Raw genomic sequence first — 101,504 nt, 5'->3', positions numbered from 1 at the left:
AGGTGATCAGTCCATGATTGCTGACGGGGTAACTCGAATGAAGCGGGAATCATCACTGGCTTTTCATAAAGCAGTCGTTGATAATATGCAAATGATAGGTAACAAAATATACATATATTTTCCGAAAACTCCAAGTGGATGTAATTGGCGAGCTGGAAGTGTCAACTATAATAATTCAACAGGGGGAGGCTGGGCTTCTTACGGCTACGATTACAATCCTGGTGGTGGTGATTTGGCTGAATACGAATTCAAATCTGTGAGTTCTATACCCATGGATTACGTTGAAACAATATATATCTCTGGTGCACTGAAATGTGATTGGGCAGTGGGGATGGCTGATAACTTTCAAATACTTCATTATGTAAATGATGGAAGAACTAGAACCGTTGTTAGTTACTTTAATGGAAACGAACAAGAATCAATCATAAACTGGCAGTGAGCACCGGTGAAAAGCTAGTCCCTCCCCGTTTCACCTCCATGAAATGAAAAGACCACCTGTCGGTACCTGCCCTGCAGCGGCAGGTGGTTTTCTTCCCGGTACAATAACCCTACATACCCCCTCCTCTGGTCAGGCAGCCCTTAACGCAGGTATGCCCATGGGTCGTTTGACAGTGGCAGCCACGCCCATTGCCGCCATGACCCCCAAGGTGCTCGCACCAATCGACTCCATATGCTTCAGCAATATTTTGGTAACTGCCCTCTCGATTTTTGCATTTCTTAACAGCTTCTATTTTTATCGTAGGCCAATCGTATTTTTTCGCATTAGAAAGCTCCCCTTTGTGCAGACTTGAAATTTTATTTCAAGAGTCTACTTAATGGGGAGCATATCATTGAAAGATGGAGGCGGTTTTTGGTTGGTTAATGTTCAGAAAGGCGGCAGCTGGCTAATGTTGAAACTCAGCAGCGATCCAGACCTTCCTGAGCCAGATAATCTGAGAAACGGCGGTTCACATAGCGCGTGGAAGGTGAGTCCACAAAGAGGGGGGCATCTGCCACCACGGCCAGGCGGGCCAGGCCGTCCTCAAAGGCGAAGCCGCTGTCGTAGAGCATCGGGTTCTGCCCCAGAGGCCAGTAAGCATCAGATGCCTGCAGCTGGTGCACCTGATCATAACCGTCCTGAGTAGTGCCAAGATCCCGGGCCACATCGGCCATGGATTCATACCCCAAAGGCATCCGCAGAACAGCCGCCAGCCGGGCAATGACCTGCCAGTTTTCCAGGCCTGCCAGGGGTTTGAGAGCCTGAACCAGGGGTTGAATGCGCCGTTCCAGGCTGGTATAGGTACCCTGTGATTCAGCAAAGGAGGCCGCCGGCAGCACCACCTGAGCCATTTGGGCAGTGGGGGTGAGATGGGTGTCCATGACTGCCAGGAACTCCAGCGATTTCAGTGACTCCTGGGGATAATCCTCTCCAAAGACAAGCAAGGCTTTGAGTGTCTTCTCAGCCAGCAGGGATTCAAGGTTGCGGGCATCACCGGTGATGTTCATGAGGCTGAGTGCCTGGCTGTTACTGCCTGGTTTCAGCTGAATCACGCCCCGGCGGGGTTTGCCGATATGGCCAGAAATGACCGCCAGGTTGGCCAGCATTTGGGCGGCTTCCGGTGAGAGCGCCTTTTGATCAAAAACAATCATACCTGTTTTGGCATTACCGTAAAGAGCGGCGGCTTCTCTGGCAGCGTCACTGATGGTGAGGCCGGCCAAGCTGGCCTTCAGTGCTTCCAGTCCGTCGGCTTTGGCGGGTGATTTGCCGGATTCCAACAGGGCCGCCGCCATTTCCTTAAGGAAGGTTACCTGGTTTTCAGGCTGGATGGTCAGGGATGCCCATTCATCGGCCTTGGTGGTGCAGGGGTTGATGGTAACCAGTTTGGCACCATGCTCCTGAACGGCTTCCTTGATTTTAAGTCCGGCAATGGCGTGGTCACGCATCACAGCAGAACCCACCAGGAGAATGACTTCCGTGCGCAGCAATTCGGTCAGTGTGTTGGGAGAAGCGTCCAATCCCAGCACGTCACCGATGCCGGCGGCGGTGTTGTTGAGAGAGAAGAGGTGAGGTGTCTTCATCACATCCTCGGCAAAGCGTTTTACGGCGAAGATGTCTTCATTGGTCCATGTGTCGGAAACAGCGATTCCCACCGAGTCAGAGCCTTCCTGGAAGGCGAATCCCTGGGCTTTTTTGGCCACCAGCAGCAGGGCTTCTTCCCAGGTGGCTTCCTCTAAACGGCCGTTTTTACGGATAAGGGGAGTGGTGAGACGCTCCTGGCGTTGTGCCAGATCGTAACCAAAACGACCTTTCACACAGAGGAGACCGCCATCCACCGGATTTCCGCTGATGGGCAAGGAGCGCACCACCATGCCGCCTTTGGTTTCCAGGCGGGTCTGGCAGCCCACACTGCAGTAACTGCAGAGGGTGTCGGTGGTATGTGTCTCCACTGGAACAGATTTTTCCAGCAGAAGTTTTTCCTGCAATGCACCGGTGGGGCATACAGAAACACACTGGCCGCAGGAAATACAGTCGCTTTCTTTCAGCGGGCGGTCCATGGCGGGTTTCACCACCGCATCAAAGCCCCGGTCCACCAGCCCAAGGGCGGTGACATCCATGACTTCATGACAGACGCGGACGCACAGACCGCAAAGAATGCACTTGTCCGGGTTGCGGTGAATAAAGGGGTGGGAATCTTCGACAATGCGGTGATGCATTTCTCCCGCCAGTCGTTCCGGTTCCACCTCATACTGATTGGAATAGTCAATGAGCTTGCACTCAAAATAATCATGGCAACCGCATTCCAGGCAGCGATTCGCATCGGCAATGGCCTCTTCAGGTGTGAAGCCGTGCACCACCTCTTTAAAGTTGTCCCGTCGTTCTTCAGGAGAGAGGTGTCCCATATGGGAGCGCTTGGCGGTGGGGCGGTCTTCAAACTCTTCGGCAGTCACATCATCCCGGGTGACCAGATAAGGTGCTTTGTAGGTGATATCCACGCCATTGAGATAACCGTCGATGATTTTATAGGCATTTTTACCATCGCCAATGGCCTGAATGGCAATCTTCAGGTTATCATTGATGGCATCGCCCCCGGCAAAGACACCGGGAAGGCTGGTGGAGAAAGTTTTTGGGTCAACAGAAATGGTGCTGTACTTGGTTTTGTCGATCTCTTCGAACCCATCCAGGTTGACATACTGGCCGATGGCCACGATGATGGAGTCAACTTCCAGGATCTCTTCAGCACCCTCAATGGGTACCGGACGTCGCCGACCGCTGGCATCCGGCTCTCCCAGCTCCATTTTCTGAAGTCGGATGGCGGTGGCTTTGCCGTTTTCACCCAGCACTTCAATGGGACTCACCAGAAACTTGAAGGTAACGCCTTCTTCTTCAGCCTCCACAATTTCGATTTCTTCAGCGGGCATTTCTTCCCGGGTGCGGCGGTAAAGATTGATCACTTCTTTGGCTCCCAGCCTGATGGCGGTTCGGCAGGCGTCCATGGCGGTGTTGCCGCCGCCCACCACAGCCACGCGCTGGCCGATGTGGGTGGGTCGGTTTTCCACCACATTGCGGAGAAAATGAATGCCGCCCATGACGCCTTCCAGCTCTTCGCCGGGGCAGCGCATGGGAGAACTCTCCCAGCAACCGATGGAAAGATAAACAGCGTTAAAATGACTGCGCAGGTAATCCAGGGTGATATGTTCTCCCACCCGTACGTTATTCACCATGCGGGCACCCATTTTTTCAATCACGGCAATTTCCTGATTCAGCACTTCCTTGGGCAGGCGGTACTGAGGAATTCCGTATTTTAACATACCCCCCATTTCCGGCATCATGTCGTAAATGGTGACGGCATGGCCCTGGGTGAGCAGATAATAGGCAGTGGATAAGCCCCCGGGGCCGCCGCCCACAATGGCGACGCTTTTGCCGGTGGCCGGTTTAAGTTCAGGCATGAATGCTTCAGGGTCCTGAAGATCCAGATCTGCTACAAACCGCTTGTGCCAGGCGATGGCAATGGGTTCATCCTTCAGTTGCCGGCGGCACTCGTCCTCACAGGGGTGAGGGCACACCCGGCCAATGGAAGCGGGCAAAGGCAGCTGTTCTTTAATGAGCTTCAGTGACTCCTTGTGTTCACCGTTGGCGATGAGTCCCACATAACCCTGGCAGTCGGTTTTGCCAGGACAGGCCAGCACACAGGGAGGGCGGCAATCGCCGGTATGGTCGGACAATAGCAGTTCAAGAGCAATTTTTCGGTTGGCTTTCAGCTTTTCGGTGTTGGTTTTGATCACCATATCCGGGCTGATTTCAGTGGCACAGGCCCGCAGCAGTTTGGGAATCCCTTCTGCTTCCACCACACAGAGGCCGCAGGAGCCATATATTTTCATGCGGTCGTCATAGCAAAGTGTGGGAATGCTGATGTCATTTTCCCGGGCCACTTCCAAAATAGTCTGGCCGCGGCGACCGGTGACTTCTTTTCCATTTATATTTAGTCTCAGTTCAGACATGTTTTCACCCCTCTTTCTTTAGTCCACGTCCACTGCCTTGAAGGGGCAGACGGTTTTACACTTGCCGCACTGGATACACAGTGCCTGGTCAATAACATACACCTCGGTCTTGCTGCCGGTGATGGCATCGGTGGGGCAGTTCTTGGCACAGATCCCACATTTTTTACAGGCAGCTTCCGAAATGGTGTAGGTGAGCAGCTGCTTACACTGGTGAGAAGGGCACTTGCGATCATGGATGTGTGCCTCGTATTCGTGGCGGAAGTATTTCAATGTGGTCAGTACCGGGTTGGGAGCAGTGCCGCCCAAAGCACAAAGAGAGCCTTCCTTCACCCGTTCACATAACTCCTCCAGAAGCTCAATGTCGCCGTCTTTGCCCTTGCCTTCCGTAATGCGGGTCAGAATTTCCAGCATGCGTTTGGTGCCCATGCGGCAATGGATGCATTTGCCACAGGATTCCTTTCGGGTGAAATCCAGGAAGAAACGGGCCATTTCCACCATGCAGGTGGTTTCGTCCATGACGACCATCCCGCCGGAACCCATAATGGCCCCTGTCTGGGTGATGGATTCATAGTCCACTGGGGTGTCCAGCAGCTGGGCCGGAATACATCCGCCGGAGGGACCTCCCATTTGAACGGCTTTAAAGCTTTTGTCATCAAGGATGCCACCGCCAATGTCGTAGATGACTTCCCGCAGGGTCAGGCCCATGGGAATTTCCACCAGACCGCCTTTTTTAATCTTGCCTGTCAGGGCGAACACTTTGGTACCCTTGCTTTTTTCAGTGCCCATGGCGGCAAAGGCGGCACCGCCGTTGCGGAAAATCCAGGGAACATTGGCCAAAGTTTCCACGTTATTGATATTGGTTGGTTTTTGCCAGAATCCTTTTTGAGCCGGGAAAGGCGGCTTCAGCCGGGGCATGCCTCGTTCCCCTTCTAGGGAAGCGATGAGGGCGGTTTCTTCACCACAGACAAATGCACCCGCACCAGCTTTGATCCAGAGATCAAAGTCAAAGCCTGAACCCATGATGTTTTTCCCCAGGAGGCCCTTTTCTCTGGCTTGCTCAATAGCCTTTTCAAGTCGCTTGATGGCCAGGGGATACTCAGCCCGCACATAGAAAATGCCTTCACTGGCACCCATTGCGTAACCGCCAATCATCATACCTTCAATGACTCCATGGGGATCACCTTCCAGAATGCTTCGATCCATGAAAGCTCCCGGGTCACCTTCGTCGGCATTACAGACCATGTATTTGGGGGTTTCCTTTTGCTGATAAGCGGCATTCCACTTAAACCAGGTAGGAAATCCAGCCCCTCCCCGGCCGCGGAGACCGGAAATTTTGATCTCCTCAATCACCTGAACCGGCGTCATAGTTTTTAGCGCTTTTTCAATGGCCTTGTAACCGTCAATAGCCAGGTAATCATTGATGTCTTCCGGATTAATGGACCCGGCATTGCGCAGGGCCACTTTTTTTTGTTTTGCCTGAGCGGTCAGGTCTTCTTCGCTCATGAGATGACCTGATGCCGGCTGTTTGCCGGTAAGGGTAAAATCGATGATTTCATCCACCATTTCAGGGGTTACCAACACAAAGGTGGTTTTTTCATGATGGCTGTCATAAACATCCACCACAGGCTCCAGGTAACAGGTGCCACAGCAGCCTGTAAGCTCCAGGGAAACAGGGGCATCTGTCTGGGAGAGTGCCTCCTGGAATGCAACACTGACTTTTCCGGCACCGGCGGCAATACCGCAGCTGCCTTGTCCCACAACGATTCTCATGAGGTCGCCTCCTTTTCCTGCTGCTGATGCTGCTTGCGCAGATCCCTGAGAATTTTGCGAGTTTTCTCCGGGGTCAGTTTGGCGTAAGTTTCACCATTGATCATCATAACAGGTGATAAACTGCAACATCCTAAACAGGCAACATTGTTCAATGTAAAGAGATTGTCGGCGGTGGTTTCGCCGTCCTGAATTTTCAGTTCGTCACAAATGGCATCTTCAATGGCACCGGCACCATTTACATGACAGGCCGTTCCCATGCAGAGCATGATCAAGTATTCACCCACCGGGTTAAGGCGAAACTGGGTATAGAAAGTGGCCACTCCATAGACATTGGGTGGTTTAATACCGGTTTGAGCCGCGATGTAGTCTAATACATCCATGGGCAGATAGCCGTAGATCTCCTGCGCCTTCTGAAGAATTGTAATGAGGCTGCCCGGCTTCTGACCGTACTTTTTCAGCACGGGGGCCAGCAGGTTCAGGTCAAAATTGGAAGTGATTTCATTTGGGGCCTGCGGTCCCTGTCCTCCACAACATTGCATTCACATTCACTCCTTTTCTAATCAGTGGGAATCATTACATCAATGTTAAAAGTATACCATACTATCAATGGTGAAGTCATCAGCCGAAACCACGAGAGAGACATTGAGACGGCAAGAGGAGGTATGAGTGAGAAAAACAGAGAAAACAATCAAGGATATAAAATAAACACGATTATTTTAAGCACTGACCCTGTGAAGATCGATTGGAAAACAGTCAAAGAACTACTTAAAGGAAGACTGCTAAAACGCGCTTAAGAAGCAGCCGTCATTGCACTTGATAAAGAGGATAGGAAAGCCGTATGAGGGAAACCCTCACCTACGGTTTGATAAGGCGAGGCTGATAGTAAATGGGTGACCCGTAAAGGCCACCCATTGAAATCAGTTTTGTGTTCCATTCTTTCTTGCTTTGGCAAAAGGGTGAAATATGCAACTCACTCACTAAACAAGGTAGTGTTTATGGTTTGCGATGGCAATTACTTGTTAGTACTTCAGACTGCCATTTAGTGTTTTTCTAAAGTACCCAAATACTATTCAAGTAAAGAGATGAACGTATGTATTGTCATATTTTAACACCATAAATGATAATTGGATATGAAGAAACACTTCATAATCCGACAGATCCACTTTCATTATTTCAGCAATTTTTCCAATGCGGTAAATCATAGTATTTCGATGGATTTTTAGAGCATTAGCAGAGGTGGTAATGTTTTTTGAACTTACAATATATACATACAGGCTTTTGGTGAAATCTGTATTATATTCAAGATCATAATGAATAAGCGCGAGCAGGGATGGATTGCAAAATTCCAGTAAATCATCATGCTTTGAACAGGTTTTTAAAATGTGATAAATTGCATACTCATCATATGGTATATAAATGCTGTCACTTTTCATGCGAACACCAAGAAATAAAGCTTCAAGAGACTGTAAATAGAAACTATGAATGTGTTCAAGGTCGGTAAACGGACGACTTATTCCAATGCGGATTTTATGATCATTTAATAACTCTTTAGTCTTTTGCTCATAATATTCTCGAAAATCTTTTTTCTGGTTATAGCTTACAACAATGACAATGTGATCATTATAAATAATGGATTTGCTTTCATCTATGATTCTCTCCAGCATACCTTGAATAAATGAGAGTGAAATACGTGTGTTGTCAAACTCACTTACATCAGCAGTAAGAACATAAATGTATTTCTTTAAGTTAAGATGAAGGTAATTTTTCCTTTCTTCCATGACATTGCTATTGGCAATTTTTTTATCAAGCAAATCTTTAATGAAATCTTCATATAAGAGTCCTTTCGTAAAATGGATAAATTTATTTTTCTGCATTTCTGCTGATAGTGCATCAGAAATGATCGAAGCAATCTTGATATCGATTTCTTTGAAAGGCCTGTTCTTATCCAATACTCCAATGGCAGCGATCGCTTTGTTTCCAATTGAGATTCTGCTCATGAGTCGACCATATTTCGTATAGCCGTCATCCCAAAAAAATGGAGTCGGACTGTTGATCAGCTTTTGGGTAAAACTCACACTTAAGTAATGCGTTACGCTTTTAACTGACAAATAGCCTGTGGCATCAAACTCTTGCCATAAGCGATCATCATCAGCAATACAGTTTTTTGTATATGAAAGGCGTTTCCAGCTTAAGTCCACTACATGAAAGGGATTGCCCAACATTTCGTATCCAAGATCAACGATGTGTTGGAGACCTTTTCTTTCGGCTAAAGAATCCAAAAGCTTAATGGAGTAATAGCTTAAATGTTCGTCCTCTGTTGAAAAATTATTTTGACTATCGAGTGGGTTAGTAGGTTCTTCAGACACATGCTTCGCCCCCTTTATTGTTATGCAAAGACATTAATGATATCGATACCGGCGCTTTAACTGTCAAATTCAACATCGTGTGTCATTTCCTCGGCGGCGTCTCTAATCTATGTGAAGCAGCATAAATGCCTGCGATTTATGCCTTCGAAAGCCTGCTGAAAGGACTGTGGAGTGAAAAAAGTCCGGTCTCTCATTTTCCGCTTTTTTCATCAAGCGGGTGACCATGAATCGGGTGGCAGATTTTCATGGTGCTTTCCAGGTCAGCTGTCTCGTAAAGCTCCCGCAGGTCTTCTTTCATTGTTGATTGCAAGGTTTTTGGGGTATGATCCAGCATGTTTCTGGAAAAGCGGGTATGACAACGTTGTCATCCGGCATCTTGAAAGTGTTGATGGAGGGCTTGCACCAATCATTTATGGCTATCAGAGGTGACCAGGCGCACTTCCTTCAACCTTCTATTTTCTCAGGACTGGAATCTGCGCCAATTTGCTCCTTGAACTGGATCAGCAGCCTGTGGTTAAACGATTCCAAGAGTTTGGCTAATTCCTGTTAACGTCCATCACCAGTAAAAGGTGTGTGCAAATGCCCTTAAGTTAGGTAGTTTTGAACTGAGCCGCGAATCATCCTCCTCGGTGTGGTATTTGCTTGTCACTTATACTCCAGCTGGAGATATGAGTTGTTGGCTCGCCATCTTTTGACACCATTATACGGACTTAATCCTCCATTGTACAGACTAAATCTTCGACGGATTATGAATTGTATGAAAATACAATTAATAGTCCGTTTTTTCGTGCTGATACACAAAGACGCAAGATACTCAATTATATATGATCATTATAACAACACACATTCATTGACAACTGGTAGCCAGAGTAGTTTAGCAGGGTCATAAAGCTTGCAGATCTGTTCCGGGACTGGAAATGAAAAGCACAAATATTTACTAAAAAATTATTGAGGAGGAAAAAAATGAGCAAAAAATTTCTTTTCGTTTTAGCTACAGTAGTCACAGTATTTATCTCGATCTTTTGCATCATCTGGGCTGCAGTATTCGGCTTTGATCCCGCTAATCCTCAAAACATGTCTCCACTGTTTAATTTGCTGTGGTGTGCATTTGCGGGACTTGGATTGGTTGTTGCTCAGCAAGGAAGCTTTAAGACGTTGCCCAATATGCTTTGCAGTGCAGCTGTTGGACCGTTGTATGGAATGATTTTCTTTGGACTGCTTGGTGTTTTAATGAGTAATGGTGTCAGCGCTTTGGTTGCGTTCGGTATATGTGCATTGGCGGTGACATACCTACTTGCACTCCTTCATGTAGTTGTTCTAGAGAAAACATACTTTAATGCAGTGGCAATGACACTTGGAACTTATGGCATCTGGTTTGCTTTAAAAGATCCTGGTGACCCTACTAACTATAACTGGTTGTATGGGGCTGTTTTCTTTCTGATTGGCACAGCTTATGGCACAATCTTTGTTCCTATAACAGTATTTGTTATGAGTAAAATCTCTAAGCCAGATGAAATTAGTATTGAAGCAGCTGAATAATGCGTGTCTTTTATGTCCACAATAACATGATGTAGAAAAAGGAGGAAAACAAAATGGCAGCTAATTCGTTCGTTTGTTGGCCTAAAAGGGTTGTTTCTGGAGCAGGATCATTAAAAGAACTCGGCGAAATCATTAAAGAAATGAAGAAAACCAGAGCTCTTGTCATTACAGATAATGTCATGAAAGAATTTCCTGTAGTAAAGGATACGATGATTGACTTAAAGAAACAGGGCTTGGTTGTTAGTATGTTTTCTGAAATTGGACCTAATCCCACCGAAGAAATGGTTCATAATGCTGTAGCCGTTATGAAAGAGGAAAATCCGGAAGTTATCGTGTGTATTGGTGGAGGAAGCCCAATTGATACAGGTAAAGCAGCAAATGTTGTTTACACTCATGGCGGGACAGTGAATGACTATGATATAGCCATTGGTGGAATAATGAAAATAACTCCTAAGTTGCTGCCATTAATTGCCATTCCCACAACATCAGGAAGCGGTACGGAAGTAACTTATGTTGGTGTTATCACAGACACCAAGAAACAAACGAAATTTGGCGTGTTAAGTCCTTTGCTAATACCGGATGTGGCAATAATTGACCCTGAGTTAACAGTTTCAATGCCGGCAAATCTTACAGCATTCACAGGAATTGATGCATTGACACATTGCATTGAGGCGTATACTTCAATTGTAGAGTTTCCTCCGGCCGATGCTTTAGCGCTACATGGAGTGAGAATGATTAGTAGGACATTGAGAACAGCAGTTAATGAGCCACATAATTTAAAAGCCAGAGAAGAGATGGCAACGGCTTCTATGATGGCTGGAACATCATTTAGTCTTAATGGATTAGGCGCTTGTCATGCCTTGGCACATCAGCTAAGCGCTTTCTTTGGAACGCCCCACGGTTTAGCTAATGCAGTACTGCTGCCTCTAATAATGAAATTCAATATGCCTGTACGTTTACAGAAATTTGCTGATATTGCGCAAGCTATGGGAGCTGATATCAATAACATGCCAGTCGAAGAGGCAGCTCAAAAAGCCCTTGAGTTGGTTGAAAAGCTATGTGAAGATGTTGGTGTTCCAAAACATCTGGATGATGTTCATATGACGAAAGACATGATACCTGATCTTGTTGAAAGAGCACTTGGTGACGGTGTGATAAATACCAATGCCAGACCTGCAGCCTACGAAGATGTTGAAAAAATATTCTTAGATTTTTTTAACCTATAAATGAATGGTTGAACTATTAAAAAATAATCAAGTGAAAGGGATGAGTTGAATGAAAGAGTGCAAAATGTTTATTGGCGGTAAGTGGGTTCCCTCTATATCAGGAGAGACATTTGACGATATAAACCCATTTAACAATGAAGTGTATGCAAAAGTTCCAAAAGCAGGTGTTCAAGATGTTGATGTCGTCATGGGTGCAGCTTTCGAAGCTCGCAAAGCATGGGCAGCCACACCAGCTGCAGAACGAGCGAAGATATTGTTAAAAGCTGCACGCATTATGGAAGAGAGCCAGATGGATATTGCAGAGGTGTTGATTAATGAAGGTGGAAGTTCTTTTGGGAAAGCAATGTTCGAGATTTCGCAAACAGTAGATTTGCTTAATACAGCGGCCGGAGATGCTAAAAGTGTGAAAGGTGAAACATACCATACTGATCCAACGTCATTGTCCATGAGCTTTAGAAAGCCAAGAGGAACCATTGTATGTATTTCTCCATGGAATTTCCCGCTGATTTTGTCTATGTATAAAGTGGCATACGGTCTTGCAACAGGTAATACTGTTGTCTTAAAGCCTGCTAGCGAAACTCCGGTGATAGGTTTGAAAATAGCAGAGGTTTTCGAAAAAGCAGATATTCCTGCAGGTGTACTTAACGTCATTACAGGGCCGGGAAGCGTTTTAGGTGATGCACTTATTGACGATAAGCGTTGTTCCTTTGTTGCCATTACCGGTGAAACCAAAACAGGAAAGCATGTGGCTCAAAGAGCTGCATCCAATTTGAAGGAATACTATCTTGAAATGGGCGGCAAGAACCCGCTTGTTGTTCTTGCTGATGCAGATATTGATTATGCTGTTAAAGTTGCGGCATTCAGTGCCTATCTTCACCAGGGAGAGATCTGTATGTCGGCAGACCGTCTCATTGTGGAGAAGCCTGTTGTGGAAGAGTTTACCAAGAAACTGGTTGAACTGGCTTCTTCATTAACAGTTGGAGACCCAAATGTCCCATCAACATTTATTGGGCCAATCATTAGTGACAAACAAGTAAATATCATTAATGATCAAGTTCAGGATGCTTTGGCAAAAGGAGCAAAACTTCTCACAGGCGGCACATACGAAGGACGACTGTTTAAACCTACGCTTCTTGCAAATATTACAAAGGATATGAAGATATACTATGACGAAACATTTGGTCCTGTTGCTTCAATTATCCCTGTAAATGATGTGCAGGAAGCCTTGGAAGTCGCAAATGATACTCAATATGGGCTTTCCGCAGGCCTGATTACCAATGATTATGAAAAAGCGTTGTTCCTTGCTGAAAACATTGATGCAGGTATGGTTCATGTAAATGGCAGCTCTGTGGACGCAGATGCAGCATGTCCATTTGGTGGAACGAAAGAAAGTGGTCAGGGCAGAGAAGGCGGTGCATACTCGATACAAGAGCTCACAGAAGTAAAGTGGGTTACAATGGCAAAACGCAAAAAACAATATCCTATTTAACTATAACTAAAACATACGCAGATATTCCAGACTGAAGGCAAAGTCATCAAAACCACATAACAGGATGAAAAAAGGGAAATTTCTTTGAGAATCATAAAGGAATTTCTCTTTTTATGTCGTAGGATACAGATAAATCAATGGATAGAAGGTTTAAGGGAGGATATCTGAACAAGCATGAATCACCGCTTAACGCGGCACATTCGCCAGCAATCTGGCAAGTTGAGCAAGAAAAAGATGAACCTCAGGGGTTGCAGACGAAAAAATGACAAACGTCCTAAATGTTGAAAACAGAAGGAAAATTCAGGCATTTTATACAAAACACTGTTTAGATTCATGGGAGAGAGGTATCATTAAATTAAAGATAATGATAATTAATATCAAAACAAGGCAAACCATTCGAAAGGATGGGACGCAAAGTCAAGAGTCTAACACACCGGTATTCAGGTGTCACGATCGTCCGGCTGCCAAGATAATTTTTGGCAGTTTTTTTATTTTCAAAAAAGGCTGATGTCAAGGGGGTCGATATAAAGGTGAAAAATCGAAGAAGTGACTCAGGGGTTCTGGTGACTGAAAACCATTGAGAGAAGAGTGATCACATCTTTGTGACCTGCGAGAGGAGTGAGTCGTATGAGAAGCAGACAAAAAATCAGAAAAAAAGGCATAAGGCAATTATTCGTTTGGATCGTCGTTATACTGGTAGCCTTTTATGGATTTATTCCCAGTATGGGCGTGGGTTTTGTATTTGCTGATTCGGTGCCCGAGGAAGCGGTGGCAGAAGAATCAAATGAAGCAGCTGGCGATGAGAGCAATGCGCAGGACAATGAAGATAATGAAGCATCTGCGGAAGAACCGGACAATTCCGGCGAATCGACAGAAGCAGATGAATCTGATGTCGATGATGACACCATTCAGGAAGAATCATCAGTGGATGAAAAAGAAGCAGTTAATGAAGAACTCGCTGATGAAGGAACTGACAATGATGGTGCAAGCGAAGAAACACATGAAGAAGCAAACGAAGAAGAAACTGCCGATCATGACACTGGGGAAGAATCCACAGATGAAACCACTGGTGATAACGGAGTAGAACAGGAAGAAGAGGAAGAGCTTGAAAATGTCGATGAAGTTCCTGTTCCCTTGGGCGGTGTACAGCAAGTGATCATGGAAGAAGTTCGTGTTGAGCTCCACAGTCCTCACAGAAATGCAGCCAGCACTGAATTTGAGAATGACTCTGATTGTGGTGGGCTGACAGATCCGGTTGTATGGCATTTCGTGGCCAATCAGCTTCAGGGGGATGAAGGACCCCTAATGCTGGAAGCAACTTTTCAGAATGCCGGCACCAAAATGGTTGTTGGACAGTCTGTTGGAAACGGTAAAGTACAACACTTCTTTGTGGGCACACCGGAACACGACGTGCTGGTGGACGCATTTCTGGTAGTCCCAGCAGGCAGCAGTGGTGCCAAACTGGTACTCAGCCATGTTTGCCTTGAAAATGACATTGAACCCGATTGTATCATGGTTCCCCTGGATGCCGTCATCTACATCGATAGCATTCAGCTTAACCAGCCTTACAGCAATCAGTATTTTACAGTGACATGGCTGGACAACAATCGTGTGGAAATCACCGTCAATGAGGGTTACTGCATTGGGTTCCATCTTACCAGTTACCAGTACCCGCCTGGAACCGACGTGCAACACAATGGTGAACCTTATGAAGTGCAAAGCTGGTTCGATGATGATCACCATTTATTTGAAGGACCTGAAACCATTATTTTAGAGGTGGAAACCCCTCGCGACTGCGAACCTGTTCAAATCGATCTTTACACCTATCGACTGGTGGAAGGCGAATGGGAACCGGGTTTGGTGGAAATACCGCCGCATCATGGCGAAGCCTTTGAAAGCACGCAGCGCCTCCACAGTGCACGGGTAGTGTTGCCTGAAACACCCTGCGAAGAGGAACCGCCGACAGTGACTGTTGAAAAGCGAGTGATCGATGAAAATGACAATGTCGTTGAAAGTGATGAACAGGTATTTGAGTTTGAAGTCAGACTGACAGAAATGGATATGGTATCCATTCTTGAAGAAGTGCAAGATGAAGAAGAGTTTCCAAAATCATTTGATGACCTGAGCCAACTCAATGATGTCATGGTGGAAGGATTGGATTTTGGAGCATATATCCTTGAAGAAATAAATGTACCTGATGGTTACCAGCTGGTGGGATACCAGATTGGTGAAAGCATCTGGCTGCTTGGAGAAGATGACGGTGTTGATGAGGGAATCATCTTCTTTATCAATCCAGGGATGGAAAACATGACGATTATTATCATCAATCGATTGATTCCGGAAGACCCGGAAGATCCGGAAGACCCGGAAGATCCGGAAGACCCGGAAGACCCCGTTGATGACCCTGATGACCCGGCAGACCCGGAAGACCCGGAAGACCCGGAAGACCCGGAAGATCCGGAAGACCCGGAAGACCCGGAAGACCCGGAAGACCCGGAAGACCCGGAAGACCCGGAAGACCCGGAAGACCCCGCTGATGACCCTGATGACCCGGCAGATGATCCTGACGAGCCAGTGGTTGTTCTGACAGAAACAGTGACAATTGACGATCCTGCGATTCCTTTGGCAGCCCCGGTAGTTCCCCAGTCCGATCCTGACGAAGTGATTGTACTGGATGAAGTGATTCCCCTTGGAGTCCCGGTGCTTCCACAGACTGGCGAAGGGAATCCAGCCTACTACTATATTGCAGGTATATTGCTGGCGGCAGTAGGTTTTCTTTTCCGAAAAAATGCAGAAGTGTAGCAGCATTGCAGTTTGTATGGAGAAAAGATGTAAATGATATGTGAATGGCCGGAAAAGATAGACAAAAGAGAGAATGGGTATACAATAAAGGAGAGATGCAACTGATCTCTCCTTTTTCGTCGCAAGGTGGAAAAGCTGATTTGGCAGTACTTGAAGAGTCATTAATGCCACGCATAGCGTGAATCGAATGTTTCAAATCGGGGAGGGGTGACCATGCGCAAGTTTTCCACTATTTTGATCGTCGCCGGACTGATGATCGCGCTTTATCCGGCAGTCAATCGTTATATTGAACAGCGGGAAGAAGCCAGACTGATGGCTGAGCTGGAGGAACAACTGACTCAGCTGGAGCTGGAACGGGAAACGGTGGAAGCATATCAGGGACTGCAGGAGATGTTCACGGCTTATGAAGAGGAAGTACAGGGCTATGAAGCATCGCCGGAGGAAATAAGACCAGCGGAAGAAGGCGCGTTGCTGGGTAGTTTGGAAATTCCAGCAATTGATGCAAAGATGCCGGTGGTACAGGGTGCCAGTGACCATAATCTTAAAACAGCAGCGGCATTGCTGGACGGCACTTCACCCATTGGCAGTATTGGCAATGCTGCCATTGCAGCCCACCGAAGCCATACCTACGGGCGTTTCTTCAATCGGCTGAACGAGGTGAAACTGGGTGATACCATTCATATCACAACACCTGAAGAAACATATGTGTACCGCGTTTATGAAATTAAAGTGGTGGAGCCCACAGACTTGTCGGTATTAAACCGGAACAGCCGGGATAAGGTGGTCACGCTGATTACCTGCGACCCCATCTATGTGGCATCTCATCGGCTGATTATACACGGTGTCATGGTGGAGTCTGAAGAGGAAGCAAATGAACAAACAACAGCAACAGCAGGCTCTTGAGCCTGCTGTTGCTGTTTGAGAACCGAATATAATGGCTGGAAAAAGGAGGTTTCACTCAGCAAAGGAAGAAGGGGTTGCAGCAGCAAAGTCACCCGGGGGAAGCTGCGCCGGAGGCAAAATCAGATGACAGTGAGTCTTGATACGGGTCAAGTCGTCTGGATTTTCCCGGGGGAATTTTTGAATGACGCGTTGCAACACCGCCTCCATGGTTTCGGTATTAAGACCTGGAAGGAGAACCAGAAACTGAGAATCGTTCCAACGGGTAACGGTATCACCTTTTCGAAGATGGTGCAGCAGGTGTTGCTGCAAGGCCTGCATGCGCTGTTGCTGTTTGCCGTGAGAAGCAGATGAGGGATGACTCATGGTAACCATGCCCACCACCGCCTGGGCACCGCTGCGTTCACTGCGGCGGCGTTCCAGCTCGTAGATGGATCTAAACACATCTGGATTGCAAAAATAGGCATTTTCAAGGGGGTCAATCCCATCCAGATCAGCATGAAGGGCATCCATGGAATCAAGGGTGGGCTGGGTCGAAAGCATGCGCTTGTACAGCGACTTCAAAGCAGGGGTGGGTTTCAGGCCCAACTCCTGATAGTAGAAACCGGTAATGTACTCATAATGAGTAAGTGCCTGTTTGCGTTCTCCCAGTTGAAGCAGCGATTCCATCAGACGAAGGTGAAATTCTTCCTCATAGATGTCCAGTTCAATGGCCTTCTCGCAAACTCGCAGTACTTCGGCAAACTGACCAAGCTCCATCAACAAACCTGTGGATGACAACACGGCTTTCAAATACTGGCGGCGATAGTGACTGCGTACCGGAAAAACCCACTGCTGATCGGTGCATTCCGGCAAGTAATCACCATGGTACATTGAAAGGGCCTTCTGATAATGCAATAATGCCTTTTCTGGATGCTCATGCTGTAAAGCTTCTCCCAGCTGAACGGAAGACTCAAAAATATCCGCGTCTACCCGGGCATCCATCTCCGGATTCCATCGATAGTAGCCGTTGACATAGACAATGCTCATATAGGAAGTCTGGCTGTTTTCGTTTTCTTCAAGAATCTGACGAAGCCGATGCATCTGGCGGCGCAGGGTGCTTCGGGGATCATTATAATCCTCCGATGCCCACAAACCATCCAACAATGCCTCCGGTGTGAAGGAGCGTTGCCGGTGGGTCAGCATAAATTTGAAGAGTTCCCACAGCTTCCTGGACCCTGGGGAAGCCTCAACCAGAGATTGTCGGTTTTTTTCCACATCAAAACAACCCAGAGTCTTTATGGTGATCACAGACTGATCTTTCGCTGTTGTTTCATCAGTTACTGCATGATTCATGGGTGCCACCTTCTTTCTGTCCTCTCTGTCTCTAAATTACCCGATATTTTGGATTTCATGTCGAATCTGGTTAAAAAATATCAAAAAAGAGGACCCGAGACCTAAAAAAGTTAAAAATCGGGAAGGATTGACGTCAGGTGTCTGCCAAAGGCAAAGAAGCTGCCAACAAGTCAAACTGAATGTTAGAGGCAGAAAGGACGTCAATGACACTCAAAGGTGCGTATAATATAGCGGATGATCCTATCATACTAGAAATGCCAGGAGTTTTCAATCATGGCCCAGAGTCACGAATTTGAAGCAATCAATCAGACGGTATCCGGCATGAACTAAAGGTGAGAAGTTTACATAAAACTGAAAGAAGGAGAAATAAAGACCGCTAAATTCAGGATAAAAGGTTTACAAAAGTACATTTGATGATATAATGACAATAACAGCTCGTACAATTGAATGAGCAGGTAGGAAGCGAAACTTTTTACCGATAAAGGCAAACTTTGGGAAACCGGAGGACGCAAAGCTAAAGGGCCTGTAAAATGGCAGCCAGCTACCGAAGAAGAAGTTTTTTATTTACCCAAAAACCGCTTTCCACCGATAAAGGCAAACTTCAGGAAACTGAAGGACGCAAAGCTAAAGGGCCTGTAAAATGGCAGCCAGCTACCGAAAGGAAGTCTTTTTATGAATAAAAGCCGGTTTATGGTGATGTTGCTGATGGTGTTGGTTATTGCCAGTACCGTATCAGTCAGTGCAATGGAAGTGGCTTCCCTGGATACCCGTTCAGTGGAGACTGGTCTGTTGTCGGTTCAATACCAGGTGCCAGGACATACTGCCACCAAAATCATGCTTGAAAAAGGCGGCGAGCGGTCAGTTTTTGACCTTTCGGCAACAAGAACAGAAGAAACCATTCCGCTTCTTCTGGGTGACGGACAGTACAAGGTTTCCATCCTTGAGCATGTGAGCGGTAACCAGTACCGCCCCATCAAAACCGAAACCATTGAAGTGGCCATTGTTGATCCGACAGCCCGTTTCCTAAGTTCTGTTCAGGAAATTCGATGGGATCAGAATATGAAAGCCATACAGAAAGCAGCGGCTTTGACTGCCGGATTAACCACAGACATGGAAAAAGTGACGGCTATCTACGAATATATTGTTGAAAATATCAGATATGATGATGCCAAGGCAGCCACGGTCACCAGTGGCTATCAACCAGACATTGACGCCACTTTATTATCAGGCAGCGGTATCTGCTACGATTATGCCGCTCTCTTTGCAGCCATGATGCGGAGCGTGGGCGTGCCTGCCAGAATGGCAAAGGGGTATGCCCCGGGAATAGATGTGTATCACGCATGGAACGAAATACTGGTGGATGGTGAATGGCAGACGATGGATACCACCATGGATGCCGCCTACCGGCAGAGCAAGATGCCTGTAAAGATGTTCAAGGATGGCGCAGCATTTAATAAAACCAGTGAAGTATAGGATTAGGATCGTCTGGATGCATTTCAAGTTGATTGCCAATAATCATACTGCCTTTCCAACTTTCTTTCCATAAAAGAAGCCTGTCCCAACTCTCCCGGGACAGGCTTCTTTGCTACTCTCAAGTGAGCACGGTGATTAAAATAAGGTGGCAGACTGAATGGCACTGACGGCTATTTCAACAAGAGTCGATTTCTCAGGGGTGGTGCCTGTATTGAGAGTGCTTCATAATGTTCGATGGATTTTTAGTTTTGTTTTTTCGGGCAGCTATTGCAATGTTGGCCAGTCTCAATCCAATCAGGCAGAAAACATCGGGAGGCAGATTTCTGTTTGAGAGCAGTATCTGGTTGAGAGAAGTAACGGGTGATGTCAAAGCTGTTTTTAAGAGAAAGGGTTGCATGATCGCAATCAGAAAATAAGCGGAACAAAAAAAGGGTTTAGAATGAATGGAAAAGATAGATGGGTATGATAGAATATAACAATCATCATCCGTCAACAGATTAGTACCCTAAAATGAAACTTTGTTTCGTATTTAATTTGCGAGGAGGTGGCAGCGTGCCATCGCTTCTGAAGCACATTCCATTTGGCAAAAAACTGGAGAAGCGGGTGATATCCGCTCAGTCCGGCAGTGAATCTGAGCGGAATATGCTGATTCGGGAATATGCTCCGTTCATCAAAAAAAATCTAAGCCAACAACTGGGACGTTACATCGAAGAAGAAAACGATGATGTCTTTTCAGTTGGCTTAATGGCTTTTAATGAAGCCATCGACCATTACCAGCTGGAACGGGGCAGTTTTTTGCCCTTTGCGGCAACGGTGATTCGTAACCGCGCCATTGATCACCTCAGAAAAAACAAAGGTGCTGTGAATGAGATGCCCTTTACAGCGCTGGGCGAGGAAGGCATTGAAGGGGTTGCTGCCGGGCAGGTGCGTGTCCTGTGGCGCCCGCCTCCCGAAGAAACGCTTTCCATTCAGGAAGAGATGCAGCAGTTGGTGAAAAGACTGGCCCAGCTGGGATTGACACTTGATAACCTGGTGGAAAATGCCCCGAAACACGAAGACACAAGAAGGAATGCCATTCGAATTGCCCGGTTCTTATATGAGCAGCAGGATCTAAGGGAAGCAGCCCTGAAAAGTGGGCGTATGCCGCTTAAACGATTGCAGCAAGAGTACGGCGTGACTAAGAAAACGGTGGACCGGAGCAAGCAGTTTATTCTAGCAGTTATGATGATTCTTGACAGCGACCTGGAAACAATGAAAACATACATTCAATCGGTGGAGGAGGGATCAAAATGAAAGAAAAAGGGTGTGTCATCGAAGTGCGTCAGCACACGTTGGTTGTGATGACCAGTTCCTGTGACTTCATTGAAATCCCCCATACGACGGATTCGGTTTTTGCCGGAACTGAAATTGAGTTTACCAGAATGCCAGCTGCAGAAAAAACCAGCCGGCGAAAGAACCGTTTTTCGGCGTTCGTGCCTGCAGCTATTGCGGCGGCGATCTTCATGTTGATCGGTATGAGCAGCTTTCTCTGGTGGGTTCGACCAGAGCCAGTGGCATATCTGGTATCCATTGATGTGAACCCCAGCCTCGAAATCACATTAGCGGCAGATGGAAAAGTTATTGCAGCAACAGCGCTGAATGATGATGCAGCTACCCTGCAGTTGAAATCCATGAAAAACCAGCAGGCGGAAGACTCGATGACCTTTCTCCTGGAGCGATTGGAAGACCAGGGCTATTTGAACGGGAATGAAATACATTATCTGGTGCTTTCCTTGGCAACCATAAGTTCTGGAGACGAGGCGGAAGAAGTCGCAGATCAGCTGCTGATGATGATGGAAGATCGCCTGACTGCGCAGATTGAAAATCGGCATCTGACAGTGGAGCTCCTGGCATTTAAAGGCACTCCCCAGCAGGTAGCACTGGCAAAACAGGAAGGAATTTCCCTGAATCAGGTTGTTCTGAGAGAAGCTTATTGGCAAATCCACCAAAACGAAAGCGGTCATAACGACGTTAAATATGGTGAGGGCGAACCACCTGTGCCAGAGATGGTGAAGGAACTGCTTCGCCATAAGCGTCCGGACGAGGTGCCGATACCTGCTTCCACAGAAAGACAGCATCCTGTTTTTGAGTCGCACCCAGGCGGCCAGCAGGAGAAAACTGAGAATAACGGTGGAACTGGAGAAAAGGAACATCCTGTGTTTGACACCCATCCGGGAGTAACACAGCAGGAAAATAAGGGTGATATCCACCCGGTTTTTGAAGAACATCCAAGTCAGGGTAATCAGCCTGCAAAACGACCAACAGAACCAACAGAACCTGCAAAGCCGGAAAAAGAGGATAAGGCTAAGGACGATGCAGCATCAGATAAAGAACATCCTGTCTTTGAAGAACACCCGGGGCAGGGTAATGGACAAACTGGAAAACCCGAGACACCCCAAGAAGGTAAGCCGCCGGTTGAAGAGGAAGTCCCACCGCCTGATGGAAATCAAAATCATCCGGTCTTTGATGAACATCCTGGTCGGGGAACGGCAAACGATCCACAGCCTGAGAAGGAACATCCAGTGTTCGATGAAAACCCGGGCAAGGGCAATAAAACCGAAGAAAAACCGGATCAAACCCATCCGGTTTTTGACGAGAATCCAGGAAACTCCCAAGGTGTGCCCAATAATCAGGACAACACCAGTGATACCCCGGGATCAGGCAACAACAGCAACAACAGCAACAACAGCAACAACAGCAACAACAGCAACAACAGCAACAACAGCAACAACAGCAACAACAGCAACAACAGCAACAACAGCAACAACAGCAACAACAGCAACAACAGTAACAACAATAACAGCAATGAGAAGCGAAATGACTCATGATAAGTGGCGAAAAATGTTAAGCGGCAACTAAAAGAAGTCGATTAAATCCCATGGTGTCGGGTATTGATAACGAAAACCGGTCACAGGTTTTGCCTGACCCACGGGAGGAATGGCGATGACAGAACGATGGAAGCGCACCACCTGGCTATACCCCATAGTGATACCGTTGATACTGTTTATTCTGTTTAACACTTTTTACTCAGCCCCATTGCTTAAACGCAGCATGATCAGTGAAAAAGAAAGCCAGATTGAAGACCTGACCAATTTGGGAATTTCCATTCTTTCTCATTTTCATTCCATGGAAATGGACGGTAAATTAACCCGAAGTCAGGCCCAAGGGCAGGCTACCTCGCTGATTCGCGACCTGCGGTTTGGTCCGGAGGGAAAAGACTATTACTGGATCAATGACAAAACACCCACATTGGTGGTGCATCCTTTTCGCTCGGATCTTGAAAGAGTGAATCTGGAAGGTGAAGCAACCGGTGAGTTTCTGGCTCTCTTTGAAAGTTTTGTTGCCATTGCAGAGAGCGGACAAGAAGGCTTTACCCGTTATCAGTGGCAGTACTATGATGAAGCTGACAGAATGGAATCGAAAATTTCTTATATTAAGTATTTTGAGCCATGGGAGTGGATTATTGGAACAGGTCTTTACATTGACGATGTGGAGAAGGCCGCTCAGTCCCAGAGGAACATCAATGTGATATTTATCATTACGGTGCTTCAGCTGTTACTGGCAGGATTTGTTCTTTATAAGCTATTGATGAAACGCAAACAGCCCCAGTAAGTATAAACATTTGAAGCGCCCGGGAAATTTCCCGGGCGCTTCTTGTGAGGATCTTCATCAATGACAGGAACTCCCGTTGCATTGACGGGAGTGGTATCAGTAGCGGTAAATAGCCGATAGATGGCTGTCTGATGGCATTTCATCAGGTGACAGCAGAAAAACAGTGCCGCCGTTGAGATAAGCCTGAAGGGCAGCCATGTTTAACAGGTCTTCGTGATCGGGGCTGGGTGCATCCACCAGAACAACTTCCTGGGTTTCAGGTGAAAAGGATCCCCACTGCTGGGCACCTTTGGCCACAAAAAGGGTTTCTATGCGGCCATGCTGTGCTGCGGCCACGATATCACCGGTTTCACGGGCGGTGCGGCCTGTGCCATCCAATTCAGCATACTGGGCCAGTCCCTTTAGCTGGGCTTCTTTCAGCAGAGGTGCCACCAGTTCGAGGGCTTGCTGGTGAAGCTGTTGCGGCGTCAACTCTTCCGGATTGCCGGCGATGCCGTTCTCCATCAGATGAGGATAGGTGTTGGCTTCTCGATAAATGGGGAAAAGATAATCCACACCAGCCAACATCAAGGGGGCACCGGGGGTGGCCATTTTCTGCTGAATGCCGGCATCCACCTTATGGAAAAACTGCAACAGGTCTTTTTTTGTATTCTCCATACCGATTCCCTGCCCGTGGAAAGCAGCAGCCCGCATCTCGCCGCCGCCGGACTGTGGGGTTCGGGTGCTGAACTGAAGCTGTTTTTCCGGCTGATCATATCGCATGGCTTCATCCAGACTTTCGGGAATCCCGTCCAGGTCAAGGGGATAAATATGGGTGCTGGAGCATTGGAATAAGCCGATTTGATTCTGGCTTAATGTGAGAAGGTAAAATTGAAAATCCTGTGTCAGCAGAGGCAGCAGGGGTTTTAAATGAAACTGACGCCCGGCTTCCGCCAGCTCTTCAAAAGCATGGGGAAGGCGATAATACCGGAAAAGTCTGCGATTGACAAAGGCTGCCAGTCCCTCCTGCTGATGACTCCAGAAAAGGCTTTCATTCAGCAGGGTATCCACCGGTTGTAACAATTTTTCAATATCCGATGGACGATACCCGCTCTCTTTCAGCTGATCTTCTGCCTGACGAAGGAGGTTTTTCAGTTTGATCCGGTTTTGCTGCGATTCGGTACTTACCGGATTTGTGGGGAGGAAAAACGATACACTGGGCTCCTCGCCCATTTCCATCAGTTCTCGCAATTCTTCTTTGGTGAATGGTTTCATAGGGCTCCTCCTTTACCAAAAATCTTCCTGCTTGCCGCACATGTCGGCAAACGGGCCGGCTGTGAAACCGTATTCTTGGTGAGTACTTACCCTAAAACCATACAGCTAAACTGTCGGTTCAAAACAACCCTTCAACCGCCATCCATGGGTGGAAACACCATCAGATGATCACCTTCATTAAGCGTATCCTCCCGTTTTCGGATTTCCCTGTGGTTCACCACATACAGCCAGACGCGATGGTCTGACACGTCAAATTGATCCATGACCTGCCCGACGGTGGTACCGTCGGGCAGATTCAGGGGGGCATTGCGAAGGGGTTTTTCACCCGGAAGAGGTAAAAAAACAGACAGCAATATATTCATCAGGCATCCGCCTTGCTACGCTGGTAATCGCAGGTTTCTTCTTCCAGAAGACCCAGCTTTGCCAGTGACCCGGGGGTGGGAACGCCTGCCTCATCCCAGCCCATCAGCTGGTAGTAGGCACTGCGGGCTTCCAGGAAATCTTCCTGTAGAATGGCCACACCTTTCAGCGGGCCCTCTTCAAAAGGTTCCAAAAACCGGGGGCATAGCTCGTCGTCCTTGACACCAAAGCCCTCTCGCAGATTGAAAAGGCGGGCATTCACAATGCTTCGTTCAGAAACCGCCATCATTTCAGCAGTGGTGGTGTTCCAGCCAGTCACTGCCTGAATCAGTTGTTGAAGCTGGTTTGTTGTCCAGGGAATGAAAAAGCAGGTAACCAGACAATCTGCCAAATAACGGGAAAAAGAGGCATAGTGGAACAGGCGGGCTTTTTTAGCATTGAGAGTGGATGCGGGTAAAGGGGATGCAGTATACCCCAGGGCACGAAGTTCGTCGAAACCGGGCGTCTCTTTCACATACAGCGTGTCATGGAGATTGTGAGTATGGTCGGCACCTGTGGGAGACAGGGCATAACCCAGCCCCAGTCCTTGTTTTAGCCTGGCCTCGTGCAGGGGCATTTCCTGTCCCTTGATCTGAACAGCCAGGGGCAGGGTAGCCTCGCCCCATTGTGCAGCAGCACTTCGGGTGCCTTCAGCCAGCACTTCTCCCACACCCTTGCGCAGGGCAATGTCATGAATCACATCCAGGCAAACGGCATCTCCAAAAGCCAGTTGTCGGCCATGGGTTTCCCCTGTGCTGATAAGCCCTTTTTCATAGGCTTCAGTGGCAAAGCTGATGCACATGCCGGTGGCAATGCTGTCCAGGCCGTAGGCGTTACAAAGCTCGTTGGCTTTCTGAATCACTTCAAGATCGCTGATGCCCAGATTTGAACCGAAAGCCGCAACGGTCTCATATTCAGGGCCTTTATAGCGGGCATCCACTTTATAAGGGCCGCCGCCACGCACTTTGATGCCACAGCGCACAGGGCAGGCGTAGCAGCCGGAACGTTCAGTCATATAAGCGTCCCGTACGGTCTGTGGAAAGAACTTTTCGGCTTCTTCAAACTGTCCCTGGGTAAAGTTTCTGGTGGGCAGGCCTCCGGCGGCATTCAATGGTGGGAGTACCATCAGGGTGCCGTTTTCATAGATGTTGGAAGCCAGCGTCTGATAGTGCTGCGCCATGAAGCGGGTGAGGTCTTTTACAGCGTCTGGGTCATGAACTGCAGGTGTTTTGGAACCGGAAACCGTCACTGCCCGCAGGTTCTTGGAACCCATCACAGCACCGATGCCGCAGCGGCCCACAAAATGTTCCAGATCATGAACCACACAAGCATACTTCACCAGATTTTCTCCGGCTGGGCCAATTTGGGCAATGCGCACCTTTCCTTCTGCCTGAGTCAGCAGTTCCTGTACATCGCCGGTGGATTGGCCCCAGAGATGACGGGCATCCTTAATGGTAACCGTGTCGTTCTTGATGGACAGATAGACCGGGTGTGCTGCCCGGCCTTCCACAATAAGCGCATCATAACCAGCCCGCTTCAGCTCGGCTCCCCAGAATCCTCCTGCCTCGCCGTCGCCGTAACCGCCGGTAACCGGTGATTTGGCGCCGATACTGTGGCGGCCGCTCCCAGGAATGGGATTGCCGGTGAGAATGCCGGTGGCAAAAATAACCTTATTTTCCGGCCCCAGGGCATCGGTGCCGGGTGCCAGTTCTTTCAGCAGCAAAGCGGCAATCACGCCCCGGCCGCCGTAATACTTGCGGTAAAAAGCAGGGTTCACCTCTTCACGGGAAATGTTTCCTGTGGTGAGATTTACGCGCAGAAAATATCCGTTGCTTCCGTACATCATGGGATCATCCTCCTAACCTGTTTTCGATGCCTCTCTAGCCGCGGCGTGGTCGCTGCGTTACTGCATTAATCGGTTCCGTTGCCGGCATAAGCCTGCTGAAACACTGCCAGATAGTCATCTTTGGTCATGGGGCGGGGGTTGCTTTCGGTGGAGATATTGTTGGCAGACATGACGGCCATTTCTTCAAAGTCATCAGGGCTGATTCGTAAATGGCTGAAGGATGGGAGTTCCACCATTTTTGACAGTTCCTTCACCCGTGAGATGGCTGCGGCGGCGCCGGCCTCATCAGAGCTGAAGCTGCAGCCCATGGCATGTGCCAGACGGGCATAACGCGCTGTGCAGGCTGGTTGGTTGAAGGTCATTACATAGGGCAGGAGAATGGCATTGCAGAGACCGTGGGGCAGGTCCAGCCGTCCGCCAAGAGATTCAGCCATGCAATGGACGGCACCCACATCTGAGTGGCTGAAGGCCAAACCGGCCAATAGACTGCCCAACATCATGGCGCTGCGGGCCTCCAAATGATCTCCCTGTTGATATGCTTGTACCAGTGAAGCGCTGATCAACTCAGTGGCTTGAAGGGCCAGGGCATCACTGATGGGGTTGGCCACATTCACCGTATAGGCCTCGATGGCATGGGTGAGAGCATCCATACCAGTGGAGGCTGTCACGTGGTCCGGAAGATCCAGGGTCATCTCAGGGTCCACCAGGGCTGCCCGAGGTGCCATATAAGGGCTCTTGACAGTCATTTTATACTGATTCAGAGTGTCGTTGATCACCGAAGAAAAGGTAACTTCGCTGCCAGTGCCGGATGTGGTGGGGATGGTGTAGAGGGGTAAAAGGGGACGGGGGACTTTTCCTTTTCCTTCAAAGGGTTTGATTTTCTCTTCACCCAGACTTAAAAGAACATTGACTGCCTTGGCACAATCAATGGGACTGCCTCCGCCAAGGGCAATCACTGCCTGGGCACCGGTTTCCCGACCCATCCGGGCAGCGGTCTCCACCTCTGTATCCCGGGGATTGGGAGACACCTGTTCATAAACGGCATAGTTGACAGCGGCTTCTGTCAGCAGCAGATCCAGCACGTCCAGAAGACTGGCCTTGATGATGCCGGGGTCGGTGACTACCAGCACCTGGCGGATGCCTTCGGATTTGAGAAGTCCAGGCAGTTCTTTCACGACACCGGGACCATAATGAATGTCGGTTGGCAACGTAAAGGTAAAAGGTTTTGTCGCTGTTAACATGGTTCATACCTCCCTGATTTCAATGCGCTCAACGGCTTGGTCTGCGATTCTTTCACACTGCTAACTCGAAAAGGTATTCGACACTGACCGCCTCAGTTCCTGCCTGAAAGAAAAAAGAAAGTGAAACAATTAAATGTGAGAGGTGATACTTCTCGAAAAGCAGCAGAAGGTTGTCTAAAACGGTTGCAGTCTCGCAGCAAAATGCATCAAAAAGCAGGAAAATGGCGTGGATTCAGAAAAAACAGTGAATGATTTTTGGTTTTGCGGTATAATGGATAATAAATGCCGGAAGTTGACGAAGGAGACGATGCGTGTCATGGAGAAAGACAAACAGAACGACAATATCTCAACCTTCACAAGTATTGATACGGCAGTTATTCAACCGAATATTTTTTTAGAAGGCACTCATGACGCAGTCGTATTGCTTGCCGTGACGCCAGACGGAAATTTCAGTTATCAGGCGGCAAATCGTCGCTACCTGGAAGTAACGGGACTTTCACTGGAAGAACTGCTGGGAAAAACTCCTGAAGAGGTACACGGCGAAGAAACAGGCAGGCATATCATCAACAACTTAATCAATTGTGTTGACGCCTGTCAACCCATTCAATATGAAGAAACCCTTCTGCTGGTCGGTCAGATGCGTTCAGCATTGGTACAGCTTTCGCCTGTGTTGGATGAAGCGGGGAAAGTGATGCAGATACTCGGTTCCACCCGGGATATCACTGACCAGAAACGCATTGAACAGCAATTGAAAGAGCAGAATAAGAATCTGGAAGCTCTTTTCACCAATTCATCTGATGGGATCGTATTCTTTGACCGGGACCACCGTATTGTCAGTATTAATCAGCGATTCCAGGAAATCTTTGGTTATTCCCCTGAGGATGTTCGGGGGAAAAACGTGGACGATCTTATTACCCGCTCCCATAACCTTCAGGAAGCGGAGGCGCTGACAAGCCGCCTCATGAATGGTGATTTGGTGAATACCCAGGCGGTACGCTACCACCGTGATGGATTTTCATTAACCGTTGAGATCAGGGGACTGGTGGTGAAGGTGGAAGGTGAAATAACCGGAGGATACGGTATTTACACTGACATTACAAGAGAACAGCAGGCGCAGGAAGCACTGGCGTTAAGCGAAGAACGGTGGCAGTTTGCTCTGGAAGGCAGCGATCACGGCGTCTGGGACTGGAATATGGAAAGTGGTGAGGTGTTCTACTCATCCCAGTACCTGCGCATCCTCGGCTACCAGCCCGGTGATTTGGAAGGCAGCTACACCACCTTTCAGCGTTTGGTACACCCGGAAGACTGGGAAAAACTGATTGTAGATCATGAACGGCATCTTGCAGGCGAAATACCGGTGGTTGCCATGGAATACCGGATGTATTGTCAGGATGGTCGGTGGAAATGGGTCTTATCCAAGGGAAAGGTGATGCAACGGGATCAAAATGGCACCCCTTTGCGGATGACAGGGACAATTAACGACATTACTGAACGGAAGCTGGCCGAGGAGAAAATACGTTTCCTCAGTTATCATGATAAACTGACAGGGTTGTACAACCGGGCATTTTTTGAGGAAGAAATGTATCGAATGGACACACCTCGCAACTGGCCCCTCACCATTATCATTGGTGATGTTGACGGGTTGAAAATGGCCAATGATTTTCATGGGCATCATGTGGGTGATCGGCTGCTGACGCGTATTGCAGAAATTCTGACCAGTGCCTGCAGGGCAGATGATGTCATCGCTCGATGGGGTGGTGATGAATTTGCCATTCTGCTGCCCGGTACAGGGGAAGAAGGCGGCCGAAAAATTGGCGAGCGGATTACCGGACTGTGCAGCCTCTATGAGGATCTGCCGGTGAAACCCAGTCTTTCATGGGGAAGTGCGACAAAAGACAGTGCATCGCCTTCGCTGGAAGCGTTGATTCGAAAAGCAGAGCTGGAAATGTATAAGAGAAAAGTCAAAAGCAGTCAAAGTACCCGGCAGCAGCTGCGCAAACGTTACGCAGTGCCGGATCTTGATAAAGCCTTTCAACACATCATCAATCAGGGAGGAATCAACATGATCAGAGAACTGGTGGAAAAAAACAGGACCTACCGGCGGTTTGATGAAACCAGGGAAATATCAGAAGAACAACTGCGGGAGTGGGTGGATCTTGCCCGGATCACCAGCAGTGGTGCAAACTTACAACCCTTGAAATACCATCTCTCATGGCAGTCGGAAAAAAATGAACGCATTTTTCCCCACCTGCGCTGGGCAGGATACCTGAAAGACTGGGAAGGACCCATTTCTGGCGAAAGACCAACAGCGTACATTGTGGTACTGGGAGACACTCTTGTCAGCAAAAACTACTGGTGGGATCATGGACTGGCCAGTCAGTCAATTCTCTTGGCTGCTGTGGAAGAGGGCTATGGCGGTTGTATGTTTGGCTCCATTGATCGTGATGGCCTGAGGGACGCACTGAATCTGGACCCGCGGTTTGAGATTCTGCTGGTCATTGCGCTCGGAAAGCCGGTGGAAAAAGTGATATTGGAACCATTGAAGCCAGATGGTGACATCAAGTACTACAGAGATGAAAATCAGGCACACCATGTGCCTAAACGTTCATTGGAAGAAGTGATTGTTCCATAAAAGGCGGTACCAATCAATGATTGCTGGAGGTCGGATATGTCGGAAATTGTCTATGTGACATCAAAAAACATCTTTTTGGAAGAGTTGAAGCAGGGGATGATGATAGACCAAGATGTATACTCAGCCCAGGGAATGGTGCTGCTTCCGCGGGGACACATTTTGGATGAGCTTGACAGAGTCAAGCATGTACTGACGACTCACGGTATCATGATGCTGAAGGTTCGGATCCCTGAAGAGATAGCCGGGACTCAAGTCGAGACACACCGGCCCCCAAAGGAAGAAACCCTTCAGGAGCGCCAGGCGAAGGTGTTTCTGGAGACCATTGATGAAAAATGTGACCGGTTGAAAACGGAGTTTCAGCGAATGATGATGAACGGTGAAGTCAACAAAGAAACGCTGGGCGAACGGCTGGATGAAACCCTTACCGCTTTTGATGCAGACATTAATGTGATGCAGTTGATGCAGAAAGTACGAGATCTGGATGACAGCACGTATGTCCATTCTCATAACGTGGCACTCACCAGCCACCTCATTGGCCGCTGGATGGAGCTTCCGGACGATCAACTGAAGGAACTGACTCAGACAGCCCTCTTTATTGACATAGGCAAGATGAAAGTTGATTCTGAAATCATGCAAAAAAAAGGGGTATTCTCTGAACTGGAATTTGCTGAAGCCCGTAAACACGCTCAGTACAGTTACGAAGCCATTAAAGACTACCACTTCCTGTCACATCAGGTGGCCATGGGCGTGTTGCATCATCATGAACGGATGGATGGCAGTGGATATCCTATGGGCCTGAAAGGAGAAGATATTCCCTTTTACGCACGAATTGTTGCCGTGGCAGATGTTTATAATGCGCTGACATCAAAGCGGCCCCACCGGGATAAAATGACTCCCTTTGAAGCCATTCGCATTATGGAAACAGAGTTCAACGAATTGCTGGATCCCAAGGTGCTCTATCTGTTCCTTAATCGAATCGGAACCCTTTTTACAGGCCAGCGGATTATTCTGCAGGACGGTCGCACGGGAGAGATTATTTTTGTTCCCCGGCAGAACATTCACCGCCCCATGGTGCGCATGGATGACACTGAAGAAGTGGTGGACCTGAACCAGAATGAATACCGCCATCTTCAGATCCGCGACTTCGTGTAAACTCACGAATCAAAAACCCTGTGGCTCACATCCCATGTGTGAGCCGCAGGGTTTTTCTGGTGACACTTTAAATCACAGGAAAACAATGAAATGGAGTTCTTCGGTGAACATGATCAGAACCGGTACTGCCGGTATCACATGAGGGGCATGTGCTGTTGCACTTCAAGCAATTACTGTTCGAAGAATGAGGGATACCTTTCACGAAACCAGTTAATGACGGCCAGAACAAGTACGCGGACCACTGCAGCCGTCGGTACGGCAATGAGCAGTCCCACCAACCCCCAAAGGGCGCCTCCCATGAGGAGGGCCAAAATCACCAGCGTGGGATGAAGTCCCACCCGTTTTCCAACAATTCGGGGTGATATGACACTGCTTTCCACTTGCTGAATCACAGTAAAGGCAAGAATCACCCAGAGGGTCTGCAGCGGGCTGGTGAGGAGAGCCATTAACACGGCGGGTATTGCGCCGATGAAGGGTCCCAGATAGGGGATAATGTTGGTGACGCCGGCGACGATTCCCAGAATCAGGGCAAAATCAATGCCCAGCAGCAAAAGAACCATACCGCTGAGTATCCCAACAAAAAAGGCCACAATCAACTGTCCCCGGATAAAGCCACCCAGCACATCATCAATCTGACGGGCCAGTGGAAACACCCACTGCCTGCTTCCGGGAGGCACTGAACGCTTCACGCTGCCGGCAATCTTATCGCCGTCTTTCATAAAATAAAAAGTGAGTACCGGGACGGTCACCAGGGTTACCAGGCTGGATACCAGTGAACTGACACTTTTCATGAGAGACCCCAGAGACTGAAGCAGCCAGTTACTGACTGTCTGAAAATCCAGGCCAAAAAAATCGGTCACCTGATCGAGGGTGTCTGGAAGAAATGCAAAACTGGAAAGGCGCTGGTTGTACCAGCTTTCCGCCTGTTTATACCACTGGAGGCTGTACTGGGGCAGTTGTTCTCCCAGATGCCGGATCTCATTACCCAGGCTTGGCAGCAGTGTCATTGACAACACTATCAGCAGGACGATCAGAGTGACAAAAAGAGCCGCCACCGCCTGAAGACGGCTGAACTTTCGCCTGATCAGGTAAGCGACCACGGGATTCAGGGCATAAGCCAGCACACCGGCGATGAAAAAAGGCGTCAGCAACGAAAGGATGAGCGCACGACGTGCCAAAATCCACAAAAGAACCAGTGCACCCAGCACCATGAAAAAAATCAGTTTAAACTGGCCCGTATCGAACTTCAGTTTCTGGGACTCAGGCACTTTCGAGTTTCCGATGTGTATCAGATAATAAGCGCCAAGGACCAGCAATACAAAGAGAGCTCCAAAAACCAGATTTCCCAGAAGTTCGGATAATGCACTGTTTTGAAGCCATTGACCCAGCTGTGTAGGATCCATCATGTCACCTGTCTTTCAATTTGTTGTTTCAGACATTTTACCACCTAACATATACCCCTGCAACCCGCATCTAATCAAAGAGTCATGTTATCATTGGCTGTGAATTATATTTTTAGTGACTGCAACTTCTTTTATAGATGAACGTCATAATGGGTATCAATGCAACAGCAGAACAACCGTCTTTGATCACAGGGAGGAATGGAAAATGAGTCAAAAACAACCAAAATGGCTGGTGTTGCTTCTGGTGGCAGCACTGGTTGCCGGCAGTCTCAACAGTGCCTTTGCGCTAACTGTTGCAGAGTCGTTCACTGCAACGGAGGCGGCAGAGATGCCTGTGATGACACCGGAAACAACAATGGGGATGCCGGTAAATGGCGGTCAGGACTTCATTGAACCCGGCGTGACACCGGAAATGAGCAGAGAACATGCCGTTGAGATTGCGACAGAAGCATTGAGGCAACATGCCGGCATGGATGTCACCACCGGCAACTTTCAACTCAACACCGAATACCGGCGAGACTGGCAGTTAACAGACCGGTATGTGTGGAACCTCTACTGGTATCTAAGTGATCCCATGAATTATGCCAGTGCCAACGTGACGTTGGATGCCGGCACCGGAGAGATTATGGATCTGAGCCAGGACAAGGGGAGCTACGGTGAAACTCAACGACCACTGCTTCAGTTGACACGCCATGAAGCCCGGCAAAAAGCAGAAAGTTTCATTCAAAAGCTCTTTCCAGGGCGCCTGGCAGACATGCAGCTTCGGGAAAGCCCAGAAAACTACATGGGAATGGCTGGTATGGGAACCTACCAGTATTCGTTTAACTATGTACGTCACATTGACGGGATTGTTTATGATGCCAATTTTGTGAATATCAGTATCGATGGCAGTACCGGAGAAATCAAGTGGTTTGGTCAGCGATGGGAAACTGACCCTGAGTTGCCCGATGCCCAGGGAATCATCAGTGAGTCCCAGGCACGAAGCCGTTTGACCGGTCTCATGCAGTCGGAGCTTTTTTACCTCCCCCTGCGAAATGAATTTACCTATGAGTCGATTCCCAGCCAGTTTCGGCTGGCATACAGAATGGATGCCTCCATGGTGAACATGATCAATGCCAAGACCGGTCAGCCCGTTGACTGGAGCGGGCGGGATGATACCCTTGACATGCTGGAAAAAGACCTGACACCTGTCGAGAAAGAAGCCATTGCAGCTCAGGCCGCACCGGTTTCGTCTTTGCCGCAGCCCTTGAATCAGCAGCAGGCTGAAGAAATGGCGCTGAGCTATATTCGGGAACTGGCAGGAAAAGAGGCGGTCATCCAGGCAGCCAACTATATGGAAGGCGACCATTACTGGGAAACCGTGGGACGCAGCGCATGGAATCTGGACTTTGCACTGACAGAGTCGGAAGAAGTCAGTGGCAGCAATGGCGATGAGCGCGTGATGATGCCTGGCTATACCAATGGACGGGTGATGGTGAACGCCCGTACCGGTGAGTTGATTGCCTTCAACTGGTGGCAGTACATGGAAGGACCCTACGGCAACACAGAAAAGCCTGCCTTGAGCTGGGAAGAAGGATACGACATGGCCATCGAGATGATTGCCGCCAATCACCCCGGCAGAATCAATGAAATTCGCACCTGGCAGCGCAGCCTGCAGCAGCGGGAAGTAATGGATGGGCAGGTAATGCACCCCACCGAATACTACTACTATTTCCCCAGAATTATCGAAGGCATCGTATTCGATGAAAACAATCTGAGTGTGGGTATCAACGCCACCACCGGTACCGTCACCAATTACACCGACAGATGGAGTGATACACTGACGCTTCCAAAAGCCGAAAACCTGATGACTGCCCGGGAAGGAATGGAAGCACTGCTGAAAAATTACCGATTGGAACTGGCTTACTTGCGTTATAATACCGACTACGAAAGCCTGTACCCTGAGTACGAAACTAAACTGGTATACCGATGGATGTTAAATGAAGCCACCAGCAACTATCCCTATGTAGATGCACAGGCCGGCACGCCGCTGGATTTCAATGGTCGTGCCCTGCCCCAACAGGATTCCCAGGGGTTTGATGCCCGCATCACCGGCCACTGGGTTGAGCGGACGGCTCGCCTGCTGGCCCAGCAGGGGATTCTGGACACCACCAGTTTTGATCCTGATGAGCCCATCACCCGTATGGATGTGGTCAAAATGATGGTGAAGGCCCGGGGGATTGATTACTACGGCCCAATGATGGAAGCCGGTGGTGATGAAAAAGTACAGTTTGTGGATGTGTCGGAAGCAGACGAGGACTATCGATACTTACAGTGGGCCATTCGTTATGGCTATATTGATAACCAGCCCCAGGAGTTCCAGCGGGAAGCCACCATCACCCGTGAAGAACTGGTTGTATGGATGACTCGTTTCACGGGATACCGACAGCTGGCGGCTGCCACCCATATTTTTCAGGTGCCCTACACCGACGCTGACACCATTTCCAAGGAAGCGGTGGGAGCAGTGGCCATCAATTACGGATTAGGAATCATTAGCGGTTCAGGGCAGTTTCGTCCCCAAGATGAAGTCACCATGGCAGAAACAGCGGATATCCTTTATAAGGCAGTGGCTCAGCAACGAAGATAATGGTATAATGAAATCAGTCACTGAAGGCTGAGCACGCAAAGGCCAGGCCCCTGTCCATCAGGTGTGCCCGGCCTTTTTGCAAACCGCCTGAGCAGGTTGATCTTAAGTGAAAACAGAACAAGGATGTGACGGGATGAAAACTCGCATGGAACACGATGCTTTGGGGCGCGTTGCCGTTCCGGCCCATCGGCGATGGGCCGCCCAGACACAGCGCAGTCTTGAAAACTTTCCCATCGGAGAAGAAAAAATGCCTTTGGCGCTGATTCATGCGCTTGCCCTCGTGAAAAAGACAGCATCGGAAGTGAACTACCGCCTGGGAGTGCTGGATGAAAAAAGAAGCCGCCTTATCATCCGGGCGGCAGAAGAAGTGAGAACAGGACTCCATGACAATGAGTTTCCATTGTCAGTCTGGCAGACAGGCAGCGGCACTCAGACCAACATGAATGTGAACGAAGTCATTGCCCATCGGTGCAACGAACTGAGTGAACCTGGGCTGGTACACCCCAATGACCACGTGAACTGCAGCCAGAGTTCCAATGATGTATTTCCCACAGCCATGGCTATCGCCTCGGTGCTTGCGTTGGAAGAAGAACTGATTCCTGCCATTGATGGACTGCGGAAAATCATGGCTGAAAAATCCCTGCAATACCGGCACCTGGTGAAAATTGGACGAACCCACCTGCAGGATGCCACCCCACTCACGCTGGGACAGGAAATCAGCGGGTGGGAAGCCATGCTGGAAAACAATCTTCGGATGATCCAGTGTGGTGCCGATGAAATGAAGGCGCTGGCCATTGGCGGAACAGCAGTGGGAACGGGATTAAATGCACCTGAGGGATTTGGTGCGGCGGTGACTGATGTCATCAGTGAGGTAACAGGAAAAGCATTTGTGGAAGATTCCAATAAGTTTCACGCCCTCACCAGTCACGACCGCTTGGTTTTCTGCCATGGTGCCCTGAAAGCGCTGGCAGCCAATCTCATGAAAATAGCCAACGATATCCGATGGCTGGCCAGTGGTCCCCGTTGTGGAATCGGCGAGCTGATTCTGCCCGTCAACGAACCAGGGAGCTCCATCATGCCGGGAAAGGTGAATCCCACCCAATGTGAAGCACTGAGCATGATTGCCTGTCAGGTCATGGGAAATGATACGGTGATCGGCCTTGCTGCCAGTCAGGGAAACTTTCAGCTGAATGTGTACATGCCGGTGATGATCCACAATTTTCTTCAGTCGGTGAGACTGCTCACCGATGGCGTGCGTTCCTTTACCCTTCGATGCGCTGTGGGACTTACTGCCAACGAAACCCGCATTCAGGAAGTCGTGGAACGCTCTCTGATGCTGGTGACAGCCCTGGTACCGGAGATTGGTTATGAAGCCGCTGCCCAGGCAGCGCTGAAAGCCCATCAGGAAAACCTGACCCTAAAAGAAGCCGTTATGAACTTGCACCTCATGGACGAGTCCACTTACGATGAACTGATTCAACCGGCAGCCATGACCGGTATCATATAAAGCCATCCGTCACGGGAACTGACAAACAGGAGCTGATGACATTGACCCGCATGGACCGCAGAAAAGAGATACAGGCCAAGCAAAAACGATTTCGAATCAAACTGATACTGATACTTACCTTTGTTGCGTCAACTCTCCTTTTCTATTTTTTTGGACCAGAGATGGTGAGCCGCCTCCTTCACCGTGGAACACCGCCGCCGGCCCATACCCTGATCTATAACGGCGAACCGGGTCAGACAACCACCTTTACCCGACAGGGTGTGGTTTTTCTGCCAGTGGAGTGGGTAAAATCACATTTGTTGCCAGAACTGGAGATTTTGGAGCAAAGCGCCAAAGCTCGCTGGGTTCCTCATAAAAACAACCTCCAGTTTGACCGCAGGGAACTGACAGCCCCCCTGCACCAAGTATCTTTTCCCGTTGAAATCAATCTGATGGAAGAGGGCGGTATCCTGTATTTTCCCATCAGCGGTGTGGCTCCCCTGCTGGGCGTTACGGTGGAATGGCGCCCGGAGTACCGGCTGCTGGTGGTCAATGACGCTGACCGTTCGTGGCAACAGGGAGAAACCGTTAAAAAATCAACCCTGCGTACAGGCACCCGCCGTTTCGATCCGGGAACAGCCACCCTTGAAGCTGGTGAAACCCTTCAGGTAATGGCCATCTTCGAAAACCATTACCAGGTACTCAGTGAATCAGGGCAAACAGGATTTGTGCCACAGGCAGATGTAGGCGATTTGACACGTCGGGAAACTGATTCAAGAGATCTGCGGTTGAAGTCTGCTGACCCCCATCCCCTGCCGCATCCCTTTGGGTTGGTGTGGGACTATGTCAGTGCCAATCACCCGGATCGAAGCGAAGAACCTCCCATAGATGCCCTTCATGTCTTTTCTCCCACCTGGTTTGAGCTGAAAAATGAAGCCGGCGACCTGGAAAACCGGGGGCAGTTCCGCTATGCACAAACCATGAAAAATAAAGGGTACCAGCTCTGGGGGCTGGTGACCAATGCCTTTGATCCTGATCTGACAGAAAACTTCATGTTGAACCCCGAAGGCCGGCGACGGTTCATTAATCAGCTGATGGTTTATGCAGCTCTCTATGAACTGGATGGCATCAACATTGATTTTGAAAACATCCATTTCCGCAATCAGGATCTCTTTACCGATTTTGTCGCAGAACTCTCCGAAGCCATGCGGGAGCAGGGGCTCATCGTCTCCATAGACGTGACCATTCCCGGGGGCAGTCTCAACTGGTCACAGGTTTACGACCGCAGTGCTCTGGAACCCCATGTGGATTATTTTGCAGTGATGACCTATGATGAACACTGGGGTTCAAGCCCTGTGGCCGGATCTGTCGCTTCTCTGGATTGGGTGGAACGGGGTATTGCCGCCACCCTGGAAGAAGTACCGGCTTCAAAAGTATTATTGGGACTGCCCCTCTACACTCGCTTATGGGAAGAAACTCCCCGGGCAGGAGGAGGCGTCAGTGTCAGCTCGCGGGCCATGGGAATGCAGTTTATCCGCCGCACCCTGGAAGAAAACGGTGTGACGGAAGAAGACTGGGAGTGGCTGGAAGACATTGGCCAGTATTATGCCGAATATGAAGCCGAAGGCAAGCGTTACCGTGTCTGGCTGGAGGATGAGCGTTCACTGGGGCTGAAAGCCGGCCTGATCCAACAGTATGAACTTGCCGGATTTGCCGGATGGCGGAAGGACTTTGAACTTCCCGCCGTTTGGGACGTGCTGGCGGAGTCCCTGGAAGAAGCCCGATGAAGTGAAAATCTGTGATATCATCATCTGGAAGGAGTGACATCATGAACTTTTCTGCCCAGCATTACCCTTACACTTCCCGCCGCACACTGGTTTATGGACAGCGGGGAATGGTGGCCACCTCACAACCCCTGGCAGCTCAGGCAGGGCTTGACATCCTCAAAGCCGGTGGCAATGCGGTTGATGCAGCCATCGCCACGGCAGCCTGCCTCACTGTTACCGAGCCCACCTCCAATGGTATTGGCGGCGACGCTTTTGCCATAGTCTGGTTGAAGGGCGGCCTTCATGGGCTCAATGCAAGTGGCCCGGCACCGGCAGCATTGTCGCTGGAAGCTTTGCAGCAACGAGGCCTCCACGAAATGCCAGCCCACGGGCCTGTTCCCGTGACAGTTCCTGGAGCCCCTGCTGCCTGGGCAGCGCTGGCTGAAACCTTTGGCAGATTACCCCTTGCCACGACACTGCAGCCGGCCATTGATTTGGCACGCCAGGGCTACCCGGTTTCTCCTGTGGCCGCCCGCAACTGGGAGCGGGGTGTGACAAAAGCCGCGGCATATTATCAGGGAGCGGCACATCAAGCCTGGTACAAAACCTTCGCCCCAGCGGGGCGGGCACCGAAAGCCGGCGAAATATGGCGATCTGAAGACCATGCACGTACACTGGAAAAAATAGCCCAGAGTAATGCCCGGGACTTCTACGAAGGCGATCTGGCATGTCAGATCCACGATTTCATGAAAGAAATCACCGGTTTTCTCACCAAAGATGACCTGGCCCGTTATGAAGTCAAGTGGGAAAAACCCCTCTCCATCAATTACCGGGGAGTCGATGTATGGGAGCTGCCACCCAACGGACACGGCATCGTCGCACTCATGGCCTTAAACATTCTCGGGCAGTTTGAACTGGACTCCACAGAAACCTGTGAATCCCTCCATTTGTCAATGGAGGCCATGAAACTGGCCTATAGCGACGGCAAGGCCCATATCGCCGACCCTGCTCATATGAAGGTGACCGTGGAAGATCTTTTGTCATCCAGCTATGCCAAAGAACGAAGCCGCCTTATTGGCAGTGAGGCTCTGTTACCTGCTCCGGGAACTCCGCCCGCTTCCGGCACGGTTTATCTGGCCGCCGCTGATGGAGACGGCAACATGGTCTCTTACATTCAGAGCAATTACATGGGATTTGGATCAGGACTGGTGGTGCCGGGAACGGGAATTGCGCTTCACAACCGGGGCCACAACTTTTCCACCGACCCGTCCCATCCCAACTGTGTGGCGCCGGGAAAGCGCCCCTATCACACCATTATTCCCGGTTTTCTCACCCGCGACGGGAGCCCCCTGGGGCCCTTTGGCGTGATGGGCGGATTCATGCAGCCCCAGGGGCATCTGCAGGTGGTGTCCCGCCTGGTGGACTACGGGCTGAACCCTCAGGCAGCGCTGGATGCTCCCCGCTGGCAATGGCTGGGAGAAAAACGTTTTGAAATGGAACCCAGCATTTCGGAACTGTTGGTGGAAGCCCTTCGGAAGAAGGGTCATCAAATCGTCTACCAGTCTGATGCCGGCAGTTTTGGCAGAGGACAGATCATTCTCAGAAATGAAGCCGGCACCCTTTGCGGAGCCACCGAACCCCGTACCGACGGCATGGTGGCCGTGTGGTAAAAGTAATGTCAAGAAGGATGGCTGATGTTTCATGAAAGCAACTCACAAAAAAGACGCATCAACTGCCAGTTCAACAAGGGTACCGACATCTGGTTCAGCAGGCCGAACCATTTCATTTCTCGCGGAGAAGATAAAATACCGTCATCTTTTTCTTCTCACTGGGATCTGGGTGTTGCTGGTACTCTACCCAAACCCCCTGAACCTGGCGCGCAGCATCCACCGAACTATTGCACCGCCGGTGGAGCCGGCAAAGGTGGCCCATCTTCTGGCAGAAGCTCCCAGCGAACCAGAAGCGCTGGAACGTTTCGTGCTGGAAACGTTTCCTTACCAGTATGACTGGGTGACCTACGGCATGCCCTGGTATTTTCCTACCCTGGACCAGGCACTGGCTAATAAAACCGGTGACTGCAAAACCAGGTTCATCGTATTGGCCAGTCTTTTTGAAGCTTTGGAAATTCCCTACCAACAGAGCTTTTCATTAAGTCATTTTTGGGTACACTATGAAGGGAAAGAAGAAAACTCCTGGGAAATGGAACAAAACGCTTTTTTGGTACGTGAAGATGATGGTGCCATGCGGGTGCAGGTGCCCCGGGAAGAACGGCGACAAGTTTACGAAAATTTCCGGGATGGCTTTTGGCGAGCCATGCCTGGTCATCGAAAAGCATTGCTGGTGACAGGACCCCTGCTCTTCATGGCAGCCGGGTTGTTGCTGGCCCTGATGCGGCAATCGGAAAAAACTCAGAAACACCCACTGACAGTCGATGCATCCTGAAGCAACATATGGTATAATGTCCCTATTAGTGCCCGACACGGGCCATACGATGAATAACGCCGGGGGGAAGACAAGATGTCCAACGAAATGCAACATATACCATCTCACTTCATCAAAAATATCATTAATGAAGACCTGAAAAATGGAAAAAATGACAGTCGTGTCCACACGCGTTTCCCGCCCGAGCCCAATGGGTATCTTCATATTGGTCATGCCAAGTCCATCTGCCTGAACTTTGGCCTGGCGTCGGAATACAACGGCCTGTGCAATCTTCGGTTTGATGATACCAATCCCATCAAAGAAGATGTGGAGTATGTGGAGTCCATTCAGGAAGATGTGCGCTGGCTGGGTTTTGACTGGGAAGACCGTCTCTTTTATGCTTCCGACTATTTCCAGCAAATGTATGATTATGCCGAAGGGCTCATTGAAGCAGGTAAAGCCTATGTCTGCGATCTTACGGCTGAAGAAATTCGACGAACCCGGGGAACCCTCACAGAACCTGGTACTGAAAGCCCTTTTCGCAACCGTTCTGTGGAAGAAAATCTGGACTTGTTCCGGCGGATGAAAGCCGGAGAATTTGAAGAAGGCAGCCGGGTGCTGCGGGCTAAAATCGACATGGCATCGCCCAATATGAATATGCGCGATCCGGTGCTGTACCGCATCAGTTTTGCAGCCCATCATCGCACCGGCACCCAGTGGTGCATTTATCCCATGTACGATTACGCCCATCCCCTGTCAGATGCCTATGAAAGCATTACCCACTCCATCTGCACCCTGGAGTTTGAAGACCATCGCCCCCTCTATGACTGGACGCTGAATGCGCTGGATTATCAGCCGCATCCGCAGCAAATTGAATTTGCACGGCTGAACCTGACACGCACGGTGATGAGTAAACGCCTGCTGCGCGCTCTGGTGGAAACCGGTGCCGTTGACGGCTGGGATGATCCCCGCATGCCCACCATTTCCGGTCTGCGACGACGGGGGTATACCCCTGAAGCCATCCGGGATTTCTGTGACCGCATTGGGGTGGCCAAAAGCAACAGTGTGGTGGATATCGCCCTGCTGGAATACTGCATTCGAGAAGACCTGAAGCTGAAAGTGCCGAGGGTGATGGGGGTGCTGAATCCACTGAAGGTGGTGATCACCAACTATCCTGAAGAAGGCGTTGAAGAGCTGCGTGCTGAGAATAATCCGGAGAGTCCGGAGATGGGCCATCGACCCCTCCAGTTCAGCCGGGAGATTTATATTGAACGGGAAGACTTTATGGAAGATCCGCCCAAAAAATTCTTCAGGTTGGCCCCGGGAAGGGAAGTACGCCTGAAATATGCCTATATCATTCAATGTGAAGCAGTGATTCGGGATGAAGCCACCGGTGAAATCGTGGAGCTTCACTGCACCTATGACCCGGATACCCGCAGTGGCGAAGATAAAAGCGGCAAGAAAGTGAAGGGAACGCTTCACTGGGTGTCGGCTGAACATGGCATTCCAGCAGAAGTGCGTCTGTATGACCATTTGTATCTTGATGAATCGGAAACCGAAGGTGACGAACCCGTGTTGAACCCGGATTCCCGGATCAAACTGTCAGCCATGGTGGAACCCTGTCTGCAGAAAACAGTCGCAGGCGAGCACTTCCAGTTTTTGCGTCATGGCTACTTCAGCGTAGACCCAGACAGCCAGGAGGGCCGTATTGTGTTTAACCGAATTGTCTCCCTCCGCGACACCTGGGCGAAAATACAAAAGGCGGAAAAATAGGGAAGATAACTGCTGCAGGGTCTGTTGACTTACTCCTGGAAAGGATTGAAGTTCATGGCACAAACTAACTTAAAGGCAATGAAAGCAGATTCGGGTACCTTGCGGCTGGATGAAATGCGGGAAAAAATCCAGGAGCAGTCACTGGCGGTATTGGTGGTGGAAGATGACCCCATGAGTCGCACGTTTATGCAAAAAATCATGGGACGCCTGGGAGTCGAAGCAGATTTTGCCATCGATGGATTGGAAGCGATGCGACTCTATAACCGTAACACATACGACCTGATTTTTATGGATATTCAGATGCCGGTGATGAATGGATATGAAACCACGAAACTGATTCGGGAGCAGGAACAGCTGACGAATGTGCACACTCCCATCATTGCCATTACTGCCTATGCCCTGGAAGAAGATCGGGAAAAATGTCTTAACGCAGGCATGGATGATTACCTCTCAAAGCCGGTATCGGTGGATCACCTTCTTCGGGTAATTGCTGAGCGCTGTTAACTGTCTATTGTCAATGGAACATGGCTAACGCCATTGCCTGAAACCGGCTTTCAAATGGAAGCCGGTTTTTTGCTGGTTTTTCCTGCGTCTGAGGATTATTTGTGAAAAATTGAGGTATGAATATCAGTAGACAGAAAAGCGATATGGGAATCGAACCACAAAAGGAGGAATCATCATGACAGTGCATAAGCATCATTGGTCAGGTAGATTAGTGCTGATCCTGCTGCTGACAATACTGGTACTGACAGCCTGCAGCTCCCAGCCGGCAGATGCACCACCGCCAGCAGCACCTGAAGAAACCGAAGCTCCAGAGACGGCGGCAGAGTCACCTGAGGAATCTGATTCAGAGGAAGACTTGCCGGTATACACACTTGAAGAACTGGCTGCTTTCGACGGGCAGGATGGCAATCCCGCCTACGTGGCGGTGGATGGAGTGGTGTATGACTTTACTGAACTGGGCGGCTGGCAGGGCGGAACTCACAACAGCTTCGAAGCCGGTCAGGATCTCACCGAAGCGCTGCACGGTGTGTCACCACATGGAGAACGGGTACTGAGCCGGGCGCCGGTGGTTGGACGGCTTGCGGAATAATAGGTGAAAAAGTAAAACAGGAGGTAACAGAATGAGTGAGACCAGAGAATCCGGTGACTACCGGGAAACACAGGAAATTGAACTTAAACTGTTATTGCTGCAATCGCCGGATCACTCTGTTTTTTGGCGCATTCCCCATCTTCTCCAGGGGCTCCAATCAACACCTGTGGCTGATATGTTGGTAAGCACCTATTATGATACCCCTGATCATGGCTTGCTGCAGCGGGGATATACCTACCGGGTTCGCAGGGAGTCAACGGGGTGGATGGCAACCGTCAAGGGGCTGGGAACTGTTGAAGGGGGACTTCACCGGCGTGAAGAGTGGAACACCCCGCTGCCGGAGGGGCAGCCTGATCTGACACTCCTTGAAGACGAAAAGATCAGATCTGTCCTCACGAAACTGACAGATAATCAACCCCTTGTGCCTCTTATGACCACCCGCTTTCAACGTACTCAGGCGATCTGGCAGCATTCGTCGGGTACACGGGTGGAACTGGCATTGGATGAAGGGTTCATTGAAGCTGAGACCGAAAAGATGCCCATTAATGAACTGGAACTGGAACTAAAAGAAGGATCATCACTGGTATTACTGGAGCTGGGGGAGCACATCTCCAGGCACATGGCGGTGGTCCCTGGTGACAAAAGTAAATTTCACCGGGGGCTTGAAATGCTGGGGCTGACTTCTGCCAGTCTGTCAAAAAAAACCTGTGCTCCAAAAAAATCACTGCTGATAAAAGAACAGGCCAACTCATCAACATTGGCGCAGATTATTCCCAAGGTGCTTGAAGAAGGTTATGCTGATATCATCAACGGTTTTCAGAACCTGTACCATGAACCGGAAATGCCGGAACACCTCCATCAGTTGCGAGTCAGTCTGCGGCGTTTCCGTTCACTCATTTCTTTTCTGCGACCCGCGCTGAATCAGGCCCAGGCAGAAGTGCTTCAGACAAGCCTTCAGAGGTGGAGCAATCAATGGTCACCACTGCGGGAGGTAGATGTGATGGCAGTTCATTTTGGGGAATTTGTCAATGAGTTTGAGTCTGCGGGAACATCGAAAGCAGCCCCGCTGCTGCAGGCACTCATGGATCAGCAGATGGCACTGGCACGCCAGCCTTTGTATGATTCCCTGAGGAAGGGAGAAATGACAACCCGGCTGCTGGCCTGTTGGCGCCAGATGAAAGAACTGTCGGTGGATGATGACATGGGCAACCGCTTGTTTGCCGACTTTGGAGAAAAGAGACTTCGCCGCTGGGTGAAACGCTTTGAAACCAAGGGACGCTGTACCGGACTGAAAGACATCCAACAGCTCCACCGTTTGCGAATACAAGGCAAAAAAATCCGGTATGTGATGGAAATTCTCTCGCCGGCATTGCCAGACATCCCCAGAAAGACAGTCAAGACCATGAAAAAGCTGCAGAACCTGCTGGGTGAGTTGCACGATGTTCACTGTGAGATGAAACATATGCATCACTGGGTATCCAACCATCCAGCTGATGTAGAGCTGATGCGCCAAGCAGGGCGATATGAAGGATGGCAGCATCAACGGGAAATTACTTTAAATCACAAACTGGAACGCTTCTGGAAAAAAACCAGCGCCAGTATCTGATGATCGTTTTTCAATCAGTCCCGGCAATGATGAACAAAGCTTCATCAATCCAATGGAAAGAAGCGGTTGAAATGGATAAAGAAAAATGGCAGACCCTGGAAAAGGCGCTAAGGGAATTTTTTGGCAGTGCGTTTGATATGGAGGGTAAAGCAACGGCTTTTTTGAAAAAAGAAGCGCTGGATGAAATGGATAATTTTATGCTCCTCTGCTATGCAGATCTTTTGGGCATTCCCCTGCCCCTGTCCTATTACACCATTGAACTGCTGCCCTACCTGGCAGAGGATCTGGAGGGCTGGGAGCGGCGCATCATGGAAAGAAAAAGCATTCTCTCAGAACGTTGGAGCACTTACGACTGGTGTTGCTAAGGAGGTGATGGGAATGGCCCGATTTGTCTTCTTCGGTGGTAAGGGCGGCGTGGGAAAAACCAGCTGCGCAGCTGCCTTCGCGTTACTGTGTGCCAACAATCAGCAAAAAACCTTGTTAGTGTCCACTGATCCGGCCCATTCGCTGGCGGATCTTTTTCATGCCTGTATTGGCGGTGAGGTGACTGAACTGGCTCCCTTCCTTTTTGGAATGGAAATCAACCCGGCAGAGGAAAGCACCCGGTACATTAACCGGGTAAAAAACAATCTGATTCAAGTGGTCAGCCCGGTGATCCTGGAAGAAATCGAAAAACAGCTGGATGCAGCTTCTATTTCACCGGGTTCAGAGGAAGCCGCTCTTTTTGACAAAATGGTGGAAATCATCAATGAAAACGGCAACGATTTTGATCAGGTGGTTTTCGACACGGCTCCCACGGGACACACCCTGCGGCTGATGGCCCTCCCGGAACTGCTGGGTGCATGGCTTGACAGGCTGATGGAGAAACGCCGTCATGCCCTGAAACTATCTGGAATGGCCATGCGTAAAGGGCATGAAGCGGAGGAAATCATGGCAAAAGACCCGGTGCTCACACTTCTCAACAACCGCAAAACCAACCTGGAAAAAGCCCGTGAAGTGCTGTTGGACAGGCAGCGCCTTCGGTTTGTATTTGTACTGAATCCGGAACGTCTGCCGGTGGAAGAAACTGCCAAGGCGGTTGGTGTGTTGGCAAAGCATGGAATTCCAGTGAATGACCTGGTGGTAAATCGCATCTTACCTGAGGATCAACCGCCCGGATTTTGGCAGAAACGCAAAGCGATTGAATCCAGCTACCTGAGTCAAATCAGCCAGCAGTTCCCTGCCCAGCGCATTCTGCATATCCCCCTCATGGAGATGGAAATCGATGAAACAACGCTGGAGCAAATGGCAGTTTGGCTGGCCCCATTGTTGGAAATAAAGGTAACAGATGGCGTCGAAGGAACAGCGTGAATCGATATAATGAATAGATGGAGGTGCGGAGGATATGAATGAAGTGATCCATTTGCTGGAAAAACACCGATCCATCCGAAGATTTCTGGATCAGCCGGTGGAAGATGCCGTGGTGGAAAGTATCATACGCTGTGGGCAACATGCTGCCACTTCCAGCTTTTTGCAAGCTTACAGCGTGATTCGGGTGCGGGATACCGAAAAAAGAGAACAACTGGCAACCTGGTGCGGCGATCAGCAGCATGTGAAAGAAGCACCCCTGTTTCTGATCTTCTGTGCTGACCTGCATCGTTGGCAAATGGCCTGCGAGGTACAGGGAGTGACAATGGTGCCTGGCATGACAGAACAGTTCATTATTGCCAGTGTGGATGCGGGTATTTTCGGTCAGAATGTGCTGGTAGCCGCAGAATCACTGGGATTGGGAGGTGTCTATGTGGGAGGTATCCGCAATCACCCCCGTGAAGTGTCGGATCTCCTCCAACTGCCGAAGCAGGTCTATCCCGTCTTTGGGATGTCGCTTGGATACCCGGCCCAGGACCCTCAAGTGAAGCCACGACTGCCACTGAACCTGGTATTAATGGAAGAAACCTACCATGAAGACCGGGAACTTTTAAAGGATTATGACCACACCTTTCAGGCGTATCTCAACAGCCGGGGCAGCAATCAACGCAATCAGACATGGACGCAGACTGTGGCAGAAAAAGTGACCAGAGAAATGCGGCCCCACATGCGCAGGTATCTCATAGACCAGGGATTTGAGATGAAATAGAAAAACAGTATGAACGGAAAAAAATGAAAAATCACATGACAACAGAAAGGATTTGATGCCATGAACAATGTTTCCATTAAAGCAAAAATCATATTATCCCTGTTCATACTGGGACTGGTCTCTGTCATACTGGGTGCCACGGCCTACTTTGGCAACCTGAATGTGGCTCGCCTTGGCGGTGAAGTGGAAGACAATCTGCTGATGACCCGCTTTATCAGGGAGCGGGAAATTGACCATTTAGACTGGAGTGCCGATTTAAGCCGCACTGTTTTTGAAGGAGATGATTTTCACGGTTCTCTGGACCATACCACCTGTGGTCTTGGTAGATGGTATTACGAGTTCATTGAAACAGGAACTTTCAAGTTGCTGCCATCTCATCTTCAGCAGCAGTTTCGTGATCTGGAGCAGCCTCATATTGAGTTACATAGAAGTGCCGAAACCATCATCGCCGCCATGAACCGGGGTGATGTTGAAACAGCTGTGAACACCTATGGAGCTGTGACTCAGTTGCATTTGGGGGAAGTGCGGGCTATCATGACAGGCATTAACGAAACCTATGGCATGCTTTCCGGTGAACTGCAGCAGCAATCCACAACGACACAGCAGACCCTGCTGACGCTGACGCTGCTTCTGATCGCAGCAGCAGTGGTCATTGCCCTTTTGGTGGGAATGTTTCTTAACCGTAATGCCATACGTCCCATTGGGCGCATGACGGCCATGCTGAAAGATATCTCCGAGGGGGAAGGAGATTTAACCACACGCCTTGCGATTCAAACCAATGACGAAGTGGGGCTTATGGCGCGGTACTTTAACCAGTTTGTGGAAAAAATCCAACTTACAGTGCAGGATATTCAGGTTACCACCAATACCCTGCGCAAGTCTTCTGCCAATCTGGGAGAAGTGGCAGAGGTGATGGCAGCAAATAGTGAAGAACTGAACTCCAAGGTGGAGACGGTCAGTGCAGCGGTGGAAGAAATCACCGCCAGCATTGCAGGAACGGCCCAAGCTTCTGACGAAGTCAAAAATAGTCTGGGAATAGTCAGTGCAGCCATTGAAGAAATGAATGCCACGCTGAGAAACATGGCCTCTGCCTCCGAACAAAGTTCGGTGGGTGTCAAAGATGTGGCGGCATTGGTCAATGACATCTCGGCCAAAATTCAAAGCACTTCCCAGTCAACAGATCATGTTTCCAGTGCAGTCACAAGTGTGGTGACGGCCATTAAAGAAATAAATCTCTCTTTGAATGAAGTGAGCCGGAGCTGTGAGCGGTCCATGCAAATTACAGCCAATGCAGAAGAAAAAGCCCATGAAACCAATGAAACCATTATCCAGTTAAACCGGCTCTCCAACGAAGTGGGAAAAATTGTTGATGTGATCAATGATATCGCTGATCAGACCAACATGCTGGCACTTAATGCTGCCATCGAAGCTGCAGGTGCCGGCGAGGCTGGTAAGGGTTTTGCAGTGGTGGCCAACGAAGTGAAAGAACTGGCCCGACAAACCAGTGAAGCCACCGAAGAGATTCGCAATCAAATGGAGACCATGCAGGCAAGCACCAGCCATGCAGTTGGCTCGGTGAAAGAAATCGGTGATGTCATTACCGAAATCACCGAAATTACCAACTCCATTGCCGCCGCAGTGACACAACAGTCAGCAACCACCGGTGACATATCAGAGGCAGCCATCAGTGCTTCCCAGGAGGTGGAGGCAGTGAACAGGGAAATGGCGCAGGTAGCCGGTAATGCGGAAGATGTTTCCAGGAGTGTGGCAGAAATTGCCGATGGCGTCAATGAACTGGCGCGTTCTGCCGGTGAGATTGCAGTTGCTTCCAACGAGGTGGCCAGTAACGTGGAACAGGTTTCCCGAAAAGTGGAAGACGTGGCCCGCTCTTCAGAGGAAATCGCCCAGGGCTCCAATGAAATTGCTGAAAATGTGGTGGATATCAACAGCGTATCAGCAGATACAGCAGGCGGTGCTTCAGAAACCAGCCAGGCAGCCCGTGAAATGGCGCATATCACCGAAACCCTTGAAAATCTGGTGAATCAGTTTAAAATATAAAGAGCAGAGAAGGCAGCCTGTTGCCAGGCTGCCTGATGCTGTCATTTGATGAAACAGGAGGAAATAATCATGAACTATCAGGAAATCAGAAATCAGGCCCGCGGTATTTTGAAAGATAAATGCAAAGTATGTGAAGACTGCAATGGAATTGCCTGCCGGGGGCAGGTGCCGGGAGTGGGTGGCAAGGGGCTGGGCAGTTCTTTTATCCGCAACCGGGTGATGGTGCGTGAAACCAGCCTGAACTTGGATACTCTGGTACCCGCGACAGAAATTGACACCAGTGTGACTCTTTTTGGCAAAAAGTTTCGATTTCCATTCTTTGCCGCCCCCATTGGTGCACTGGAAATCAACTACCACCCATCCCTCAATGATCTTACCTATAATGAGCATATGGTGGCCGGATGTCGTGAGGCCGGGATCATGGCCTTCACCGGAGACGGTGCCAAAATGGAGTACTATGAAGGGCCGCTGAAAATCATTCAGGATAATGGAGGTGTGGGAGCGCCCACCATCAAGCCCTGGGACAATGCCATGGCTTTGCAGAAAATCCGTATGGCAGAAGCCCATGGGGTCACTGCCCTGGCCATGGATGTGGATGCCGCCGGTCTGGTGCTGCTGGCCATGGCCGGTACCCCGGTGTATAGCAAATCAGTGGAAGAATTGAAAGAGCTGTGCGAGAGCACTGAACTCCCCATGATTCTGAAAGGCATCATGACTCCTGCAGGGGCACTGAAAGCGCTGGAAGCAGGAGCAGCAGGCATCGTGGTCTCCAACCATGGCGGCAGGGTCATGGATGACGCCCCATCCACCATTGAAGTGCTGCCTGCCATTGCTGAAGCGGTCAAAGGAAAGCTGACCATTTTCATCGACGGTGGCTTCAGAAGTGGAGAAGATATCCTGAAAGCCCTGGCGCTGGGAGCGGATGCGGTTCTCATTGGCAGACCCTTTGCGGTTGCCGCCTATGGTGGCGGTACAGAGGGTGTGCGTGTTTATGCCGAAAAAATTGGTCAGGAACTGACAGAAGCCATGATCATGACTGGATGTCATTCCCTGAAAGATGCGACGCCTGACAAGTGCTGGAAGCGCTGAATCATATCAACTGAAGCAAATGAACAACCCCGTTCCAGAAAGTTCTGGAACGGGGTTGTTTGTGATTGTCTGGAATGTTTAAAGTGCTTCTGAGGCTGCTTTAAGCGGTTTTCTTTTGATAAAAGGAATCGATGATCAGGGCAATGGCGCCGTCTCCAGTGACGTTGCAGGCGGTTCCAAAACTGTCTTGTGCCATATAGAGGGCAATCATCAATCCCAGGTTGGCTTCAGAAAAACCAAGAATGGAAGAGAGCAGTCCCAAGGCAGCCATAACGGCACCGCCGGGGACTCCGGGAGCAGCCACCATGGTAACACCCAGCAAAACGATGAAAGGCAGGTAATCGCCAAAGACGGGTGCCATGCCATTCATGGCCAGCACGGCGATGGAGCAGGCCACCAGGGTAATGGTACTGCCAGCCAGATGAATCGTGGCAGAAAGGGGAATCACGAAGTCAGCCACCTGTTCAGAAACCTGGTTGTTTTTGGCGCTGCGCAGTGTGACGGGAATGGTGGCAGCGCTGGACATGGTGCCCAAAGCAGTGGCGTAGGCAGGCAGCATGTTTTTCAGTGCCACCAGGGGGTTCTTACCTGCCCGTGAGCCGGCGATGGTGTAAAGCACCAGCAGGTAGCCCACATGCATCAGAATAATCAGCACAAAGACTTGTCCAAACACACGCAGCGTGGTGAAAGCATCACCGGCAGCGGCCATGTCGGCAAATATACCGGCAATGTAAAAAGGCAGCAGGGGAATAATGACCTTGGTGATGACTCGTACAATGATGGTTCTAAATTCCTCCATAAAGTTAAAAAGGGCTGTTTTGGATTCTTCGTGGCGAAGAAAGTTGATGCCAAGACCAAAAATAAAGGCTGTCACCAGGGCTGTCATCACCCCCATGATCGGTGGAATACTCAGTTCGATGATGGGCGTCAGGCCAACGGAATCAGTGGCGGCAACCCCTTCAGTGATAATGGCGGGAATAATGAGGCTGGAAATAAAGAAAGCGACAATTCCCGCTGCCAGGGTGGAAAGATAAGCAATACCAGCAGTGGCGCCCAACAGTTTGCCGGCTTTTTCCCCTAGCTCAGCAATGCCGGGAATAATAAAGCCAATGATAATGAGGGGAACGATGTACCCCAGCAACTGACCAAAAATCTGTGTGAAGGTGTAGAGCACACGCCCCACGTGGCCAGGCATGGTCAAACCGATGATAATCCCTGCCACAATCCCCAGCAGCAGTTTGGGAATCAAACCCATGTTTTTCATGATACAAAAAACTCCTCTCTGATAATAGATGTATTGTGTGAATCACCGGTTTTACCGGTGTTATCACTGCTTCAATGCTTCAAAATGTTCATAGGCGCCTCGAAAAGCATCCAGTGCCTGGTCAAGGTCTTCCCGGCTGTGGGCTGCTGAAACCTGGGTGCGAATACGGGCTTTCCCCTCGGGCACCACCGGATAAAAGAAACCAACCACATACAGGCCACGCTTTAAAAGATCTTCTGCCATTGCTTGTGCCAGCACCGCATCCCCCAGCATAACGGGAACAATGGGGTGTTCTCCGGGAATAATGGTATAACCTATATCGGTGAGCTGTTTACGAAAATAAACAGTGTTTTCATGCACTCGGTCACGGTACTCGGTGGATTCTGAAAGCATTTTCAGAACCTCCAGTGATGCCGCTGCTATGGCTGGGGCCAGTGTATTGGAGAACAGATACGGGCGGCTCCTCTGCCGCAGAAGGTCAATCAAGGCTTTTCGTCCGCTGGTGTACCCGCCGCTGGCACCTCCCAGGGCCTTGCCCAAGGTGCCGGTAATGAGATCCACTCTGTCCATGACACCGCAGTGCTCATGGGTTCCACGGCCGGTTTTTCCCATAAAACCAACGGCATGGCTGTCGTCCACCATCACCAGAGCACCATAGGCATCTGCCAAATCACAGATTCCCTTGAGGTTGGCAATGATGCCATCCATTGAAAAAACACCGTCGGTGGCAATGAGGGTGATGCCCCCAGGCTGTCGTTCCTTCAGTTTGTTTTCCAGGTCTTCAAGATTGTTATTCTTGTAAATGAGTTTTTTGGCTTTACACAACCGCATACCATCAATGATACTGGCATGATTCAGCTCATCGCTGATGATGGTGTCTTTCTCAGAAAGCAGGGTTTCAAAAAGGCCGCCATTAGCATCAAAGCAGGAAGAGTAGAGAATGGTATCGTCTGTTCCCAGGAACTGGGACAGCCCTGCTTCCAGCTCTTTATGAACCGATTGGGTGCCACAGATAAACCGTACTGATGACAGCCCATAGCCCCACTGGTCATAGCTCTCTCTGGCAGCGGCCACCACTCGTGGATGACTGGAGAGGCCCAGGTAGTTATTGGCACAGAGGTTGATTACATCAGTTTCTGAAGTGGTGTTGATTCGTGAATTTTGTGCCCCTGAAAGTACCCTTTCGGTTTTCCAGAGCCCCTGGCGGCGAATTCCGTCAAGAAGCTGGGAGTAATGCTGTTGAGTAGCTGGTGCGAACATAAGACTCATCCTTTCTGGGGGAAGAAGCAACCGTGTCGGCTATTCTTCCCAGTTGAGTACGATTTTTCCTGAATGGCCGGACGCCATCAGTTCAAATGCCTTTTCGTAATCGGTATAATGGAATTTATGGGTGATGACCTGGGAAATATCCAGCCCGGACTGAATCATGGCTGTCATTTTATACCAGGTTTCATACATTTCTCGGCCGTAGATACCCTTGAGTGTGAGTCCGTTGAAGACAATGGTGTTCCAGTCAATGAAAGTTTCCGGCTGCTGGATTCCCAGCACTGCGATTTTACCGCCATGGCACATGTTTTGAATCATATCCTGAAAAGCCGAAGCGTTCCCTGACATTTCGAGGCCCACATCAAAGCCTTCTTTCATGCCCAAAGAATCCATCACATCTTTCAGTTGGGTGGTACGCACATTGACTGCCCGGCTGACTCCCATTTTTTGAGCCAGCTCAAGCCGGTAATCATTCACATCGGTGATCACCACATGGCGGGCACCGGCATGGCGAGCCACGGCAGCGGCCATGATGCCAATGGGGCCGGCACCTGTGATGAGGACATCTTCGCCCAGCAAATCAAAGCTGAGAGCTGTGTGTACCGCATTTCCCAGTGGGTCAAAGCAGCTGAGAATATCCATGTCGATGGCAGGGTCGCAGTGCCACACGTTGGTAACGGGAATAGCCAGATATTCGGCAAAAGCACCCGGGCGGTTAACTCCCACACCACTGGTACTGTTGCACAGATGACGTCTGCCTGCCAGGCAGTTTCGGCAACGGCCGCAGACAACATGCCCTTCACCTGAGACCAACTCTCCGAGTTGAACATCATGAACATTTTCACCAATGGCCACCACTTCACCCACAAATTCATGTCCAATGGTCATAGGAACGGGAATGGTTTTTTGTGACCAGTCATCCCATTGGTAAATATGCACATCAGTACCGCACACAGAAGTGCGCTTGATCTTGATCAAAACATCATTTTTGCCAACTTCGGGTTTTGGAACATCCTCAAGCCAGAGACCAGGCTCCCGTTGTTTCTTTACCAGTGCTTTCATCATAGCATCATCCCTTCTTTTTTCTTCGTGCTGTCTGGGTCATTCATATCACGCACCTGATTAATTGCCCGTGGTACAAACGTTAATTGGGTTGACAGGTAAACCATGCCATTCCGGAAACGTTTGCATTTTATTGTCAAAGATACTTATAAGCGTGTACAGGTAGGTCTACTTTGAGTATAATCAGCTTGCGTCCACTTGTCAAAGCATCTGATATGCATCGAAAATGGCAATAGCATTATTCGATTAAGTAATATCAATGAATACAAGAAACGAAGATGAAGGAAAGTCTCATAAAATAATTCAAACGTCCTCGCGAGGAGGACGAATCATGAAAAGAAAATTAATATTGACAAACAGGTATTGAAATACTACAATAATAGAAAATGGTGAATACGGAGGTTATCCAATGAATCGAAGAATTATTGAGATCAATGAGACGCTGTGTAATGGCTGCAAACTGTGTGTTACTGCCTGTCATGAAGGTGCCATCGAAATGGTTGACGGAAAAGCGCGCCTGATTAGTGACGTTTATTGTGATGGGCTGGGCGACTGTTTGCCCGAATGTCCCACAGGTGCCATCAAGATGATTGAAAGGGAAGCGGCACCCTATGACGAAGCGTTGGTGATGCAGCGCATCAGCGAACGTGAAGCCCGTGAAGCTGCCCCTGTGAAAGAAGTGGCACCACCGGGATCTCCCTGCGGATGTCCCGGAATGGCAGCAAAAGCCATACGCCGTGATCATGCCACATCAACAACATCATCTTCCCAAGAAAACCATGAGCAAGTGCAGGTTGATCACCATCAGGCACCCTCTGAACTATCTCAGTGGCCGGTGCAGTTGAATTTGGTGCATCCCCAGGCGCCATATCTTCAGGGGGCAGATATTCTTATCGCGGCTGATTGCACTGCCTACGCCTACGGAGATTTCCACAGGGACTTTATAAAAGGAAAAATCACCCTCATTGGATGCCCCAAACTGGATGATAACCAGCATTATCAGGAAAAATTAACGGACATATTTCGGCTCAACAACCCGAGAAGTATTACCGTAACGCGCATGCAGGTACCATGCTGTGGTGGCATTGTGAGTGCTGTTCGTCAGGCCATGTTGGCAGCTCAGGTCATTGTGCCTTACAGAGAAGTCACCATCGGCACCGACGGCACCCTGCTACAGGGATAGATGAAAAAGCTGTACAGCAAAAAGACCCTTGGGGCCTCAGCGACCCCAGGGTCTTTTTGCTGTATGGGAAAATGGATGCAGAGATCAGTTGTGGTATAAGTTGTTGTGCAAGACTTTATTTTTGGACGATCACTATTTATTCTGAGCAATCAACGAGAGCCCATCGCAGACAGTTTTTATCTGTGTGGCTGATTAAACTAGTTCTATTATGGTATGATTACAAAAACTGATCATGACTGCAAATGACAAAAGTGTAGCACTTTTGAAGTGATAAAGTTGAATAATGACAGTGTGTGGATGGAGGAGTTACAATGAATGTATACGCTGCCAGACAACCCATTTTTGATGGTAAGCAGGAACTGTTTGCCTATGAGCTGCTTTATCGGCGCACGGAAGAAAACTTTTACCAAGGAACAGATGATACTGAATCAACTGCGAATCTGATTAATCATGCTTTTCTGGTGATGGATTTAAACGATATTATCAGCGGGAAAAGGGCTTTTATTAACTTTTCAAAGGAGTTACTAGTTCAGCGTATTCCGTTGCTGCTGCCAGCTGATCAGGTGGTCATTGAAGTGCTTGAGCGGGTGGACCCGGATGAAACAGTGGTGGAAGCTTGTCGGGAGCTAAAGGAAAAAGGGTACCTTCTGGCATTGGATGATTTTGTTCTTAGAGAAGATTATTGGTCACTTATGGAACTGGCCGATATCATTAAAGTGGAATATAATGCTTATTCTGAATCGGGACACCGTCAACTGGCAACCTTGTTTTCAGGAAAAAAAATGCTGGTGGAACGGGTAGAGACCCGGGCAGAGTTTGAACATGCCGCTTCCTTGGGGTATCATTATTTTCAGGGGTATTTTTTCAGCAAGCCTGTTATGCTTAGAGGCAGAGAGATTGCTCCTTTTAATACGTCGCTTCTTCAGGTGCTGGAGAAGTTAAATGATGAAACACCCAGCTATCATGAGATGGCAGCCATCATTGAAAAAGATCTTTCCAGCTCCTATAAATTTTTAAGATTGGCGAATACCATGCAGTTTGGGGCCAGATATCGGGTGGATTCCATGGAAGGTGCCTTAGTGCGTATGGGGCTGGGTGAAATACGCAAATGGATTTATCTGATGCTCTTGAATGAAGTAAAAATGTCGGAGAATGCTGAAATGATCCGAACGAGTATTGTCAGGGCAAGAATGATGGAACTGCTGGCTCAGAAGACGGCTTCTCCGAGCGAAAGATTGAATTATTTTCTAACAGGACTTTTCTCTTTGCTGGACTGTATTCTGGCAAAACCATTTGAACAGCTGGTGGAAGAACTGCCTCTGGCAAAACCAGTGGAAGAGGCCCTGATGGGAAAAAGATCTGTGCTGGGTGATTGGTTGCGCTGCATAGACATGTTTGAAAAAGGCAATGCAGCGCCTGATATAAAGTGTCACAAAGGCATTACCATGGCACATATGATGAAACTGTACGTTGAAGCAATCCGTTGGGAAAGCCAAGTGACTGCTTCGCCTGATTCAGACTAACTCCATCCTAATGTTCCGGGCCGGAATAGTTGCGGGGATAGACGTAAGGGACATCGGGTTTTTCCCGAAGCTCAATGGTTTCCACCCGAACCACAGGAGCTTCGTAGGTTTTATCCACCCAGGGGTCATAATACGTAGTTTGATCAATGACACCGGTGACCTGGACCCACGTATAGTCTTCAAAGGCATCTGCACCTTCATAATCTGCCAAAATACCTGTTATGAGAGAGTCGGCGGCACAACAGACAATTAAGAGGCGGGAAATGAAAAGGGTCTGTTCATCAAAATGATCCTGGCGGAAAACAAACCCATAAAGTGACACTTTCTGACCAATATAACGGGGTATATCATTGCGGATTTCGTTGAGGGCATCATCAAAGAACACATCGTCGATTTCCAGCACCTCATCCCGTGTATAATCGATGCGCCGGCTGGTGTCGGGTGAAAAAAGCGAAAACCCTGATCGATCCTGGGCGGCAACGGTAATACCTCTGGTTACGGCAATTTCTTCGGTGATTCCTTTGGGAGCCACCAGTGCACCTGTCAGGAGAGGCAGCAGGAACAGCAAGTAACCCCACTTGACAGGTCGCCGGGAAGTGTCTGAGAGCCGCTTCACCTGAAAGATGGTGAGGACAAAGAAAGCCAGCATGGTCAAAGTGGTAAACTTAACACTTCTGGGGTGCACAAAGTACAGAATTTCGCCGGAATACAGCAAATGATACAGATACACACTGAAACCAAGCAAGATCAGAAACCAGCAGCATTCGTTCCAATTGATTTTTTTCATATGTTCACCTACCATCCCACAAGGTTAATGAGGAGCGCAAACGAGAAACAGACAACAGTGGTGACGGCGATGAGGCGCACCACAAATCGGGTTTGAAAACCATCCAGCAGCATCAACGTGTTCTTCACATCAATCATGGGACCATAGATCATAAAGGCCACCACCGCACCGGAGGTAAACTGGCCTACAAAGGTTCTGGCGATAAAGGCATCCGCCTCTGAACAGAGAGAAAGACCATAAGCCAGGGCCATGAGAATCAGGATGGAAACCACCGGGCGTTCCCCGATGGTCATCAGCAGATTACGTGGCAGGAAGGTCTGCACAAAAGATGAGATAAAAGCGCCCATGATGAGAAAACGTCCCACGGCATAAAGTTCCAGACTGGTGTGGTGAATAATGTTGGTCACATGTCCGAAAAAACGGTTCAGTGTCGGATCGTTGAAGCCGCCGCCGGCAGCAGGTGGCTCGTGGGAATGATCACACCCACAGAGTGGTTCACTGTGAGAGGTATGGGTGTGAGACGGTTCGTGGGTATGACCACAGTCATGTTCTGTACTCTGTGTATGGGTACAGGCGCCACCGTGAACATGAGTGTCATGATCATGCAGGTGGCCATGATCATGACCGCAGTCACATGAGGCAGTTTCTCCGCCTAAACGCAGCATTTTTTCTGGATGCTTCATCAGGCTGACCACATAACCGATGATGATGGCTCCCAGCATTCCCAGAAAACCTCTTAACAGGGCAATGTGCCACTGGCCGTTGAAGGCATAATAAGTGGACAGCATGACCACCGGATTCATGATGGCCACTGACATGAGAAAAGTGATTCCCACATGAAGGGGGACACCCTTGGCAATGAGGCGGCGGGTCAAAGGAACATTGGCACATTCGCAAATAGGGAAAAAAAGGCCCATTAGGGAGGCTGCCAGCAAGGCGGGCAGCTTTTGTGGTGGAATCCAGCGGACCAGCATGTCTTCAGTGACAAAGATTTGAATCAGTGAGGAGACAAACACCCCGAAAAGAACAAAGGGGAAAGCTTCCAGTACAATACTGATAAAAATCGTGCTGAAGTTTTCAAGGGTTGAACGCTGTACCAGAAAGGGATCACTCCCGGACTGCACCACTGCCCAAATCAGTAAAACCATTGCCAGAATCGCCAGAGTGATAATAAGGCTGCGACTGTCACGGCGACCAGCCAGTGTGCTGGTTGTCATATGCATCATCCTTTGCGCAAGAGATTGATTGATGAAGATAAATCTATTCTGTTGCTCATTATACTACACATGCAATCCGTTTGCATATAGAACAGGCAAGAATATCTCAATTTTTCCCCAATAGACATATAGCTGAAAGATCGGTGACTTTTTCAGTGCGGTTGCCGACCTCTTAAAAATGAAAAAGCTGCACACAGAGTCGCGTGCAGCTTTTTGACAATCTTTTAGGGCGCATGGAGATTAAGAGAGAAACAGCTGGATGTCTTCTTCCACAGACTGGATTCCGGCAATGCCGAAGTTGTCCACCAGGACTTTGGCCACATTGGGCGACAGGAACGCAGGCAGTGTGGGCCCCAGGTGTATGTTTTTCACGCCCAGATACAAAAGTGCCAGCAGTACAATAACAGCTTTTTGCTCATACCAGGCAATGTTGTAAGAGATGGGAAGGTCGTTGATATCATCCAGACCAAACACCTCTTTCAACTTGAGGGCGATCACTGCCAGAGAATAGGAATCGTTGCACTGGCCGGCATCCAGTACCCGGGGAATGCCGCCAATATCTCCCAGGGGTAACTTGTTGTAGCGGAACTTGGCGCATCCAGCGGTGAGAATGACAGTATCCTGGGGAAGGGCTTCTGCAAAATCGGTGTAGTAAGAACGTGATTTCATGCGGGCATCACAGCCGGCCATGACAAAGAACTGCTTGATGGCTCCCGTTTTAACAGCATCCACCACTTTGTCCGCCAGTGCCAGCACCTGTTGGTGGGCAAAGCCGCCTACAATGGTTCCGGTCTCCAGTTCCGTTGGAGGCTGGCATTTTTTTGCATGTTCCATGAGGACGGTGAAATCTTTTTGGCCGCCTTCGGGACGATCGGCAATATGAACAACACCTTCAAATCCGGCAGTGTTGGTGGTGTATACCCGGTCTTTATAGCTGTCTTTTGGGGGAACCAGGCAGTTGGAAGTTAGCAGCACAGGTCCGTTAAAAGCGTCAAACTCCTTATCCTGATGCCACCAGGAGCCGCCATAGTTTCCAATGAAATGCTCATATTTTTTAAAGGCAGGGTAATAGTTGGCAGGAAGCATTTCGCTGTGGGTGTATACATCAATACCGGTACCGGCGGTTTGTTCCAGCAGCTCTTCCATATCTTTCAGGTCATGACCACTGATGAGAATACCTGGCCGGGTGCCTACGCCAATATTGACACTGGTAATTTCCGGATGACCATAAGCGCTGGTATTTGCCTGATCCAGCAGAGACATGCCATCAACACCAAATTTACCAGTTTCCAGTGTCAAAGCAACCAGATCATCGGCCGACAGGCTGTCATTGGTCAACTGAGTCAATGCACGATGCATAAAAGCAGTGATTTCCTGATTTTCCTGTGATAGGTTTTGCGCATGATGTACATACGCTGCCAACCCCTTTAAGCCATAAGTGATCAATTCCCGGAGAGAACGAACGTCTTCATTTTCAGTTGCCAGTACACCAACAGTGGATGCTTTGGTTTCAAAAGCGTCCAGTGAGTGAGCGGTCCAGACAGCTGCATCACGATTTGGAACAGAGGTGGCAGGGCTGACGGCAGCCAGTTTATTGCTAAGGGTTTCCCGCAAAGCCAGACCCTCCTGAATGCGGTTGACAAAAACCTGCTTGTCAAAATTAGCATTGGTAATGGTGGCAAACAGACTGCCCACCATAAAATGGTCAGCTTCCGGAACGCCTTGCCCCAGTTGATTTAACTCTTGCTGATAAAGCGAAATCCCTTTGGTAACAAAGATCAGCAGATCCTGGAGATTTGCCACATCGGCGGGTTTTCCACAGATCCCCACTTTGGTGCAACCGCTGTTGCGGGCCGCTTCCTGACACTGATAGCAAAACATACTCATTTTGATACGCCTCCTTTTAATAGTGAATCAATACGGGGTAACAGTTATTGAAAGAGCGGTAAAATACCTGCTCCTTTCAAACAATATTATGGTACCACAATACTTAAATAAAAGCAAATGAAAACGCTGATTCGAAGCGGGCTGCAATGCCTTTGAAACAGCGCAGGTGATGCTGGCAATAAATGGATTCTGATAAAGATGAGTAACTAGTGAGCTGCACCATTTTTACCTGGTTTTCGATTACCAACAAACTCACTGAGGTGGGTGTTGGTCAGGTAGTCAATGAATTGACTGTTCAGTTTTTCTGGCATTCCTCTGAAAATACAGTAGGCAAAGGGACATTCCCGGCGATGGCTGGGACATCCTTCCAGAGAAACAGGCCCTTCAATCATTTCGTAAATCTCTAAAAAACTGATGTCATGAGGGCTTCGGTCCAGTGAAAAGCCACCTTTAGGACCACGAACAGAGCGGAGAATGCGCCCTTTCGCCAATCGCTGCAGTACTTTTGATAAATGTGCCTCTGAAGCACCGGTTGCCTGAGCGATTTGTTTGACATTCACATATTCACTTTCTGAAGTGGCGATATACACCATGCTGTGCAATGCCAATGATAACATCTCTGACAAATGAAAAGTTCCAGCCATCATAATCCCTCCTGATTGATTCTATTTTAGTATTAAAATATTTAAATGTCAATAATATTGGTAATTGTTTTTTGGATATTCATACAAGACATAATACAGGTTTTTTTTGCATGTGTTGTTTGAAATACAAAATAGTGGGAATCAATGTATTAGATGCAAGTGAATTGCAACTAAAGGAGGTCATTGTGATGAAACATGAGAATCGAAAGGAGTCAGCGTCTAACCGATTGAGGCATTGGTTAGCCTTGATATTGGTGGCGATGATGGTAACGGTTGCAGCCGGGTGTGCGGCACCTTCTGTAGAACCGGCACCAGCCGAGGCTTCGGCAGGTCAACTGGAAGAAGAGGATGAAGCGCTTGCGGCTGAAGAAATGGCTGAAGATAGCTTGATTGAACCTGTTATAACATTAACCGCCAGCTTTTTTCCTTACGCAGATCTGGCCCGTCAAATAGGCGGACCACTGGTTGAGATTAATCAGATGGTACCTGACGGAGCAGATCCTCACAGCTTTGAACCCAGCCCCAGGGACTTAATTCAGTTAGAGGCATCCCAGGTTTTCATCTACAATGGGTTGGATATGGAACCCTGGTTGGAAGGAGCACTGGCACTACTGGCGAATCATGAAACTCGTCTTATACAGGCAGCCGACCTGGTGCCTTTGTTACCCTACGGAGACCATGACCACGACCACGACCATGACCACGACCATGACCACGACCACGACCACGACCACGACCACGGTGAATGGGACCCCCATGTGTGGACTGATCCTCTTAATATGGTGACGATCGGTTCAGAGTTATTGGCTGTTCTCCAGGAACTTGACCCCGCGAACAGCGACACATATGAAGAGAACTATCATCTCTTTGCAGCTGCCATTGAGGAGCTTGATGCTGGATTCCGTCAGATGGTTGAAGAAGCAGATCAAAAAGTAATGCTGGTATCCCATTCCGCTTTTGGTTACTTTGCACATCGTTACGGGCTTGAGGAAATTGCCGTTACGGGAATTACTCCTCATGCCGAGCCAAACCCCGGTCGTCTGGCAGAATTGACAAATCTTGCCCGGGAATATAAACTGGAATATATCTTCTTTGAAACACTTGCAAACCCACGCACTGCTGAAGTTCTGGCGGCAGAAGCTGGGTTGGAACCCCTCATGCTCCATAACCTTGAAGGGCTTAATCAGGAACAGCGTGAAGCAGGGGCCACTTATGTGACACTCATGCATGAAAATCTGAAAACATTGGAGAAAGCGCTGGTGAAGTAGCCATGGAAATGGTGCGTCTTGAAAATCTTAGCTTTCAGTATGATGACATCCCGCTGCTGCGGGATGTCAATTTGTCCATTCAAGAAGGAGACTTCATGGGCATTGTGGGACCCAACGGATCTGCAAAAAGCACGTTGCTGAAGCTGATGCTGGGGCTTTTGAAACCGGAACAGGGGCAGGTGATGCTGCTGGGGAAACCAGTGCATCAGTTTCGTGAGTGGCGGCGCATTGGCTACATTCCTCAAAATGTCAGGGAATTCAATATGGGATTTCCTGCTACTGTTTATGAAATGATCAGTGCCAATTTGATCAGTCAGATGGGATTATTCAAGCGCATGACGCCCAAGCTGGACAAAAAGGTACGGGAAGCACTGGATATTGTGGGGTTGTCAGATTATGCAGACCGGCGGATCGGACAGCTTTCCGGCGGACAGCAACAGCGGGTGTTTATTGCCCGAACGCTGGTAAGCTCCCCCTGCATCATTTTTATGGATGAACCCCTGGTGGGAGTGGATGTGGATTCCCAGGAGCGGTTTTATGAGCTGATGGAAATCCTGAACCGGGATATGGGCATTACCCTTATTATGGTCTCCCACGACATCGGTGTGGTCAGTGAACGAACCAGTCGAATCGCCTGTATGGGGAGGAATCAGATTTTTGTTCATGACACATCGACCTTTAAACCTGAGCAGTATCTGGAAGACATGTATGGTGAAAAAACCCGGATGATGCACCATCATCACTGACCTGAACAGAAACACGAGATTATAAACAATCAGTCCACAAAAAGACGGTTGTGTAAACAACAGGGAGGTTCAACCATGCCGGAAATACTAACCTATGGCTTTATGCAGCGGGCATTCCTGGCGGGAATTGTCGTAGCAGTGCTTTGTCCGGCCATTGGTATTTTTCTCACCCTTCGCCGCTTGTCGCTCATTGGTGACACTCTTTCCCATGTGGCACTGGCCGGCGTGGCCGGTGGATTGCTGGGAGGGATTTATCCCATTTACAGCGCCCTCATGGCAACGATTTTGGCATCTCTTGCCATTGAACAGCTTCGAAAGACCTATACCCATTATGCTGAGCTGTCTCTTTCGGTCATGATGTCATTTGGTGTTGGTCTGGCAACGGTGCTCATCAGTCTGGGGGGCGCCGGTGCGCAGGTATCCAGCTATCTTTTTGGCAGTGTGACCTTGGTGACCCGGCAGGATGTCTGGAGTATCTGGCTGTTAGGCGGGGCCATCCTATTTCTGGTGATGATGCTTTACCGCAGTTTGTTTTTCATGGCTTTTGACGAAACGGCAGCGCTGCTGGCAGGTATTCCTGTGAAACGCATCAATCTGCTGTTCACCATCATGGTCGCCATCACCATCTCCCTTTCCATGAGAATCGTTGGAATTCTACTGGTGTCATCTCTCATGGTACTGCCTGTGGCCACTGCTTTGCAGCTTCGGGGAAGCTTTCGCACAACATTTTTCTTTTCGCTGCTCTTTGGCCTGCTGTCGGTGGTCATTGGGTTGACTATTTCCTTCTATGCATCCTTGGCACCGGGAGGCACCATTGTTCTGACATCATTGGGCATTTTAATGGCAGTCAGTGGGGCGAAACGCTGGATTTGATAAAATAACTCCAGTATGCCTCAACTCACAGGCTGACAACAGGGTCAGTTAAGCCAGTGATCAGGAGCAACCACGACACAGTTGATCGACCGCACTGGAAACTCATTTACCTGATTTTTACCACGTCTGCCAGCTCTGCATCTGAGGATGCGGAGTTTTTTTGGTGATGAAAAGGGTGAAGCATCGGTTTTTTCAGAAAATGGCGAATAAGCAGCAAAAAACCATTGACAAACCAAACCACCCATACTATAATAATGATAATCATTATCAAAAGAAAGGGGGCTTCACTGATGAAAGCGTTATTAGTTGGAGCTGATCGACTGGGCAATATTCCCGAAGCGCTTGAATCCTTCGGAATTAAGGAATATACGCACTGGACCGGGCGTAAAAAAGGGATGCGCCGCATGGAAATTCCTGAAGAAACCGATGTGATCATTGTTTTTACAGATTTCATTGAGCATAATATGACGAAACTGGTGAAAGATCAGGCCAAACAGATGAAAATACCCTGTGTGTTTTCCCGCCGTGCGTGCAGTGATCTGGTGAATAAACTGGAAGGATGTACCAGCTGTCCTTTTAACGCTCGAAAACAGTAATTCGCCAATCAAGTGTGGATGTTCATTATCTGCGGGATCTGCAGGAACGGAGACGCGTCACAAGAATGACTCCATAATGCTTCTTAACAGTACCCGTCACAGATGTGACGGGTGTTCCATTTTGTGAAAATGCGGCTGTTAAAAATGCTTGTCAAAAGAAAGCAGGAGTGGTATGCTAATGGTGATAATGAGAAGTGCTATCAATAATTAATGACTATTAACGTCAGGAGTGGTTGTTATGTCATTGTATAAAATGAAGATCAAAGGCCGCTGCATCATCGAAACACTTCCTGCTGTTCCACTGATGGATGCCATGGGGTTTCGAATGGGATTGCCGGTGGAAATCCAAAGCCGCCAGCCCATGGGTGGGCCAGTGGTTGTCCGATTAGGAAACCGTTGCGTTGCCATCGCCCGTGAATTTGCAGAGCAAATCATGGTGCGGGAGGTGGCGTAGTTGGAGTGCCATCAAGAACAGGCTTTTTTAGGGCCTAAGTCAGGAGATTTTCGGTTCCTACTCATGGGAAACCCCAATGTGGGTAAGAGTGTTGTCTTCTCAAAGCTTACAGGCGTTGAGGTGGACAGTGCCAATTATACCGGCACCACTGTCAGTTTCACAAGTGGCAAATGGCAGTATCGGGGACGCAATGGTGATCTGATTGATGTGCCTGGAACCTATTCATTAGCTGCCACATCACCCGCAGAGCAGGTGGCGGTGGATATGGTACACAATGAAGCCGTTGATGCCATCATTGTGGTGCTGGATGCCACCAATTTAGAGCGAAACATTTTTTTCGCGCTCCAAATACAACATTTAAGTACTGTTAGTCCGGATAAAGTCGTGCCGGTTATTTATGCACTGAATATGATAGACGTGGCAGAGCGTCAGGGAATCTCCATCGATGTGGACCTGCTTTCACAGCACTTGAATGCCCCCGTCATTCCCACGGTGGCGGTACGAAATGTGGGTTTGCTGCAATTAATGGAGGCTGCTATCAAAGCTGCAGATGCTTTTCGTCAAAGTCAGGAAGCATCAAACAGCACTGAAGCAGCTGGTGCTCCAGATTCAGGCGATGCAAATCAATGGCCTGATACCGACGATGAGCGTTGGCAATGGGTGGGCCGAACCATTCAGGATGTGCAGCAAGTTGAACACAGGCACCCCACCTGGCTGGAGCGTCTGGGAGATGCGTCAATGAAGCCCTTTCCGGGGATTCCGCTGGCGCTTCTTGTTTTAACGATTGCGCTGGGTATTGTGGTAGGTGGAGGAAAAGGCCTTCGCAGTGCCATTTTGTTACCCCTTGTCAACGGCGTGATTGTGCCTTTTTTCGTTCGAATTGTATCCATTTTTGTCACTGAAGGTGTTGTTTTTAACGTACTGGTGGGAGAGTACGGCATTTTGGTGAAAGGAATTGAATGGCCCTTCGCCCTGATTTTTCCATATGTTTTCCTGTTTTATATTGTGTTGTCATTCATGGAAGACAGCGGCTATCTGCCCCGCCTGGGCGTCATGGTGGACGGCGTGATGAGGAAAGCCGGTATTCAGGGAGGCAACATCGTGCCCATGATCATGGGTTATGGCTGTGCCATTCCGGCCATCCTGGGCACCCGCGCAGCCACCAGCCGAAAAGAGCGGATCATGGTGGCAACCATGGTGGCATTGGCGGTGCCCTGCTCTGCACAGACAGGTGCTTTTATTGCTTTATTGGGAGATCATTCCGTCTTTATGCTGATTGGTATTTATCTGATCTCATTTGCTGCTATTTTCTTAACCGGCGTGGTTCTTGACCGTGTGATTCCCGGGAAAAGTGATCCAATGCTCCTGGAAATCCCCAATTTACTGATGCCGGATCGTCAGACGCTGGTGAAAAAAATCAAAATCAGAACCAAACACTTCATGATGGAAGCAGAAGTGCCCATGATGATGGGTGTAGGTCTGGCAGCTCTTTTGGTAGAAACAGGTGCGCTGGTTCACGTGGGAGAAGTCCTTTCACCCTTGGTGGAAGGCTGGCTTGGACTGCCGAAGGAGGCTACACTGGGCCTGATTTTGGGGATTATCCGTCGCGAGTTGGCCGTGCTTCCATTGTTGGAAATGGATTTAAGCTATATTCAAATGTTTACAGGTTCCCTGGTGGCGCTTTTCTACATGCCCTGCCTGGCAGTGCTGGGAGTGCTTATCAAAGAGTTTGGTGTGAAGATAGGTGCCTTCATCGGTGTGGGCACCACGGTAGCGGCACTGGTACTGGGAGGTTTGTTCTATCAGGTAGCCACTTTGATATCAACAGTGCTTTAATGTTGATGAAGAGGATTACCTGTAACAAGCTAAACCCGATGTTGTCGTAGCTGCTGATGATGCGAAACCCCTGTTTTGGGGCTTTAATAGAAATGTCAGAAAGGATGTTCGCCGTGATTCCTGCCTTAACCCGTTTCACTGAAAAGTCACTCTCTCATTTTCCGGCCAGTTATCCATTGATGAGACTGTATTATCGCAGTATTGTCAATCGGGAGATCGGATTAGGGAATATTAATCGCCATGATCGTGTGCTCTGTGTGGGGGGAGGCGCTTTTCCTGTTACAGCCATGGAAATTTGCCGGCACACCGGAGCGGCGGTGGATGTACTGGACTGTGATCTGGATGCCGTGGAACATGCCCGGGACCTGTTACGCAAAATGGGAATGTGGCAAATTTTCGTGCATCATGGGTGTGGGCAGTCATTTGATCCAAGTGTTTACAATGTAGTCCATCTGGCGCTGCAAGTGCGTGGCAGGGAACAGATTCTGGAAAACTTGCAGCAATATGCCCAGTCGGGCACTCGCATATTGGTGCGGCTGCCCCACAGCAGGCTGGAACGTTTTTATGAGGCACCCTGTCAACTAACCAGAGCCCATCTGACTCAGCAGGCACAGTTACGGTTGCAGCCGGGCAGTACCATGGCCGGCACCTGCATGCTGGTGAAGGAGGAAACAGCGCATGAAGCGAAATCACTGGATATCCGTTCTTGGACTGGTACTCCTGCTGTTGCTTCTCTGGCGGACTGATTTGCAACAGGTGGTAAGTAGCCTGCGAGAGTTGTCGCTGACAACGCTGATAGTGCTCTTATCCCTTCAGACAGCCAACCGGATATTGGTGGCATACCAATGGCAGCATCTGGCAGATATCAACCATCGCCGGGTCACGCTCATGCAAATGGTGCGCATGAATCTGGTGGGTACTTTCTTTGAAGGTGTCACTCCTTCGGTTAAGTTCGGTGGTGAGGCAGTAAAGGTGTGGTGGTTCAAGGAGCACCTGGGGTGGTCAGGTACTGAAGCCACATCATTGCTGATTTTGCAGAAAAGCATCAGCGGCCTGGTTTTCGGGGCTGCGTGTGTCGTCACCCTGATCTCCCTCATGCTGCATCCCCTTCAGGGGCGTTTGATCAGCAGTCTTTTTCCCATGAATGCCCATTTTGGAAACACACTGCCATGGGTGGTGCTGTTATTGACGGTGGGCCTCCTGTTCTGGGGAATCTCAAAACTGAAAACGACCCGGGGTATTGGTCAGTGGTTACGTCAAACCTGGCAGCAGTTCATCAGTGATACTGCCGCATTACTCCAGCATCCTGCAAAAGGGATACAGCAGCTGATACTCAGCCTGATCATTTGGGGAAACTATGCCCTGCAGGCCTGGGTGGCCTCCAAAGGTCTGGGAATTCCTGCCGGTTTTCTAACAGTGGCGGCAGCCACTTACATGGCCTATATGGCGGGGATGATCCCATTGTTTCCAGGAGGAGCAGGTACTTTTGAAGGCGCCATGATGCTGGTGCTGACAGGCTACGGCATTGCAGTGCACCAGGCGCTGGCCCTTACCCTGGTGGTGCGAACCTTCACCTTTTGGCTGGTGTTTGGCGTCAGCGCCTTGGCCATGCTGATTTTCTGGCTGGCAGACAGATACCGTGCCGTGACTCATCCGACGGGAATAGGCAGGTGAACAGTCATCAATCCAGTTCATCATTTACGAACTGAAAAACTTCTGACAGGCAAATTTATTTTTGTCTGAGCAGGAGTTTTTTTATTTGTGACGAATATCTTATAATAGCCCGAAATGGAGCTGCACAATATGTTTCAGTATGAACCTGCAAGAAAAACTGAGGAGGCAATGTGATGATTTATAAAAGCAAAGAACTGGAGAAACAGGCAGCAATGCAGGTGGCACAGCTAATGGCTGCCGCCGCCCGAACAGCTCCCAAAGGCAAAGGAGCAGATCGTCTTGAAATGATGGTGCTGGACGGCACTGACAAAGAAACGCTTTCTCAGGAAATGCGCCGTATTGCAGAAGACTCCGGGGCCGCCTTTTTCCAGCGGGATGCCGGCAATGTAGATGATTCCCAGGTAGTGCTTCTCATCGGTACCCGCAATGGGGTGGCAGGTGTGCCTGTCTGTGGATTTTGCGGATTTAAGAACTGTGCAGAAAATGTTCAGCATAATGGAATCTGTGCGTTTGCCACCGGTGATTTGGGCATTGCCGTCGGATCGGCTGTTTCTGTGGCAGCAGACCATCGCTGTGATAACCGCATCATGTTTTCTGCAGGCAAAGCTGCGTTAAACCTGGGATATTTCGGTGACGATGTGATCATCGCTTATGGCATTCCCTTGGCCATCAAAGGGAAAAGCCCCTTCTTCGATCGGGGATAAACGCGACTGTTGGTCAGAGACAGCCAGAAAAACAGCAAGAAATGCGTGTCAACAGGGGATAAAATGCAGATGAGGTTGATATTTTTCCGTTTAATGGGTATCAGATTTCTAACATCAGTCATCACCAGCTCAGGGAGTCATTGAGTGTGAGTTGAGACAACACAGGCATATCACCGGGATGGAGGTCGTTAGATGAAGGATAGACAGAAAACCTTGCAGCAGGCTGCTGAAACGGTCGTTCGCCTCGAAAATTTTCCCGCCTCCCGGATTCCACAGAAAATCGTGGTGATCTATCTCGTTGCTGGTGCCCTGTGGATTGCCTTTTCAGACAGATTACTATTGGCCATGGTATCCGATTATGAGCAATTTGTTAATTTGCAAACCTTCAAGGGTTGGTTTTATGTGGGCGCCACGGGGTTGTTGCTGTATCTGCTGATCCGTCAGAATCTGAATGAGCTGACCCGTTATCAGGAAGATTTGGTGGCTAACTATGAAGAACTGGAAAGTGCCTATGAAGAACTGGTGGCCATGGAACAGGAACTGCAGGACAATTTCAACACCCTTCAAGTCCAGCAGCGACAATTGCTGGAAACGGAAGAGCGGTACAGGCTGGTGGTGGAGGGCAGCAATGACTGCATCTGGGAATGGGACCTGCGCAATCAAAAGTTGAGCTTTTCGCGCACCAAGTTGCTGCTGGGCTATGATGAAGATGAGCTGCCGGAAACCTACGACGCCTGGGCGTCGCTGGTTCATCCCGAAGACCTTGACAACACAGTAATTGTCAGGCAGCAGCATCTGGATGGCAAAACCCCCTACTTTTACAGTGAATACCGGATGCGCAACAAATGGGGTGAATACCGGTGGATTCAATCCCGGGGGAAGGCTGTCTGGGACTCCAAGGGGAAATCTGTTCGCATGGCCGGTTCCCATGTGGATGTGACCGAGCAGAAACGTCTGATGCGGGAAATGTACCAAATGGCGTATTACGACGAACTGACAGCGTTGCCCAACCGCACCCTGTTTTACGATCATCTGAAAAAAATCATGGGCACTCATCACCGGCATCAGGAACAGTTTGGCCTTTTAACCATGGATCTGGACGATTTTCGCAGAATCAATGATACCAGAGGGCATCCGGTGGGGGATCAAATCCTGGTAGAAGTGGCCTGTCGCATCAATGAACAGTTACAGGACAACGAGTTTGTAGCCCGATCCGGGGGCGATGAGTTTTATGTCCTGAAGTCCCGGCTGCAATCAACAGACGATTTGAAAGGGCTGGCAGAACGGATATTAAAAGCCTTTGAAGCCCCCTTTAGAGTAGAGGAATATGAATACTTCATCAGCGCCAGTGCAGGAATCGCGATTTTTCCTGACCACGGGACTGACAGAGATACCCTGCTACAGCACGCTGATGTGGCTCTCAGTGAAGCCAAAACTGCCGGTAAAAATAAATACTGGTTTTTCGACCAGACCATACGCGATCGAATTGCCAACTGGATGGAAAAAGAAAAAGACCTGCGCTATGCCATTCAACGCCGGGAGTTTGTGCTTCACTACCAACCCATCATGGATGTGAAAGGGAATATTGTGGGCGCTGAAGCTCTCATAAGGTGGAATCATCCACAGCAGGGGTTGCTCTCTCCCTTCTTTTTCATGGAACTGGCAGAAGAGACAGACCTGATCCATCCCATTGGTGCCTGGGTGATGGAAAGCGTCTGCCAAACCTGCAGGCAGTGGAAAATTGACGGCTTACCGCCCCTGACTGTGTCCATCAACCTGTCTTCCATGCAGTTTCGTCGAACAGACCTGCCTGACTGGATCAGTCAGATGATTCATCAGTATGGTGTTGATCCCTGCCAGCTGGTGGTTGAAATTACTGAAACAGCTGCCATGGATAATTTGAGTCACACCAAGGAACTGCTGAACCGCATCCGGGCATTGGGAGTCAGGGTAGCCCTTGATGACTTTGGCACCGGCTATTCCTCTCTCAACTATTTAAGATCACTGCCCATGGATATCCTTAAAATTGATAAGTCCTTTATCCAGGAAATGGGTAATAATCCCAAGGAAACCTTTATTGTGCGCCAGATTATTGACATGGCTCACCAGCTTCAACTAACCGTCACAGCCGAAGGTGTTGAAGAAAGAGCCCAGTGGGAGATGCTGGAACGTTACGGCTGTGACCATCTTCAGGGCTATTATTTCCACCGGCCCATGGCAGAGGAAAAACTGCGGGAAGTACTGGCCAAAGCAGTCGCACATCCATTATCTGAGGCTGAACATCAACAGATTCATTAGACGTAAGGGATGGGCAGCATTACCCCATCCCTTTTTCGCAGAAGGAGCGATTTCATGAACGAAGAACAACGTGCCCTGTTGGTGGGGGTAAACCTGAACCATCATCCCTATTTTGAATATGGCATGGAAGAGCTGGCCAATCTGGCCGCCGCCTGCGATGTGACAGTGGTGGGTCGGGCTTCCCAGAACCTGCAGCAGATCAATAAGACCCACTACATTGGCAAGGGAAAAATCGAAGAAGTGGGCCAGCTGGTGGCAGAAAAAGAAGCTGGCGTGGTCATTTTCAACGACGAGCTGTCGCCGTCACAAATTCGCAATTTGGAAGAAAGCCTGGAATGCAAAGTCATTGACCGCACCATGCTCATTTTGGATATCTTTTCAGAGCGGGCGAAAACCCGGGAAGCTCAGTTGCAGGTGGAAATTGCCTCTCTGCAGTATGCATTGCCCCGTCTCATCGGCCTGCGACAGTCACTGGGTCGCCAGGTGGGTGGCGTGGGCACCAAAAACCGGGGTGTGGGCGAGAAGAAACTGGAGCTTGACCGCCGGGCCATTGAAGAACGCATTACACTGCTTCACCGGGAGCTGAAAGAGCTGACAGAACACCGGAAGACCCAGCGCAAGCAGCGGCAGCGCACCGAAATCCCCACCGTTGCTCTGGTGGGGTACACCAATGCCGGCAAATCCACTCTGATGAACGCATTGGTGGAGGCTTACGGAGAAGCGACAGACAAGCAGGTACTGGAAAAGGATATGCTTTTTGCCACACTGGAAACTGCGGTGCGTAAAATCCGGTTACCGGAAAATCAGACCTTTTTGCTCACCGACACCGTGGGCTTTGTCAGCAAACTGCCCCACCACTTGGTGAAGGCCTTTCGCTCCACCCTGGAAGAGGTGAAGGAAGCAGATCTGCTCATTCATGTGGTGGACTATGCCAACCAGGACTATATGGAACAAATCCGGGTAACCAACGAAACGCTGGAAGCCATCGGCGTCACCGACCAGGCCATGATCTACGCCTATAATAAAATGGACCAGGTGACTGAAACAGCCGGCAGAAGCGGAGCCGACAAACCAGATGTGATCTTCCTCTCCGCCAAAATGAGAGAAGGGATCGAACCCCTGGTGGCCAGCATCCGGGAACACTGCTTTGGCGATGATATGATCTGTACCTTCCTGTTCCCCTATCAGCAAGGGCGTCTGGTGACCTATTTCAATGAAACCGCCGGGGTACTTGCCACCGAGCATGAAGCCGAAGGCATTCGCATGACAGTGCGGTGTCGCAGACGGGATGCCGACAAATACCGGCAATACCAAGTGTCTGAGAACGTACCTTCAGAAGAGACGTAACAAATCAAGCAGATATGTGAAAAAGTGAGAAAAAAGGAAAAGGATCACAAGGGAAAAGAGGTGTTTTCATGGAAACAGCTGAAATCAGGTCATCGTCGCCCCGACAAATCACCGCTGCCAAGCGGCTGAAACCGGCAGCCCTGTCTCTTTTTTGCTATCAATTATCAGTGCTGTTTCGGTCGGGGATTCCCCTGCTTGAAGGACTGTCCCTGCTGGAGAAAGAGATGACCGATCTCCGGCTGAAAAAAGCGGCTGCTGCCCTCTACCAAGACATTCATCATGGCAGCACCTTCCAAGAGTCCATCACCCGCCAGCCCGGGTTTCCCCCTTACCTCACAGGAATGCTGGCCATTGCCGAAAGCACCGGGCGGCTCGATGAAGAAACCCGTCGCCTGTCCGACTACTATGATCGCCTTGATCAGTTGGAACAGCGCATTAAAAGCGCCGTTGCCTATCCCCTGATTTTGGCAGTGATGATGACTGCAGTGGTGGGATTACTGATTTTCCGCATCCTTCCCATGTTCCACCAAATACTGGTTTCCATTGGGGGCAGCATTCCCGGGAGCACTCAGGTAATGGTGTCTGTCAGCCGGTCTTTGCAGCAGGGGGGCGTGGTGATGATGGCGGTGGCGGCGTTGGTCATTGCCGGTCTGGTCATTTATACCCGATCTGGGGCAGGCAGATCCAGGTGGGATCGGTGGAAGCTGACTTTTCCGCCCACCAGAACCGTTGCATCCAAAATAATTGCTTTTCGGATCAGTCATGCCCTCAGCCTTCTTATCGCCGGTGGCATGGCCTTTGATGAATCTCTCCAGTGGACAGAGTCCATTGTGGAAAACCAGTATGCAGCCGGCCAGCTTCGGGCCTGTCGAAAAGCCATTGAAGAAGGCACTCCCGTGGCAGAAGCCTTTGAACAGGTGACCATACTGCCTGAACTGCTCATCCGCATGGTACGCATCGGTGCCCAGACAGGGCAGATGGAAGATTTTCTGGCCCGCAGTGCTGTCATGTACCAGCAAGAGACTGATCGCAGTCTGCAGCGTCTCACCGCCATCGTGGAGCCGGCATTGGTGATCGTCTTGTCACTGATCATCGGTGTGATTCTCATGGCCGTTATGCTGCCCCTGATTCAGATTCTGTCCACTATTGGTTAAGGTGTGCGCCCGTTACTCCGGAAACTGATGAAAAAGGTGATGTTCATGACAATCCTCAAAGACCCCCGATGGATCAGCCTGCTGATCCTGTTGGCAGTGGTTCTGCTGGTATTCGCAGGCATGGGCGATTTCTGGGTTGGTGCCGACAGTGAAAGTTTGGCGATTCTGGAAGAGGCCGTCCGCCGGGCCGCCATCCAGTGCTATGCCCTTGAAGGCAGCTATCCCCCCGATCTGGATTATCTTGAAACTCATTACGGCCTGATTGTCAATCGGGAGGCCTATTTCTACCATTATGAAATTATCGGAGCCAACATCATGCCCCAAATCCGGGTACTGCATCGCTGGCAGTAGGCCAGAGCCGGCGTGGGGTCTGATTCCTCTGTCATGAAGACATGAGAGCACTCTTGAGGAGGCGTGACAGCCTGTTCATAAAGGAGGCACCACCATGAAGCATTTTCAATCTCTAAGTCGCTGCCAGGGTCACAGCCTCACCGAATTGCTGCTGGTGATGGCGTTGTTGTTGTTTTTTGGCACCGCCTCCTTCACCCTCATGGCCGCAGGCAACAGCGCCTCTCAACAGGTCATAGACCGGCAGCAGGCCCAGAGCCAGCTGCGCACTGCGGCTGCTTACATGAACACCCGCCTCCGGCAGCAGGATCGTCAGAATGCCGTCACCCTGCGCCCTCATCCAGAAACTGGCCATACAGCCCTGGTGCTTACAGAAGTGTACTACGGCGAACTCTGGGAAACCTGGGTTTACCACCGGGAAGGCACCCTGCGGGAAGTGCAGGTCATTCCAGGTGATCCTGTCAGGGATGATTTCAGCTTTGAAATTGCCTTGCTGGATACCTTTGAAGTGGAGATGGAGGAAGGCACCACCCTCCACTTTCAGATGGGAGTGAACGGGGAAGACCAAACGCTGATGAGAAGCGGCTATTACCGGCTTAAGGCAGGTGCCGGTGTGGAATAAAGAGGAGAATCATCTCTCCCTGTCTCACGCAGGAACGCTGGAACAGCGGCTGAAATCATACGTCCGGAACAGGAAGTGAGCGCATGACCGGAAGGCGAAAAAGAAAATCGTTACAGGGTTTTTCTTTACTGGAGATCATCATGGCAGTGGGAATACTGTCACTGGTGAGCCTTTACCTGCTCCAGATTTTTGTGACGGCGGTTCGTCTCAATCATCAGGCGGCTGATCTGGACGAAAGTGTTCAACTGGGCAACAGCATCATCCAGCTTTTGGACAGCGGTCTCGAAAAAGAAAGGCTGGCAAGCCAGCCCTTCTTTCAACATGCCCAGATCAAACAAAATGGGCAGTCCACCAGCCTGACCATAGGTTACGATGACAAATGGCAGCCGGTTCCCCATCATTCGGAACCAGCTATACAGCCAGTCTACAATCTGCAGGTAACCGCCACAGAACAAGAAAATGCCGGAGGCAGGCTGCTGACAGTGGCGCTGGCCGTCACCCGTCAACAACCCTATCTGCTGCAAAAAGAAGATAAGCCTGTGATCTACCAGCTGGAAACCCAACGATTTCTTCCCAGAGAAGGAGGTGGGCAGCCATGAGACGCCGGCTGAAAGAACGAATGAAAGAACGAAAGGAAATGTTCTTCACCGCCCAGTCAGGAAGTGCTTCGGTGCTGGTGATTATGCTGGCCCTCACCCTCATTGTTTTTGGCGTGTTTGCCATGATGACAGCTCACTCGGGCCTGGCCATTGCCCGGCGAAACGCCGCATGGACCCAGCGCCACTACGACCTGGAAGGAGAAGCAGCGGCCATCACCTGGCGGGTCAGCGGCATGCTGGCCGATACCTGGGAGGAAGTACTGATGGCAAGGGAACTGGAGCAGCCTGAAAGCAGAATCGATGGCGCAACACCATCATACCAGGATTCGCAGAGTGCTGCCGTTGATTGGCCCAACCTGCTGGAACAGTATCGCCGGTTGGTGACGTATCGTCTGGCAGAAACGGCTGACACACAGATGAATGCCTCACTGGCAACCCGGCCAGATGAAGACGCCATGATCATTACGTTGGCACTTCCCCCGCCGGAAGAACCGGGCATGGGCGGCTTTCGCGCTGAAATAAGGGTGTCCCTGCCTGAAACTCCTCTTGCTGAACAAGGGTTATTTTCTGGACCCGTGCAGAAAATCACTGCATGGCAAAGCCTGCCGGCGGAAGTGGAATATATCGAAGGTGTTGAATTCAGAGATGTGGAGGTGAACCCATCAGGTGACAGCTAATCCCATTACCAAGGATACGATTAAGGAAATTACCAACGATATTGGCAAAGGGGTGCATGCCCTGCTCACCCTGGCAGTGGAGCGGGAGGCTTCAGACCTGTTCATTACCGCGGGAAGACCGCCCACCCTGAAGGTGAACGGCATGTTGGAGCCGGCAGGAGAAGCCGCCCTGAAACCGGCTGATACAGAAGTACTGATTCGGGAACTCTTTTTTAAAGAGGCACACTTTCAGGAATTTATGGCCCAAGGTGAAAAAGATTTTTCTGTTTCCATTTTTGGAGTGGGCCGCTTTCGGGTGGCTGCCTATACCCAGCGGGGTTCCATGGCGGCGGCCATACGCATTCTCCGGTTTGATCAGCCGGACCCTCTGGAGCTGGGAATACCCGATACGGTACTGGATTTTCATCGCCAGACCCGGGGTTTGATTCTGGTGACAGGGCCAACGGGGAGCGGTAAATCCACCACTTTATCTGCTATTATACATCTCATCAACCAGCGGCGGGCCTGCCACATCCTCACCCTGGAAGACCCCATCGAGTACCTGCATACCCATGCCAAAAGCCTGGTGGATCAGCGGGAAATCGGCATGGATACCCGCAGCTATGCCCACGCCCTGCGGGCGGCCATGCGCCAGTCTCCCGATGTGATTCTGGTGGGAGAAATGCGGGATCATGAGACCATCTCCATCGCCCTGACAGCAGCCGAAACCGGTCATTTGGTGCTCTCCACCCTCCACACTCTGGGCGCGGCCAAAACCATCGACCGCATCATCGATGTTTTCCCTGCCGAACAGCAGCAACAGGTGCGTATTCAGCTTTCAACGGTACTGCATTCCGTTGTGTCGCAGCAATTGATTTCCACAGATGACGATCGCCGGGCAGCTGCCTTTGAAATTATGCTGGTGAACGGCGCCATTCGCAATATGATTCGGGATGCCAAAATTCCCCAGATTGACGCTGCCATCCAGACAGGCAAAGCACAGGGAATGATCAGCATGGACATGAGTCTGGCGAACCTGGTGAAAGCCGGAAAAATTTCCAAAGAGTCAGCGCGCACTCATTGTATGAATCCGGAAGTGCTGAACAGGTATCTGCTTTAGAGGAAAGCAAGGAGTGATGGCCACCCGTGGGCAGTGAAGTTCCCATCGCCGCGGGCAGTTTAGGGCTATACCCACGGGGTAACAATACCGATATAGATAATAAGAGGATAAGATCGGCATTGCAATGAAACCATGCACAGACCGGGAAACGATCAGATGAATCAAGGACCACGCAGCTATTGGATGAGGCGCTGCAGGCTATTTGTCTGTAGGGCGCGTGAATAAGGCAGTCATCAGTGCAGTGATGTAATCAGGAAGGAGGGAACAGGCATGCGAAAGGGAATATGGGCAGTTGTGATGGTATGCCTGCTGATACTGATTCCTCTGGAAAGTGAAGCGGCAGGAGCGGTTTTTGATACCAGTGATGTGGACAGAGGTGTGATTCATATCAGTTACAAGGCGTCGCAACCACGTCAGCTGAAGGTGATGGTCACCAAAGGGCAGGAGCGGTACACCTACGATCTGAAGTCTGATGGTACCGTGGAGTCGTTCCCCTTGCAGATGGGCGACGGCAGTTACAAAATTGATGTGCTTCAGAATGCTGGCGGAACCAGGTATACCTTCCTTGACTCCAAGACAGTTCAGGTGAAGCTGGAAGACCCCAACAGTGTCTTTCTCAATTCCGTTCAGGAAATCAACTGGAGCCGGGAAGATCCACCTATTCTGAAAAGTGGAGAGCTTGTCGGCAACAAAGAAGAAACCCGACCGAAAGTCACCACCATTTACGAGTACATGATTCATAATTACACGTATGATTATGATAAAATACCCACTTTGACAGCAGCCTACAAACCCAACATCATTCAGACCTATTTCGAGAAAAAAGGCATCTGTTATGATTACTCTTCGTTAATGGCTGCCATGAAGCGAAGTGACGGAATTCCCACTAAGCTGGTGAAGGGATACACCAAGCACGTTGACGGCTACCATGCCTGGAACGAAGTGTTGCTGGATGGGGAATGGGTGATCATTGATTCCACTGTTGATGCCGTGTATCGGCAAGGCGGCACCAACTTTACCATGGTGAAAAATCCCAGTGAGTTTACGAAGGTGTACGAATACTAACATATAAAATCGACAAAACCCTGCAGGTAACGCTCCCGTATCCGGTGCGATCCTGCAGGGTTTTTTGATGGCGATTTAATCGGTGTATTTTTAAATCAGCTTTTTCTTCAGTTTTTCCGGGTGTTTCATAAAGGGCAGATCCAGAACGCGCAGTTGAGAATCCAGCTTGCTGAGCACCAGGTACTCCACATAGAGGTTGCCGCCGCCTGCCAGTCGGTCCAACAGTGTTTGATCGATGCGCACCTGAATGATTTGATGGAACATGCTCTCATCTTCAATCCGCTGGAAGGGGAAGACAAATCGTTTTTCGGTGATGCGCTGCTGATCGAAATCAATCACGGTGACACCCGTCAGGGCGAATAAAAGGGATAAGATCTTTCCGAACAGGTAGATCAATAGAATCAGCACTGCCAGTGCCGCCAGGTAAGAGCCTGCCAACAGCACCATTTCCATGATTTCAATGTCAGTCTCCATGGCATTGGTCAGCGCTGACAGATAGCTGACGTCATAGGTATTAAAAATCCGTTGCTGAAAACCGCGGATGCGCCGCCAGAAAGTCAGTGCCACCAGGGTAAAAAGAATAAACTTGAGAAGTTTGCTAAGCATGCCCTGCAGCGATGCCCGCAACACCACTTTGTTGGAATCCATAAATTTCCTCCTGTCCGATGATGGGATCGTTTTTATTTTACACTAAATGTGCTCTTCTGCCAACACCGGGATGAAGACTGTGATCAGGCAAAAACGTCAACGGCATAAAACAGGTGCCGGTATCAACATCAGTAAAGGATGACAGTCAAGTAGGTGATCAGTGAAGTGACAGGCGCTATGCTTCGGAAATCCCTGTTTCGGGGTCAGTAACCGGAGGCTGGTTTGCCGCATTGTCCAGTGATGTGAAAACCTTCTGTAATCGTCTTCCCAGCCAGAAAACCATAATGACCAGGGCAATGAACTCTGACAAAGGAAAAGCATACCATACTGCCGAAAGCCCCCACATGCGCCCCAGTATCCAGGCGAAAGGCAGCAGCAGCACCATTTGCCGCAGAAAGGAAAGGGCAAGGCTGGGCAGGCCAAGACCGATGGCCTGAAAAGTAGTGGCACCGATAATGGCGGGGCCCACGATGAAGAGTCCAAGAGAAATGGTGGTGAGGGCTTCGCTGCCGATGGCCAGCATCTCAGGGCCGGGTTGGAAGAGACCGATCAGCTGTTGGGGGATAAAGCGGAAGAGAAAGGCACCAGTACTGGTGATGACAAGAGCAGTCAGAAGACCATAACGAAGTGCCTGCTTCATGCGCGGAGCGTTGCCTGCGCCATAATTATAACCGATAATGGGAATATAACCCTGGGTGAGTCCAAAAACCGGCATCAGGACGAAAGATTGAAGTCGAAAGTAGACCCCTGTCACGGCCATGGCCGTTTCGGTATAAGTACCCACCACCATGTTCAGTCCCCCAATCATGAAGGAAGTGAGAAACTGCATGAACATGCTGGGCAGGCCCACCTGATAGACGCTCTTGAGAATGGAAAAATTCACGGGGAAAGTACCCACTTTGGGTTTCACCTGATGCTGTCCCCGGTAAAGGAGCAGCAGAATGAAAAAGCAGCTGACGGCTTTGGAAATCACCGTGGCCACCGCTGCTCCCGTCACCTCCATCCGCGGAAAAAAGCCAATGCCGAAGATCATCAGTGGGTCAAGGATGATGTTGGTGATGGCTCCCAACATCATCGAAAGCATGGGCAGGAAGGTGTTTCCCTGTCCCCGCAGGATATCATTGGCAACGATGGATGTGAACAGAAAGACACCACCCAGCATGATGATACGGGTGTACTGAATGCCATACCGAATAACCTCAGGATCATTGCTGAAAGCCCGCACCAGCGGACCGGCAAGCATCAGACCGGCAATGGCTGACAAAACACCGTACACCAGCGAAGCCCCCAATACATGCTGGGCCACCAGAATGGCATCTTCATGCTTCTGCTGTCCCAGCAATCGGGAAATGAGAGAGCTGGTTCCCACGCCGGTGCCCGTCGCTATGGCAATGAGAAAGATATGAACGGGAAAAGCGATGGAAAGAGCTGTGAGAGCGCCTTCACTGATGCGGGCAACGAAAAAGCTGTCCACCACATTGTAAAGTGCCTGAATGGTCATGGAGATCATTCCTGGAACAGACAGCTTGAATAGCAGCGGCAGAATTGGTTCACTGCCCAGGCGTTGATGATGAGATGCTGGTTTCATGAAGTTCGCCTCCTATAGTCATAATTCTATTATAGAGATTGACAGGGTAAAAAGAAAGTCCTGAGGGGGTTTCCTGGTATTTTTCCTTGACATCAGCGCGCTAAAGCATTAGAATAATAGCAACTATTCCGACTGAAATAGTTGGGTATGAAATGAAGGAGGCGTTCTCATGAAAAACACAGTGAAGCTCACATCCACCATCCATTTGCCGGCAGCGGTTCGCTGTTGTGGTTGTTGCTGTTGTTGATACATGATGATCCGATAATTCATATCTGATGAACGTTGAAACAGCCAAACAACCATAAGGAGGCATTTCCCTTGTTTAAATATTTTGATGTGGTACGTGAGCGAGACCCTGCTGCTCGCAGCAACCTTGAAATTCTGTTATGCTACCCAGGGCTTCATGCCCTTTTCTTTCACCGCATCGCCCATTTTTTCCACCGGCACCGCTGGTTTCTCATCGCCCGTCTTATTTCCAACTTCAGCCGGTTTATGACCGGCATTGAAGTTCATCCGGGGGCTACCATTGGCAAAGGGTTTTTCATTGACCACGGCATGGGCATCGTCATTGGCGAAACCGCCGAGATTGGTGACAATGTGACCCTGTTCCACGGTGTGACCCTTGGAGGCACCGGCAAAGATCAGGGAAAACGGCACCCCACTGTCAGCGATAACGCCGTCATTGGAACGGGAGCCAAGGTGCTGGGACCCATCACCATTGGGGCATATGCCAAAGTGGGAGCCAATGCGGTGGTGCTGAAAGATGTGCCTGACCACTGCAGTGCGGTGGGAATCCCGGCAAAAATCATTCCCCCGCCGGAGGAAAAGGCTGAGCATCAGATAAAGCCGGCGCAGGAACCAAAGCCTGTTCAAAAAATTCGAAGCGTGGTATAATGATACAAAACAGCCTGCCTGCGTTCTTCATTGATCGCAGGCAGTTATTAATGGCAGGCAGTTCATGTGAGGAGCGACATATAAATGGAACAGTCCAACCAAGGTGCCGGTACGGGCACCATCACCCTCCCCTACGGCAGGGAAACACAAACCCTTGACTTAAGCCGGCATCATGTGCTGGGTGTGCTGCAGGCAGGTGGTGGCACTTCCGGAGAAGTTGTGGCAGAAAGTGCCGTCATAGAACATGCCCTTGACCACCCCATTGGGCGGCCGCCGCTGCACCTGATGCTGAGGGCCACAGATACGGTGTGCATCGTGATTTCAGACATCACCCGAGCCTGGCAGCGGATGCATGTCTTTCTGCCATTGCTGGTGGAACGGATTAATGCAGCTGGCGTACCCGACAGTCAGATTCGTTTTCTTTGCGCCACCGGTTCCCACCGTCTCATCACTGAAGCGGAAGGCCATACGTTGCTGGGGCCGGAACTGAGTCGGCGCTTTTCGGTGATCAGTCACAACTGTCATGATGAAAGCCAGCTCACCACTGTCGGCACTACCAGCTATGGTACCAAAGTGCGCCTGAACCGCATGGCCATGGAGGCAGATCATCTGATTCTCACTGGGGGCATAGTGTTCCATGATTTGGCAGGCTGGGGAGGTGGCAAGAAATCCATTGTACCAGGCATTGCCGCCTATGATACCATCATGGCCAATCACGCCCTCTCTCTGGGAGACACCCCCGGCAGCGGCATCCACCAGTGTGTCCGCTGCGGCAGTATTGAAGGTAACCGGTTGAATGCGGATATGCAGGAAGCTGCCGTCATGGTGGATCCTTCCTTCATATTGAACGTCATCGTGAACGACCAGGGAACCATAGGTGCAGCAGTGGCTGGCCACTATCTGGAAGCCTTTGAAGAAGGGAAGCGGCTCCTGGATCTCTCAGACAGGGTTCCCATTGAACGACTGGGGCGTCTGGCGGTGGCATCAGTAGGTGGATTTCCCAAAGACATTAACTTCTATCAGTCCACCAAGGCCCTCAGCAGTGCCAAAGAAGCTGTTGAAAAGGGTGGGGTGATATTACTGCTTTGCCAGTGCGAAGATGGGGTTGGCCATCCAGAGGTGAGCCAGCTCCTCACTGAATTCAATTCTCATGCCGCCCGGGAAATGGAAATGCGCCGCGCCTTTACCGTTTCCAAATTTGCCGGATTTCTGGCATCTCAAACAGCAGAAGACTACGAAGTGTATTGCGTCACTGATTTGGACCCTGAAATTCTAACGGGAATTGGTTTTCAGGTTTATCGCCGGGCTTCGGAAGCGCTGCAGGCCATTGAAGCCCGATATGGTACCGGGCTGGAAACCTACGTGGTTCCATCTGCTTCCAACGTGCTGCCTGGCTTGGTGATGCCCTCGGCCCCAAAATCAGTTTGAATACTTGATTAGATCTGAGTCAGTGAAATGGGTGGATCAGATGATGCAAGAGTCTGGAAAAAAAGATTGCATGTTTCGGGTTGAGTATGTATAATAATACAATCCAGAAACCTTGAGACACTGTTTCCGGAAACCGGATTTTTCGGTAATGGCGTGGCCCTTGTTCGCAGGGAAAACGCCTGTTTGAATCACTGATGTTACCCTGATGAGGAGGTATGATGACATGTTAAAAAGAAAAGGAAAAATGATGCTGGCTGTTTTGGTGGCCATGCTAATGTTATTGACAGCCTGCAGCCAGCCCGCCCCCGCGCCGGCAGCCGCCACGGAACCGGCCGAAGCACCGGCAGAAACACCTGCAGAAACACCGGCCGAAGCAGCGGGCGGCAAAATTGGAGATGTGCAGGCAGCCGGCAAGATTGTGCTGGGAACATCGGCGGATTATCCCCCTTACGAGTTCATTGTTGAAGTGGACGGTAATCTGGAAGTGGTTGGTTTTGACATTGAAATTGCCCGGGAAATTGCCAATGACCTGGGAGTGGAACTGGAAATTCGCGACATGGACTTTGACGGACTGCTGGCAGCTCTGGTGGCCGGCAACATCGACTTCATTGTCGCCGGTATGGTGCCCACTGAAGTGCGGAAAGAGAGTGTTGACTTCTCTGTTCCCTACTACCGGGCAGAACAGCGGTTCCTGGTGCGGGCAGCAGATGCTGCTGAGCTATCCACCATTGAAGCATTGGCAGGAAAACGCATCGGAGCTCAGATTTCAACTGTACAGGAAACCATTGCCACAGAGCAGATACCCGATGCCGGCGAACTTCGTTTTCTCAGCCGCATTAACGACCTGGTAATGGATCTGAAAAGTGACCGCATTGACGGCATTGTGCTGGTAGGTCCGGTGGCCGCATCTTATGCCAAAGCCGACGCCCAGCTGGCAGTTTCTGATATCAGCTTTGGGCAGGAAGATGGTGTTGCCATCGCCATCGCTAAAGGGAATGATGACCTGACTGAAGCCATTAATGCCACACTGGAGCGGCTCATGGCAGATGACCTGATTACCCAGTTTATTGCAGAAGCCACTGCCCTGGCGGATGAACAACAGGTGGAATAAACCGGGAACATCTGGTATGCTGAAAGACGGTGCTTGTCACAAGCCGCCGTCTTTTTTTCTGACTCACACCGGCCTGCGGAGCCGGGATTATCGGAGGTGTTCACATGAATTACAGCATGGATTTCAGTTTTATTACCCGTTATCAGGGTCTTTACCTGACGGGAACCCGCAATACCATCTTTCTGGCGGTTCTGGCAGTCCTCTTTGGCGTGATGCTTGGTCTGATCCTGGCACTCATGCGCAGATCAAGTTTGAAACCAGTGAAGTTTTTGGCGGCCGCTTACATCGAGTTTGTCAGGGGCACACCTCTGCTGGTGCAATTATTTATCATTTTTTATGGGCTGCCGGTGGTGACCGGGATGCGGTTCCCGGATTTTGTGGCTGGCGTCATTGCGTTGTCGCTGAACAGTGCCGCCTACGTGGCAGAAATCATCCGGGCAGGGCTTCAGTCCATTGACCGGGGCCAGATGGAAGCAGCCCGCTCTCTGGGAATGCCCCACAACACGGCCATGCGCCACATCATCATCCCCCAGGCCTTTAAAAACATTTTGCCGGCTCTGGGTAACGAGTTTATCGTGGTGATTAAAGAGTCCGCTATTGTCTCTGTCATCGGCATTTATGACATCATGCGCAGTGCCAACATTGTTCGGGGAATTACCTATCGCCCCTTCGAACCACTCATCGTGGCAGCTTTCATTTATTTCATTTTGACCTTTACCCTCTCCAACCTCTTGGGGGTAGCTGAAAGGAGGATGCGTGCCGGTGATTCACATTAAAAATCTTCACAAAAAGTTTGGTGATCTTCACGTTTTAAAGGGGATTAATGAAGAAGTTCAGCAGGGTGAAGTGGTGGTGGTCATCGGCCCCAGCGGTTCCGGCAAAAGCACCTTTCTCCGGTGTTTGAATCTGCTGGAACAGCCGACTGAAGGCGAAATTTTCTTCGACGGGGTTAAGATCACCGACTCCCACAACGACATCAACAAGCAACGTGAAAAAATGGGGATGGTGTTTCAGCAGTTTAACCTGTTTCCCCATAAAACCGTGCTGGAAAACATCACCCTGGCCCCCATTCAGGTGAAAGGGATGACCGTTCCCGAAGCAGAAGAAGTGGCCATGGGGCTTTTGAAACGCATCGGTCTTGTGGAAAAAGCCAAGGCTTACCCCAAACAGCTTTCCGGCGGTCAACAGCAGCGGATTGCTATTGCCCGGGCGTTGGCCATGTCACCCCAGGTGATGCTCTTTGATGAACCCACCTCCTCCCTTGATCCTGAAATGGTGGGCGAAGTGCTGGACGTAATGAAAGAACTGGCGGCGGAGGGGATGACCATGGTGGTGGTCACCCATGAAATGGGCTTTGCCCGCCAGGTGGGCTCCCGTGTCCTTTTCATGGACGAAGGGCTCATCGTGGAACAGAATACTCCCCAGGCCATTTTCAACCAGCCTCAGCACCCCCGTACCAAAGATTTCCTCGGCAAGATTCTCAGATCCTTTGAATAAGGAGGCCATTCAATGAAGCACCCTCATTTGGCAAAAAGATACTGGAACCAGGAGCCCACAGCCCTGGCAAAGGTTTTTGAACGGGCTGCCCAGGCAGAAAACCTCATTAACCTCAGCCTGGGAGACCCTGATTTTCACACCGATTCCCGGGTGAGCCAGGCGGCACTTGAAGACACGCTGGCAGGCTGGACCCACTACACCGATTCCCTGGGAATCATGGAACTGCGTCAGGCCATTGCCCGGGAATACCGGGGCTGGGGCGTGCGCTATGAACCTGATGACATCATGATCACTGTGGGGGCCTGTCACGGCACCTGGCTGGCTCTGGAGGCCATTTTGGATGATGGGGATGAAGTGATTGTTCCCACTCCCCATTTCACCCCCTACCCGGCGCAGATCCGGCTGGCCCGCGGCATTCCCGTCTACTTACCCGTCAAAGAATCTGACGGTTTTCAGGTGGATCCGGCAGCCTTTGAAAAAGTTATCACCCACCGCACCAGAGCCATCATTGTCAACAGTCCCAACAATCCCACCGGGGCCTGTTACAGCCGCCAAACCCTGGAGAAAATCGGGGCATTGGCGTTGAAGCACAATTTTCTCATCATTGCTGACGAAGTGTATGGCTCCTTCATGTATGAGCAGGAATTTGTCCCCATGGCCGCTCTTCCGGGGCTGAAAAAACATGTGATTTCCCTGGGAAGCTTTTCCAAGGATTACACCATGACCGGCTGGCGCATCGGCTTTGTGGCTGGCTTTCCTGAATTGATCCAGTGTATGCGGGATATCAACGAAGGCGTCACCTTCTCGGCTCCTGCTGTTTCCCAGCGGGCCGCTCTTCATGCCCTGTCGCTAAAAGACGAACTGCAGCCAGTTCAGCGTGAAGCCTATCGGCAACGGATGCAGGCCTCCTACGAGCATATAGCTGCCATTCCCCATATGTCGGTGCTGCCGCCACGGGGGAGCTTCTACCTCTTTGTCAACATCCAGGAAACCGGCCTCGCCTCAGAAGAAGTGATGCAGCGAATCCTGGAAGAAACCGGAGTGCTGGTGCTGCCGGGAAGTGCCTTTGGGGAAGCGGGTGAAGGCTATTTGCGGATTGCCTGTACCGTTGAGTTACCCGTGTTGGAAGAAGCCTTTAAACGCATCGCCGCCATGCCGCTTTTTCAGAAAAATGAATAGGGCAATAGAAAGATTGTATTACTCACATAGATATCATCACTGAAAACACTTGCTTCTTATCCAGACAGGATAAAGGGCAAGTGTTTTTTTAGCATATGGAGTTAAAGAATTAACAAACCTGTCGCGATACAATGAGGTCAATTAGAGAGATGTTGATAAAAAACTTACAGAGACGGCAACAGATGCAAGTGATTCACAGTCTTTTGGGAAAACGTTTTGACGGGTTTTCTCTTGTTGTGAGGTTGTGCCATGGCAGATGGAGGATACGAAAAAGAGGTGCAGGTGATGAAAAGTAAATTACTGAAGCAAGACATTATGAAAGCGATTCACGATTTAAGTCAGTTCGGGCAGGATGAATGCGGCGGATTAACACGATTGCTCTATGATGAACACTGGGTGGCTGCCCAGCGGCATCTCAAGATGAGTATGGAAGAAGCTGGCCTCAACGTTCACTTTGATGCGGTGGGAAATCTCTATGGAAGTGCAAAAGGAAGCCGCTATCAGGATCAAACCATCTTAATCGGTTCACATATTGACACTGTGAAGAATGGAGGCATATATGACGGGCAGTACGGAATCATTGCTGGGTTGCTGGCAACCGCCCATTTGAAAAAGCATTTTGGAGATCCTGTTCGTAATATTGAAGTGGTTTCCATCTGCGAAGAAGAAGGCAGTCGATTTCCCTATGTCTTCTGGGGAGCCAAAAATGTGCTGGGACTTGGCGGAAAAGAAGAAGTGCTTAATATCGATGATGAGTCTGGGATCTCTTTTGTGAAAGCCATGCAGGGGGCAGGATTTGACTTTTGTGACGAAAAAACTCCGCCCAGAACTGATATCAAAGCTTTTCTTGAACTTCATGTGGAACAGGGATGCGTTCTTGAAAAGCAAAAAAAGTCCCTGGGAATCGTGGAAGGCATCGTTGGGCAGCGTCGATTCACCGTGGAGCTGACGGGAGAATCCAATCATGCAGGAACAACTCCAATGAGCTACCGTAAGGACGCGGTACATGCAGCAGCTGAAATGATCAGCAAAATTCTGCAGCGCTGCAGGGAACATGGTGACCCATTGGTAACAACAGTAGGAAGAATCGATGTGAAACCCAATGTTGTCAACGTGGTTCCGGGTCAGGTGGAGTTTACCATCGATACACGTCATCCTGACAGAAAAGTATTGGAAGACATGACCAAAGATATCCGTGAAATCATCAGTACAGTCGCAGTGTGTTTTGATGTGGACTATTGCTTGGATATGTGGATGGATGAAAATCCTGTTCCAATGGACAATGCCTTGACAAAAATCATTGAAACAGAGTGCATCCGAAATGGTGTGGATTATATGAAAATGTACAGTGGTGCCGGTCACGATGCCCAGTTAATGGCCCAGCATGTCCCTACTGCCCTCATATTTGTTCCCAGCCACCGGGGCATCAGCCATTCACCTCATGAACATACAGATGGTGAAGATCTGGCCATGGGCGTAGAGACGTTGATTGCCACCCTCTACGAGCTGGCATATAAAGATGAAGTGAAAGGCATACAAGTGACAGCCTAATCGATTAATCAAATGAACAATATAAGGGGTGTTATCATGAGCTATCCAAAAGATTTGTTGAGCAGCAGAGCCGTCATCCGTCCTGGAAAGTTTGCCATTATTCCTCCCGAAGGCCTGGTGAACAATGTGATTCCAGGCTTTCAAAACTGTCGCATCTCCATATTGACTTCCCCCAAAATAGGGGCCAGTTTTGCCCATTATCTGGTAACCATGGAACCAGAGGGAAAAAATGAAGCCGGATTTGGTGAAGCGGGAGTGGAAACCTTTGTTTACTGTATCAGCGGCAGCGTTGAAGCGGGAACAGAGGAAGAAAAACATCAACTGACGGCGGGAGGCTACCTATATTGTCCACCAGGGGAGAAAATGTACTTGAAAAATGCAGGGAAGCAAAATGCACAGCTGGTGCTTTACAAACAATTATATGTTCCGCTGGAAGGTAAACGACCCTGGCTGGTAGTGGGAAATGTGAATCAAATGGAAGAAAGACTTTATGAAGAGATGCATAACGTCACCATCCTGGATCTTTTGCCTGCGGATCATGATTTCGACATGAACATGCATATACTTTCCTTCGATCCTCCAGGGAGCCATCCCTTTGTGGAAACGCACGTGCAGGAACATGGCGCTTATATTTTGTCAGGGGAAGGCATCTACAACCTTGACAATGAGTGGATTCCAGTTAAGAAAGGTGACTACATCTGGTTTGGCCCCTTTGTGCCTCAGGCTGTTTATGCAGTTGGACAGGAAAAACTATCCTATGTTTACTCAAAAGACTGTAATCGAGACGTCCAGTTATAGAAGCTCTGTGCGATGATGTCATGGTGTAAACAAGGAAAGTTAGGCTGATGAAAGGAGGTTTTAAAACGTTAAGTGGTTAATGAACATGTTGATTATGTTATCAAATCCAACAAGTCATAAGGTACTTCAACAAGAAGAAATCAGTGATTTTTAAAGAGGATCATCTGAGCAACTGAAACAGCCTAAAGATAATTATCTCAAAACAAACAAAATGGATGATTTGGATGAGAGGAGTGTATCAAATGGAAAACAGTTTTGGTGCTTTGGCATTAATTCCTCCAATTGTTGCCATTACAATGGCTTTGATCACGAAACAAACTATTCTATCATTATTGGCAGGCATTTGGGTTGGGACGACGATTATTTATGGATGGAATCCCTTCGTAGCCATTCCAATGATGATTTCGGATTACTTTTTCAGTGTCATTGGAAATAGCTGGAACGCAAGTATGATTACCCTGATCATTGCCTGTGGAGGATTTGTTTACATGATTCGGGTTTCAGGAGCTTCCAAAGCTTTTGGTGATGTAGTGGTGAACAAAATTAAAACCAGAAAAACGGCACAACTGGTCGCCTATTTCAGTGCCTTTGCGTTCATATATACAGAACCAACACTAACACTGGGAGCTATCATGAGGCCGATTACAGAAAAATTGAAGGTGTCCCGTGTAAAACTTGCCTATATTTGTGATGTGATGGGCTGCCCGTTTGCAGCGATGTCTCCCATCACAAGTTATGGCGTATATGCAACTGGTTTAGTAGCCACACAGATGATTGATTTGGGAATTGAAGGTAATCCATGGAATGTTTTCGTCAGATCAATTCCTATGAATTTTTACGCCCTGTTCGGAATGTTAGCACTGTTGTACGTCATTGTCCGATCAATTGACATTGGTCCTATGTATGAGGCAGAAAAGAGAGCTGTTGAGACAGGTCTTCTAATCGGTGAAAATGATAAGCCGATGACTGGCGATGACGAGAGTGAGTTTGATATTCTTGATGGTAAGCATCTGTCGATTTCAAATTTTCTTGTTCCTATTGGTGGCCTATTTACAGCATTGTTTGGAGTCATTCTTTGGACTGGTGAAGTAGCAGTAAACGGTGTTGGAGGGGCGTTCATGAGTGGAAACATTACACTGGGAATCATCACCGGATTCTTTGTTGGCGGTGCGCTGGCAGGTGTGATGGGAGCCAGATCCAACGTTTTCAGCTATAAAGAGATCATGGATAAGTTTGTTCGTGGTGTTGCTCTTAATACGCAAATTCCCATTATCCTTGTGCTGGCATGGTCCATTGGTTCAATCACAAGCGATATGAACTTAAGAGGATATCTTATCACTATCGTTGAAAATACGTCAATTGCTCCTGGTTTTATACCGGCACTGATATTCGTTGTGGGGGCGTTTGTCGGATTCTCAACAGGCAGCTCCTGGGGAGTATGGGCGATTATGATGCCCATCGGTCTTCCTATGGCACATGCCTTTGGCATACCGTTGACATTGATGATTGGAGCTGTTCTATCAGGTGGTGTATTTGGAGATCATTGTTCACCAATATCAGATACAACCATTTTAGCTTCCACAGCTGCTGGGGCTGACCATATCGAACATGTCAGAACGCAACTGCCCTATGCATTGACAGTGGGTTTATCAAGTGCAATAGGTTTTATTGCTGGTGGATTTATAAGTCCCCTATTTGGTATGATTGTTGCGGCAGCATCGATTGTCATAGGCTTAGCCATTATGACACATCGTTCAAACGAGTTGAAGCAAATACACGCCGCTAACAAATAGGATCGAACTGTCAGAATAGGGAAGGAGTGAGGTTCTTGGGGTGCTCTGTTAAGAATCATCAGACTGCGGATTATGTTTTTCATAATGCAAATGTGATCACTGTAACTGGCCCGGATCAGGAGGCGGTTGCTGTATTGGAAAACAAGATCATATTCGTGGGATCTGACAATGAAGTAAAACAGCACATCGGAAATCAAACGGAAGTGATAAACTGCCAGAGACAAACCGTTCTACCGGGAATCATAGACACACATAATCACCTGTGGGAAGCCGGCGTTCTTCTGAAAGGCATCATCACATTTGGCATTGAAGATTTCGAAACATTAAGATCAAAGATCAAAGAAAAGGTTCAAAGCAAAAAAAGTGGTGAGTGGCTTCATGGAGGCAGCTGGATCGAAACACAGTTTCGAGAAAACAGATTTCCTACAAGATTCGACATTGATGACGTATCTCCGGATAACCCAGTTGTCTTGGAGCGTATATTTGGTGCCAGTTTGGTTAATTCATGCGCACTGAGACTCGCTGGGATTACAGAAAATACGCCTGATCCAGAGGGTGGAAAAATCGAGAGGGATCAGATGACAGGCCAACCAACGGGACTACTGCACGGAAAAGCAGTGCTGTTGATCAGAGAAGCGATGGATGGTTTGTTTGGTTCAGATGTTTTCGGAGGAAATAAAGGAACCAGTTCCATTACTGATTACGAAGAGGCGATACGCTATGGCATGCCGTTCTACTTAAAACATGGCATTACGAGCATCGTTGAACCAGGTGTCAGTTCGGAAGTATGCAGAGCTTATCAGAATCTTTACATGAACTCGAAATTAAACATCCGTGTGAACTTGATGCCCAACTGGATAGGTTTTACATTAAACCAAGATGTTAACAAGATGGAAAGCTGGATTCGGGAAACAGGAGTATACACAGGATTTGGAGACGAGTGGGTGCGATTCGGTGGATTAAAGATGGCCATTGATGGAGGACTTACCTCCAAAACAGCTTGGATGAGTGAGCCGTACCTAAACGAAACCGAACCGCCCGACGTGAAATTAAGATTGGATGTCGGGCAATTGAAAAAATGGATTAAAGAAGCGCATGACCTGGGATGGAGCATTGGCATTCATGTGATGGGCGACAAAGCCATTGAAGCAGCGGTTGATGCTATTGATGAAGCGTGGAAGCAAAATCCTCAAAAACGTTATCATCATCTGATCCATGCGTATTATCCATCGGAAAAAAGCCTAAATCAAATGGCGCATTCAAACATAATGGTCTCCATACAACCCTCGTTTGTGTATGGCGAAGCAGATGGATATGATCAATTGTTGTCAAAAGAAATGCAAAGTACGTTTACACCTGCAAAAACCTATATGACAAAGGGGATCAACACAACCATCGGGACGGACATGCCCTGTGCACATGTCAACCCATTCTGGGGACTCTATTCTCTGGTGACCAGAAAGGGGCTTCAGGGCTATCAACTTGGCGCGGACGAATGTGTTTGTCTCCGAGATGCGATTCAAATGATGACTTATAATGGTGCGAAATTAACGGGTGAAGAAAACATCAAAGGAAGTATAGAAGAAGGCAAGCTGGCAGACTTGATCGTATTAGACCGTAACATTAATCACACCGATACAGAAGATTTGAAATCCATAAAGGTAGCATTAACAATGGTAGGTGGAAAGGTTGTTTATCAACATCAAGGTTCTGCTTCTATTGATTAAAGGAAGGATCAGGGTGGCTCTATGGTAGATCTAATGATCAAGAATGGCATGATAGTTTCAAAAGAAAGCATCTACCCAGGCAACATTGCAGTGCGGAATGGCATTGTTTGCGGCATATACTCAGACAAGAGTGAACTTGAAGCAACAGCCACTCTTGATGCACAAGGAATGCTCATATTTCCAGGAGTGATCGATTGCCATGTACACCTGAATGAACCGGGATACACGTGGCGTGAAGACTACTATCACGGCACAAAAGCGGCAGCCATCGGCGGTACGACAACTGTCATTGATATGCCTTTGCAAAACACCCCCCCACTTACTGATAAGGCTTCATTTGAAGCGAAAGAAAAAGCAGTATCTGCAAATGCTTTTGTAGACTATTGTTTATGGGGTGGGATGATCGACAATAATATCGAAAAACTGGAAGAACTCCGGGAATGTGGTGTTGTTGCTTTCAAAGCGTTCCTCAGCCCGGTGTCTGAAGGCTACACTTCCATGGATACTGGATTGATCAATGAAGCCTTTGAAAAGATGAAAACACATCATGTTCGAATGGGATTTCATTGTGAAGACTATTCCATCATTGCAAAAAGAGAAGCAAAGCTAAAGAACAAGAATAGCTGCACATGGGAAGACTATCTATATACGAGACCTCTGGTTGCAGAAATAATAGCCACACAAAATATCGTTAGCCTTGCGAAAGCAGCAAAAATGAAAGTTCATATTTGCCATGTAAGCCATCCGGATGTCGCACAGATCATTGAAAGAGCGCAGTTGGAAGGGGTGGATGTTACTGGAGAAACATGCCCCCATTACCTGATGTTCAGCGAGGATGACTTAATTGAAAAAGGCAGTTTATTCAAATGTGCACCACCTCTCAGGAGCAAAGAAAATGCGAATCAACTTTGGGAATACTTGGAACGAGGAGTTATCAGTTGCGTTGGATCAGATCATTCGCCCAGCACGAGCGATGAGAAAAATGAAACAGAACGGGGAGTGATGGGCGTTTGGGGCGGAATCAGTGGAATGCAGCATCTTTTGCCCATCATGTATCGAGAGGCAGTGGTACGCAGAGGTTTTTCTCCTTCTCTGATTACAAAAGTTCTTTGTGAAGGGCCAGCCAAAGCATTTGGAATATACGGTAAGAAAGGTGATATTGCCCTTGGATTTGATGCTGATTTTGTGATCTTCGACCCGAAAAAACCCTGGCAAGTTACGGAAGAAAGCTTGATGTATAAAAATAGATTAACAGCATTTCTTGGGCAAGAAGGGATTGGATGCCCCGTCAAGACAATTCTAAGAGGGCAAGTGGTGATGGAAAATGATCAGGTGAGAATCGAACAAGGATATGGAAAACTCATTCGCAGGGAACTGAGTATTGCTGAAGCCACTAGATAGCTATTTAAGCGAAACACCCGGATTAAAACCTGGGTGTTTCGTTTAAATGCAATTTCAGGGAGGAGAAATGAGTATTCGATGTAGTACAATGGTCAGTGAAAGATGATTTTTTGGCTGACAGGTGAGAGATGGGAGTAGTGATAAAAAGATGCTGTTATCGCAAATCATTGAGCTTGATTGCTTGAGTAACTGCAAAATAGTCGCGGGAAAATCTTCGATTAAGTTTAAGAAGGTGGAAGGCATCACCATCATGGAAGCACCAGACATTGCTGACTGGATCAAGGGCGGCGAGCTGATACTTACCAGCCTGTACTCAGTATGTGAAGATGAGCAACAGATGGAAGCACTGGTGAGAAGGCTGGCAGAAAACGGCGCCGCAGGATTGCTGGTCAAAGTGGGGCGGTTTATTGAACGAGTGCCCGAAGCAGTGGTCAACGCAGGAGATATTCATCAACTGCCAGTGATTCAAATCGCCGGTGATGTGAAATATGTGGACATCATGTATCCGGTGATGAATGAGTTGTTCAACCGCCAGCTGGTGCTGCTGGAGCATTATCGTCATTGCCACGACCGGTTTATTCAGCTGACGCTTCAGAATGGAAGTCTGGATGACATTGCCGCTGAACTGAAGCGGATCCTCCGCCGACCAGTGATTATATTTGACAGAGATCTGGAAACACTGGCTTTTACAGATGAACTATTTTCTGCTGTTAAAAAACTGGAGGGAAAAAAAGAGTGCGTCCCTCAGAGAACGAAAGGTACCTGCGCACTTTACCGCCAGAAGGTCGTTCTGGGATTTGAAAGTCCCCTCGCTGCACAGATGATTTTGGCATCAGTCAGTTTCTTTCATGAGGAAAAAGCCTATCTTGGCATTGTAGCTGATTCAGAAATGGGAGAAATGGAGTTTATCGCCATCGAAACTGCTGTTACCAATGTGGCTCTTGAACTGATGAAGCATATGGCAGTGGCAGAGGTGGAGCAGAAATACCAGAATGAGCTGATGGATGAAATCATTCACCATCGTTATCAGTCGCCGGAAGAAGTGCGTTTTCGGTCCAGGGCGCTGGGATGGAGTTTGGACCAGCCCCATACCGTCATTCTGCTTCAGATCCAGGATCACCAAGAGCAGCTCAGAAGTGAGTCAGGTATCAGTGCTTTGAAAAACCAAATGCACCGGATTCACGGAATCATCAGACGTATTTCTGTCCATTACACGCAACACTTGATTATCAGCCGCAAAAGCTACCGAATTTTGATGCTGTTTCCAATGAAAGATCATCGGTCATCTGCAGTGCTTAAATTCGCCCGGGAGTTGCAGAGTCAAGTCAGTGGTGAAGTGGTGGGCGTGAAGACGGTGATTGGCATTGGTACCACTTCGTGCAATGTGGAAGAAATCAGAAAAAGCTACGAAGAGGCCTTAAATGCCATCCACTTCGGGCAGAGAGTCCAGAATCAAAACAATATCATTTCATATGAAGAGCTGGGAATTTTTAAACTCTTGTGCCAGTTTGGCGATGTGGAGGGACTTCATAAGTTTATTCATCCTGGTTTAAAAAAACTCTGTCAGTATGACCAAGGGCGGGCGAATGAGCTCATTGACACCCTGGAGGCATACTTGAACCACCAGGGAAACGCCAAAAAAACAGCAGAAAATCTTTTTATCCACTATAAAACAGTCATGTATCGCATTAAACGCATCAAAGAAATCATGGAAGTGGATTTCGAAGACAGACAGGTGAAGCTGGAAATTGAAGTAGGTTTGAAAATACTTCATATGTTGCGGGAAAACAATCATCCTGGCGGCTTTTCAAAGATAACAGAATGAAGAAATGTTTATCCAAAATAGATAAAGCAATCGGTGGGCAATAGCGATACAATAAGTCTGTCAAATGATTTCTCTGGAATATCACCACTGGCAAGAAGGCCTAAGAAAGTATGCATTACTTGCATTTCAATAAAGATTACCATTGATTCAAGTGTGTTCTGACAGGTTCTAAAGGCTCATGGGTTGCCTTTAATAACCCAAATTAATTGAATGAGGAGACTGACCATGAAAAACAAGAAGCTCTTGATGATCCCGGGACCCACCCCGGTTGTCAGAAGAATACAGGATCAAATGGCCCGGGAGACCATTGCATTTGGAGATCCTGCGTTTGTGCAGGATTATAAAGACTTGATCAGTGACCTGAAAACCCTTTGGAGAGCATCCGGGGAGGTTTTCGTGGTGGCCGGTACCGGCACCATGGCCATGGAGATGGCGGTGGCCAATACGACTAAAGCAGGCGACAGAGTTCTGGTGGTATCTCACGGTTATTTTGGTGACCGTTTTGTAGAGCTTTGCCAGCGAAAAGGGCTTCAGGTGGATGTGCTGGCCAGTGAATGGGGCACCATTGTGCCGGTGGCTGAAATAGAAAAACAACTGTCTGAAAATACCTATCAGGCGGTGACCGTCTCCCATGTGGATACTTCAACAGGTGTGAGTGCACCGGTGGCTGAAATCGGTGAAATGATGAAACAGTATCCTGATACCATGTATATCGTTGACGGTGTTTGTGCCACCGGCGCAGCACCGGAATATGTGGATGACATGAATATTGACCTGCTCCTCACAGGCTCACAGAAAGCTTTTGGAGTTGCTCCCGGCATTGCAGTGGTATGGGCCAGTGAAAAAGCCGTTGCAAAAAGAAAAAGCCTGGGAACCATTCCAGAATACTACATTGATTTCGAAAAATGGTTACCGGTGATGCATGATCCGGCCAAGTACTTTGCCACACCGGCGGTAAACATGGTCTGGGCCGTGAAGGAAGCTGTTGAAATGATGAAGGAAGAAGGTCTGGAAAAGCGCTATGCCCGGCATGAAAAAATGGCCAGTGCCATGCAACAGGCGCTGGAAGGTCTGGGATTCACATTGTTGGCAGAAAAATCCTGCCGTGCAGTCACTCTATCCAATCTGATTTACCCCGAAGGAATCGATGACGCTGAGTTTCGAAAAGTGCTGGCGGAAGAAGGCATGATGGTTGCAGGAGGACTGGGTGCCTATGCCGGTAAAATGTTCCGATTGGGCCATATGGGAAACATTGACACACATGACATGGTTTCGGTCATCAGTGTGATTGAAAGGGCCCTTCATCGAGTGGGCTATCCTGTTGATCTGGGAAAAGGCGTGGGCATTCTCACAGCCGCACTTTTAAAAGGTGATCAGAATGGTTAAACGGCCGTCAGATCTGCGGCGTGAGTTGATCCATGAGCTGAAGGGCGGCAAGGGTACCATTGAGCTGAATCACTTCTTCGAGACAGCAGATTTTCATGGAACAGGTCGCCTTTATGGCATCAGCATCATCCAGCCAGGTGATTCCATCGGCATGCATCAACATGTGGGTGATCAGGAAGCCTACTTCATTCTGGAGGGGGAGGCCCTCTACTATGATAATGATCAGCCATACAAACTGAAACCCGGAGACTTCACCCTGTGCAGAGACGGTGAAAGCCATAGCATTGCCAACGCAGGCGATACAGATCTTAAGTATGTGGCGTTGATCATGTATACCACTTAAGCTACCCACTGACAGTCACACTACCGGCAGCATTCCTCCAGATCATTCAAGGAATGCTGCTTTTAAATGCGAAAGTTTTAAGAAAACAGCCTGATTTCATGAAGACCGCTTGCAGAACCACAAACACTTCCATAGACAACCAGGCGCCTTTGCGTATCGGAAGACATGACAGAAAAGAATCAAGAAATAAGATCTATAGTAACTGTTTTGGCATGGTCTCTGCAATTATAAATCGAGTCAATACAATGATACATACGATAATGCCTACTGCGCCCATAATTGAAAATACGACATTGGATATTTTGCTGAATGGGATTAACGAAGCTCCAACAATGGCGAGTATAGTAATACTGAGTATAATAACAAAACCCATTGCTTTGTTTCCGCGGTCATATCGCTTTGCAATCAAAAACAGTCTGCCGGAAATCGTTGAGTAGATTGCCAGTATAATAATAAAAGAGTAGATCACCGACAGTTTGGGCAGTAAGAAATGAACGACTGCCAGCATCGGTACTTCCGTGCCTGCGACATGATCCATCGATGTCAGTACCAGATATACGACAACGGCTGTAGTCATATAAAAAAATAAGGAAGAGAAAATGCCTGAGAAAACCGCTTCTCTTTTGCTGTTACATAATGAGCCTGTGGCTGAAGCCCATGCGAAACCAGAACCAATCAAAAGACCTGCTGATGAAAGTCCACTAAGATATGGATTTTGGATACCGAAGGTGTTTGCTCTTAGCATAAGGCCAGTTGAAACATAGTGTTCGGAATTAGCAGATCCGGCAACTGGACTGATGCCTGATGTTAAAAAAGCATATCCGCCACAAAACAAGACAAATAAAACAGTGCAGATGCACAGATAACTCAAAGCCTTTCTGAGTCTTTCCAAACCAAGATGGGCGGTGACAATACACAGAATTCCCATAATGGAAGCTCCTGCAAATGCAGGAAGACCACTATGCTGACTAATCGTTGCTCCTGCACCACTCATCATGGTAAAGGTCACGAAGATCATACTCACGTAAATATAATAGTCGAGCACAATACCGAAATACTTGCCACAGAAATAATGATAAACATCGCTGCTTTTATCAAAACGCTGTTCAAAGCCGATCACATAGATTGCGATTAATACCGCCATAGAGGCTAATAATGCAAGGAAAATACCTAAAAACGCAAACTTGCCACCCCAGGCAGCGAAAAACTGGAGTGCTTCCACGCCTGTCGCAAAGCCAGAACCGATATTGTATCCTGCAAAAGAGGCACTTGTTAACAATACTGATTTAAACACCAGTTTATCTTTTTTCATAATTTCCCCCATGGAGTTTGTGATGGAGTGGCAAAACAAAGACGTTCCAATATAAAATGATGAACTCTCACTGTATATTCGACAAAAAATCCGATTATCCTTTGAAGAGTTTGTTAAATTTTCACCACGAAAACACCTGGAACTACTTTCTTTCCGAAAGATCAGAAGACTGCCAAGTTAAAGACTGAATCGCAGGATCTTTCAACGGGGACAAAGGGCTGGCAGCATTCCTTGAATGGTGTAGGTGAGGCTGCTTTTAAATGCGAAAGTTTCAGTAAAACAGCCTGATTTCATGAATACTGCTTGCAGGACCACAGACACTTCCTTTAGAATGAGAACAGAATCAAAATGGATAAATGAATGAGTGTCATTAAGATGAAGATAGCATGCTTGATTTAGCGGCAGTGGGATAGGAGTGAATAAAATGGAAATAGTGGTCATTGGCGGCGGCGCATCGGGAATGGCGGCGGCTCTGGAGGCTGCCCGGTACGGCGGGCAGGTCACTCTTTTGGAAAAAGAAAACCGCGTGGGTAAAAAGCTGCTGGCCACAGGGAACGGCCGCTGCAACTATGCTAACCGGTTCGTTGAACCAAGTCGTTTTCATGGGCAGTGTCGGGAGATCATCCATGAGGTGCTGCAGGCAGTACCTGTTGATGAAGTGCTCACTTTCTTTCAACTGCTGGGGATTACCCCCAAAGAAGAAAGTGACGGCAAAATCATCCCCTACTCAGAACAGGGCTCCAATGTGTTGGACCTTCTGCGCTATGAACTGGAGCAGACAGGGGTGAAAACCCTGGTTGACTGGAAGGTGACAAGCCTGCGTCATCATCAGAAAGATTGGCTGATTCACTCAGAAAAAGGAGAAAGTCTCACAGCACACCGGGTGATTTTGGCCACCGGCGGCCGCGCCGGCAGCCAGTTTGGGGCCGATGACAGTGGCTACCGCCTGGCAGAAAGCCTGGGACACCACATCACTCCCCTTTGGCCGGCCCTGGTGCAGCTTCGACTGGAGGCCGACTGGCTGAAAGCCCTGAAGGGTGTGAAGTGGCAGGGAGCTGCATCGGTGGTGGAGCAGGGCATCGTGCTGCGTCGTGAGGCGGGAGAACTTCTGATCACCGATTATGGCATTTCAGGCCCCCCCATTCTACAGCTTTCCCGGCAGGCACATACATCTGCCAGTGATGACAATTCATCCCAAAAAGAGCTGTGGATTCACCTGTTACCTGAGTGGGAATCTGAAACCATCATGGATGAACTCATGAACCGTTTTCATGTCAACCCGGACAAACCGGCTGACCTATGCCTGCTGGGGCTTTTTCACAAGCGGCTGGTGCCGATATTGCTTAAAGCCGCAGGCATCTGGCCGCCCCACCTGCCAGCTCAACAGGTGAGCGCGGCTGCCATTAAAAAACTGGCGGGATTTTGCCGGTCATGGTCAGTACCCATCACCGGCACCCTGTCCTGGCAACAGGCCCAGATGACCGCCGGCGGTGTGGATACCCGTGAAATACACCCGGTCACCATGGCATCCACCAAAGCATCAAACTGTTATATCACCGGAGAACTCATGGATGTGGACGGTGACTGCGGCGGATTTAACCTATACTGGGCCTGGGCCACCGGTTTGCTGGCTGGACGTAACGCCGTTCTGAGTAAGGAATGAAAAGGATAAAGGAATAAAACGATGCGAGGACAGCTCAGTTTGAGCTGTCCTGAGGTTGTTGAAAAAGTCTATGAAAATAGGCTTTTTTTCTTGCAATCAAAAAGGAGATTCGCCCCTTGATGTCGAATATAGATATAAGGGGTGATTCGAATGATGACAAAGAGAGACCATGTTCA

The 101,504-nt window shown here is 49.2% G+C and carries 86 protein-coding genes, 1 pseudogene and 3 riboswitches; of the genes and pseudogenes, 65 read left to right on the top strand and 22 right to left on the bottom strand.

The window, feature by feature from the left end; translation table 11 throughout:
- Positions 1–439: hypothetical protein (locus AAIG11_RS12550; RefSeq protein WP_343186584.1), on the top strand; the 439-nt coding region annotated here is incomplete at its 5' end.
- 43 nt (positions 440–482) lie between these two features.
- Positions 483–791, top strand: a complete 309-nt coding sequence (locus AAIG11_RS12545) for a hypothetical protein (protein WP_343186583.1) — start codon at positions 483–485, stop codon at positions 789–791.
- 106 nt (positions 792–897) lie between these two features.
- Here AAIG11_RS12545 and AAIG11_RS12540 read toward each other — a convergent pair whose 3' ends face one another.
- From AAIG11_RS12540 to nuoE, 3 genes are read right to left on the bottom strand one after another with little or no spacing between them, the layout of a single operon-like run.
- The gene (locus AAIG11_RS12540) at positions 898–4,479 is read right to left on the bottom strand and encodes a molybdopterin-dependent oxidoreductase (RefSeq protein ID WP_343186582.1); all 3,582 of its coding nucleotides are present in this window, start codon (positions 4,477–4,479) and stop codon (positions 898–900) included.
- Between the two features lie 18 nt (positions 4,480–4,497).
- A complete protein-coding gene (gene nuoF / locus AAIG11_RS12535; protein ID WP_343186581.1) occupies positions 4,498–6,249 on the bottom strand; it encodes an NADH-quinone oxidoreductase subunit NuoF in 1,752 nt (583 codons plus the stop codon).
- Complete coding sequence (gene nuoE, locus AAIG11_RS12530; protein WP_283410467.1) at positions 6,246–6,788, bottom strand: NADH-quinone oxidoreductase subunit NuoE; 543 nt, start codon at positions 6,786–6,788, stop codon at positions 6,246–6,248. The genes nuoF and nuoE overlap by 4 nt, the downstream gene beginning before the upstream one ends.
- A gap of 42 nt (positions 6,789–6,830) precedes the next feature.
- On the opposite strand from nuoE, the gene AAIG11_RS12525 reads away from it, so the two are divergent.
- Positions 6,831–7,043, top strand: a complete 213-nt coding sequence (locus tag AAIG11_RS12525) for a hypothetical protein (protein ID WP_343186580.1) — start codon at positions 6,831–6,833, stop codon at positions 7,041–7,043.
- Between the two features lie 276 nt (positions 7,044–7,319).
- Here AAIG11_RS12525 and AAIG11_RS12520 read toward each other — a convergent pair whose 3' ends face one another.
- A complete protein-coding gene (locus tag AAIG11_RS12520) occupies positions 7,320–8,615 on the bottom strand; it encodes a PucR family transcriptional regulator (protein ID WP_343186579.1) in 1,296 nt (431 codons plus the stop codon).
- 190 nt (positions 8,616–8,805) lie between these two features.
- Positions 8,806–8,967, bottom strand: a pseudogene (locus tag AAIG11_RS12515) (hypothetical protein); the annotation flags it as partial.
- A gap of 611 nt (positions 8,968–9,578) precedes the next feature.
- Here AAIG11_RS12515 and AAIG11_RS12510 point away from each other — a divergent pair.
- From AAIG11_RS12510 to AAIG11_RS12485, 6 genes are all read left to right on the top strand, one after another.
- Complete coding sequence (locus tag AAIG11_RS12510; protein WP_343186578.1) at positions 9,579–10,154, top strand: hypothetical protein; 576 nt, start codon at positions 9,579–9,581, stop codon at positions 10,152–10,154.
- Positions 10,155–10,207: 53 nt separating this feature from the next.
- The gene (locus tag AAIG11_RS12505; RefSeq protein WP_343186577.1) at positions 10,208–11,380 is read left to right on the top strand and encodes an iron-containing alcohol dehydrogenase; all 1,173 of its coding nucleotides are present in this window, start codon (positions 10,208–10,210) and stop codon (positions 11,378–11,380) included.
- 49 nt (positions 11,381–11,429) lie between these two features.
- Positions 11,430–12,869, top strand: coding sequence for an aldehyde dehydrogenase family protein (locus AAIG11_RS12500; RefSeq protein WP_343186576.1), 1,440 nt, complete (start codon positions 11,430–11,432; stop codon positions 12,867–12,869).
- Between the two features lie 376 nt (positions 12,870–13,245).
- Positions 13,246–13,338: riboswitch (cyclic di-GMP riboswitch) on the top strand.
- A gap of 158 nt (positions 13,339–13,496) precedes the next feature.
- On the top strand, positions 13,497–15,671 hold the full coding sequence (locus tag AAIG11_RS12495; protein WP_343186575.1) for an LPXTG cell wall anchor domain-containing protein: 2,175 nt from the start codon (positions 13,497–13,499) through the stop codon (positions 15,669–15,671).
- Between the two features lie 44 nt (positions 15,672–15,715).
- Entirely contained in the window at positions 15,716–15,853 is a 138-nt protein-coding gene (locus AAIG11_RS12490; RefSeq protein WP_343186574.1) for a hypothetical protein, read from the top strand.
- Between the two features lie 31 nt (positions 15,854–15,884).
- Positions 15,885–16,574 (top strand): class D sortase, encoded by a 690-nt coding sequence (locus AAIG11_RS12485; protein ID WP_343186573.1) that lies wholly within the window; start codon positions 15,885–15,887, stop codon positions 16,572–16,574.
- Positions 16,575–16,625: 51 nt separating this feature from the next.
- On the opposite strand, the gene AAIG11_RS12480 is transcribed toward AAIG11_RS12485, so the two are convergent.
- The gene (locus AAIG11_RS12480) at positions 16,626–17,906 is read right to left on the bottom strand and encodes an AfsR/SARP family transcriptional regulator (protein WP_343186572.1); all 1,281 of its coding nucleotides are present in this window, start codon (positions 17,904–17,906) and stop codon (positions 16,626–16,628) included.
- Between the two features lie 473 nt (positions 17,907–18,379).
- A riboswitch (cyclic di-GMP riboswitch) is annotated at positions 18,380–18,455 on the top strand.
- Between the two features lie 34 nt (positions 18,456–18,489).
- Positions 18,490–18,565: riboswitch (cyclic di-GMP riboswitch) on the top strand.
- 13 nt (positions 18,566–18,578) lie between these two features.
- On the opposite strand from AAIG11_RS12480, the gene AAIG11_RS12475 reads away from it, so the two are divergent.
- The 5 genes from AAIG11_RS12475 to AAIG11_RS12455 all read left to right on the top strand — a co-directional run bounded on the left by AAIG11_RS12475 (position 18,579) and on the right by AAIG11_RS12455 (position 23,030).
- Positions 18,579–19,379 (top strand): transglutaminase-like domain-containing protein, encoded by an 801-nt coding sequence (locus AAIG11_RS12475; protein ID WP_343186571.1) that lies wholly within the window; start codon positions 18,579–18,581, stop codon positions 19,377–19,379.
- A 157-nt stretch (positions 19,380–19,536) separates the two neighbouring features.
- Entirely contained in the window at positions 19,537–19,710 is a 174-nt protein-coding gene (locus AAIG11_RS12470; RefSeq protein WP_343186570.1) for a hypothetical protein, read from the top strand.
- Between the two features lie 221 nt (positions 19,711–19,931).
- Positions 19,932–20,672, top strand: a complete 741-nt coding sequence (locus AAIG11_RS12465; protein ID WP_343186569.1) for a sigma-70 family RNA polymerase sigma factor — start codon at positions 19,932–19,934, stop codon at positions 20,670–20,672.
- Complete coding sequence (locus tag AAIG11_RS12460) at positions 20,669–22,246, top strand: anti-sigma factor domain-containing protein (protein WP_343186568.1); 1,578 nt, start codon at positions 20,669–20,671, stop codon at positions 22,244–22,246. The genes AAIG11_RS12465 and AAIG11_RS12460 overlap by 4 nt, the downstream gene beginning before the upstream one ends.
- A 115-nt stretch (positions 22,247–22,361) precedes the next feature.
- A complete protein-coding gene (locus tag AAIG11_RS12455) occupies positions 22,362–23,030 on the top strand; it encodes a cache domain-containing protein (RefSeq protein WP_343186567.1) in 669 nt (222 codons plus the stop codon).
- Between the two features lie 96 nt (positions 23,031–23,126).
- On the opposite strand, the gene AAIG11_RS12450 is transcribed toward AAIG11_RS12455, so the two are convergent.
- The 4 genes from AAIG11_RS12450 to AAIG11_RS12435 form a co-directional block, all read right to left on the bottom strand.
- A complete protein-coding gene (locus AAIG11_RS12450; protein WP_343186566.1) occupies positions 23,127–24,284 on the bottom strand; it encodes a baeRF7 domain-containing protein in 1,158 nt (385 codons plus the stop codon).
- 131 nt (positions 24,285–24,415) lie between these two features.
- Positions 24,416–24,646 carry a MoaD/ThiS family protein gene (locus tag AAIG11_RS12445; RefSeq protein ID WP_343186565.1) on the bottom strand — a complete coding sequence of 77 codons (231 nt, stop codon included), beginning with the start codon at positions 24,644–24,646 and terminating at the stop codon, positions 24,416–24,418.
- Positions 24,646–26,529 (bottom strand): aldehyde ferredoxin oxidoreductase family protein, encoded by a 1,884-nt coding sequence (locus AAIG11_RS12440; protein WP_343186564.1) that lies wholly within the window; start codon positions 26,527–26,529, stop codon positions 24,646–24,648. Before AAIG11_RS12440 ends, AAIG11_RS12445 begins: the two co-directional genes overlap by 1 nt.
- 65 nt (positions 26,530–26,594) lie before the next feature.
- Positions 26,595–27,770, bottom strand: a complete 1,176-nt coding sequence (locus tag AAIG11_RS12435) for an iron-containing alcohol dehydrogenase (protein ID WP_343186563.1) — start codon at positions 27,768–27,770, stop codon at positions 26,595–26,597.
- Between the two features lie 316 nt (positions 27,771–28,086).
- Here AAIG11_RS12435 and AAIG11_RS12430 point away from each other — a divergent pair, with 316 nt between their 5' ends.
- Together AAIG11_RS12430 and AAIG11_RS12425 are read left to right on the top strand one after the other, a co-directional pair.
- Positions 28,087–30,402: a PAS domain S-box protein gene (locus tag AAIG11_RS12430; RefSeq protein WP_343186562.1), complete on the top strand. Its 2,316-nt coding sequence runs from the start codon at positions 28,087–28,089 to the stop codon at positions 30,400–30,402.
- Positions 30,403–30,438: 36 nt separating this feature from the next.
- Entirely contained in the window at positions 30,439–31,554 is a 1,116-nt protein-coding gene (locus AAIG11_RS12425) for an HD-GYP domain-containing protein (RefSeq protein ID WP_343186561.1), read from the top strand.
- 170 nt (positions 31,555–31,724) lie between these two features.
- On the opposite strand, the gene AAIG11_RS12420 is transcribed toward AAIG11_RS12425, so the two are convergent.
- Positions 31,725–32,960: an AI-2E family transporter gene (locus AAIG11_RS12420; RefSeq protein ID WP_343186560.1), complete on the bottom strand. Its 1,236-nt coding sequence runs from the start codon at positions 32,958–32,960 to the stop codon at positions 31,725–31,727.
- Positions 32,961–33,162: 202 nt separating this feature from the next.
- On the opposite strand from AAIG11_RS12420, the gene AAIG11_RS12415 reads away from it, so the two are divergent.
- The 14 genes from AAIG11_RS12415 to AAIG11_RS12350 all read left to right on the top strand — a co-directional run bounded on the left by AAIG11_RS12415 (position 33,163) and on the right by AAIG11_RS12350 (position 50,991).
- A complete protein-coding gene (locus AAIG11_RS12415; RefSeq protein ID WP_343186559.1) occupies positions 33,163–35,583 on the top strand; it encodes an S-layer homology domain-containing protein in 2,421 nt (806 codons plus the stop codon).
- Positions 35,584–35,716: 133 nt separating this feature from the next.
- Entirely contained in the window at positions 35,717–37,090 is a 1,374-nt protein-coding gene (gene fumC / locus AAIG11_RS12410; RefSeq protein ID WP_343186558.1) for a class II fumarate hydratase, read from the top strand.
- 50 nt (positions 37,091–37,140) lie between these two features.
- On the top strand, positions 37,141–38,856 hold the full coding sequence (locus AAIG11_RS12405) for a glycosyl hydrolase family 18 protein (RefSeq protein ID WP_343186557.1): 1,716 nt from the start codon (positions 37,141–37,143) through the stop codon (positions 38,854–38,856).
- A gap of 41 nt (positions 38,857–38,897) precedes the next feature.
- Entirely contained in the window at positions 38,898–40,505 is a 1,608-nt protein-coding gene (locus tag AAIG11_RS12400) for a gamma-glutamyltransferase family protein (RefSeq protein WP_343186556.1), read from the top strand.
- A 31-nt stretch (positions 40,506–40,536) separates the two neighbouring features.
- The gene (locus tag AAIG11_RS12395) at positions 40,537–41,277 is read left to right on the top strand and encodes a hypothetical protein (protein WP_343186555.1); all 741 of its coding nucleotides are present in this window, start codon (positions 40,537–40,539) and stop codon (positions 41,275–41,277) included.
- Positions 41,278–41,352: 75 nt separating this feature from the next.
- Positions 41,353–43,029 carry a glutamine--tRNA ligase/YqeY domain fusion protein gene (locus AAIG11_RS12390; RefSeq protein ID WP_343186554.1) on the top strand — a complete coding sequence of 559 codons (1,677 nt, stop codon included), beginning with the start codon at positions 41,353–41,355 and terminating at the stop codon, positions 43,027–43,029.
- A gap of 54 nt (positions 43,030–43,083) precedes the next feature.
- Positions 43,084–43,533: a response regulator gene (locus AAIG11_RS12385; RefSeq protein ID WP_343186553.1), complete on the top strand. Its 450-nt coding sequence runs from the start codon at positions 43,084–43,086 to the stop codon at positions 43,531–43,533.
- Between the two features lie 175 nt (positions 43,534–43,708).
- A complete protein-coding gene (locus AAIG11_RS12380) occupies positions 43,709–44,122 on the top strand; it encodes a cytochrome b5 domain-containing protein (protein WP_343186552.1) in 414 nt (137 codons plus the stop codon).
- 31 nt (positions 44,123–44,153) lie between these two features.
- Positions 44,154–45,728 carry a CYTH and CHAD domain-containing protein gene (locus tag AAIG11_RS12375; RefSeq protein ID WP_343186551.1) on the top strand — a complete coding sequence of 525 codons (1,575 nt, stop codon included), beginning with the start codon at positions 44,154–44,156 and terminating at the stop codon, positions 45,726–45,728.
- On the top strand, positions 45,653–46,093 hold the full coding sequence (locus AAIG11_RS12370) for a DUF7990 family protein (RefSeq protein WP_343186588.1): 441 nt from the start codon (positions 45,653–45,655) through the stop codon (positions 46,091–46,093). Before AAIG11_RS12375 ends, AAIG11_RS12370 begins: the two co-directional genes overlap by 76 nt.
- Before the next feature lie 13 nt (positions 46,094–46,106).
- Positions 46,107–47,078 carry an ArsA family ATPase gene (locus AAIG11_RS12365; protein ID WP_343186550.1) on the top strand — a complete coding sequence of 324 codons (972 nt, stop codon included), beginning with the start codon at positions 46,107–46,109 and terminating at the stop codon, positions 47,076–47,078.
- A gap of 34 nt (positions 47,079–47,112) precedes the next feature.
- On the top strand, positions 47,113–47,844 hold the full coding sequence (gene nfsA, locus AAIG11_RS12360; RefSeq protein WP_343186549.1) for an oxygen-insensitive NADPH nitroreductase: 732 nt from the start codon (positions 47,113–47,115) through the stop codon (positions 47,842–47,844).
- Positions 47,845–47,904: 60 nt separating this feature from the next.
- Entirely contained in the window at positions 47,905–49,902 is a 1,998-nt protein-coding gene (locus tag AAIG11_RS12355) for a methyl-accepting chemotaxis protein (RefSeq protein ID WP_343186548.1), read from the top strand.
- A 69-nt stretch (positions 49,903–49,971) separates the two neighbouring features.
- A complete protein-coding gene (locus tag AAIG11_RS12350) occupies positions 49,972–50,991 on the top strand; it encodes an alpha-hydroxy-acid oxidizing protein (RefSeq protein WP_343186547.1) in 1,020 nt (339 codons plus the stop codon).
- A 100-nt stretch (positions 50,992–51,091) separates the two neighbouring features.
- Here the strand turns inward: AAIG11_RS12350 and AAIG11_RS12345 are convergent, their stop codons facing one another.
- The 3 genes from AAIG11_RS12345 to tdh form a co-directional block, all read right to left on the bottom strand.
- The gene (locus AAIG11_RS12345) at positions 51,092–52,255 is read right to left on the bottom strand and encodes a dicarboxylate/amino acid:cation symporter (protein WP_343186546.1); all 1,164 of its coding nucleotides are present in this window, start codon (positions 52,253–52,255) and stop codon (positions 51,092–51,094) included.
- 63 nt (positions 52,256–52,318) lie between these two features.
- Positions 52,319–53,515 carry a glycine C-acetyltransferase gene (locus AAIG11_RS12340; protein WP_343186545.1) on the bottom strand — a complete coding sequence of 399 codons (1,197 nt, stop codon included), beginning with the start codon at positions 53,513–53,515 and terminating at the stop codon, positions 52,319–52,321.
- A 39-nt stretch (positions 53,516–53,554) separates the two neighbouring features.
- Entirely contained in the window at positions 53,555–54,583 is a 1,029-nt protein-coding gene (gene tdh, locus AAIG11_RS12335) for an L-threonine 3-dehydrogenase (RefSeq protein WP_343186544.1), read from the bottom strand.
- Between the two features lie 409 nt (positions 54,584–54,992).
- On the opposite strand from tdh, the gene AAIG11_RS12330 reads away from it, so the two are divergent.
- Both AAIG11_RS12330 and AAIG11_RS12325 read left to right on the top strand, forming a co-directional pair.
- A complete protein-coding gene (locus AAIG11_RS12330) occupies positions 54,993–55,766 on the top strand; it encodes an ATP-binding protein (RefSeq protein WP_343186543.1) in 774 nt (257 codons plus the stop codon).
- A 311-nt stretch (positions 55,767–56,077) separates the two neighbouring features.
- Complete coding sequence (locus AAIG11_RS12325) at positions 56,078–57,289, top strand: EAL and HDOD domain-containing protein (RefSeq protein WP_343186542.1); 1,212 nt, start codon at positions 56,078–56,080, stop codon at positions 57,287–57,289.
- A 7-nt stretch (positions 57,290–57,296) separates the two neighbouring features.
- Here AAIG11_RS12325 and AAIG11_RS12320 read toward each other — a convergent pair whose 3' ends face one another.
- From AAIG11_RS12320 to AAIG11_RS12305, 4 genes are all read right to left on the bottom strand, one after another.
- On the bottom strand, positions 57,297–58,076 hold the full coding sequence (locus AAIG11_RS12320; RefSeq protein ID WP_343186541.1) for a TIGR03943 family putative permease subunit: 780 nt from the start codon (positions 58,074–58,076) through the stop codon (positions 57,297–57,299).
- Between the two features lie 8 nt (positions 58,077–58,084).
- The gene (locus AAIG11_RS12315; protein ID WP_343186540.1) at positions 58,085–59,293 is read right to left on the bottom strand and encodes a permease; all 1,209 of its coding nucleotides are present in this window, start codon (positions 59,291–59,293) and stop codon (positions 58,085–58,087) included.
- Positions 59,294–59,533: 240 nt separating this feature from the next.
- Positions 59,534–61,180: a hydroxylamine reductase gene (gene hcp / locus AAIG11_RS12310; protein ID WP_343186539.1), complete on the bottom strand. Its 1,647-nt coding sequence runs from the start codon at positions 61,178–61,180 to the stop codon at positions 59,534–59,536.
- Between the two features lie 206 nt (positions 61,181–61,386).
- Positions 61,387–61,824 (bottom strand): RrF2 family transcriptional regulator, encoded by a 438-nt coding sequence (locus tag AAIG11_RS12305; protein WP_343186538.1) that lies wholly within the window; start codon positions 61,822–61,824, stop codon positions 61,387–61,389.
- A gap of 188 nt (positions 61,825–62,012) precedes the next feature.
- Here AAIG11_RS12305 and AAIG11_RS12300 point away from each other — a divergent pair, with 188 nt between their 5' ends.
- From AAIG11_RS12300 to AAIG11_RS12215, 18 genes are all read left to right on the top strand, one after another.
- On the top strand, positions 62,013–63,092 hold the full coding sequence (locus AAIG11_RS12300; protein WP_343186537.1) for a metal ABC transporter solute-binding protein, Zn/Mn family: 1,080 nt from the start codon (positions 62,013–62,015) through the stop codon (positions 63,090–63,092).
- Between the two features lie 2 nt (positions 63,093–63,094).
- Complete coding sequence (locus tag AAIG11_RS12295) at positions 63,095–63,838, top strand: metal ABC transporter ATP-binding protein (protein WP_343186536.1); 744 nt, start codon at positions 63,095–63,097, stop codon at positions 63,836–63,838.
- A 75-nt stretch (positions 63,839–63,913) separates the two neighbouring features.
- Complete coding sequence (locus AAIG11_RS12290) at positions 63,914–64,711, top strand: metal ABC transporter permease (protein WP_343186535.1); 798 nt, start codon at positions 63,914–63,916, stop codon at positions 64,709–64,711.
- A 290-nt stretch (positions 64,712–65,001) separates the two neighbouring features.
- Positions 65,002–65,307 (top strand): DUF2325 domain-containing protein, encoded by a 306-nt coding sequence (locus tag AAIG11_RS12285; protein ID WP_343186534.1) that lies wholly within the window; start codon positions 65,002–65,004, stop codon positions 65,305–65,307.
- Between the two features lie 238 nt (positions 65,308–65,545).
- Entirely contained in the window at positions 65,546–65,761 is a 216-nt protein-coding gene (locus tag AAIG11_RS12280) for a FeoA family protein (RefSeq protein WP_343186533.1), read from the top strand.
- A complete protein-coding gene (locus tag AAIG11_RS12275; RefSeq protein ID WP_343186532.1) occupies positions 65,762–67,597 on the top strand; it encodes a FeoB small GTPase domain-containing protein in 1,836 nt (611 codons plus the stop codon).
- 113 nt (positions 67,598–67,710) lie between these two features.
- Positions 67,711–68,343 carry a hypothetical protein gene (locus tag AAIG11_RS12270; protein ID WP_343186531.1) on the top strand — a complete coding sequence of 211 codons (633 nt, stop codon included), beginning with the start codon at positions 67,711–67,713 and terminating at the stop codon, positions 68,341–68,343.
- On the top strand, positions 68,276–69,271 hold the full coding sequence (locus tag AAIG11_RS12265; protein WP_343186530.1) for a lysylphosphatidylglycerol synthase transmembrane domain-containing protein: 996 nt from the start codon (positions 68,276–68,278) through the stop codon (positions 69,269–69,271). The genes AAIG11_RS12270 and AAIG11_RS12265 overlap by 68 nt, the downstream gene beginning before the upstream one ends.
- Positions 69,272–69,444: 173 nt before the next feature.
- Positions 69,445–69,975 (top strand): ferredoxin domain-containing protein, encoded by a 531-nt coding sequence (locus tag AAIG11_RS12260; protein ID WP_343186529.1) that lies wholly within the window; start codon positions 69,445–69,447, stop codon positions 69,973–69,975.
- A 192-nt stretch (positions 69,976–70,167) separates the two neighbouring features.
- Positions 70,168–72,273, top strand: coding sequence for a putative bifunctional diguanylate cyclase/phosphodiesterase (locus tag AAIG11_RS12255; protein ID WP_343186528.1), 2,106 nt, complete (start codon positions 70,168–70,170; stop codon positions 72,271–72,273).
- Positions 72,274–72,327: 54 nt separating this feature from the next.
- Positions 72,328–73,620 (top strand): GTPase HflX, encoded by a 1,293-nt coding sequence (gene hflX, locus AAIG11_RS12250; protein WP_343186527.1) that lies wholly within the window; start codon positions 72,328–72,330, stop codon positions 73,618–73,620.
- 68 nt (positions 73,621–73,688) lie between these two features.
- Complete coding sequence (locus tag AAIG11_RS12245; protein ID WP_343186526.1) at positions 73,689–74,774, top strand: type II secretion system F family protein; 1,086 nt, start codon at positions 73,689–73,691, stop codon at positions 74,772–74,774.
- Between the two features lie 45 nt (positions 74,775–74,819).
- Entirely contained in the window at positions 74,820–75,125 is a 306-nt protein-coding gene (locus tag AAIG11_RS12240; protein ID WP_343186525.1) for a hypothetical protein, read from the top strand.
- 94 nt (positions 75,126–75,219) lie between these two features.
- On the top strand, positions 75,220–75,744 hold the full coding sequence (locus tag AAIG11_RS12235; RefSeq protein WP_343186524.1) for a DUF4860 domain-containing protein: 525 nt from the start codon (positions 75,220–75,222) through the stop codon (positions 75,742–75,744).
- 83 nt (positions 75,745–75,827) lie between these two features.
- The gene (locus AAIG11_RS12230; protein WP_343186523.1) at positions 75,828–76,343 is read left to right on the top strand and encodes a type IV pilus modification PilV family protein; all 516 of its coding nucleotides are present in this window, start codon (positions 75,828–75,830) and stop codon (positions 76,341–76,343) included.
- On the top strand, positions 76,340–77,020 hold the full coding sequence (locus tag AAIG11_RS12225) for a hypothetical protein (RefSeq protein ID WP_343186522.1): 681 nt from the start codon (positions 76,340–76,342) through the stop codon (positions 77,018–77,020). Before AAIG11_RS12230 ends, AAIG11_RS12225 begins: the two co-directional genes overlap by 4 nt.
- A 40-nt stretch (positions 77,021–77,060) precedes the next feature.
- Entirely contained in the window at positions 77,061–78,119 is a 1,059-nt protein-coding gene (locus AAIG11_RS12220; protein WP_425499423.1) for a type IV pilus twitching motility protein PilT, read from the top strand.
- Between the two features lie 270 nt (positions 78,120–78,389).
- Positions 78,390–79,184 carry a transglutaminase-like domain-containing protein gene (locus AAIG11_RS12215; RefSeq protein ID WP_343186521.1) on the top strand — a complete coding sequence of 265 codons (795 nt, stop codon included), beginning with the start codon at positions 78,390–78,392 and terminating at the stop codon, positions 79,182–79,184.
- 90 nt (positions 79,185–79,274) lie between these two features.
- On the opposite strand, the gene AAIG11_RS12210 is transcribed toward AAIG11_RS12215, so the two are convergent.
- The 3 genes from AAIG11_RS12210 to AAIG11_RS12200 all read right to left on the bottom strand — a co-directional run bounded on the left by AAIG11_RS12210 (position 79,275) and on the right by AAIG11_RS12200 (position 81,672).
- Positions 79,275–79,832, bottom strand: coding sequence for a hypothetical protein (locus AAIG11_RS12210; RefSeq protein ID WP_343186520.1), 558 nt, complete (start codon positions 79,830–79,832; stop codon positions 79,275–79,277).
- Positions 79,833–80,007: 175 nt separating this feature from the next.
- Entirely contained in the window at positions 80,008–81,420 is a 1,413-nt protein-coding gene (locus AAIG11_RS12205; RefSeq protein ID WP_343186519.1) for an MATE family efflux transporter, read from the bottom strand.
- A 123-nt stretch (positions 81,421–81,543) separates the two neighbouring features.
- Positions 81,544–81,672, bottom strand: a complete 129-nt coding sequence (locus AAIG11_RS12200) for a hypothetical protein (RefSeq protein WP_343186518.1) — start codon at positions 81,670–81,672, stop codon at positions 81,544–81,546.
- 66 nt (positions 81,673–81,738) lie between these two features.
- On the opposite strand from AAIG11_RS12200, the gene epsC reads away from it, so the two are divergent.
- From epsC to AAIG11_RS12130, 14 genes are all read left to right on the top strand, one after another.
- Positions 81,739–82,314: a serine O-acetyltransferase EpsC gene (epsC, locus tag AAIG11_RS12195; RefSeq protein ID WP_343186517.1), complete on the top strand. Its 576-nt coding sequence runs from the start codon at positions 81,739–81,741 to the stop codon at positions 82,312–82,314.
- An 84-nt stretch (positions 82,315–82,398) separates the two neighbouring features.
- Positions 82,399–83,742, top strand: a complete 1,344-nt coding sequence (locus AAIG11_RS12190; RefSeq protein WP_343186516.1) for a lactate racemase domain-containing protein — start codon at positions 82,399–82,401, stop codon at positions 83,740–83,742.
- A 223-nt stretch (positions 83,743–83,965) separates the two neighbouring features.
- Positions 83,966–84,853: a transporter substrate-binding domain-containing protein gene (locus AAIG11_RS12185; protein WP_343186515.1), complete on the top strand. Its 888-nt coding sequence runs from the start codon at positions 83,966–83,968 to the stop codon at positions 84,851–84,853.
- Positions 84,854–84,969: 116 nt separating this feature from the next.
- Entirely contained in the window at positions 84,970–85,629 is a 660-nt protein-coding gene (locus AAIG11_RS12180; protein WP_343186586.1) for an amino acid ABC transporter permease, read from the top strand.
- Positions 85,616–86,350: an amino acid ABC transporter ATP-binding protein gene (locus AAIG11_RS12175; RefSeq protein ID WP_343186514.1), complete on the top strand. Its 735-nt coding sequence runs from the start codon at positions 85,616–85,618 to the stop codon at positions 86,348–86,350. The genes AAIG11_RS12180 and AAIG11_RS12175 overlap by 14 nt, the downstream gene beginning before the upstream one ends.
- 12 nt (positions 86,351–86,362) lie before the next feature.
- On the top strand, positions 86,363–87,529 hold the full coding sequence (locus AAIG11_RS12170; RefSeq protein WP_343186513.1) for an aminotransferase class I/II-fold pyridoxal phosphate-dependent enzyme: 1,167 nt from the start codon (positions 86,363–86,365) through the stop codon (positions 87,527–87,529).
- 249 nt (positions 87,530–87,778) lie between these two features.
- Positions 87,779–89,080: an allantoate deiminase gene (gene allC / locus AAIG11_RS12165; protein ID WP_343186512.1), complete on the top strand. Its 1,302-nt coding sequence runs from the start codon at positions 87,779–87,781 to the stop codon at positions 89,078–89,080.
- A gap of 36 nt (positions 89,081–89,116) precedes the next feature.
- Positions 89,117–89,878, top strand: coding sequence for a (S)-ureidoglycine aminohydrolase (gene allE / locus AAIG11_RS12160; protein WP_343186511.1), 762 nt, complete (start codon positions 89,117–89,119; stop codon positions 89,876–89,878).
- Between the two features lie 242 nt (positions 89,879–90,120).
- Positions 90,121–91,671 carry a Na+/H+ antiporter NhaC family protein gene (locus tag AAIG11_RS12155; protein ID WP_343186510.1) on the top strand — a complete coding sequence of 517 codons (1,551 nt, stop codon included), beginning with the start codon at positions 90,121–90,123 and terminating at the stop codon, positions 91,669–91,671.
- Between the two features lie 35 nt (positions 91,672–91,706).
- Positions 91,707–93,398, top strand: coding sequence for an amidohydrolase (locus tag AAIG11_RS12150; protein WP_343186509.1), 1,692 nt, complete (start codon positions 91,707–91,709; stop codon positions 93,396–93,398).
- 21 nt (positions 93,399–93,419) lie between these two features.
- Positions 93,420–94,799: an allantoinase AllB gene (gene allB / locus AAIG11_RS12145; RefSeq protein ID WP_343186508.1), complete on the top strand. Its 1,380-nt coding sequence runs from the start codon at positions 93,420–93,422 to the stop codon at positions 94,797–94,799.
- Between the two features lie 148 nt (positions 94,800–94,947).
- Complete coding sequence (locus AAIG11_RS12140; protein WP_343186507.1) at positions 94,948–96,624, top strand: PucR family transcriptional regulator; 1,677 nt, start codon at positions 94,948–94,950, stop codon at positions 96,622–96,624.
- A 225-nt stretch (positions 96,625–96,849) separates the two neighbouring features.
- Positions 96,850–98,010 (top strand): pyridoxal-phosphate-dependent aminotransferase family protein, encoded by a 1,161-nt coding sequence (locus AAIG11_RS12135; protein ID WP_343186506.1) that lies wholly within the window; start codon positions 96,850–96,852, stop codon positions 98,008–98,010.
- The gene (locus AAIG11_RS12130) at positions 98,003–98,353 is read left to right on the top strand and encodes a cupin domain-containing protein (protein ID WP_343186585.1); all 351 of its coding nucleotides are present in this window, start codon (positions 98,003–98,005) and stop codon (positions 98,351–98,353) included. Before AAIG11_RS12135 ends, AAIG11_RS12130 begins: the two co-directional genes overlap by 8 nt.
- Positions 98,354–98,546: 193 nt before the next feature.
- Here AAIG11_RS12130 and AAIG11_RS12125 read toward each other — a convergent pair whose 3' ends face one another.
- Complete coding sequence (locus AAIG11_RS12125; RefSeq protein ID WP_343186505.1) at positions 98,547–99,665, bottom strand: YkvI family membrane protein; 1,119 nt, start codon at positions 99,663–99,665, stop codon at positions 98,547–98,549.
- Positions 99,666–100,089: 424 nt separating this feature from the next.
- Between AAIG11_RS12125 and AAIG11_RS12120 the strand changes: the two genes are divergently transcribed.
- Complete coding sequence (locus tag AAIG11_RS12120) at positions 100,090–101,328, top strand: aminoacetone oxidase family FAD-binding enzyme (RefSeq protein ID WP_343186504.1); 1,239 nt, start codon at positions 100,090–100,092, stop codon at positions 101,326–101,328.
- The last annotated feature ends 176 nt before the right edge of the window (positions 101,329–101,504 follow it).

The organism is Anoxynatronum sibiricum (genome assembly GCF_039414295.1).
GTDB lineage: Bacteria > Bacillota > Clostridia > Peptostreptococcales > Tindalliaceae > Anoxynatronum > Anoxynatronum sibiricum.
This window is presented reverse-complemented; position numbering and strand designations above follow the sequence as displayed.

Coding starts and splice junctions, on each gene's coding strand:
- AAIG11_RS12545 (WP_343186583.1), top strand. CDS start 483: ATGAAAAGACCACCTGTCGGTACCTGCCCTGCAGCGGCAGGTGGTTTT.
- AAIG11_RS12540 (WP_343186582.1), bottom strand. CDS start 4,479: ATGTCTGAACTGAGACTAAATATAAATGGAAAAGAAGTCACCGGTCGC.
- nuoF (WP_343186581.1), bottom strand. CDS start 6,249: ATGAGAATCGTTGTGGGACAAGGCAGCTGCGGTATTGCCGCCGGTGCC.
- nuoE (WP_283410467.1), bottom strand. CDS start 6,788: ATGCAATGTTGTGGAGGACAGGGACCGCAGGCCCCAAATGAAATCACT.
- AAIG11_RS12525 (WP_343186580.1), top strand. CDS start 6,831: ATGTTAAAAGTATACCATACTATCAATGGTGAAGTCATCAGCCGAAAC.
- AAIG11_RS12510 (WP_343186578.1), top strand. CDS start 9,579: ATGAGCAAAAAATTTCTTTTCGTTTTAGCTACAGTAGTCACAGTATTT.
- AAIG11_RS12505 (WP_343186577.1), top strand. CDS start 10,208: ATGGCAGCTAATTCGTTCGTTTGTTGGCCTAAAAGGGTTGTTTCTGGA.
- AAIG11_RS12500 (WP_343186576.1), top strand. CDS start 11,430: ATGAAAGAGTGCAAAATGTTTATTGGCGGTAAGTGGGTTCCCTCTATA.
- AAIG11_RS12495 (WP_343186575.1), top strand. CDS start 13,497: ATGAGAAGCAGACAAAAAATCAGAAAAAAAGGCATAAGGCAATTATTC.
- AAIG11_RS12490 (WP_343186574.1), top strand. CDS start 15,716: ATGGCCGGAAAAGATAGACAAAAGAGAGAATGGGTATACAATAAAGGA.
- AAIG11_RS12485 (WP_343186573.1), top strand. CDS start 15,885: ATGCGCAAGTTTTCCACTATTTTGATCGTCGCCGGACTGATGATCGCG.
- AAIG11_RS12480 (WP_343186572.1), bottom strand. CDS start 17,906: ATGAATCATGCAGTAACTGATGAAACAACAGCGAAAGATCAGTCTGTG.
- AAIG11_RS12475 (WP_343186571.1), top strand. CDS start 18,579: ATGAATAAAAGCCGGTTTATGGTGATGTTGCTGATGGTGTTGGTTATT.
- AAIG11_RS12470 (WP_343186570.1), top strand. CDS start 19,537: ATGGCACTGACGGCTATTTCAACAAGAGTCGATTTCTCAGGGGTGGTG.
- AAIG11_RS12460 (WP_343186568.1), top strand. CDS start 20,669: ATGAAAGAAAAAGGGTGTGTCATCGAAGTGCGTCAGCACACGTTGGTT.
- AAIG11_RS12455 (WP_343186567.1), top strand. CDS start 22,362: ATGACAGAACGATGGAAGCGCACCACCTGGCTATACCCCATAGTGATA.
- AAIG11_RS12450 (WP_343186566.1), bottom strand. CDS start 24,284: ATGAAACCATTCACCAAAGAAGAATTGCGAGAACTGATGGAAATGGGC.
- AAIG11_RS12445 (WP_343186565.1), bottom strand. CDS start 24,646: ATGAATATATTGCTGTCTGTTTTTTTACCTCTTCCGGGTGAAAAACCC.
- AAIG11_RS12440 (WP_343186564.1), bottom strand. CDS start 26,529: ATGATGTACGGAAGCAACGGATATTTTCTGCGCGTAAATCTCACCACA.
- AAIG11_RS12435 (WP_343186563.1), bottom strand. CDS start 27,770: ATGTTAACAGCGACAAAACCTTTTACCTTTACGTTGCCAACCGACATT.
- AAIG11_RS12430 (WP_343186562.1), top strand. CDS start 28,087: ATGGAGAAAGACAAACAGAACGACAATATCTCAACCTTCACAAGTATT.
- AAIG11_RS12425 (WP_343186561.1), top strand. CDS start 30,439: ATGTCGGAAATTGTCTATGTGACATCAAAAAACATCTTTTTGGAAGAG.
- AAIG11_RS12420 (WP_343186560.1), bottom strand. CDS start 32,960: ATGATGGATCCTACACAGCTGGGTCAATGGCTTCAAAACAGTGCATTA.
- AAIG11_RS12415 (WP_343186559.1), top strand. CDS start 33,163: ATGAGTCAAAAACAACCAAAATGGCTGGTGTTGCTTCTGGTGGCAGCA.
- fumC (WP_343186558.1), top strand. CDS start 35,717: ATGAAAACTCGCATGGAACACGATGCTTTGGGGCGCGTTGCCGTTCCG.
- AAIG11_RS12405 (WP_343186557.1), top strand. CDS start 37,141: ATGGACCGCAGAAAAGAGATACAGGCCAAGCAAAAACGATTTCGAATC.
- AAIG11_RS12400 (WP_343186556.1), top strand. CDS start 38,898: ATGAACTTTTCTGCCCAGCATTACCCTTACACTTCCCGCCGCACACTG.
- AAIG11_RS12395 (WP_343186555.1), top strand. CDS start 40,537: ATGAAAGCAACTCACAAAAAAGACGCATCAACTGCCAGTTCAACAAGG.
- AAIG11_RS12390 (WP_343186554.1), top strand. CDS start 41,353: ATGTCCAACGAAATGCAACATATACCATCTCACTTCATCAAAAATATC.
- AAIG11_RS12385 (WP_343186553.1), top strand. CDS start 43,084: ATGGCACAAACTAACTTAAAGGCAATGAAAGCAGATTCGGGTACCTTG.
- AAIG11_RS12380 (WP_343186552.1), top strand. CDS start 43,709: ATGACAGTGCATAAGCATCATTGGTCAGGTAGATTAGTGCTGATCCTG.
- AAIG11_RS12375 (WP_343186551.1), top strand. CDS start 44,154: ATGAGTGAGACCAGAGAATCCGGTGACTACCGGGAAACACAGGAAATT.
- AAIG11_RS12370 (WP_343186588.1), top strand. CDS start 45,653: ATGGCAGCATCAACGGGAAATTACTTTAAATCACAAACTGGAACGCTT.
- AAIG11_RS12365 (WP_343186550.1), top strand. CDS start 46,107: ATGGCCCGATTTGTCTTCTTCGGTGGTAAGGGCGGCGTGGGAAAAACC.
- nfsA (WP_343186549.1), top strand. CDS start 47,113: ATGAATGAAGTGATCCATTTGCTGGAAAAACACCGATCCATCCGAAGA.
- AAIG11_RS12355 (WP_343186548.1), top strand. CDS start 47,905: ATGAACAATGTTTCCATTAAAGCAAAAATCATATTATCCCTGTTCATA.
- AAIG11_RS12350 (WP_343186547.1), top strand. CDS start 49,972: ATGAACTATCAGGAAATCAGAAATCAGGCCCGCGGTATTTTGAAAGAT.
- AAIG11_RS12345 (WP_343186546.1), bottom strand. CDS start 52,255: ATGAAAAACATGGGTTTGATTCCCAAACTGCTGCTGGGGATTGTGGCA.
- AAIG11_RS12340 (WP_343186545.1), bottom strand. CDS start 53,515: ATGTTCGCACCAGCTACTCAACAGCATTACTCCCAGCTTCTTGACGGA.
- tdh (WP_343186544.1), bottom strand. CDS start 54,583: ATGAAAGCACTGGTAAAGAAACAACGGGAGCCTGGTCTCTGGCTTGAG.
- AAIG11_RS12330 (WP_343186543.1), top strand. CDS start 54,993: ATGAATCGAAGAATTATTGAGATCAATGAGACGCTGTGTAATGGCTGC.
- AAIG11_RS12325 (WP_343186542.1), top strand. CDS start 56,078: ATGAATGTATACGCTGCCAGACAACCCATTTTTGATGGTAAGCAGGAA.
- AAIG11_RS12320 (WP_343186541.1), bottom strand. CDS start 58,076: ATGAAAAAAATCAATTGGAACGAATGCTGCTGGTTTCTGATCTTGCTT.
- AAIG11_RS12315 (WP_343186540.1), bottom strand. CDS start 59,293: ATGACAACCAGCACACTGGCTGGTCGCCGTGACAGTCGCAGCCTTATT.
- hcp (WP_343186539.1), bottom strand. CDS start 61,180: ATGAGTATGTTTTGCTATCAGTGTCAGGAAGCGGCCCGCAACAGCGGT.
- AAIG11_RS12305 (WP_343186538.1), bottom strand. CDS start 61,824: ATGGCTGGAACTTTTCATTTGTCAGAGATGTTATCATTGGCATTGCAC.
- AAIG11_RS12300 (WP_343186537.1), top strand. CDS start 62,013: ATGAAACATGAGAATCGAAAGGAGTCAGCGTCTAACCGATTGAGGCAT.
- AAIG11_RS12295 (WP_343186536.1), top strand. CDS start 63,095: ATGGAAATGGTGCGTCTTGAAAATCTTAGCTTTCAGTATGATGACATC.
- AAIG11_RS12290 (WP_343186535.1), top strand. CDS start 63,914: ATGCCGGAAATACTAACCTATGGCTTTATGCAGCGGGCATTCCTGGCG.
- AAIG11_RS12285 (WP_343186534.1), top strand. CDS start 65,002: ATGAAAGCGTTATTAGTTGGAGCTGATCGACTGGGCAATATTCCCGAA.
- AAIG11_RS12280 (WP_343186533.1), top strand. CDS start 65,546: ATGTCATTGTATAAAATGAAGATCAAAGGCCGCTGCATCATCGAAACA.
- AAIG11_RS12265 (WP_343186530.1), top strand. CDS start 68,276: ATGAAGCGAAATCACTGGATATCCGTTCTTGGACTGGTACTCCTGCTG.
- AAIG11_RS12260 (WP_343186529.1), top strand. CDS start 69,445: ATGATTTATAAAAGCAAAGAACTGGAGAAACAGGCAGCAATGCAGGTG.
- AAIG11_RS12255 (WP_343186528.1), top strand. CDS start 70,168: ATGAAGGATAGACAGAAAACCTTGCAGCAGGCTGCTGAAACGGTCGTT.
- hflX (WP_343186527.1), top strand. CDS start 72,328: ATGAACGAAGAACAACGTGCCCTGTTGGTGGGGGTAAACCTGAACCAT.
- AAIG11_RS12245 (WP_343186526.1), top strand. CDS start 73,689: ATGGAAACAGCTGAAATCAGGTCATCGTCGCCCCGACAAATCACCGCT.
- AAIG11_RS12240 (WP_343186525.1), top strand. CDS start 74,820: ATGACAATCCTCAAAGACCCCCGATGGATCAGCCTGCTGATCCTGTTG.
- AAIG11_RS12235 (WP_343186524.1), top strand. CDS start 75,220: ATGAAGCATTTTCAATCTCTAAGTCGCTGCCAGGGTCACAGCCTCACC.
- AAIG11_RS12230 (WP_343186523.1), top strand. CDS start 75,828: ATGACCGGAAGGCGAAAAAGAAAATCGTTACAGGGTTTTTCTTTACTG.
- AAIG11_RS12225 (WP_343186522.1), top strand. CDS start 76,340: ATGAGACGCCGGCTGAAAGAACGAATGAAAGAACGAAAGGAAATGTTC.
- AAIG11_RS12215 (WP_343186521.1), top strand. CDS start 78,390: ATGCGAAAGGGAATATGGGCAGTTGTGATGGTATGCCTGCTGATACTG.
- AAIG11_RS12210 (WP_343186520.1), bottom strand. CDS start 79,832: ATGGATTCCAACAAAGTGGTGTTGCGGGCATCGCTGCAGGGCATGCTT.
- AAIG11_RS12205 (WP_343186519.1), bottom strand. CDS start 81,420: ATGAAACCAGCATCTCATCATCAACGCCTGGGCAGTGAACCAATTCTG.
- AAIG11_RS12200 (WP_343186518.1), bottom strand. CDS start 81,672: ATGTATCAACAACAGCAACAACCACAACAGCGAACCGCTGCCGGCAAA.
- AAIG11_RS12190 (WP_343186516.1), top strand. CDS start 82,399: ATGGAACAGTCCAACCAAGGTGCCGGTACGGGCACCATCACCCTCCCC.
- AAIG11_RS12185 (WP_343186515.1), top strand. CDS start 83,966: ATGTTAAAAAGAAAAGGAAAAATGATGCTGGCTGTTTTGGTGGCCATG.
- AAIG11_RS12180 (WP_343186586.1), top strand. CDS start 84,970: ATGGATTTCAGTTTTATTACCCGTTATCAGGGTCTTTACCTGACGGGA.
- AAIG11_RS12170 (WP_343186513.1), top strand. CDS start 86,363: ATGAAGCACCCTCATTTGGCAAAAAGATACTGGAACCAGGAGCCCACA.
- allC (WP_343186512.1), top strand. CDS start 87,779: ATGGCAGATGGAGGATACGAAAAAGAGGTGCAGGTGATGAAAAGTAAA.
- allE (WP_343186511.1), top strand. CDS start 89,117: ATGAGCTATCCAAAAGATTTGTTGAGCAGCAGAGCCGTCATCCGTCCT.
- AAIG11_RS12155 (WP_343186510.1), top strand. CDS start 90,121: ATGGAAAACAGTTTTGGTGCTTTGGCATTAATTCCTCCAATTGTTGCC.
- allB (WP_343186508.1), top strand. CDS start 93,420: ATGGTAGATCTAATGATCAAGAATGGCATGATAGTTTCAAAAGAAAGC.
- AAIG11_RS12140 (WP_343186507.1), top strand. CDS start 94,948: ATGCTGTTATCGCAAATCATTGAGCTTGATTGCTTGAGTAACTGCAAA.
- AAIG11_RS12135 (WP_343186506.1), top strand. CDS start 96,850: ATGAAAAACAAGAAGCTCTTGATGATCCCGGGACCCACCCCGGTTGTC.
- AAIG11_RS12130 (WP_343186585.1), top strand. CDS start 98,003: ATGGTTAAACGGCCGTCAGATCTGCGGCGTGAGTTGATCCATGAGCTG.
- AAIG11_RS12125 (WP_343186505.1), bottom strand. CDS start 99,665: ATGAAAAAAGATAAACTGGTGTTTAAATCAGTATTGTTAACAAGTGCC.
- AAIG11_RS12120 (WP_343186504.1), top strand. CDS start 100,090: ATGGAAATAGTGGTCATTGGCGGCGGCGCATCGGGAATGGCGGCGGCT.